This window comes from Parapedobacter luteus, from assembly GCF_900168055.1.
GTDB lineage: Bacteria > Bacteroidota > Bacteroidia > Sphingobacteriales > Sphingobacteriaceae > Parapedobacter > Parapedobacter luteus.
Genome location: NZ_FUYS01000002.1, coordinates 888 through 116,230 on the forward strand (window position 1 = coordinate 888; position 115,343 = coordinate 116,230).

Annotated in this window: 78 protein-coding genes and 2 pseudogenes (1 of these 80 only partly in view); 48 read left to right on the plus strand and 32 right to left on the minus strand. The window is 51.1% G+C overall.

Annotation, left to right across the window (positions count from 1 at the left end):
* The 4 genes from B5X72_RS03220 to B5X72_RS03235 form a co-directional block, all read left to right on the plus strand.
* On the plus strand, window positions 1-2,106 hold a 2,106-nt coding region (locus tag B5X72_RS03220), incomplete at its 5' end, for a T9SS type B sorting domain-containing protein (RefSeq protein ID WP_176146081.1).
* Window positions 2,107-2,196: 90 nt separating this feature from the next.
* A complete protein-coding gene (locus B5X72_RS03225; RefSeq protein ID WP_079715414.1) occupies window positions 2,197-3,159 on the plus strand; it encodes a PorP/SprF family type IX secretion system membrane protein in 963 nt (320 codons plus the stop codon).
* Between the two features lie 52 nt (window positions 3,160-3,211).
* Entirely contained in the window at window positions 3,212-5,143 is a 1,932-nt protein-coding gene (locus B5X72_RS03230; RefSeq protein ID WP_176146082.1) for an OmpA family protein, read from the plus strand.
* Window positions 5,144-5,382: 239 nt separating this feature from the next.
* Window positions 5,383-6,228 carry a fumarylacetoacetate hydrolase family protein gene (locus B5X72_RS03235; protein ID WP_079715416.1) on the plus strand — a complete coding sequence of 282 codons (846 nt, stop codon included), beginning with the start codon at window positions 5,383-5,385 and terminating at the stop codon, window positions 6,226-6,228.
* A 28-nt stretch (window positions 6,229-6,256) separates the two neighbouring features.
* Here the strand turns inward: B5X72_RS03235 and B5X72_RS03240 are convergent, their stop codons facing one another.
* From B5X72_RS03240 to B5X72_RS03255, 4 genes are read right to left on the minus strand one after another with little or no spacing between them, the layout of a single operon-like run.
* On the minus strand, window positions 6,257-6,676 hold the full coding sequence (locus tag B5X72_RS03240) for a retropepsin-like aspartic protease (RefSeq protein WP_245826802.1): 420 nt from the start codon (window positions 6,674-6,676) through the stop codon (window positions 6,257-6,259).
* Window positions 6,677-6,694: 18 nt separating this feature from the next.
* The gene (locus B5X72_RS03245; protein ID WP_079715418.1) at window positions 6,695-7,633 is read right to left on the minus strand and encodes a malate dehydrogenase; all 939 of its coding nucleotides are present in this window, start codon (window positions 7,631-7,633) and stop codon (window positions 6,695-6,697) included.
* A gap of 53 nt (window positions 7,634-7,686) precedes the next feature.
* The gene (tamL, locus tag B5X72_RS03250; RefSeq protein WP_245826809.1) at window positions 7,687-10,041 is read right to left on the minus strand and encodes a translocation and assembly module lipoprotein TamL; all 2,355 of its coding nucleotides are present in this window, start codon (window positions 10,039-10,041) and stop codon (window positions 7,687-7,689) included.
* Complete coding sequence (locus B5X72_RS03255; RefSeq protein ID WP_079715420.1) at window positions 9,989-15,301, minus strand: translocation/assembly module TamB domain-containing protein; 5,313 nt, start codon at window positions 15,299-15,301, stop codon at window positions 9,989-9,991. Before B5X72_RS03255 ends, tamL begins: the two co-directional genes overlap by 53 nt.
* A 344-nt stretch (window positions 15,302-15,645) precedes the next feature.
* On the opposite strand from B5X72_RS03255, the gene B5X72_RS03260 reads away from it, so the two are divergent.
* Window positions 15,646-18,066, plus strand: coding sequence for an alpha-ketoacid dehydrogenase subunit alpha/beta (locus B5X72_RS03260; protein ID WP_079715421.1), 2,421 nt, complete (start codon window positions 15,646-15,648; stop codon window positions 18,064-18,066).
* A 23-nt stretch (window positions 18,067-18,089) separates the two neighbouring features.
* On the opposite strand, the gene B5X72_RS03265 is transcribed toward B5X72_RS03260, so the two are convergent.
* The 5 genes from B5X72_RS03265 to B5X72_RS03285 form a co-directional block, all read right to left on the minus strand.
* Complete coding sequence (locus B5X72_RS03265; RefSeq protein ID WP_079715422.1) at window positions 18,090-18,950, minus strand: ROK family protein; 861 nt, start codon at window positions 18,948-18,950, stop codon at window positions 18,090-18,092.
* Entirely contained in the window at window positions 18,937-20,040 is a 1,104-nt protein-coding gene (gene aroC / locus B5X72_RS03270; RefSeq protein WP_079715423.1) for a chorismate synthase, read from the minus strand. The genes B5X72_RS03265 and aroC overlap by 14 nt, the downstream gene beginning before the upstream one ends.
* A gap of 76 nt (window positions 20,041-20,116) precedes the next feature.
* Window positions 20,117-21,373: a 3-phosphoshikimate 1-carboxyvinyltransferase gene (gene aroA, locus B5X72_RS03275; protein WP_079715424.1), complete on the minus strand. Its 1,257-nt coding sequence runs from the start codon at window positions 21,371-21,373 to the stop codon at window positions 20,117-20,119.
* Window positions 21,373-22,479 carry a chorismate mutase gene (locus tag B5X72_RS03280; protein WP_079715425.1) on the minus strand — a complete coding sequence of 369 codons (1,107 nt, stop codon included), beginning with the start codon at window positions 22,477-22,479 and terminating at the stop codon, window positions 21,373-21,375. The genes aroA and B5X72_RS03280 overlap by 1 nt, the downstream gene beginning before the upstream one ends.
* Before the next feature lie 79 nt (window positions 22,480-22,558).
* Window positions 22,559-23,383, minus strand: coding sequence for a prephenate dehydratase (locus tag B5X72_RS03285; RefSeq protein WP_079715426.1), 825 nt, complete (start codon window positions 23,381-23,383; stop codon window positions 22,559-22,561).
* A gap of 440 nt (window positions 23,384-23,823) precedes the next feature.
* Between B5X72_RS03285 and B5X72_RS03290 the strand changes: the two genes are divergently transcribed.
* The 3 genes from B5X72_RS03290 (at window position 23,824) to B5X72_RS03300 (ending at window position 28,851) form a co-directional block, all read left to right on the plus strand.
* Complete coding sequence (locus B5X72_RS03290) at window positions 23,824-24,597, plus strand: hypothetical protein (protein ID WP_079715427.1); 774 nt, start codon at window positions 23,824-23,826, stop codon at window positions 24,595-24,597.
* A gap of 1 nt (window position 24,598) precedes the next feature.
* The gene (locus tag B5X72_RS03295; RefSeq protein ID WP_079715428.1) at window positions 24,599-27,343 is read left to right on the plus strand and encodes a hypothetical protein; all 2,745 of its coding nucleotides are present in this window, start codon (window positions 24,599-24,601) and stop codon (window positions 27,341-27,343) included.
* Between the two features lie 155 nt (window positions 27,344-27,498).
* Window positions 27,499-28,851: an ATP-binding protein gene (locus B5X72_RS03300; protein WP_079715429.1), complete on the plus strand. Its 1,353-nt coding sequence runs from the start codon at window positions 27,499-27,501 to the stop codon at window positions 28,849-28,851.
* An 18-nt stretch (window positions 28,852-28,869) separates the two neighbouring features.
* Here B5X72_RS03300 and B5X72_RS03305 read toward each other — a convergent pair whose 3' ends face one another.
* The 4 genes from B5X72_RS03305 to B5X72_RS03320 are packed head-to-tail and all read right to left on the minus strand — an operon-like array spanning window position 28,870 to window position 31,546.
* Window positions 28,870-29,868, minus strand: a complete 999-nt coding sequence (locus tag B5X72_RS03305) for a phosphotransferase enzyme family protein (RefSeq protein WP_176146083.1) — start codon at window positions 29,866-29,868, stop codon at window positions 28,870-28,872.
* Between the two features lie 37 nt (window positions 29,869-29,905).
* The gene (locus B5X72_RS03310) at window positions 29,906-30,439 is read right to left on the minus strand and encodes a GNAT family N-acetyltransferase (RefSeq protein ID WP_079715431.1); all 534 of its coding nucleotides are present in this window, start codon (window positions 30,437-30,439) and stop codon (window positions 29,906-29,908) included.
* Between the two features lie 5 nt (window positions 30,440-30,444).
* Window positions 30,445-30,903, minus strand: a complete 459-nt coding sequence (locus B5X72_RS03315) for a GNAT family N-acetyltransferase (RefSeq protein WP_079715432.1) — start codon at window positions 30,901-30,903, stop codon at window positions 30,445-30,447.
* 31 nt (window positions 30,904-30,934) lie between these two features.
* The gene (locus B5X72_RS03320; protein ID WP_079715433.1) at window positions 30,935-31,546 is read right to left on the minus strand and encodes an FMN-binding negative transcriptional regulator; all 612 of its coding nucleotides are present in this window, start codon (window positions 31,544-31,546) and stop codon (window positions 30,935-30,937) included.
* A 66-nt stretch (window positions 31,547-31,612) separates the two neighbouring features.
* On the opposite strand from B5X72_RS03320, the gene B5X72_RS03325 reads away from it, so the two are divergent.
* Window positions 31,613-33,103 (plus strand): aminotransferase-like domain-containing protein, encoded by a 1,491-nt coding sequence (locus B5X72_RS03325; RefSeq protein ID WP_079715434.1) that lies wholly within the window; start codon window positions 31,613-31,615, stop codon window positions 33,101-33,103.
* A gap of 65 nt (window positions 33,104-33,168) precedes the next feature.
* Window positions 33,169-33,306 (plus strand): annotated as a pseudogene (locus B5X72_RS21165) (type II toxin-antitoxin system HicA family toxin); the annotation flags it as partial.
* A 33-nt stretch (window positions 33,307-33,339) separates the two neighbouring features.
* Here B5X72_RS21165 and B5X72_RS03335 read toward each other — a convergent pair.
* Complete coding sequence (locus tag B5X72_RS03335; protein WP_139378520.1) at window positions 33,340-33,723, minus strand: hypothetical protein; 384 nt, start codon at window positions 33,721-33,723, stop codon at window positions 33,340-33,342.
* A gap of 124 nt (window positions 33,724-33,847) precedes the next feature.
* Here B5X72_RS03335 and B5X72_RS03340 point away from each other — a divergent pair, with 124 nt between their 5' ends.
* From B5X72_RS03340 to B5X72_RS03355, 4 genes are all read left to right on the plus strand, one after another.
* A complete protein-coding gene (locus tag B5X72_RS03340) occupies window positions 33,848-34,684 on the plus strand; it encodes a hypothetical protein (RefSeq protein WP_079715436.1) in 837 nt (278 codons plus the stop codon).
* A gap of 179 nt (window positions 34,685-34,863) precedes the next feature.
* Entirely contained in the window at window positions 34,864-36,630 is a 1,767-nt protein-coding gene (locus B5X72_RS03345) for a HEPN domain-containing protein (RefSeq protein WP_079715437.1), read from the plus strand.
* Between the two features lie 23 nt (window positions 36,631-36,653).
* Complete coding sequence (locus B5X72_RS03350) at window positions 36,654-37,073, plus strand: retropepsin-like aspartic protease (RefSeq protein ID WP_079715438.1); 420 nt, start codon at window positions 36,654-36,656, stop codon at window positions 37,071-37,073.
* 82 nt (window positions 37,074-37,155) lie between these two features.
* The gene (locus B5X72_RS03355; RefSeq protein WP_079715439.1) at window positions 37,156-38,454 is read left to right on the plus strand and encodes an NAD(P)/FAD-dependent oxidoreductase; all 1,299 of its coding nucleotides are present in this window, start codon (window positions 37,156-37,158) and stop codon (window positions 38,452-38,454) included.
* Here B5X72_RS03355 and B5X72_RS03360 read toward each other — a convergent pair.
* Together B5X72_RS03360 and B5X72_RS03365 are read right to left on the minus strand one after the other, a co-directional pair.
* Window positions 38,431-38,802: a DUF423 domain-containing protein gene (locus B5X72_RS03360; protein WP_079715440.1), complete on the minus strand. Its 372-nt coding sequence runs from the start codon at window positions 38,800-38,802 to the stop codon at window positions 38,431-38,433. The genes B5X72_RS03355 and B5X72_RS03360 overlap by 24 nt on opposite strands.
* A gap of 62 nt (window positions 38,803-38,864) precedes the next feature.
* Window positions 38,865-39,647: a patatin-like phospholipase family protein gene (locus B5X72_RS03365; protein WP_079715441.1), complete on the minus strand. Its 783-nt coding sequence runs from the start codon at window positions 39,645-39,647 to the stop codon at window positions 38,865-38,867.
* Window positions 39,648-39,875: 228 nt separating this feature from the next.
* Between B5X72_RS03365 and B5X72_RS03375 the strand changes: the two genes are divergently transcribed.
* Window positions 39,876-40,850, plus strand: coding sequence for an ABC transporter substrate-binding protein (locus tag B5X72_RS03375; protein WP_079715443.1), 975 nt, complete (start codon window positions 39,876-39,878; stop codon window positions 40,848-40,850).
* 6 nt (window positions 40,851-40,856) lie between these two features.
* Here the strand turns inward: B5X72_RS03375 and B5X72_RS03380 are convergent, their stop codons facing one another.
* Window positions 40,857-41,891 carry an LLM class flavin-dependent oxidoreductase gene (locus tag B5X72_RS03380; protein ID WP_079715444.1) on the minus strand — a complete coding sequence of 345 codons (1,035 nt, stop codon included), beginning with the start codon at window positions 41,889-41,891 and terminating at the stop codon, window positions 40,857-40,859.
* A gap of 190 nt (window positions 41,892-42,081) precedes the next feature.
* On the opposite strand from B5X72_RS03380, the gene B5X72_RS03385 reads away from it, so the two are divergent.
* The 11 genes from B5X72_RS03385 to B5X72_RS03435 all read left to right on the plus strand — a co-directional run bounded on the left by B5X72_RS03385 (window position 42,082) and on the right by B5X72_RS03435 (window position 60,204).
* Complete coding sequence (locus B5X72_RS03385; protein WP_079715445.1) at window positions 42,082-43,221, plus strand: FecR family protein; 1,140 nt, start codon at window positions 42,082-42,084, stop codon at window positions 43,219-43,221.
* A gap of 203 nt (window positions 43,222-43,424) precedes the next feature.
* Window positions 43,425-46,700 (plus strand): TonB-dependent receptor, encoded by a 3,276-nt coding sequence (locus B5X72_RS03390; protein WP_176146084.1) that lies wholly within the window; start codon window positions 43,425-43,427, stop codon window positions 46,698-46,700.
* Between the two features lie 13 nt (window positions 46,701-46,713).
* Window positions 46,714-48,381: a RagB/SusD family nutrient uptake outer membrane protein gene (locus B5X72_RS03395; protein ID WP_079715447.1), complete on the plus strand. Its 1,668-nt coding sequence runs from the start codon at window positions 46,714-46,716 to the stop codon at window positions 48,379-48,381.
* A 29-nt stretch (window positions 48,382-48,410) separates the two neighbouring features.
* Window positions 48,411-50,414, plus strand: a complete 2,004-nt coding sequence (locus tag B5X72_RS03400; protein ID WP_079715448.1) for an FAD-dependent oxidoreductase — start codon at window positions 48,411-48,413, stop codon at window positions 50,412-50,414.
* 25 nt (window positions 50,415-50,439) lie between these two features.
* Window positions 50,440-52,101 carry an FAD-dependent oxidoreductase gene (locus B5X72_RS03405; RefSeq protein ID WP_079715449.1) on the plus strand — a complete coding sequence of 554 codons (1,662 nt, stop codon included), beginning with the start codon at window positions 50,440-50,442 and terminating at the stop codon, window positions 52,099-52,101.
* Entirely contained in the window at window positions 52,098-53,552 is a 1,455-nt protein-coding gene (locus tag B5X72_RS03410; RefSeq protein WP_079715450.1) for a carbon starvation CstA family protein, read from the plus strand. The genes B5X72_RS03405 and B5X72_RS03410 overlap by 4 nt, the downstream gene beginning before the upstream one ends.
* Before the next feature lie 19 nt (window positions 53,553-53,571).
* A complete protein-coding gene (locus tag B5X72_RS03415; protein WP_217698089.1) occupies window positions 53,572-55,845 on the plus strand; it encodes a DUF7133 domain-containing protein in 2,274 nt (757 codons plus the stop codon).
* 63 nt (window positions 55,846-55,908) lie between these two features.
* On the plus strand, window positions 55,909-56,532 hold the full coding sequence (locus B5X72_RS03420) for a bifunctional 4-hydroxy-2-oxoglutarate aldolase/2-dehydro-3-deoxy-phosphogluconate aldolase (RefSeq protein WP_079715452.1): 624 nt from the start codon (window positions 55,909-55,911) through the stop codon (window positions 56,530-56,532).
* A 55-nt stretch (window positions 56,533-56,587) separates the two neighbouring features.
* Window positions 56,588-57,736 carry a galactonate dehydratase gene (gene dgoD / locus B5X72_RS03425; protein WP_079715453.1) on the plus strand — a complete coding sequence of 383 codons (1,149 nt, stop codon included), beginning with the start codon at window positions 56,588-56,590 and terminating at the stop codon, window positions 57,734-57,736.
* 3 nt (window positions 57,737-57,739) lie between these two features.
* Window positions 57,740-58,708 carry a 2-dehydro-3-deoxygalactonokinase gene (locus tag B5X72_RS03430; RefSeq protein ID WP_079715454.1) on the plus strand — a complete coding sequence of 323 codons (969 nt, stop codon included), beginning with the start codon at window positions 57,740-57,742 and terminating at the stop codon, window positions 58,706-58,708.
* 92 nt (window positions 58,709-58,800) lie between these two features.
* The gene (locus B5X72_RS03435) at window positions 58,801-60,204 is read left to right on the plus strand and encodes a Gfo/Idh/MocA family protein (RefSeq protein ID WP_079715987.1); all 1,404 of its coding nucleotides are present in this window, start codon (window positions 58,801-58,803) and stop codon (window positions 60,202-60,204) included.
* A gap of 22 nt (window positions 60,205-60,226) precedes the next feature.
* On the opposite strand, the gene B5X72_RS03440 is transcribed toward B5X72_RS03435, so the two are convergent.
* The 4 genes from B5X72_RS03440 to B5X72_RS03455 form a co-directional block, all read right to left on the minus strand.
* On the minus strand, window positions 60,227-61,348 hold the full coding sequence (locus B5X72_RS03440; protein ID WP_079715455.1) for a D-TA family PLP-dependent enzyme: 1,122 nt from the start codon (window positions 61,346-61,348) through the stop codon (window positions 60,227-60,229).
* 12 nt (window positions 61,349-61,360) lie between these two features.
* A complete protein-coding gene (locus B5X72_RS03445; protein ID WP_079715456.1) occupies window positions 61,361-62,440 on the minus strand; it encodes a dipeptidase in 1,080 nt (359 codons plus the stop codon).
* A 13-nt stretch (window positions 62,441-62,453) separates the two neighbouring features.
* Complete coding sequence (locus B5X72_RS03450; protein WP_079715457.1) at window positions 62,454-62,837, minus strand: RidA family protein; 384 nt, start codon at window positions 62,835-62,837, stop codon at window positions 62,454-62,456.
* Between the two features lie 249 nt (window positions 62,838-63,086).
* Window positions 63,087-64,103, minus strand: coding sequence for a LacI family DNA-binding transcriptional regulator (locus tag B5X72_RS03455; protein ID WP_176146085.1), 1,017 nt, complete (start codon window positions 64,101-64,103; stop codon window positions 63,087-63,089).
* Window positions 64,104-64,225: 122 nt separating this feature from the next.
* On the opposite strand from B5X72_RS03455, the gene B5X72_RS03460 reads away from it, so the two are divergent.
* The 15 genes and pseudogenes from B5X72_RS03460 (at window position 64,226) to B5X72_RS03530 (ending at window position 87,093) form a co-directional block, all read left to right on the plus strand.
* Window positions 64,226-65,077 (plus strand): sugar phosphate isomerase/epimerase family protein, encoded by an 852-nt coding sequence (locus B5X72_RS03460; RefSeq protein WP_079715459.1) that lies wholly within the window; start codon window positions 64,226-64,228, stop codon window positions 65,075-65,077.
* Window positions 65,078-65,132: 55 nt separating this feature from the next.
* Complete coding sequence (locus tag B5X72_RS03465; protein WP_079715460.1) at window positions 65,133-66,548, plus strand: Gfo/Idh/MocA family oxidoreductase; 1,416 nt, start codon at window positions 65,133-65,135, stop codon at window positions 66,546-66,548.
* 93 nt (window positions 66,549-66,641) lie between these two features.
* Window positions 66,642-67,436, plus strand: a complete 795-nt coding sequence (locus B5X72_RS03470; protein WP_079715461.1) for a PorV/PorQ family protein — start codon at window positions 66,642-66,644, stop codon at window positions 67,434-67,436.
* 16 nt (window positions 67,437-67,452) lie between these two features.
* Complete coding sequence (locus B5X72_RS03475) at window positions 67,453-69,474, plus strand: ComEA family DNA-binding protein (protein ID WP_139378521.1); 2,022 nt, start codon at window positions 67,453-67,455, stop codon at window positions 69,472-69,474.
* A 97-nt stretch (window positions 69,475-69,571) separates the two neighbouring features.
* Window positions 69,572-70,165: an RNA polymerase sigma factor gene (locus B5X72_RS03480; RefSeq protein ID WP_079715463.1), complete on the plus strand. Its 594-nt coding sequence runs from the start codon at window positions 69,572-69,574 to the stop codon at window positions 70,163-70,165.
* 192 nt (window positions 70,166-70,357) lie between these two features.
* Window positions 70,358-71,932, plus strand: coding sequence for an MFS transporter (locus B5X72_RS03485; protein WP_079715464.1), 1,575 nt, complete (start codon window positions 70,358-70,360; stop codon window positions 71,930-71,932).
* A 14-nt stretch (window positions 71,933-71,946) separates the two neighbouring features.
* Window positions 71,947-73,080: a Gfo/Idh/MocA family protein gene (locus B5X72_RS03490; RefSeq protein WP_079715465.1), complete on the plus strand. Its 1,134-nt coding sequence runs from the start codon at window positions 71,947-71,949 to the stop codon at window positions 73,078-73,080.
* A 77-nt stretch (window positions 73,081-73,157) separates the two neighbouring features.
* Entirely contained in the window at window positions 73,158-74,357 is a 1,200-nt protein-coding gene (locus B5X72_RS03495) for a FecR family protein (RefSeq protein ID WP_079715466.1), read from the plus strand.
* Window positions 74,358-74,565: 208 nt separating this feature from the next.
* A complete protein-coding gene (locus B5X72_RS03500) occupies window positions 74,566-78,009 on the plus strand; it encodes a TonB-dependent receptor (RefSeq protein WP_176146086.1) in 3,444 nt (1,147 codons plus the stop codon).
* Window positions 78,010-78,020: 11 nt separating this feature from the next.
* A complete protein-coding gene (locus B5X72_RS03505) occupies window positions 78,021-79,724 on the plus strand; it encodes a RagB/SusD family nutrient uptake outer membrane protein (RefSeq protein ID WP_079715468.1) in 1,704 nt (567 codons plus the stop codon).
* Between the two features lie 78 nt (window positions 79,725-79,802).
* Window positions 79,803-82,034 carry an outer membrane protein assembly factor BamB family protein gene (locus tag B5X72_RS03510; RefSeq protein ID WP_079715469.1) on the plus strand — a complete coding sequence of 744 codons (2,232 nt, stop codon included), beginning with the start codon at window positions 79,803-79,805 and terminating at the stop codon, window positions 82,032-82,034.
* A 31-nt stretch (window positions 82,035-82,065) separates the two neighbouring features.
* Window positions 82,066-83,418: a 3-keto-disaccharide hydrolase gene (locus B5X72_RS03515; protein WP_176146087.1), complete on the plus strand. Its 1,353-nt coding sequence runs from the start codon at window positions 82,066-82,068 to the stop codon at window positions 83,416-83,418.
* A 160-nt stretch (window positions 83,419-83,578) separates the two neighbouring features.
* Window positions 83,579-83,776 (plus strand): annotated as a pseudogene (locus B5X72_RS03520) (NAD-binding protein); the annotation flags it as partial.
* A gap of 5 nt (window positions 83,777-83,781) precedes the next feature.
* Entirely contained in the window at window positions 83,782-84,921 is a 1,140-nt protein-coding gene (locus B5X72_RS03525; protein ID WP_079715472.1) for a glycerate kinase, read from the plus strand.
* A gap of 51 nt (window positions 84,922-84,972) precedes the next feature.
* A complete protein-coding gene (locus tag B5X72_RS03530) occupies window positions 84,973-87,093 on the plus strand; it encodes a ComEC/Rec2 family competence protein (RefSeq protein ID WP_079715473.1) in 2,121 nt (706 codons plus the stop codon).
* A gap of 13 nt (window positions 87,094-87,106) precedes the next feature.
* Here the strand turns inward: B5X72_RS03530 and B5X72_RS03535 are convergent, their stop codons facing one another.
* Window positions 87,107-88,222 (minus strand): acyloxyacyl hydrolase, encoded by a 1,116-nt coding sequence (locus tag B5X72_RS03535; RefSeq protein ID WP_245826811.1) that lies wholly within the window; start codon window positions 88,220-88,222, stop codon window positions 87,107-87,109.
* Window positions 88,223-88,534: 312 nt separating this feature from the next.
* Between B5X72_RS03535 and B5X72_RS03540 the strand changes: the two genes are divergently transcribed.
* Together B5X72_RS03540 and B5X72_RS03545 are read left to right on the plus strand one after the other, a co-directional pair.
* Window positions 88,535-90,421 carry a RecQ family ATP-dependent DNA helicase gene (locus tag B5X72_RS03540; protein WP_079715475.1) on the plus strand — a complete coding sequence of 629 codons (1,887 nt, stop codon included), beginning with the start codon at window positions 88,535-88,537 and terminating at the stop codon, window positions 90,419-90,421.
* Window positions 90,422-90,540: 119 nt separating this feature from the next.
* Window positions 90,541-92,769, plus strand: coding sequence for an NADP-dependent isocitrate dehydrogenase (locus B5X72_RS03545; protein WP_079715476.1), 2,229 nt, complete (start codon window positions 90,541-90,543; stop codon window positions 92,767-92,769).
* 239 nt (window positions 92,770-93,008) lie between these two features.
* Here the strand turns inward: B5X72_RS03545 and rpsA are convergent, their stop codons facing one another.
* A complete protein-coding gene (rpsA, locus tag B5X72_RS03550) occupies window positions 93,009-94,952 on the minus strand; it encodes a 30S ribosomal protein S1 (RefSeq protein WP_079715477.1) in 1,944 nt (647 codons plus the stop codon).
* Between the two features lie 484 nt (window positions 94,953-95,436).
* Between rpsA and B5X72_RS03555 the strand changes: the two genes are divergently transcribed.
* The 3 genes from B5X72_RS03555 to B5X72_RS03565 all read left to right on the plus strand — a co-directional run bounded on the left by B5X72_RS03555 (window position 95,437) and on the right by B5X72_RS03565 (window position 100,076).
* Window positions 95,437-96,360 (plus strand): OmpA family protein, encoded by a 924-nt coding sequence (locus tag B5X72_RS03555; RefSeq protein WP_079715988.1) that lies wholly within the window; start codon window positions 95,437-95,439, stop codon window positions 96,358-96,360.
* A 281-nt stretch (window positions 96,361-96,641) separates the two neighbouring features.
* Window positions 96,642-98,312, plus strand: coding sequence for a M14 family metallopeptidase (locus B5X72_RS03560; RefSeq protein WP_079715478.1), 1,671 nt, complete (start codon window positions 96,642-96,644; stop codon window positions 98,310-98,312).
* A 12-nt stretch (window positions 98,313-98,324) separates the two neighbouring features.
* Window positions 98,325-100,076, plus strand: coding sequence for a M14 family metallopeptidase (locus tag B5X72_RS03565; protein ID WP_079715479.1), 1,752 nt, complete (start codon window positions 98,325-98,327; stop codon window positions 100,074-100,076).
* A 48-nt stretch (window positions 100,077-100,124) separates the two neighbouring features.
* On the opposite strand, the gene B5X72_RS03570 is transcribed toward B5X72_RS03565, so the two are convergent.
* The 5 genes from B5X72_RS03570 to B5X72_RS03590 form a co-directional block, all read right to left on the minus strand.
* A complete protein-coding gene (locus B5X72_RS03570; protein ID WP_079715480.1) occupies window positions 100,125-102,254 on the minus strand; it encodes a response regulator in 2,130 nt (709 codons plus the stop codon).
* Window positions 102,255-102,355: 101 nt separating this feature from the next.
* Window positions 102,356-103,351, minus strand: a complete 996-nt coding sequence (locus B5X72_RS03575; protein WP_079715481.1) for a YihY/virulence factor BrkB family protein — start codon at window positions 103,349-103,351, stop codon at window positions 102,356-102,358.
* 2 nt (window positions 103,352-103,353) lie between these two features.
* Window positions 103,354-103,761 carry an acyl-CoA thioesterase gene (locus B5X72_RS03580; protein WP_079715482.1) on the minus strand — a complete coding sequence of 136 codons (408 nt, stop codon included), beginning with the start codon at window positions 103,759-103,761 and terminating at the stop codon, window positions 103,354-103,356.
* Complete coding sequence (gene mltG / locus B5X72_RS03585; protein WP_079715483.1) at window positions 103,761-104,807, minus strand: endolytic transglycosylase MltG; 1,047 nt, start codon at window positions 104,805-104,807, stop codon at window positions 103,761-103,763. The genes B5X72_RS03580 and mltG overlap by 1 nt, the downstream gene beginning before the upstream one ends.
* Before the next feature lie 37 nt (window positions 104,808-104,844).
* Window positions 104,845-105,603, minus strand: a complete 759-nt coding sequence (locus B5X72_RS03590) for a PASTA domain-containing protein (protein ID WP_079715989.1) — start codon at window positions 105,601-105,603, stop codon at window positions 104,845-104,847.
* Between the two features lie 254 nt (window positions 105,604-105,857).
* On the opposite strand from B5X72_RS03590, the gene B5X72_RS03595 reads away from it, so the two are divergent.
* A complete protein-coding gene (locus tag B5X72_RS03595; RefSeq protein ID WP_079715484.1) occupies window positions 105,858-106,865 on the plus strand; it encodes a D-alanine--D-alanine ligase in 1,008 nt (335 codons plus the stop codon).
* A 35-nt stretch (window positions 106,866-106,900) separates the two neighbouring features.
* On the opposite strand, the gene B5X72_RS03600 is transcribed toward B5X72_RS03595, so the two are convergent.
* Together B5X72_RS03600 and B5X72_RS03605 are read right to left on the minus strand one after the other, a co-directional pair.
* Window positions 106,901-112,486 carry an alpha-2-macroglobulin family protein gene (locus tag B5X72_RS03600; RefSeq protein WP_079715485.1) on the minus strand — a complete coding sequence of 1,862 codons (5,586 nt, stop codon included), beginning with the start codon at window positions 112,484-112,486 and terminating at the stop codon, window positions 106,901-106,903.
* A gap of 37 nt (window positions 112,487-112,523) precedes the next feature.
* Window positions 112,524-113,447, minus strand: coding sequence for a helix-turn-helix transcriptional regulator (locus B5X72_RS03605; RefSeq protein ID WP_079715486.1), 924 nt, complete (start codon window positions 113,445-113,447; stop codon window positions 112,524-112,526).
* 361 nt (window positions 113,448-113,808) lie between these two features.
* On the opposite strand from B5X72_RS03605, the gene B5X72_RS03610 reads away from it, so the two are divergent.
* Entirely contained in the window at window positions 113,809-114,057 is a 249-nt protein-coding gene (locus B5X72_RS03610; RefSeq protein WP_139378522.1) for a hypothetical protein, read from the plus strand.
* A gap of 15 nt (window positions 114,058-114,072) precedes the next feature.
* Here the strand turns inward: B5X72_RS03610 and B5X72_RS03615 are convergent, their stop codons facing one another.
* Window positions 114,073-115,194: an MBL fold metallo-hydrolase gene (locus B5X72_RS03615; RefSeq protein ID WP_079715488.1), complete on the minus strand. Its 1,122-nt coding sequence runs from the start codon at window positions 115,192-115,194 to the stop codon at window positions 114,073-114,075.
* A gap of 74 nt (window positions 115,195-115,268) precedes the next feature.
* On the minus strand, window positions 115,269-115,343 hold the final stretch of the coding sequence (locus tag B5X72_RS03620) for an alpha/beta fold hydrolase (RefSeq protein ID WP_079715489.1). Its footprint extends 762 nt past the window's final position; the window shows 75 of its 837 coding nt (coding positions 763-837); its start codon lies beyond the right edge, outside the window; its stop codon occupies window positions 115,269-115,271.

Sequence of the window (115,343 nt, forward strand, 5' to 3'; positions counted from 1 at the left end):
GGCTATACCGTGACGAGCGGCAACGGCACTGTAGCAGGCACGGGCAACAGCGCCACGGTGACCACCGGTGCGGTGATTCCGGTGGGGGGTACCATTACGGTGAGCGTAACGGCCGACGTGGATGCGGATGCACCGGCGACCATCGCCAACGGCATCAGTGTGTGGGGTCCGGATAACGATCCGGATACCGACACACCGGATGATGAGGATGATACGCCGGAAATTCCTGTGGATCGCGCTTCGAATATTAGCATCACCAAGGTCGCTGATCAGCCGCGCGTAAAAGCGGGTACCACTACTTCCTTTACACTTACGTTGGTTAATGACGGACCATCGGTCATTGAGGTGGGCAAGGCCATCCACTTGGCAGAGCGTCCAGGTGCCGGCGTGACGATTACCGGCTACGCGGTAACCGCTGGTGCAGCTACTATTGCGGGTACAGCCAACGAAGCCGTACTGACTACCACCGTTAAGATTGCCGTGGGCGGTACGATTACGGTAAGCGTTACCGCAGTTGTCGATGCCAATGCTCCGGCTACCATTACCAATGGTATCAGCGTATGGGGTCCCGACAAAGATCCGGAGACCGAAGATCCGGACGATGAAGACGATACACCTGAAATACCGGTAGACCCCAATGCCACCCTGAGTATTACAAAGGTAGCTGATCAGGCACGGGTGAAAGCCGGCGAAAACACATCGTTCACGCTTACAATCACGAATGAAGGCCCGTCCGACATCGGCGTTGGCGAAGATATCCGGCTCGTGGAGCGACCCGGTCAAGGCGTGGCGATTACGGGATATGCAGTCAGCTCGGGTCCGGCAACCGTAAATGGTACAGGGAATAACGCCGTGGTGACCACAAACGCAGTATTGCCAATGGGTGGCACCATCGTGGTCAGCGTAAGTGCGACCGTAATGGGCGATGCTGAGGGCACTATCACAAACGGCATCAGCGTATGGGGCCCGAACAAGGATCCTGAGACCGCCGATCCGGATGATGAGGATGATACCCCCGAAATACCGGTAGACCCGAGCTACGCGCTGCGCATCACGAAGATGGCCGATGACCAAACCGTGGTCTCCGGTGGAAGCACCACATTCACGGTTACCGTTACCAATAATGGCCCGTCAACCATTGCAGCGGGTGAGGTCATCAGCTTGGAGGAACGGCCAGGAACCGGAGTTGCCATTACCGGATACCAGGTGACGTCGGGCAACGCATCGGCGACTGGTTCAGGAAATCGGGCTGCGCTCACCACGTCGGCCGCTATTCCATCCGGCGGCACTGTCATCGTATCCGTCAGTGCGGATGTGACCGCACCTGCCGGGTCGACGATTACCAATGGAATAGCCGTATGGGGCCCGGATAAGAACCCCGATACGGACGACGAAGACGATGAAGACGAAACGCCCGAAATTCCGGTGGGACGACCCTACACGCTCAGCATTGAGAAAGTAGCGGACCAGTCCATAGTGACCGCAGGGCAGCCGACAACCTTCACCGTGACGGTGACTAACAATGGACCGCTGGAAATTGGGTCGGGAAGGGTCATTACCCTCGATGAGCGCCCCGGTGCCGGGGTGACGATAGCTGGATATGAAATTGTCTCCGGCGCGGCAACCATCAATGGTACAGGCAACACCGCTACCATCACGACCACCGGTACGGTAGGCGTGGGATCAACCATCGTGGTACGTATAAATGCCAATGTAGAGCCAACTGCCACCAATACGATTACCAACGGCATTGCAGTTTGGGGGCCAGATCGCAACCCGGATACGGAAGACCCCGATGATGAGGACAACACCAATCCGATTCCGGTTGATGCGACGATAGACATCCCGAATGTGTTTACACCAAACGGAGATGGCTTGAATGATCGCTTTGTGATCAAAAACGTGATGCAATACCAAGGCAGGGAACTGATCATAATCAATCGGTGGGGAAATCAAGTTTATAAAAGCATGGATTACAACAACGATTGGGATGGTGGAACTTTGGCAGAGGGCACCTATTATTATATCCTACGTGTCCGAAATAATAATGGCGAATGGCAGACCCATAAAGGTCCGATTGCCATCATCAGAGTCACCAACCGATAAAAATTGAACGGCCTGCCGGGACCGATCGGATCCCGGCAGGTATCATCGTAACAATGCGCTGAATGATTACCTCAATTATAAGAGAATAAGATGAAAAAGATATTTTTCCTATTGCTGACAACGTTCTTTGTGCTGCCCACCGTAGCCCAGCAGGTAGCCCAGTACAGTCAATACATGTTTAATGCACTATACATCAACCCCGCTTATGCTGGTTACCGCGGCCCTGCCAATCTGCATACCTATTACCGCTCGCAATGGACGGGTATGCCCGATGGTCCTCGGACGTTGGCATTGGCAGCCGATATGCGGGCGGCGAATGATAACATGGGGCTTGGCTTCAATTTGATGAGCGACCGAGTGGGGCTTGAGAAACGTATCTATGCCTACGCAAATTATGCGTATCGGCTGCGGGTGGGATGGGACCCCGAAGATCGGCTGGCTTTCGGACTCGGCTTAGGCGTTATCCATTCTGCCTATGATAACGCCGGGGTGAGAACCGGCGACCCCGAGCCACTGAATATCGAAAATTCATTTCTCCCGGACGCACGATTTGGTGTCCATTATTCCAATAACCGTTTCTTTGCGGGAGTGGGCGTTGACAACCTTATTTCGCGGTTGATTTTCAACGAAAACAATGGCTCCACCCGGATCCCTCCGGTTACCCAATACTATATCAACGCTGGGGGCATTGTGCCGTTCGCTTCGGATATCCTTTTTAAGCCGTCGGTATTGGTCAAAAGCGCGCACAATTCGGCGGGCCGTGGTTGGGTGTCTGACCTGAATGCGGCGGTGATCTTTGCTGAGCAGTTTACGTTTGGTGTGTCATACCGGACCGCCTTATCGAGCGGAGGAAATCTTTCCAACGATTTGGCGCGCCCTAACTCCGTTATCGCCTTAGCCGAATTTGTGGCCGCTGGACAGTTCCGGATAGGTTATTCCTTTGATTATGCATTAAATAAGTTGCATAACCAAGTGGGAAGCACGCATGAAATATCATTGGGCTATTCGCTGATTAAGGGTACCCAGCGCGTACGAACCCCCCGTTATTTTTAATCGTTGAGTACTGTAAACCATGCTGACACGCAAAGGATATAAACAATTACCTATGGATTTTTTAGACAACAAGGTTAACCTATTAATTGTTGGGCTCTGCGTCCTGATTGCAGCTCCCTTACAGGCACAATATTCCCTTTTGAAATCTGCAGACAGAGAATTTGACTCGTTCAACTTCATCAAAGCGATAGAATTGTATCAACGGGCATACGAAGAAAAAGCAGATATCAGAACGGCGGAACGGCTCGCTGAGTCTTATTACCATATCCGGAATTATCGAGAAGCAGAAGCGTGGTATGCCAAATTGGCCAACCAGGACGACGCGGAAGTAGATCATATCCTGCAATATGGGCATATACTCCGCAACAATTCAAAATTCAGGGAAGCCAAGGCGCAGTATCTTCGAGTTGCATCGAAAGCGACCGGCACCATCAACGAAGATGAGTTAAACGTGCTGTACGCATCGTGTGACTCTGCTGTCATCTGGCTGGAAAATCCCGCAAAAGCGGTAGAAATCCGCAATGAACGCGCGCTGAACAGTAAACAGGCAGAATTTGGCGCGGTGCAAGGACCTGATGGGCTTTATTTTGCGTCCGACCGGTTTACAGGGGCGGATCAGCCGGATGTTATTTATGGCTGGACGGGGAACCCTTATTTGTCGATGTACGTGGCCAACGGCAAAACCGTCAATAAAGTGGATGCTACCTGGGGAGATGGCGCTAATCATTTCGGTCCGGCCACCTTCTCCACCAAACGGAATGAAGTATATTTTGCCGTTACCCGCAGCCTAAAACGGGAGGAAAGGCGGAAAGCCGGAAAAGACGTGACGGTTAACATCGAAATTTTTTCCAATTCGCTGGATGCGCCCAATTGGGGCGAAAATGCGGTTGCTTTTCGGTATAATAACATCACAGCGTGGTCCGTCGGCGATCCCTTTCTGACCGCTTCAGGCGATACGCTGTACTTTACATCGGATATGCCCGGCGGGCAAGGAGGCACCGACATCTACTACGTGACCCGCCAGTCGGATGGGAGTTGGGGGGAAGCCGCCAACATGGGAGCTGCCGTCAACACACCGGGCAATGAACGTTTCCCAAGTGTCGATGGCAGGGGCGATTTTTATTTCTCTTCGGATGGCCATCTGGGTATGGGGGGATTGGATGTGTATCGGCTGGACAAGCGCAGGGGCATGCCAAAAGCGGTCAATCTCGGTTTTCCGTTTAATTCCCCATACGACGATTTTTCTATCCGGTTTGATAAGGAACTGGAAGGATACGTTGCGTCAAATCGAAGCGGCGGGATGGGTGCAGACGATATCTATTGGTTTAATTTAAACAAGGTCGTGCAGCTCGATCTGGAAGGTGGCGTATATAATGAGAAAACAAAATTGCCAGTCTCAGGTGCTAAGGTGACGCTAATCCCCGCAGGAAATGAAGCAAATGCTGTGGTGGTGAATGCCGATGCAGGAGGTCGGTTCAAATTCAATTTGGCGGAAAATACCGACTATACATTGGCTGCCGAACAAACCGGTTTCCGCGAATTCAAACCGATGGCGTTTTCAACGGCCGGTATCGATACCTCCACCACCTTGAAGAAGGATATCTTCCTTTCCCCCGTCGAAGTGCAGGAGGTAGTCGTACTCCGCAATATTTACTTTGACTTCGACAAAGCCGATATCCGGCCGGATGCAGCGTTGGAACTGGATAAAATAGCAGCATTTTTGAACAGCGACCCGGATGCCAGAATTGAGCTGAGCGCACATGCCGACTCAAGGGGTACACACGAATATAACCTGAAGCTTACACAACGCCGGGCCGATTCCGCCGTGGCTTATTTGGTAAGTAAAGGGATTGCCGCGGACCGCCTGGTGGCCAAGGGGTATGGCTTTACCAAGTTGGCCAACCATTGCGCCAAGGGGGTTGAGTGTACGGAAGAAGAACACCAATGGAATCGGCGGGTGGAGTTTTTTGTGATAGGCCAATAACCTGTCGCAACTCGTTTGTTGACTACAGGCCGAAGGGCGTGATGACCTGCTCATCACGCCCTTCGGCCGTTTATTCGTGTAACGCCATCATGCGATTTGGCTAATATACTATCAGAATAGGCCAACAATTTAGTGTAAACTTATCGAATTATTGATTTATTTTGTAAAGGTGTGTCTGCGTTCATGTGATAAGGAATGAACTGCGAAGCATTTCGAAACATTGATGAATAATTATTCTGATGAAGTTGTATAAAACCACGCGGGGCCATGTTCTCCAGGCAGATGGCCGTTATTGCTTAATTCAACAGGATTGGGACGAACTTATCAACCGCGACGGCCTCCATGCGTACCTCAGGGCACAGCTGGAGTCCGTCGATTCGATCGAAGGCACGGAGGCGTTGGCCTTGATTGATAAGGAACTGCTTCCCCCGATAGGCGGCCAGGAGGTATGGGCGGCGGGAGTAACGTATAGGCGGAGTATGGAAGCACGCATGGAGGAAGCTAAAGATTCGGGGGGAGCTGATTTGTATGATCGCGTTTACCATGCTGAACGGCCGGAATTGTTTTTCAAAGCGCTGCCGCATCGGGTGGCCGGGCATGGGCACCGGGTAAGTATCCGTAAGGATTCCGCGTGGGATGTGCCCGAGCCGGAACTCACCCTTTTCATCAATTCATCTGGAAGCATTCAAGGCTACACGGTCGGCAACGATATGAGTTCACGCAGTATAGAGGGCGAAAACGCATTATATCTGCCCCAAGCGAAGGTGTATGATCGCAGTGCTGCACTTGGGCCATGTCTCTATATTCCTGAATCGGGCATCGATCCCGATACGACCATCGAGATGGATATTGTCCGTAATGGACAGCTAATGTTCCGCGATTCAGTAATAATCAGCCGGATGAAACGGTCGTTGGACGAGCTGGCGGCGTATTTGTATCGCGAATGCTATTTCGATAAGGGCAGTTTCCTGATGACCGGCACATGCTTGGTGCCCGCCGATGACTTTACCTTACAGGTAGGGGATACCGTGCACATCACGATTGGTGACATCGGCACATTGACCAATACGGTCGCCTATAATTGATAATAGCGGGACGAGGTATGCAGGTAGATTAGCGCCTTCGTTGCCTGAGCTTCAGCGTATGCTTCCGATAGTCTATAATCCCGCCATAGGCGCTGAGGATATCGCCGCCAATAACCCCAATGACGGGTTCGATATCCAACTGTTGATAGGCGTAGTTGATGGTGGATAAGTCCAAGACGGCCACTTCGTAATGTTTCAGGTGGAGGCCGCCGATTTGCAGATCCGGCACATTCAGGATAAAGCTTTGCATCGATGTCGTGCCTAAGCCGGTAGAAACCATGTCGGTATGCTGGAGTACCATATCCCGGTGAAGGTAATTTTCTACGGTCGCTTTGTCAAACACGGTCTTAGAAGCACCTGTATCCAGCACGGCCTTAAAAGGCGTATTAAAAACGATGACTTCCAGCAAAAGGTGGAAGCCATCGTCCTGCAGATTAAGTAAAGTCAATGGGACAGCTATCATTGATTAAAGTGTCCCGATTTCTTTCAGCACGTTATTCATGCTGCGCACAGCATCGGCGCTTTTCGCGAAGGCGCTTTTTTCGTCTTCATCAAGTGGAATGTCAAGAATGCGCTCCCATCCGCTTTTGCCGAGGATGACAGGCACCCCCAAATTGATGTCGTGTTGTCCGTATTCGCCTTCGAGGTAAACCGAAGCGGTGAAGAGCTTCTTCTGGTCGCGTACGATACTTTCTACTACGGCCGCGCTCGAAGCGCCCGGTGCGTACCATGCCGAAGTGCCGATGAGCTTGGTCAACGTGGCCCCACCAACCATGGTATCAGCCACAACCTGTTGCTGTTCTTCGTCGGAGAGAAATTGGGTCACCGGCAAGCTATTCCATGTTGCATGTTTGATAAGCGGTATCATCGTGGTATCGCCGTGTCCACCGATCACGATGGCGTTGAGATCAGCAGGCGAAGCGCCGAGCCGCAGACTGAGCTGATACTTAAAGCGCGACGAATCCAATGTGCCTCCCATGCCGATAATACGGTTTTTGGGAAGGCCAGTAGCTTTAAGTGCGAGATAGGTCATCGTGTCCATCGGATTGGACACCACGACGAGGATAACCTCGGGAGAATATTTCAACAGGTTTTCTGCCACGGTACGCACGATGTTGGCATTGGTACCAATCAGTTCTTCTCGGGTCATCCCCGGTTTGCGCGGAATGCCCGATGTGATCACAGCCACGGTTGAACCAGCTGTTTGGCTGTAATCGTTTGTGACACCGGTGATTTTGGAATCGAATCCCAGCAAGGCCGCGGTCTGAGCGATATCCTGCGCTTTGCCCTCGGCGAATCCCTCTTTGATGTCAAGTAAGACGACTTCTTCCGCAAGTTGTTTGCGGACGATGTTGTCAGCGGTAGTGGCGCCTACTGCTCCGGCACCTACGACGGTTATCTTCATAAGGTTATTTTTTGGGTGTTCACTACTGTTCAACGGTAGCTAAGGTAGTGATTTTAGAATGGATATCCAATCGCCAAATTGAATACCAAATTATTCCGCCGCCAATCGGGGCTGCGGAAATTGATTTCGTCGAATAGCCAACGTTCACCCTTTGGCCGGTACGGGATACGCAGTGGCATGGCTAAATCACCCCGGAGAATCAAGAACGTAAAATCAAACCGCAAGCCCAATCCGGCCCCTACAGCCATCTCGTTGACGAAATTGCTGCTGAACGCTGCTCCCGGCTTTTCGGGGTCTGAGTTTTGCAGCCAGACATTGCCCGCATCGACGAACGCCGCCCAATGTACGATGCTATTTAGCCGCGCACGGTATTCAGTGTTTAATTCGATTTTGATGTCGCCGGTCTGATCAGCAAAAAAGTTGTTTTCGCCATAGAATTCGGGGGTATAAGAGCCCGGGCCCAGTGTCCGTGCACGGAATGCCCGTATGCCATTTGGACCACCCGAAAAAAATTGTTTCACATATGGAAGTTGCGTGGAATTGCCATAAGAATAACCAAGTCCCGCCATTGCCCGGGAGGCTAATGTAGCATTCGTTCCCAATTTCATGTAATGCCTAAAATCAACTTCAGATTTTATGTATTGCGAAAAGTTGGCGTTGAAGATTTGGTACTGGCGCCCTTCGCGGACATTTGCACCCCGAATGAGCCCGTAAAGGTTGGCCGAGAGATCCAGCCCTCCCTTGAAATAGAAGGTGTGCTTGAGGTCCGTCCGCGCCGTATTGGTACGGGTATAATTGTAAATGGGACCAAAGGTAAACTGCGGCTCAATGGCATGCCGGAGTGGTGGCACCGTATCCATAAGCGCCTGGTATGCATCGGTGATGTTCCAGGGTTGCACGTAAGCGATCTCGAGTACTTTTAGGTCATGTTCTTTTTCAGTGTTTTCCCGCCACATGTATCCAAATGAAAACCGCATGGAATTCAGGCTGTACGCCGTACGCCGGTTGAGAAATTCGTAACCGGCGGTAAACACGGTGCGGGGAACGAACCGCCGTGTGGGTTTCCAGTCAAATGGCGCAATCATGCGCGGAAAGGAAAGGCTTGCCTCAATACCGTAGCGATAGAAGCTAGAATTGAGATTGACGTTGCCCCCCGTTTGTGTCTCGAAGCCGCCATACACCGTAAAGGTGAGCAGCTCGGCACTCCTGAACGCATTGCGGTGCTGCCAGTTGACATTGATCTCCGACCCGTTGTATACCGCTGCGGTTTTGCCGAGCAGCTCGATGCGGAGCCCATGTTTGGGCATTGGCGTGAGGTAATAGTACGCATCCAGCTTGTTCGTTGTCTTACCGGCGGAATCCACATCCACAAATTCGTTGCGGACAAAGCGGAAACTTCCCATGCCGACCAGCTGCCGGATAGTTCGGTTGTGACGCTCCCGGGTATACAATTCGCCCTGCCTTAAAATCATGGCGTTGGTCAACGCAAACCTCCGGAAGGTGTGTTCGGGATCGATGAAGTGGTATCCTTGATAAACATTGCCATCGGTCGGATCAGCACGCTGGTATCCGCGCTGGGTAAGTGTATAATTCGGATAAATATAAATGTTGTTGATATAATATGGCCGCTTTGCCCTGGCGGGCGTCTCGTTTTTGACCATGACGTAAAGATCGACCTGGTGATCGCCCGCAACGCTATCCACCTCAACGATGAGGTGGTCCGGGTTGAAATAATAATAGCCTTTGTTTTTCAGTTCATTGTCTATTCGCTCTCGTTCGGCAATAATATTATCCAGGTTATAAGGCCTGCCCACCTGAAGGAGGGATCCGGACGCCGCAGACTTGATCGCCTTGCCCAGGTCGCTACTATCCACATCGAAGGTGACCGACTTAATTCGGTAAATGATATGCGGCGTAGCGGTGTAGGTGACGGTCGCTTTTCGGTTGTCGATGGTGGTATCCGAAGCCACCTGTGCATGGAAAAAGCCCAAATTTTCGAGTCGGTTGCGAAGCACGTTTTCATTGTATTCCCGGTTGACATCACTCAGGAGCACGGGCGGCTGGCCTACTTTGTTTTTGAGCCAATTCCTGAACCCACGGTCGCTTTTGGGCTCACCGGCAATGTTATACAGGTAGAGCTGCGGACGCATACCCAGGATGGTGGTATTGGGCTTAGGGCGCAGCAGCGCCTCAAGACCTTCACTCAAGGGGCCGATATACCGCTCAGGAATGGTGTCCGAATTGATTTCGACTTCCCCTTTGACATAGAGGTGTTCACCTTCTGGCAGGTATTTGAGGTTGCTGCAGCTTGCTAAGCAAAGCAAAGCGAAGGCGACATAGCACAGCGATACCAACCTATTGCTCATCACTCCCCCTTTCTTCTTGCTGTAGGTCCTCATCCCGTTCATTGCGCAGGGCAGTGTTTTTCCGGGCTGTATCCGGTACGGACGGCACCTGGTCCCCGCCCTGTTGGTTTTCCGTCGTTTGCTGATTTTGCTGTTCCTGCTGCCGTTCCATTCGCCGCTGTTGCATCCGTTCCCTAAATTCGGGGTCATTTCGTTCGAGGCTATCCAAGATGACCTTACGCACGCTGTCGCGGTATGCGGTATCGGTCTCCATCCGTTCGACGTCCCAACGGCGTCGAAACTGGCGGCTTTCCGTGTTGAATTCATCCGCCAGACGGCTTCTACGATTGAAGATTTCCCTAAATTCGTTGTAATCCATGTTTACGATGAAGCCGAGGCCCGTTTCTACGAACTGGCCCTGCAGCGTGATTTGGTATTGATTTTTGCGGTAGGCCCTTGCCATATAACGGCCGTCATCGGTGAGCTGGTAATCAACAGCGATGTCCCCGGCGATGTTGGTGGTTTGTTCCCCCGGCCGTGCATTGCCTTCTAATTCAAAGTTTGATCCTACGGTTACCTTCATACGGTCATTGAAAAGCATTTTGGATACGCCTATGTTAAGGTCGGTTCGGTTTTGTCCTGTTCCGGTGCTGTAGTCCTCTTCCGATTGTAAGCTGAAGTCAAATTCGACACCTTGAATGAGATCGCCAGCGAGGCGATTGAGCTGGCCGCTCAGGAAAGAGCTTACGGTATTGCGTGCTATCGCTTCCGCACCGCCGCCGCCAGAAAGGCTTTCGAACGGATTGGCCGCCATGAAGCGCCCGAGCACAATCAGTGAGAATACCTGCTTGTTCATTTCAGATTCGTTTTCCTGCAGCTGCGCCAATCCGGTATTGACTTTGCTGGCCACATCTTGCGAAACCATGGCATTGTCTTCATCCAGATCGATACCAAACTGCAGCTGGGGTTGGAAGAGCTGTTCGCTGATGTGAAGCGTAACGTTAAACGGTACCCGTTGCTTATACAAATTTGGGGATTCTGTGCCGATTTGGTTTTGTACCAATTCCAGTGTCGGTGCTCTTAAGTTATATACGGCGGTAATATCCATGCGGGCATCCATCGGATCACCTGTCCAGGTGAGTGTACTCCCTTTTCTGAATTGGAATAAACGTTTTACCGGGCCGAATGAAAACGAATAATTGCCCGACTCAACGGTATACGTACCGTTTAACGTGATATCCCCACTGGGATCGATACCGGCATTCAATTCGGCCTCTCCCTGGATTGTCAGCGCATCCTGGCTACCGGGATCGATGACAACGGTAAAGACGGCGTCCTTATCGGTCACAACGTTGACGGATACGTTAAGGCCGCCCAATTCGGTATGCGTAAGGGAGTCGACCTTGGCAAACACGTTGGCGCGGGCTGTGTCGCTCCGGTTGACAAACCGCACGATCCCTTGGCGATCCACCATGCCCGGATCATCGTTGGGCAAAACGAAGGTGACATTGGTTTTCTCGTTTACCAGCAAGGTCCCGCTGACATTGGGATTATTCATGTCTCCCTGGATGCGTAGATTGCTCGACATGAAAAGCCGACCGTAGTACATATCGTTGTCTTCCTGCGTGGAGTTCAATACCTGAAAATCGTCCGCAACGACGGTTAGTGCAAATGCAAAATCCGTGTAGGTGGTCGTATTGACCGTACCATTGATGACGGCGGCGTTGCCCACGCTATCTTCTAAGCGGAATTTATTGAAACGAAGACCTTTGTTATTGAAATTGATGCTTTGGTCGTCGATATTAAATGTCGCGTTAAGCATGGCGACATTGAGTGTAGCCTTATCAAATAAGAGCGCACCATTGATGCGCGGTTGGTCTACCGTACCGGTGATATTGAGCTTGCCGTTGATAGCCCCAGCGGTGTTCCGGAGGTATCCCAGGCTGAATGCTTCGAGGGTATGCATGGATAACGGGTTGACATCCAATACGAAATCCAATTGTGACGGCTCATTTGGCGGATTGATGAAATCACCCGTCAGCTTTACGTCGTTGCCATTGCCGGTGATGCTGATGTCCGCGGCAAATACGTTTTCACGCTCGTTATTGACCTTCAGATTGATGTCGCCTACCGTGTCATTTCCAAAGAAAAACCGGTCAATGGTAATGTCCGATACAAATACGGGCGAAGTTTCAAGCCGTGATATGGTCGCCGTTCCATTGATTCCGCCGCCCATATTGAACAGCTCGCTCTCAAGCATTTTACTGAATGTCTCTATTCTGAAATCATTGAAAGTCAGATTTATAGGTGCATTTAACGTGGAGTCCTGCGATTGCACTGCCATTTCCTGGCCGTTGTTGCGCAAGATAAACTGGTGTGCCCGGATCCCGTCATTGCCAAATAAAATAACGTTCTCTGGGTTTACCTTCCATTGTTCATAGTTGAGCATGAGTCCATCCTCTTGCAGGTTGAACAGGAAATTCCGCGCATCCACCTTGAGCGCCATCCCCAGGTGATAACGTTCTTTATCGGCATCATCCTTAATCCACAGACCGAAGTCCAGTTGATTTTTGACGACGGTGCCACTGAGCAACGTATTAATAAGCTCGATGTTACCCAGCCCAATCCGGTTGATGAGGGCATTGTAATATAAGGTGCTGTCGTAGGTGTTGATATCGACGCCGACATGGTCTATCGTGGTACCTGCATAGACAACGCGCGGCGCGGTGACCTTGGCGAGCAACAGTTTTTCGGCGCTATTGAATGACCCATCCAGCATCACGTCTTCCATCTCCGTGAGGTCCGGCAGCAGCCCTTGGATAAACCGCGAACGGGTAAATTGGGCACTGAAGTCAAACCGTTGGGGCGTATATTCAAAGGTTGGCGCTATCGAATCAGGCTGGTAGTACACCGCAAGGATATCTTGTACGGATGCTCCCAATTCGCTGAGCTTGAAGTTGCCTACCATGTGTGCATTTAGAAACTCTGACCGCAGTTGCAGCATGTTGGATGTATCTCGTGCGATGGCGCGTAGCCGCACGGTATCCAAGGTATAGCGCTCGTCATTGTAAGCAATAGAAGAATTGACGATATCCACCGTCCCGTTTAGGTGGTCAATATCTGCCGTCTCCAGATCAGCTACAAGGCGTCCATGGTAACGGAATTCATCCTGCATCAGGCCCAGGTTTTTCAAGTTGATGCTGTCGACCATGAGGTTGACGTTTACGCTCGGGTATTGGCCCCGCATATCGGCATGCGCATCCAGATCAAAATCAATATTGGCGTCGTCGCTGGTCATCGTTGCGGTAATGTCGCCATTTTTGGCTGTTGCATTGATGCCAATGTTGGTATATTGATAACCCATTGCTTCGAGGCTGAGGAGTTCGGCCTGGATGTCGGCGACGGCCGTTGCCGGATCAAGTCCTGTACCTTTGGCGTGGGCCGCAAACGATACCTTACCCAGCACCGAATCCATTTTCATCAACTGGCCGATATCAATGTCCGAAATCTGCAGTTGCGCATCGTATACGGTGTCGCGCGTCCTGCTATTGACGCGGTAGTCTGCATCCACGTTGGCATTGCCCATCGTGGTATTTAGTTGCATGGCGGTTTGAAAGCCATTTAGTCCACCGTTGAACGTGCCGGCAAGCCGGATATCGGCCGGCAGGTTGATGCTGTCCGGCAGCAGGCTCGGCGCAATCAGCCGGTCGAGGTCGGCCTTGCCGGTAACAAATTCCTGCAGGTCAAGATCCACATCCAATCGTTCCATATCGGGCAGCCCTTTGATGTGCGCGCGGGCAACGATGCGGGTCTTATCCAAGGTTTCCAGCCTGAGGGTGGGGATTTGTAGATCATCCAGCCGGCCGTCGATAGTCGTATTGATGTGGAACGTAACCGGCCAGAGTGGCTCCATCACTTCCATCGTATCCAAATCAGGCACGAAATACCGGACGTCTTCCATGCCCAGGTGGCTTTCGCTGATATCGGCCACTATGCGCACACTGCCCAGTTGCTCGGTAATGGTTTCCAGGGCGGGATAACTTATTTTGATGTAATTGCGGAATAGGGTATGGGGCGTTTCCGCATACAGATCGTCCAATTCAGCACCCTGGTTGGTGTAGAAGAAGCTGGTCTGCAAGCGGTTCAGCACAAAACCACTGTGATCACGGGCTTTTAGTCCGGCCACACGGCCGCTTATGGTATCCGCGGAATAGCGCAGGTCGGTCAGTTCCCCTTCAAAATCAGTGATACCGATGTTGCCATAGTCAAATCCCTGAGCTATGCGTGGTTGGTTGGCGTCTTCAAACGCAAAATTGGTGCTGGCTATGCGTATCGACGATGCGTGCACGCGCCAGTTGACGGGCTCAGCCGGTGCCGCCGTGTCCGCAGCGGAGGAAGGCTTCGTGGTCTGTCCGAAAAAAATGCGGGAATCCGATCCGTTTAAATCGATCTCGCGGATATCCACAAACTCGCCATTGAGATCCAGTTTATTGAGCCTTGCCAGCAGTTTGTTTATCCGAAAGCGGGTATCCATTGCACTTGCTTCATCTACATATGCAAAATCGATAGCCGAGAGGTTGAACGTTTCAAATTCCAATTCCGGCAGCAGTGATGTTGCCGCTGTATCCGCGATGCCGAAGTCAGCCGCATTGGGCGCTTCCTCAGGTTGGGCGACAGCCCATTGCCTCACCGAACCTTGTAGCCCATTGACGTTTATGCGGGGAATGCCGAAGCGCATATTTCCTTCCAAATCAAACGTTTCAATCCGCGTATCCAGGTGATTGAGGTTGACTTCTGCAGCCATGCCGATTACCTCGTCACGGTAGAGGAAGCGGATGCGGTTCAGATTTACCCGGTCGATATCGAATTTCATGGGGGCAGAGCTGTCGGGTTGAGCCGGCTCTTTTTGTTCGGTCACAAAAGCATTAATGATGTAATCAAAGTTAAACGCGCTGTCGGGAAGCGTTCGGTTTATCTTGGCCGTAATTCCCTGTAAATCGATACGGCCGATTTCCACCGTGTTGTCCAGCAACTTCAACATGCTGATATCCACCCGTAGTTTTTCTCCGGCAAGGAGCGTGTCGCGGGATTGATCCTCAAAATAAACGCCCTCAAGCACCAACATCTTGGGCAAATCAAGACTCACACGAGCAATCCGGACCGGCGTTTTAATTTTATTTTCAAGGTAGGCCGTTACCTTCTGCACGACATAATTCTGGACGGCAGGAATACGTATCAATACAAAAAGGAGTAAAACCAACCCAATGATGCTCCCGATGATCCAGAGGAGCGTCTTAATTGCTATCCGACCGAACTTATTCAATGTAAATTAGTAATTTTAGCTTTATATAACCAATATATAACCTTTAGCTTTTCCTAATACGATAAACAGCGCTGCCTTTCAAAAGGTTTAGCGAAGATGCTTAAATCTTTTCAGATTCAAAAAAAAGCAAAAATCAAACCATAATGTCCGTATGTTTACAATCTTTTGCCGCCGCCGACGTTATCTATAATAATCAGCACTTGGAGCAAACGGTAAAGCACAGGTTTTCAATAGACAATAGCGGCCAATTTTGTCAAAACCAATAAACGCACCTGAATTTAAAAGTCAATGTCGCTTTTAAAAAAATATATTTTTTCTACTTTTGGAGCAAACGCAATTTAATTATGTCGGATACCCATATTAAACAAAGCGAACACTCAACTCAGGGCAAACTCAGCTTTGACGATTTCCGGGCAATCGTCATGGCAGATTACCGGCTTGCGGTGATGAGCAGGTTTGTGAGTTTATTAGGCCGTAAGGAAGTGCTTACCGGTAAAGCCAAATTCGGTGTTTTCGGGGATGGCAAGGAATTAGCGCAAATAGCCATGGCCAAGGTGTTTCAGCTTGGCGACTGGCGATCAGGATATTACCGGGACCAAACCTTTATGTTTGCCTCGGGCATTGTATCGGTATACCAATTTTTCTCCCAGTTATACGCCCATCCGGATGTAGAGGCTGATCCGTCCTCCGCCGGTCGGCAAATGAACAGCCATTTTGCTACGCGGATGCTTACGCCCGAAGGGAAATGGGTGGATCAGACCTTGATGAAAAACTCAGCAGCAGACATATCCACCACGGGCGGGCAAATGCCGCGCCTGCTCGGGTTCGGGCTGGCGTCAAAGCTGTATCGCGACAATCCCGAATTAGCCGGTATGAGCACGTTTTCCAACAACGGTAACGAGGTGGCTTTCGGTACGGTGGGCAACGCTTCGACATCCGAAGGTGTGTTCCTTGAAGCCGTGAATGCAGCGGGCGTGAGGCAGATTCCAACGGTGATTTCCATATGGGATGACGGCTATGGCATCTCCGTAGCTAACGATATACAGACCACCAAAGCCGATATCTCCGAGGTATTGAAAGGCTTTCAGCGGGATGAAAACGGTGCGGGATATGAGATTTTCAAAGTAAAGGGCTGGGACTATCCGGGCCTTTGCGAGACCTACGAACAAGCTGCGGCAATCAGCAGGGAACACCACATCCCGGTGCTTATCCACGTAACCGAAATGACGCAACCCCAAGGGCATTCGTCATCGGGGTCGCACGAACGCTACAAATCCCAGGAACGTCTGGCCTGGGAACAGGAACATGACTGCATCGTCAAAATGCGAGCGTGGATGATAGAATCGGGCATCGCGAACGAAAATGAGCTGGCGGATATCGAACGTTCGGCAAAAGAAAGCGTGCGTGCCGAGCAGAAACGAGCGTGGGCAGATTATAACGCGACGCTGAAAAAAGAATCAGACGAAGCCATAGCGCTGCTGGCAGCCATTACGGATGATACCGTGCAAATCCTACTCAATGAGTTAAAATCACTTACAGAGGCGTCGCTCCGGGAAGTATATAGTACTGTCCGGCGGGTTATCCGTGTATTGCGGGGCAAACAAAGCGACGAAAAGACGGCGCTGTTGGCTTGGTACGCGCAGCGGCAGCAGATCAATGCCGACCGGTACAACACGTACCTGTTTTCAGATACCATAGAGTCACCTAAGCATGTGGCCGTCGTATCGCCGGAGTATGGCGCAGCAAGTCCGGTGGTAGACGGAAGGGAAGTGCTTAATGCCTGCTTCGATGCAAATTTTGCAAGAGATGCGCGCCTGGTGGCGTTTGGTGAGGATGTCGGCAAAATCGGTGACGTAAACCAGGGATTTGCCGGACTACAAGCCAAGTACGGCGAACGCCGTATTTTTGATACGGGCATCCGGGAGTCGGCTATTATCGGGCAAGGAATGGGATTGGCTATGCGGGGATTGCGTCCTATCGCCGAAATCCAGTATCTGGATTATTTGGTGTATGGCCTCACGGTTTTGACGGACGACGTGGCCTCCCTCAGCTATCGGACGAAAGGCGGGCAGAAGGCGCCCCTTATCATCCGGACACGTGGCCATCGGCTGGAGGGCATCTGGCATTCCGGATCGCCAATGAGCATGATCTTGGGATCCATGCGTGGTATACACGTGTGTGTGCCGCGCAACATGACCCAAGCTGCGGGGATGTACAACACCTTGCTCCGCGGCGATGAGCCGGCCTTGGTTATTGAGTGCCTCAATGGATATCGGCTAAAAGAACGCATGCCGGCCAATGTTGGCGAATTTACCGTACCCTTGGGGAAAGCGGAGGTGGTGAAGGAAGGCAACGATGTGACCGTGGTATCCTACGGCTCTACGTTGCGTGTGGTGCAGGAGGCGTCTGCCGAACTGGAAAAACTCGGTATTTCCATCGAAATTATCGACCCGCAGACCCTGCAGCCCTTTGATGAAGAGCACCGCTGTGCACAGTCACTGAGCAAAACCAACCGGCTGCTGGTCGTGGACGAAGATGTGCCCGGTGGTGCTTCTGCCTTTATTCTGCAGCAGGTGCTGGAGGTGCAAAACGGCTATTATCACCTCGATGGCCAGCCCCGGACGTTGACAGCAAAAGCGCATCGGCCGCCATATGGCTCAGATGGTGATTATTTTTCCAAACCTTCGGCAGACGACGTCATTGAAACGGTATATGCCATCATGCATGAAGCCAATCCGGCGAAGTATCCCGCGTTGTTCGATTAGCAGGCGGGATTGCCCGGGGCCCCTTAAGCGAATATCGCTGCCGCACCGATCAAGGCAGCATGCTCGCCCAATTGGCTGATGTGGATGTCAAATTGGTTAAACGCCTCCGGGTTAAACTGCTGGAAAATAGCCCAAGCCTTCGAGATATTGCCACCGATGATAAATCGATCCGTTACTTCTTTCTGGCTGAAGTACCGCATGAAGTTCAGCAAGTGATGGCTGTACTCGGCCAGTATATCGTCTACGAACGCATGCTGGTCACGCAGCTGAAGCAACTCACGGAGTCCGGTTACCGCTTTGCCGTGTTGTGCTGTGCGGCGAACAAACCACCGTGTGACCAAATGTTCCTCCATATTGCTGTCGAGGTATGGCGTCTTCCACAGGTCGGCATCCACGGCATTTTTTCCTCGCTCCCAGACGGCGCTTCCCAAGCCGGTGCCTAAGGTGATACCCAGCATTTTAGCATGGCCATTATGCTTGCCGGCAAAAACTTCACCCTGCAGAAAAGCCGCTGCATCGTTGATAAAGCGGATGTTTTGGCCCTCAACGCCCGTTCGTTCCGCCAGTTCAGTACGGATATCCATGCCATACAGGTTGTCATATTTGTCTTGATCCCGCATGCGCGAAATGCCACCTTCATAATCGAACGGCCCCGGCATCGCGATACCGATGAGGTGTGCGGGCAAATCAGGATGCTTACTGATAACTTCCTGAAAAGGTGCTGCCCATGCTGATAAAATCGATTTAGCATCGGCATGAGAATCAACGTGATACCGGCAGATAGAATCATCAATGACCCGCCATTGACGCGTGTCTACCAGTGCCGCGGTGATATGGGTGCCCCCGATGTCGGAAGCGATTACGTAAGGATTATTTTGTTGCATGATAGATTTGGTGTCTAAGTAAATGATCAGCAATGACAAGCGCGGCCATGGCTTCCACAATAATCACGGCGCGGGGCACCACGCAGGGGTCATGCCTGCCCTTTCCGGTGATTTCGGTTGATTCCCCGGTTTGGTTGATGGTCTGTTGGGGGCGCATGACTGTGGCCACGGGTTTGAACGCTACACGGAATGTGATGTCCATGCCGTTTGAGATGCCTCCCTGGATGCCGCCAGAAAAGTTGGTTGACGTTTCCAGTTTACCGGCATCATTGTTCGGGTTGACGAAGATGTCGTTATGTTCAGTGCCCTGCATTTCAGACCCGGCAAATCCGGAGCCGTATTCAAACCCATGCACTGCATTGATGCTCATCATTGCTTTGGCCAGGTCGGCGTGCAATTTGTCGAATACCGGTTCGCCCAGGCCTACGGGCACTCCCTGGATGATTGCGCTGATGCGGCCGCCTACCGTGTCTCCCGCTTTGCGTATGCCGTCAATGAAGGCGATCATCTCATTGGCCGTGGCGGGATCGGCACAGCGAACCATGTTGCTTTCCCGTATGGCAAGCAGCTCATTGACGTCATCCGAATGTAAATTCGGTGCCTCGATTTTGCCTACACCTGACACATGCGCAAAAATGCGGATTCCCTGTTGAGCTAACACACTTTTCGCTATAGCGCCGGCAGCGACACGGGCGGCCGTTTCGCGGGCAGACGAGCGCCCTCCGCCGCGGTAATCGCGGATGCCATACTTCATCTGGTAGGTGTAGTCGGCGTGGGAAGGACGGTATTTGTCTTGGATGTGCGAATAATCCTTAGATCGCTGGTCTTCGTTTGGAATGACCATGGCTAAAGGTGTGCCCGTGGTTTTGCCTTCAAACACCCCGGACAGTATTTTGGCGGTATCGCTCTCCTTACGCTGCGTGGTAATCTTGGACTGCCCCGGCCGCCGTTTATCCAGCTCGGACTGGACAAACGACTCGTCAACGGTGATATTCGGTGGGCAACCATCGATAATTACGCCAATTGCTTCCCCATGTGACTCGCCGAAGGTGGTAATACGGAATAGTTCTCCAAAAGAGTTTCCGGCCATGTTATGTTAGATTTCAGTTTATCAGTTATCAGCTTTTTGCTATCAGACTTCGGATTTTACGACTTCCAATAGGCGGCTAAGATATAACAAATCCCTGTTGTTTCAAATGTTTCCAGAAATCGGGATAGGATTTTTCTACCACCCGCGGCTCATTGATTTGCATATTGCTGAACACCAAAGCCAAAGGCGCGAAAGCCATAGCCATGCGGTGATCTTCATACGTATCGATGATGAGCTGTTCAGGACTGTGCAGGCCTTCGGTGTGCAGATGGTATACTGCGCCGTCTTCCACCAGCCTTACGCCGAATTTCGCCAGCTCGTTCTGCAGGGCGGCGATGCGGTCTGTTTCCTTGATTTTCAGCGTGTGCAATCCGGTGAAAGAAAGGTCGCGTTTCAACGCCGCTGCACAGACAATCACAGTTTGCGCCAAATCGGGGCATTCTTTGAAATCAAACAGTTTCTTTGCCGAGTGTACGGTGGTTTTTTGGATGCGTAAGCCGCCGTCTTCAAAAGAAGAGGCCACGCCGAAGTGGGTCATGATTTCCACAATGGCGGCATCCCCTTGTAAGCTGCTGCTTTTCAGGTTGGGCAAAAATAGATTTGCTTCGTTGGCTAGCGCCACCATGGCATACCAGTAGGAGGCGGCGCTCCAGTCCGGTTCGATGGTCAGTTGGCAGGGCGACGCCGTTTGCGGCATAATCGAAATGGTTTCTGCCTCCCAGCGGTGTTGGATGCCGGCTTCGGCCAGCATGTTTAATGTCATGGTGAGGTAAGGCCGCGATGTCAGTTCGCCCTCAATTTGCAGGTTTAGTCCCTGCGGGAGGGATGAGGCAACCAACAGTAATGCCGACAGATACTGGCTGCTGACATGACCTTGTACCCTGACATGGGCGGTTTGCTGCGTAAAACCCCCTTGGATGGCAAGTGGAGGATAACCCGCTGTTTCAGCGTACCGGACATCTGCGCCCAAGGTGGTCAGCGCGTCCACCAGTATACCGATGGGCCGCTGCTTCATCCGGTCACTCCCTGTCAGCAGGTAGCGGCCGTCGGTGATGGCCAGGTAAGCGGTCAGAAACCGCATGGCCGTGCCAGCGGGACCGACATCGATCACCGTCTGCTGCGTACTGTCGCCCCGTTGTCCGGAGGCAGCACGCAGCGCCTGTTGTAAGGTCACAGTATCGGCGGCAGAAGACAGGTTTTCAATGCGGACCTTACCGCCGCCAAGGGCCTGTATGATCAGCGCCCGGTTACTCTCGCTTTTCGAACCCGTAAGTCGTACGGTCCCGTTGAGCGATTTCGCTGGATGCGAAAGTTTCAACGCACTGATTTCCATTATGCCTCTGCTACCGGTTTGGTGTTCATGATTTCGTTCTGTTTGCGGATGGATTCGTTATGAATCAGTTCCAGCAACTTCACCGTGAAATCGCGGTCAAGTTTAAGTGCCTGGGCCACGTTGCTCCGTTTTTGGATGATTTCATCCCAGCGGCTGACCTGGAGGATGGTCACATTGTTGTCGCGTTTATATTCACCGATTTTTTCGACGATCTTCATTCGGTCGCTCAGGATTTTGATGATTTGGTCATCCAGCTTGTCAATATCTTTGCGCAATTGTGCCAGTTTATCTTCAAAAACCGGGTCATCTGACTTGGCGTGCCGGAAGGTAAGGTTGGCGAGAATGTCAGAAAGTGCTTGGGGGGTGACTTGCTGTTTGGCGTCCGTCCAAGCCACGGATGGGTCGATATGCGATTCAACAATAAGCCCCTGCATGTCCATGTCGAATGCTTTTTGTGCAATGTACGGAATCAACTCCCTGTTTCCGCAGATGTGGCTGGGATCGTTGATCACCGGAAGATCAGGCACAAGTGTTTTCAATTGGATGGCGATATCCCACATGGGCTCATTACGGAAGGCGGTTTTTTCGTAGGAGGAGAAGCCCCGGTGGATAGCTGCCAGTTTTTTGATGCCTGCACGGTTTACGCGTTCCAGCGCGCCCAACCAAAGAGACAGGTCCGGATTGACGGGGTTTTTGACCAGTACGGGCACGTCTACACCTTTCAGCGCATCAGCGATCTCCTGCACGGTAAACGGGTTGGCGGTAGATCGGGCGCCTATCCAAAGGATATCCACGCCTGCTGCCAGCGCTTCTTCCACGTGCTTTGCTGTGGCCACTTCCGTCGCGATGGGCAGTCCGGTTTCATCTTTAGCCCGGCGGTACCATTGCAGTCCAATGCTGCCGATGCCTTCAAATTCACCCGGACGTGTGCGGGGCTTCCAGATGCCTGCCCGTAATACGTTTACTTTGCCGGTGTTGGCCAGCAGGTGTGCTGTGGCGACGAGCTGTTCCTCCGTCTCCGCACTGCACGGGCCGGCGATGATCAGTGGCGCGTCGCCGGTGTCAAGCCATGATTTTAAGGGTACGATGTCTAATGTCTGTTTCATTGTTTTATTTTTATTGAGTATTGCGATTTTGTTTTTTTCGTTTTTCTGTTTTTCGTTTCACCGGCCAAGGATCATCCGATCACACCTTGTCATTCTTCACGTATTCCCCCATGATGTTGAAATTGCTGGTGTACTTGAGCACGCGGCGGATGGCTGCATCATAATCTGCTTGATCCTTCCATTCCACATCGACATAGAAATCGTATTCGTTGCGCTTGCCCAATACAGGCATGGACTGTATCTTGCTGAGGTTGATGTTCTGCTCGGCAAAGCACTGCAACACCGTTGATAGCGAACCTACGCCATTGCCGGTCTGGAAAGATATGGAAGCCTTGTTGACTTTGCCTCGTTCTTCAGGCTTGCTGCTCAGGATAAGGAAGCGGGTGTAATTTTTCTTGTTGGTTTCTATGCGGCGTTCCAGAATTTCCAGGCCATATAATTTTGCCGCCAGTTGGGGAGCGATAGCCGCGGTATCCCGGAGTTGCAATTCGCTCACTTTCTTTGCACTTGCCGCGGTATCTTCCGCTTCGGTCACCTTAAACTGAGGGTTTTCTTCCAGGTAGTCATTGCACTGTTGCAGCGCGATGGGGTGGGACTCCACATATTTGATGTCCTGGATTGATACGTCGGGCAGGGCCATCAGGTGCAGTTTGATGTGCAGGTACGCTTCGCCCACGATCGGAAAACGGTAGTCGCGAAGCAGGTTGTAGTTGGGAAGCAAGCTGCCGGCGATGGAATTTTCAATGGCCATCACGATGTAATCCACCTTGCCCTGCTTTAGCAGTTCACACATTTTTTTAAACGATTCGCACTCCACGGTTTCGATTTTATCGCCGAAATATTTATAGGCTGCCTCTTCATGGAATGACCCTTTGATGCCTTGTATCGCTACTTTTATGTTCATAAATTATGTAAATGGACAAAAAAAAGTCCCGGCTTTTCTGCCGGGACTTTCTACATTTCTATCTTTTAACGTTATCAATGCATATCAATCCCGGCTCTCACTGCTAAAGTAAAAGAAACCAAAAAACCAATATGCGTTGTTCCGTGTTAACATCATTGTTGTTTGACGAGCCAAATGTACATCAATTTTTTTTATTGTCAAGATAAAAATAAAAAAAGTAGTGTGTCCGGATGCCGGCTTCGTGTCGTGTCTCTGTTTCCTGCCTGTGTGAGCCACCGGTAATCCACGTATTTGCCACGTATATCCCACGTATAATCCACCTTTTATTCACCTTTACCTATGGCGCTATCAGATGCTTTATGGCCGGATTACTCCCGGGAAACCCTTGGATTGTCCCTGAGTTTTTCTTATCTTTGTACTGTACCACAACCACATAGGCCGTGGCCATTCAGAAAAGCTCAATTACCCTTGAAGGACAAATCGGGGATTTGTCTTTCTACAACAGCAACGGTAAGGCACTTGTCCGGCAACGCACTGGGGCCAGTAAGGAACGTATCAAGACCGACCCTTCCTTCGCGAGGACACGCGAAAACAACACCGAATTCGGACGTGCCAGTACTGCGGGGAGGCTCATCCGCGTAGCGACGAGGCTGGCGCTGGGTGAGCGTTATACGTTGTTTGAAGATCCAACGGCAGTCAATCGGCTGACGACACGTATGACGGGCGTCGTCCGGTCAGACACCATGCACAGCCGGGGCGAACGCACTGTATTGCCCGAAAGTCTACCTTTGCTTCATGGATTCAGTTTCAATGCGGTTGCCGCATTGAAGGATGTATTGTTTATCCCGCCCCGTTGTGCCTATCAGCGGGAGACCGGCCTGCTGGAGGTCACGCTTCCGGCGCTGTCTCCCGGTAACGCGATGGCGGCGCCTAAGGGCGCGGAGCGCTGCAGTTTTCATGTAGGAGCCATCTTGTTCAATGCCGGCGTGGAGCCGTTGCCCGTTGTCGCGCAGCATCAAGAACTGCTGCCAATGGATTGGCAGACCATTCCTGCGCAGACCTTCCGGCTGGAGTTGCCCGAGGCGTCGACTGACCCGGTAATCATCTGCTTTGGAATTTCTTTTTACAGGAATTTAGGCGGTTATCCCGTGCCGATATCGGATCAAGGGCGAAATGTCTTCGAAGTGATTGGTGTAGATGTAGCGGCCGGATGACATGGATTTTGGCGCAGGCGATACCGTGTGGTACAGCAAAAAAAGCTTAGCTTCCCTTGCCGGTATCGCTTTTTTGCTGTGTACAGTCTCCGTTTATGCGCAATCCGATCGCTTCGTTGCACATGCGGCCTTTGCCGAAAAGATTTACCTCCAATTGGACGCCGATGTGTATACGACTGATCAGCCGATCTGGTTTAAGGCCGTGGTTGTGGAGTCCGCAAGCCACCGCCCCAGTACCATGAGCGGCGTGCTCCACGTAGAGCTGATCGGACCGGATGAACGCGTTGCCGATCGCAAGCGCATCAAGTTGACCGATGGCGTTGGATCAGGAGGCTTTGAGCTGAAAGAAGGCTATGTACAAGGTCCATATTTGCTACGGGCTTATACGGAATGGAATAAGAATTTCGGTGCAGACTTTATTTTCCGGACCTATATCGATGTGTTTCCCGCTTCAACAGCAATAGCCCGTAATCCCATGACGGCACTGCACTTGAACGAGCGCGAACCCGGAATGTATTGGCTGCAAGCCCAGCTGAATCCCGAACTGATTGATCCGGAACACCGGAAGCAGCTTACGGTCTATTTAACGGTAGACGGAGAAAAAGACACACTTTCCCTAAAGGCGGCGCGCAGCGGGTATTATCCGCTTGATCACCCGCTACCCAACGGTGCGCGGATGGCTACCGTAAATATGGAGACGCAACATGGCATCCGCTATACCAGGACCATCGCTTTGCAGGAGGGGCCTCCGGACGTTCAGTTTTTTGCCGAAAGTGGGCAACTGGTACACGGGTTGACCAGCAAGGTAGGTGTCAAAGTGCTCAATGGCTCAGGCAAAGGCATCGCCGTTTCGGGTGTCATTCGAGATAGCCGCGGAAATACCGTTGCGCCATTCAGGTGCAACCATTTGGGAATGGGAAGCTTCACGATGACCGCCGACAGTGGCTTGTCCTACTACGCGGTATTGGACTCCTTATCCACAGGGGACTCGGGTCGCTATCCGCTCCCCCAGGTTGTCAGCGAGGGGCGTGTCCTCGGTGTCTCAAAAAGAGCGGACAATATTGAACTGGCTCTCTCCTCCAATTGCTGGGAGACCGACAGCCTATTTGTCCAGGTGAGTTGCCGGGGCGTGCTGTATTACCACATAATAGCATCGTTGAAAAACGGCCATATCACCACGTCGCTGCCAGCAGCCGCACTTCCGGAGGGTATCATTTCCTTCACATTGATGGACAGGCGGATGCAGCCAATGGCCGAAAGGCTTTTCTTTAACCAACGGCCGGGTGCGCGACTTCGTATCGATGTCTCGATGGACAACCCCGAACCCCGGAAACGGGATAGCGTGGATCTCTCCATACAGGTGTTCGGCAGCGATGGTGAACCCGCCGACGCCAAGGTCTCGGTATCGGTGGTGAATGCCGATCATATCGGCAAAGCGCAGACAGCACGGGATAACCTGCTTACACGGTTGTTGCTGTCTTCGGAGCTTCGTGGCGATATCGAAGACCCCGGCTACTATTTTCAGGATGAGCACAACGCACCGTTTGACGATTTGGATGCGTTGATGCTTACGCAAGGGTGGCGGCGGTACGTTTATGATAAGCCGCAGGACACCTTCCTTTTACCAAACGAGCCTTCGCCCTACGTCAGTGGCAAAGTCGCCGGTGTCTTATCCAAGAAAGCGCAGGCAGGTATAGGCCTTACGCTGATGACCTTCGGCAAGACCTCGTCCGTGGCGGCACAACATACGGATAGCCTTGGGCGCTTTTATTTTGAATTAGGGGATGAATTTGTCGATTCCTTGGATGTACTGATCCAAAGCGCCAATAAATCCGGAAAAAACCGGGATTATGCCCTGTCATTGGATGAGCGAAAACCTCCGGAGATTGCCTATGATCAGCGCCGCTCCATCGAACGGGTGGACAGTGTCGTGTCGTATCTCGTGCAGAAACGGCGGGAGCGTGCACAGCGTGAGTATTCATACCGGCTTTCAGCCGGCGAAATCTTGCTGGACGAAGTGTTGGTAGAACGCCGGGCACTCAGTCCGCAGCAGCAAAACGTGCTTGATCGGTATGGGGAATCCGACGTCATCATTTCCGGGAAAGCCATTCAGGATAAGGAGGAGAAGTGGTCCTACGGGTTGTACAGCGTGTTGCTGTTTAATTTTCCGGACGATTTGCGCATCGAACGGGTTGGAGGTAACGGCGGTTATCTCCGGGCGAAGATTATTGGAGGAGAGACCACGCTTGTCGTCGTAGACGGTATCCCCGTACCGGGCCACAGCTACGAATTTATTCCCAACATCCCGCCCAGTGAAGTCAAAACCGTGGAACTCATCCGTTTTGCCAAGAATTTCAGTTCGTTGTACCGGGAAACCTATCCGGAGGCGTCGCCGCTCGAAATACCGGCAGTGGGCAGTGTCATCGCCATTTATACGCATGCAGGGAACGGCTTGTTTGCTGTCCGTAAACCTACGGGGCTTTTGCAGGCTAAGGTGCCCGTGTATTCACCTATTATGGAGTTTTACGCGCCGCGTTACGAGGCGCCCACTGAAAACGACGCGGAGCGGCCGGACCTGCGCACGCTGATTCATTGGGTGCCCGAGTTGGCTACCGATGAAGGTGGGGCGGCCGGGACATCATACTATCATTCGGATGCAGCCGGCGAAACGGTTGTCATCATAGAGGCCATATCGTCGGAAGGCGAAATCGGTTACCAGGAGCTGGTGTACAAAGTAGCCAATTGAGTCATTGTGGCTAGTCCTCGGTGTTCTCGTCCGTTGCTCCGTTATGAGAATATAGGCTTAATCCTTTATTTTATTACAAGAAATGAGGATATTTACCTTTATTTTATTACAAATAATTCTGATATTTGCCTTTATTTTGTTACAAACAGTTAAAAATGGCTTTTAGAAGAAGCATATCGAACCAATTGTTACGATGGAAATCCAGCGATAACAGGAAACCGCTCATCGTACGTGGTGCGAGGCAGGTGGGTAAAACAACACTGATTAGAGATTTCGCCAAGACCTATTCGCATGTGATTCATCTCAATTTGGAGAAGCCGGGGGATCGTCGTTTTTTTGAGGATATTGAAGATGTGTATACCATCGTGGAGTCGCTGTTATTGACACACGGTATCCCATCGTCTGGGATGGATAACACATTGCTATTTATTGATGAAATACAGGAGAGCCCTAAAGCAATTCAATTACTGCGGTATTTTTATGAAGAATTGCCCCAGCTCCATGTCATCAGTGCGGGTTCACTGTTGGAATTTGCCTTGCACAGCGTGCAAAGTTTTCCCGTAGGAAGGGTTGAGTTTTTGTATTTGCATCCATTAAATTTTCAGGAGTATCTGGAGGCAATAGGTAAACCCGGCCTCCTTGAAGTGCTCCGGGAGGTGCCCGTACGGCCAGCTGCTCATGGACCACTGCTGGAAGCTTTCCACCGATATGCTATCATAGGCGGAATGCCCGAAGTGGTCAAGGTAGATAACGCCAATCACCAACTTTCGGACTTGGTAGCAGTATATGAGAGTATCTGGGGAACGTATAAGAATGATGTCGAGAAGTATACCTCCAACGATTCCAAACGTAAAATCATTAAGCATTTGATGGATACGGCACCATTATACCTCGATGAACGAGTAAAGTTCCAGGGGTTCGGTAATTCCAATTACCGATCAAGGGAAGTCGGGGAAGCTTTTCGTACCTTAGATGCGGCCCGAATTATCCGCCTACTCTATCCTACAACCGATCTTGCACCGCCGCTAAAAGCCGACTTAAAGAAATCTCCACGGCTACAATTGCTTGATACGGGAATCATCAATTATACGCTCGGTATACAGGCTGAAATGCTGGCGATGACAGAGCTTAGTACGGCGTATCGTGGTGCCATAATTCCGCATTTGATTACCCAAGAGCTGACTTCGTTGCAGCAGCAAACAGACGGTAAACCATTTTTTTGGGTTCGGGAAAAGGCACAGTCAAGTGCCGAAGTAGATTTGGTTTATGTTTACCAAAAATGGGCGATACCCATCGAAATTAAATCGGGGGCTACAGGTCGTTTGAGGTCATTGCATCAATTTGTTGATGTGGCTGACCACCCCTTTGCTATCCGTATTTATGGAGGAGTGTTCCAGTTAGAGCACACGGTTACTCCCAATAAGAAACCGTATATATTGCTAAACCTGCCATATTATACGGTTACCATGCTGCCACAATATGTCTCATGGCTGGTGAATCAAGTATGAGGATCCGTTCAGCGAGGATCATTTCAGGTACCATTCTTCCCACGTTTTCATCCAGCCTACCCGGGCTTGGATGAATCTCGGGTGGAAGAAAAAGTTGGACCAGTCTTCGAAGTTCTCGTAATGGAAGCGGAAATAGAACAGCCAGAAAAGGTATCCCCAATGGGGGATGGAAGCCAATTCAGCTTCACTTAATGGCCGGATCGCGCGATAACCCTGTATAAATACGGCAAACTGGCGGTCTGCTTCCGGCTGCGTCATTTTGTGGTGAAGCACATCCAGGAAGAAATGGACATAGAATGAAGCAAGGTCATTAATCAGGTATCCGGATCCGGCAAAATCGAAGTCAAAGAACGTGACGCTGCCGGCCGAGTCAAAGTGGAAGTTCTTGGGCAGGAAATCGTAGTGGCAATACCCGTGGCTGAACGAAGGCAGGTCAAACGCTAACAATTGCTGCTTCACGCGGGTTGCCGTATCGTGCAAGTATTCGTATTCGGCTTCCAGCCCGTTAGCGAATGCGGGTTTTATGACGCGCAATGGCGCATCCACCAGTGCTTCCATGTCCAGCGGTTGGCGGTGGTGCGTCAATTGCAATCCGGCGGTGATGTGATGGATGCGGGCCATACCCCGCCCGACTTCCAGCAACTGTTGGTCGCTCATCGCGGTGTATACTTCGCCCTCGGCATAGGTAAACAATACGCCATATCGGATACCTTCCGCTGCGTCAAAGGGTTGTAAATAACGGCCTTCCTTATCCGCCAACGGGCGGCTTACGGAAGCCCCGCCCGCATGCAGGATGTTGAGCAATTCGACTTCGCCGTTTATCTCCTCCATTTTGCGGTGCGCATCGCGGTAAATCTTGAAGATATACCGCGTGCCGGAGCTTTCGAGCAGGTAGGTATCGCTGACGTTGTGGATCAGCAGGCGGCACGATGTGTCGCTTAGCGCGTAGCATTGCCGTAAATAGTTGTTGAGCGCCGTTGCGGAAAGCAGCGAATAGCGGGTGGGGAAGATGGCCATGGCACAAATATAGTGTAATATAAATGCATCTGGCCGCTTAATCCCCCCAATCCTCTCTCCGGATTTCGTAGGTGAAATTCGGTTTCGGGCCATCTCCATGGTAATCTGCCGATACTTCCGCTATTTTTCGCGCTCCCAGCTTCTTGACGGCCTTTTGGGAGCGGATATTGGCTGCTCCGACATGCAGCAATACCGTATCTACATATCGGAAGGCGTAGTCAAGCATGAGCTTTTTCACCACAGCATTCAGTCCCGTGCCCCAGTAGCGCGCGGCATAGAAGGTGTAGCCGATGAAGATGCTCCGGTTTTGCGCATCGTAATCGTAAAAACGGGTACTTCCGGCAACTGCGCCAGTTTTCCTGTCGATGACTTTGAAGGCCCCTTTGCTGTTGATGGCTCCATTAAAAAATATGCGGAAGACACTTGCTTTCCATCGGTCAGGCTGCGGGTGCTGCGCCCATACGACGGGGTCGGATGCGAGTGCATACAGCACCTCAAAATCCGTCTCCAGCAACGGCAGCAGGATGGCCCGGTCATTTTGCAGTAGGGGAGGTATCGGGAAAGTGTTCATCGGTATTAAACAGCGGGAATCCTGTAGGTGAGAAAATCAACGTCCGGAGTCTGCCTTTCGAATCCGATATGCTCGTAGAGCCGTTGGGCGGTGACGTTGTCAGTCGCTGTTGAAAGCTCAACAAACGCAGCGCCGTGCGTCTTCGCGAAAGCGATGGCTGCTGTGATCAACCCGGTCCCGATGCCCTGGTTACGGTAAGGTGTATCCACATACAGGTCATTAAGGATCCAGTTCCGCACGGCCCTGGCGGAGGAATATTTGGGGTAGAGCTGCGTAAAACCGGCGCACGTTTCTCCGCCATCGAGCAGAGCGGCAAAGATGACGGACTCGTTGTTGTCCAATCGGGCTTGTATGAACCGCCTGGCCAAGTCGATATCGGATGGCTGTTTGTAGAAAACCCGGTATTGGTCAAACAGGGCGAAGACAAGGTCGCCCTGCGTGTTGTTGATGCGGATAATCTCCATGATCTGGTGGGATTAAATGATTGTTAGGGTCTTATGTTATCGTTTTTCTGATATAATCCGCGAGTGCTTGTTCAACGCTGCCAGCCGTCGTTTCCAATTGTTTGACAATGCGCATGCGCTCGGCGGGCGTCTTGTTTTGGCTGAGCTTCTGCTGCCCCTGGAGTTCGGCCACATCCATGGTAAACGCCACGATACCGCTCATCATGCCGGTCTTAAACCGGAGCGGGAGTGAGGTCCATTGGTTGAGGTATTCCGGCTCGTAGAAGCCTATCATTTTTTCGAGCAGCGCCAGCTTCGCGTTGTGGTCTTCCACCACCCGGCAGGTGCCGTAGGCGTGGACGGCAATGTAGTCCCAGGTCGGCACACTTTCCAGCTTATCATAGTGGCGCGGCGAAATATAGGCGTGGGGTTCGCTGAAAATGACCAACGAAGTACATCCCGTAATCAACCGTGACTGATTGTTGGCAGCCGCAAAATGTGAGCTCAGGGTAATCCCTGCCTGGTGTTCCTCCACGGCGAAAGGCAGGTGTGTGGCCAGCGGCACCCCATCATGAGCAGTAACCACCGTGGCAAACGGATAGCGCCGCATGAACGCCGCGATTTCCGTTTTGTCGCTGAATTGAAAGCTTTTGGGTATATACATGACTTTTGTATTGCAGCACAAAAATATGGGTAGATTGGATTACCTTTGTCATCCAATATCAATAAAATGGATAGTCCAATTTTGTATTCGTTGTTTTCCGGGATTGCGCTGCGGCCGCAGCTGGGCAAAGCCGTGTACCTGCAGCTGGCCGAGGCCATCATGGTGCTCATCAGACAGGGCAGGATACCGCCTGGCGGGCGGCTGCCGAGTTCGAGGGAATTGGCGGATATCTTTCGGCTGAACCGTCTGACCATCACCAGGGCGTTTCAGGAATTGGAGATGCAGGGTTGGCTGGAAAGCCACGTCGGCAGGGGTACGTTCGTCGCATCCCGTCTGCCTGAATCACAGCCCATGCGATTGGACAAGGGCGGGCAGGAACGAGACCGGAAGCGTGAGGCGGGCTTTGAAATCAGGGGTGCGGATTATCTGCGGCATGGCGTCGATCCCGTGACTGCACGGCTGCATCTGGACGACGGTTTCCCCGATCCGTCGTTGGCCCCGCTGAAGGAGCTTTACCGGGCTTATCGGGCGCAATTGGAGCGGGGCGATTTATATGGGCGGTTCGGTAGCTATGGCCAGGCCAAGGGATCCGGACGGTTCCTGGATGCGCTGGCACGCTACCTCAACCTCACGCGCGGGCTCGACATCACCGAGCGGAATATACTGTCCGTGCGGGGTACCGTCATGGGCATCAACCTGGTCTGCAACGGGCTTATCCAGCATGGCGATGTCGTCGTAGCAGGCGTGCCCGGCTGGCGGCGGGCGGAGGCGAACTTCCAGCACGCGGGAGCGCGGTTATTGGGTATTCCGGTAGACCAAGCGGGGATACAGGTGGATGCGCTGGAGCAGCTGTGCCGGACCACGAGGGTGCGCATGGTGTACGTGACTCCGCACCACCATTATCCGACGACGGTTTCCCTGCCGATGGATCGCCGGCTGGAACTGCTCCGTTTGGCGGACAAATACGGATTCATCATTTTCGAGGACGATTACGATTATGACTTCCATTACAAGCACAAGCCGTTGCTTCCTTTGGCCAGTGCAGATGACAGCGGGCTGGTCATTTATTGCGGGTCGTTCAGCAAGACGTTTTCGCCCGCTTTCCGTTTGGGATACCTGGTTGCGCCGGAAAACGTTGTTGCTCACCTCGCGTCGGTGAGGACTTTGCTCGACAGGCAGGGCGATCATATCCTGGAGCGGGCGATGGCCGAGTTGTTGGACGACGGGACTATCCAGCGCAGCCTGCGAAAAGCCATGGCCGTATACCGGGAGCGCAGGGATCATTTCTGCGACTTGCTGGCAGCTGAACTGTCCGGTATGATGGCGTTCGATACCCCGGAGGGTGGCCTGTCGGTATGGACGCGGATCGACCGGCGTATCGACCTTGCGCGGCTTGCCGCAGACGCCCGTAAAAAGGGATTATACGTTTCGGACGGGGTGGCGCACCGCTATCCGGCCTACGATGCGCACGCCATCCGGCTGGGGTTTGCGTCATCCACGGAGGATGCGTTGGAAGAATGTGTAGGGGTATTGAAGGACGTCGTGGATCGCTTTTGACCCAAAGATAAGCTACATTTATCAGGCTGTGTTTCACCAACCGGCACTAGGGAAATGGTTTTGTTTTTAAGCGCTCCAAAGGATCCCACCATGTTTATTATAATCCGATCAACAATAAGACCGCTATTGTGCCATACCACGGCGGTAAGGATTTGAAGAAAGGTACTTTTTTGGCAATTTTAAGGCAAGCTGGTATCAGATAAATGCTGGAATGTGAATTTGTCCAACGTTGATTCTTATTTCCCGTTTTCCAACTCATTGATCCGCTTCTGCAACGCGGTGATCGTTACGGCTTGCGACTGAATGGTCGTTTCCTGCGACGAAATCACTTTTTTCAGCGTTTGAATCAGTTCATTGGTCAAGTCCGTTGGATGCTCCGCGGCATATTTTTCTTCCAATTCCCTGAGCACATCCGCCTTCCGCATTTCGCCTTCGCCGGTGAGCAGCCATTCGGGTGAGTAGAGGGGATAATTTTCAGCTAACTTCACCAGCCACTTGCTTTGGATATCGGTTCCATTGGCCAAAGCCCGTGAAAAAACACCTTTGCTGGCGCCTATGGACGCTTCCAGCGCGGTTACGCTGATGCCTTCCTGATTGGCTATTTCTTTAATTCTCTTCAAAACAGAACCCATTGGTAAAAATATTCTTCATAAAATTTTGTATTGAAGAAAAATAGTTCTTAAATTTGATGTGTCAGGAATAATTATTTTCAAACCATTTTTCTTCAATCCTAATGAAACAATTATGGCGAAAATTAAACAAAAGAAGCTGAAAGCCGAAAATTTCCGGTATGTAACCAAGCGGGTTATTAAAAACCCGATGATTTACTTGAACAATTTTTTTGGTTATGAATACCAAATTGACGACTGGATGCGAACTGTTAGCCTCACCGTCCATGCTGGGGCTTACCCGGAAATGGCATGCCCGGACGCGGTGGAAAACGGATACCATTGCAAGCAGTTGGTTGAGCAGGTGGAGGTTGCCTATGTGATCTTCAGGCAATGCGGGCTGAAAAAGCAAAAAGAACCGTTGAATTTTTTCAAGTCGTCGGATGATTACTATGCGTATGTGTATCGTGGAGAATATTCCTTTGACGGTCAGATTAATCCCGCGGATACGCTGAGCAAATTTTTTTCATTTCAGTCGATGAAAAAGTGGTACAATACGCTGGATGATTTAATGCTGTCGTTTACCCAAAGACAGGTTCCCAATTACGAACAGTTCGGTGATAAAATCACCGCCATCCACGAACTCCTGCTCCGGCTCGCCCAGGCGCTGTATGTAATATACCGGGAGGGTGGCTTACCGTTACAGATGCCATCGTATGTCATTGCCAAACCGACTAATAGGTTCGAGGGAAAGATGCCGCTATCCAGATTAGGTGAATTGATGCACAGCATTATTGATAAACGCCAAGCGGAGGCTGCTGTCGAATTGGAGCCGATTTTTGAGAAGGCTGAGTTATGGGATAAGCATAGGAACGGAGTGGATGGGGCAGCGGTGGTGGATGGTGATCGTGACCAAGGAAACAGCCATGGAGACCAAGAAGCGAACCCCACCACTGATGCAGCGAAGGGGTAGATTATAGTTAGTTTCAAACCACTGAACATATGAGCGATGCTATGCAGGAACCCATAACTCAACGTGTATCTGTTTGGGTATGGAAAGAAGTTACCCCAGCTCATTGAGCGAGGAAGAGCTGCGAAATCAGGAAAAGGGACTCCAGCACAGCTGAAAGCTTAACTCAATCCAAGAAGGCGATGAATTCAAAAAATATAACCCAAACCCCAGATCTGACACTGCAACTCATTATCCAGCGCATCACCGAAAATCTGGCAGTGGAGGAGATATACTTATATCCGTTTCGGATGCAGGGCAAATTGTTCAATCAGCTATACGTGCTGTTGCGGCACGAAAGCGGGCAAGAAATTATTTCTGCGCGAGCACTGTGTAACGTGGCCGTTTCTGAAAAAGCAGGTTACCATGCCGAGGTGTTATTCCCGGAAGATGTGAACCGCCAAATAAACCAGGGAAACATACGTGTCACACTGATTTATCACCCAAATAACAGGGTTTACGAAAATCCCAATCCGGGTAGCCGGGTGGTCTTTCAGGAGGTCAATTACCAGAAAAGGTACAAAAAGGCGGCGCGTTATTTTGAAAAAGAAATTGCAAAATTGTACGCGTTTGAGAAGGGCTATCGGTTTTATATGGATAGCGAAAACTATTCCCAGGCAAGTTTCATGTTGCATCAAGTTATTGAGCTCGGCTTCCGTCTCGCTGAACATTTAATCATGGGTAAAGCCAAATTGACGCATTCCATCCGTAAGCATCAAGAATACATCCGAGCCGTTTCGCCGGAAATGGGTTCGCTATTTGCAGAAGAAGAGTGGGATATTCTCCGGAAACTCGACGAATCCTATAGCTCGGCACGGTACGACCATGATTTCTCCGTGTCCAAAGAAGATTTGGACGTAGCGGCTGATAAGTCCAAAGCGCTGCTCGCCTACCTAACAGCGTTTAACCGCGACCTGCTTGACGAACTCCAACGCCGACAGGCCGAAGAAAGCCGGGTTATGGAACAATCGGAAAATTCGGAGCAAACCACCACTAATCACGAAGAAACCGTGGATGCAATGGATGTAGTCGATGCTGTTAATGAGTCAACGGAGGGCGACGGACCGGCGGGCAGCGGAATATTCAGCGCCGAAGACCACCGCCACCATATCCTCGCGGCCATCAGCCGCTATTTTGCACCCACCCATGTGTTTTGCTTTGCGCATCAATCGCGGGAAGAACGGTCGGTGAACCTCGTCACACTGGAAAAAAGGGAAACAAAGCGCCATCGGTATTACCTGGCTATCCTGACCGAGGAAACACTTGAACATCCATTGCGGCAACAGCATCAGATAAACGAGGTGCTGGGGGACGAGTTGGAGATCGTCGCATTGTATTTTAAGTTGGGCACGTTCAATAAAAAGTTGGAAGAGGGGGATACGTTTTTTCATTTTTTAGTGGATACAGCAGAAAGGTGGTGCAGTAAAAACGGGCTATTGACACAAAGCGGCACGCCTGAGGCAGTTGATTTAGCGGAACGGGATTGGCAGTGGAAGCGTTACCTTTGGAGCGCGGAGGGGATGATCGAAATGGCGGAGGAACATATCGGAACCAGACATGATGAAAGCTGCGCGGTTGTCATGGCGCAAGCGATGGAACAGCTCTGCCTGGGGATGCTGCATGCGATTTGGGGGTATAGGCCGGATAACATTCTTAACCTGATGTACTTGATACAGCTGACGGAATCCATTACCCCGCTTGCCAGCGAACACTTTTGTCTGGATATTCCCGAAGAACGGAAAATGGTGGTGCAGCTTTCACAGGCGCTGAATCAGCTCCGCTATAATCCGGGCTATCGAGCGGACGGTTATGCCTTGCATATTGTTCACGATCGCCTAAAAACGTTTTCAAAATCGGTGGAGGAATTAGTCAACTACCATTTTGAGGAGCAGGAAGCGGTTGTTCAATAAAAATTAGTATTTTTGAAATACTTATGGGATTGATTTACGCAGATATCGAGTTAATTAATGGGGAGGACTTGGTTCTTTCCCGCAGAAATATTATTGGCGAGGAAGAAATTAAACGTATGCCGATCAGGATGCTTGTTGATACGGGTTCAGCGTATATGTGTATCAACGAGAATATACAGGAGCAACTTCAATTGCCTGTTATCGAAAAGCGGAAAGGCCAGCTGGCAAATGGTAGCATTGTGGAGTACGAAGTGGTAGGCCCTATAGAGGTACGTTTCGAAAATCGCCGCTGTAATGTGGACGCGATGGTTTTACCGGGAGAAGCTGAACCGCTTTTGGGAGCTATTCCGATGGAAGACATGGATGTCATTATTCACCCTTTGCGGCAGGAAATGATCGTCAATCCTGATCACCCATACTTTGCGCAAATGAAGCTGAAGTAAGCGAATTGCGCACGTGAAAGACTTGGACTTTGTTGAAATCCATGGAAAATTTCTTCAACAGTGAGATTTATCCTCGGCACACATGAAAGATAACACCAAACACGTCATTGTCATCGGAGGAGGATTTGCGGGAATCAATTTAATTAAGCACCTGGGAAAGGATAAGCGGTTTATCATCACCCTGGTTGACCGGAATAACTACCATTTTTTCCCGCCGCTGATTTACCAGGTTGCTGCGGCATTTATCGAGCCGTCAAACATTTCTTATCCGTTTCGCCGGTTATTTCAGGAAAAGCCACATATCCGTTTCCACATGGGCGAGCTGAAACGCATCGATCCTCGGGCAAGGGAGGTCGAAACGACGACTGGTACGCTGTCATATGACTACTTGGTGCTTGCCATGGGTACGGGAACAAATTACTTCGGTTTTGAAAACATCGCCAAATTTGCCGTGCCCATGAAGACGCTTGACGATGCAATGAATCTTCGGAATCACATTTTACTCCGGATGGAATGTGCCGTGCGGGCCACTGACCCTGCCGAGCGGGATAAGGCGTTGAATATTGTTATTGCCGGCGGTGGCCCCACTGGCGTTGAATTGGCGGGTATCCTCGCCGAGATGGGGCGGGAGATCGTGGCGAAGGAATATCCCGAATTGACCGATTTCCATGCGCATCTGTACCTTGTTAATTCTGCGCCGGTACTGCTGCCGCCGATGAGTACTAAGGCGCAGCGGGAGGCGTATACGGTTTTAAAAAAGCTCGGAGCTAAGATTGTTCTGAATACGAAGGTGGTTGATTACGCTTCCGGCAATGTCATGCTGAGCTCGGGAGAAGCCATACCGACGGATACCCTGATCTGGACGTCCGGCGTTGTTGCCGTCCGCGTAGAGGGGCTTCCCGGCGATGCCGTTGCCCGCGGCGGGCGTATAAGCGTGGACGCATTCAATCGGGTAGCACATACGGAGTCAGTTTTCGCCTTGGGCGATCAATGCGTAATGACGGACGATGAAAATTATCCTGAAGGCCACCCCCAAGTGGCGCAGGTGGCCATCCAGCAGGGGAAACTGCTCGCGAAGAACTTATCACGCATGGCCGATGGCAAGCCGATGCAGCCTTTTATGTACCGCGACAAAGGGACGATGGCGATCATCTCCAAGTACCGGGCGGTGGCTGACCTACCCAAAGGTTTTCTCAGGGGGTGGATCGCCTGGGTGAGCTGGCTGTTCGTACATATCATTCCCCTCATCAGCTTCCGCAATAAAGTGGTGCTGGCTACCAACTGGGCATGGTCATTCGTCACCAATGACCCGACATTGCGGCTTATCCTCCGCCCAAGTAAGGAGCAGAAACAGCCCTCAACGGAGGATAGCAAACAATAACGACAGCCAGCCCGCCACGAGCAACAGCCCGCCAACGGGCGTAACGGGGCCCAGAAACCGCCATTTTGTACCGAAAGCAGCACTTAAACACAGGCCGTATATGCTAAATGAAAACAGCACCGTGCCACTGATAAACAGCCATGTGTAAGCACCCGGCTCGATTACCCCGGCGGTCTGCGCGAAACCGGCAGCCAGCAATGCCAGTGCATGGTAAAATTGATACCGAACGCCGGTTTCGAAACTGTCGTGTTGGTCTTCCGTAAACTTCTTCTTGAGTGCATGGGCGCCGAAGGCACCGAGTATGACGGCGGTTAGCCCGAACATAGCACCGGATAATTGAGCAAGCATGATTTAAACGATGGGTATATGGACAAAGGTATGGTTTTTTTGTGGACAGATAAAAGCTGACATTATCGTTTTGCCAACTGATCAGCAGTATAGGCATACACATATTCGTAAATGCGCATCAATTCTTTTTTTCCAAACATGCCGAATTGCAGCATGTCGGGCGGTTCGATGAACAGGTCGCATTTCTTGGCATTGTGCAACACCGATTGGCTGATGGCCAGGTGGGTGATGCGGTCCAACGTCTTGATGGGCGTCAGTTGCTCGGGTGAAACGGTATCGGGCGCGTTGACATGCACGCCAACGAGGAGGTCACATTGGCCGAGCAGCGGCTGTACGGGCAGGTTGTCAAGTATGCCGCCATCGTAGTACACCCCCTTGTTGCGCCGCACTGCCGGAAACATCAGCGGAATACTGGATGACGCGAGCAACGCTTCGCCCAGCGGCCCGGTATAAAAATACTCGGTTTTGCCCGATAGGAGGTTTGTGGCGGCTACATACAAGGGAAGCTTTAACGACTCGAACGTGTTAGCGGGAACGTACTGCTGGAATAACCGGGCGAGGAAGCGGGTATCGATAAAGCCCGAAGCCCGGAGCCGGAAGCTCGTTGCGGGAAACAGATCGTTTTCCTGCACGATATGCAACATCTTGTCTACCGAATGGCCGGCAGCATAGAACGCGCCGATAATTGCGCCCGCACTGCAACCGGAAACGATAGAAGGCTTCAATCCGTGTTCTTCCAGGGCCTTGATGGCGCCGAGGTGCCCAATGCCACGTAATCCGCCACCGGAAAGGACCAGACCCACTTTGTGAGTGCGCCGCTTTAATTTTTTCCAAATGAATGCCATGGGGTAAGGTTACGGTTTTTTCGTCGGATTCTTGCTATTTCATGTATATCTGGGTGTACGCCAAATTTCCGTTTGTTTACAGCCATGAGATTTTAGCTGGAACGCTCACTACGCTCACGCTCCTAGGCCAAAAATCTCATGGCTGTAAACATCGCGAATTGTGCAAAAATCTGAATTTTGTCGGGCGCTCACGCGCATTTACCACACGAAAACCTTAAATTTGACGGTATGAAGAATCTTCGCATCACCTTGCTGGTATTAACGGTTAGTATATTGGGGTATTCCTGCCAGCGTCCGGAGCAATCGGGAGGAGTGCCCGTGGTTGGTTTCGTGGAGGCCTTTGAAGATGCGACAATTGCGCAGGCGCGTGACGGCTTTGAAGCGGCACTACGTGACAGTGGCTACAGTGAATCCGATGGTACCATACGATTTATCCGTCGTAACGCACAAGGCGATGCGGCCACCCTGAATCAAATTATAAGCTATTTCAACAGCCAGCAGGTTGATCTCATTGGCACCAGCACCACCTTGGCTACAATTGCTGCCGTGCAGCGAAGCAAGGACATCCCGATTTTCCAGACGGTGACTGCAATGCCCGAGATTCTGGGGCTGCTGGAATCCGATGGGCAGCCACCCGCCCTGCTGTTTGGTACGGGTGAAAACCTGAATTATATCGATACGTCTTTCGCCATCATTACCCAGATGGTAAAGCCGAAGGGTGAACAACTGCGCGTCGGCATGATTTATAATCAATCCGAGCCGCAATCTGTGGAGGCTTATAAACGTATTGAATCGCTTGCAGAAAGTATGGATGTGCATGTGGAAGCGCTGCCGCTTAACAGCTCCGCCGAAGCACAGTTGGTTGTCCGTACGTTGCTGACAAACCAGATTGACGCGTTCTTCGCTAATCCGGACAATACGGTGTTTGCAGCGTTTGAAACCATCTTAAAAAACTGCCATGACAAAGGTGTACCTGTGTTCACGAGTGAATCCGGACTGGTATCAAGGGGGGCGGTAGCTGCTTTTGGTGCTGATATTTACCGCTGGGGGTACCAAAGTGGCGCACAAGCAGCTGTTTACTTAAAGAACCGGTTGACAGACAGCCTCCAGGTAGAAATGCTTCAGGTGAGGAAACGGGTATATAACCCCGATGCCGCCGAACGGTTTGGCTTTTCCTTTCCCGAGACGTTCGAAGCGTTATAGCTTATACTACTTTGCGAGGGCCTTTTTGATCTGCGGCGCTATTTTGGTACCGAAGATCTCAATGGACTTCATGATATCCCGATGCGCGGGGGCACCCACGTCCATATGCGCCGCAAAACGCGTAAGCCCAAATAATTCTTGGTAGTGCAGAATTTTGTCGGCCATGGCATCGGCCTCGCCCACGAACAAGGCCCCGTGCTTGGACATGCCGAAGTCAAACTGCGTGCGCTGGTACGGCGGCCAGCCGCGAGATCTTCCCACCCTGTCCATTTGCGCAGCATACTTGGGGAAATAAGTATTGCTCAACTCAGAAGCATGGTCACCGAAAAGGGCGTGCGAATGGATGCCCACCTGAAACCTCGCCGGATCATGCCCATGTTCAAGGTATGTAGTTTTATACAACTCAAAAAGAGGCTGGAACTGTGCGGGCGTACCGCCGATAATGGCAATCATTAAGGGCAGGCCGAGCTTTCCTGCCCGGACGACCGACTGGGGGGTGCCGCCAACGGCTATCCATATGGGGAGTTCGTCATTCACCGCCCGGGGCAGGACTGCCTGATCGTCAAGCGGCGCCCTGAATTTACCTCGCCAGGTGACCCGCTCGTTTTTATTGATGGTGAGCAGTAGATCCAGCTTTTCGGCAAACAGTGCGTCATAATCCTGAAGGTTGTAGCCGAATAGGGGAAAGGACTCGATGAAGCTACCCCTGCCGGCCATCAATTCGGCCCGGCCTCCAGACAGCAGGTCGATCATCGCGAAGTTTTGATAGAGCTTTACGGGGTCGGATGAGCTGATCACGGACACTGCGCTCCCCAGCTTGATACGCTTAGTCACCGTTGCCGCGGCAGCCAGCACGATTTCGGGGCTTGGTACCGCGTAGTCCGGACGGTGGTGTTCGCCGATGCCAAAGTAATCCAATCCTACTTCGTCCATTAATCTAATCTCTTCGATAATTTCCGCAAGCCGTTGCTGCGTAGGCTGGAACTTGCCCGTTGCAAGGTCCGCACCCAAATCGCCAAACATGCTGATGCCTAATTCCATGGTTTTTGTTTGTTTAAACACAAAGGTAATGATGTTGTTTCAGTATAGCCTTAATGTAGGTTAATAAAGGTGGAAGCATGATTTTTTTCGGTTGATTTTCAGTGAATTGTTGATTTTTTTTGTTGTGGGATACCACTTTACGTACGCTGGTGTACTCCTACTAACAAAGCACCAAGTATAAACCGTCGACATGCAACAGGACGAACTGCGAGATTTATTACGTCGCTATGCCAATGGAAACTGCACCCCACAGGAGAAGCGGTTTTTGGAAGACCTTATACTCCGTCATCCGATTGCGGGCGATTGGGATTGGAACAGTGAAGAAGAGCGGGTGTTGATGGGAATACGGATTAAGCAGGCAGTTGATGGACGGCGTTCTACACAAAAGCATGCACGCATGAAAATCCGCTGGTATAGCTGGATAGCGGCGGCATCGTTGGTGATATTGGGAGCAGGGGTTATATGGCGCCTTGTTTATCCTGATACTGACGATAGCCGCCAACCATTGGTCATTAATGAATCGGTGCTGGGATCGACAAGTGATATCGTGCTAACACTGGCCGATGGCAGGACGGTGAAGCTTGATGAACAGTCACCGGAGACAATTGCGTCAATTGAAGGAACAACGATACGTCGGAATGCTGATGGACTAGTATACGAGGTTGACGACAGGTATATGCAGCCCGGGTCCGTTGGTGAAAACAATATCCGTACACCGAATGGAAAACGGATTAACCTAAAATTGCCGGATGGAACGGCCGTATGGATGAATACCGCGTCGTCGTTGACCTATCCGGTTGCATTTGTCGGGAAGGAGCGCCATGTTGAGCTAACCGGGGAGGCCTATTTTGAAGTGGCGAAAGATAATTCCAAGCCGTTTAAAGTCATGGCAAATGGGACTGAGATTTTGGTGACGGGAACACATTTCAACATTTCGGCATACCCGACGGATGGCACGGTAACGACCACACTTTTTGAAGGTGGACTAAATGTACGGAAAGGCCGGCGCGAGGTGGTGCTTACGCCGGGGTATCAGGCGATAACGTCCGTGCAAAGCGAAAAAATAGAACAATTGCAGGGCAAGCTGGAACAAGTAATGGCTTGGAAAAATGGCTATTTCGTATTTGACGATATGGACGTCGTTTCGGTGATGCGCAGCGTTGCCAGGTGGTATGACATCCGTATTACCGTCGAAGGGAAGATGCCGGCTAAGCGTTTTGGTGGTACATTTCCCATATCTGCAGATTTAGACGAGTTGCTGACCGATTTGGAGTTGGTTGGAAAAATGAAACTTGAACGCAATGGAAAGGAGGTTCATATTATGTGGTGACAAGGACTACCTGATTGAACAGCCTGAAAAGAAACCAGAAGTGCCGCTAACACTCCTGGCTCACTGGCACGAGTGCCCATCAGGCTTTTTTAATTTAATGCTTAGATAACCAACATTAACAATACCTGATTATGCAAATGTATAAAATTTGTTTTGCATCTACATGCACATTGAACAATAGCGCGCTGTTTAAGCTTTTGGTTATGTTTAAGATCACGTTGGCTATTTTGTTAGCTGCCATCACGCAAGCTGGAGCCGCGGTTTACGCCCAAAAGGCTAGCATAACAGCGAAAAACGTCCCCCTGCGGGAAGTATTTACCGAGTTGCGCAAACAGACCGGTTATCATTTCCTTTACCTAACCGATGATCTGAAGGATGCGAAGCCGGTAAGTCTGAGTTTCTATGAAGCTTCGTTGGAGGAGATCCTTCAACACTGTTTTGCCAATCAGCCGCTTACTTACAATATCCGGAGAAATCGAGTATTGGTATCGCGCAAAGAAGCGCCACCTGGTACGCTTCATGATTTGCTTATGCAGCATACCGTTACGGGTAAGGTGACCGACGAGCGTGGACAGGCGCTTGAAGGCGTAACGGTTGTCATTAAAAATACCCAGCAGGCCACGACGACGGATGCCGAAGGAAATTATAGGATAAACGTGCCGGCAGAAGGCGTGACGCTGGTATTTTCCATCATCGGCTTTTCTACCGAGGAGCGGGCCGTATCTGCCGGAGCGACGCTAAATGTCCAACTCAGGGAGCTGGTATCGGACTTGGAGGAAGTCGTGGTTGTGGGATACGGAACGCAGAAAAAAGTGAATCTCACAGGGTCCGTTGCCACGGTATCCGGATCCGAGCTGGCCAAGCGCCCTGTCGGGCAGACGACGGCAGCGCTGCAAGGCGCTGTGCCGGGTTTGACGATCGTGCAGAGCTCAGGCCAACCGGGAAGGGATGGAGGCATCGTGCGCCTCAGGGGGATTGGCACCTTGAGCGATTCCAACCCTTTGGTGATGCTGGATGGTGTGGAATCCAGCTTGGCCAACGTAGACCCCAACGAAATCGAAAGCATCACGGTACTCAAAGATGCCGCCTCTGCATCGATATACGGTTCGCGTGCTGCTAACGGCGTGATCCTGATCACGACGAAGCGAGGAAGCCGAGAAGGGCTGACCGTCAATTACAACTCGTACGTTGGATGGCAGCGGCCTACGGATATGCCTAAAATAGTGAATGCAATTGACCATATGGAGCTGATCAATGAAGCGTATACCAATACAGGGCGAAGCCCCTTGTTTACAGAGCAATTCATTGAAGAATACAAGACGCAAGGCGCCTCCAACCGCGATCGTTATCCAGACACCGATTGGCAGGATGTGACGATGACGGAAAACGGCTTCATGCAAAGTCATTATTTAGCTATGAGCGGCGGGACTGACCGCATGCGTATCCTTGGCTCTTTCGGTTATCTTGATCAGGGTGGAGTTGTTCCGAATGTCGGATTCGACCGGTATAACCTTCGGTTGAACACCGATGTAAAGCTGAACGAAAAGCTGAATGCATCGGCTGATATTTTCCTGCGCCGTACGGATTTGAAGGAGCCATCCACTGGAACGGGATATATTTTTCATTGGATGCGCCGTATTCCTGCCAATCAGGCCGCTATTCTATCCAATGGACTATGGGGGGAGGGATGGAACGGTGACAATCCCATTGCAAAAGCGGTAGACGGCGGGCTTCGCAATGAAGAAACATTAAGTGGGTTCGTCAACCTCAATCTCCGCTATAAGCCGGCGGAGTGGCTGACGACAGAAGTAATGTATGCTCCCAAATACAACGAACCGCATAGTAGGGTATTCGCCAATACCGTACAGACTTACCGTTGGGACCTTACTCCCAGCTTTGCCACCCCGGCGCGGAATAACCTCAATCAACAGTTTACCCGCGAGTGGTACAACAACCTCCGGCTGACGGCTACGTTTGATAAGTTATTCGCCGAAGCACACCAGGTAACGTTCCTCGCAGGTTTCCAGCAAGAAGACCAGCGTAACGATTGGCTGTCGGCTTACCGCGAAGTGTTCCTGTTTCCGGAATACCAACAAATAGATGCCGGAAATCGGGAAAATGAACGGACCGGGGGCTCAGCAAACCATTGGGCGCTTCGCTCGTTTTTCGGACGCCTGAACTATAATTACAAAGAACGGTACCTCTTTGAGGCCAACGCGCGCTATGACGGGTCCTCGCGGTTCGCCTCGAACAATAAATATGCCTTGTTTCCTTCGGTATCCGCCGGCTGGCGAATCGGGCAGGAGCCGTTCATGGCTTCGCTCATGCACATCGTGACCGATGCGAAGATTAGGGCGTCCTGGGGTACGCTGGGCAACCAGAATATCGGGGGACTTTATCCTTTTGCGGCGTTCATCAATGTAGGTGGGCCTAACTATGCGTTCGGCGATCAGATCAGTATGGGCGCAGCACTCAACGATATGGCCAATCCGGATATCAAGTGGGAAACGACCGAAATGACCAATATCGGGCTGGATTTGAACCTGTGGTCCAAATTTAACCTGACCTATGACTGGTACTACCGGAAGACCACCGGTATACTGCTCCAATTGGATATCCCCAATATGCTGGGGCTAACAGCCCCCTATCAAAACGCCGGGGTTGTGGAGAATAAGGGATGGGATTTGGCCTTGAGTTACCGGGATCAATGGGGCCAATTGAATTACGGTATCACGGTGAATCTATCGGATGTCAAGAACAAAGTGATTGACATGCGGGGCATCCAGCGTACGGCGCGGCAAGTAAGCCGTGAGGGATATCCCATTAATTCGTTCTTTGGCTATATAGCCGATGGCTTTTTTATGGATGAAGCGGACATAGCGAACCATCCAGCACAGTTTGGGAACGTGGCTCCCGGCGATATCAAATACGTAGATGTCAATGGCGATGGCGTCATCAACACGCTTGACCAACAGGTCATCGGAAGTCCGATACCCCGCTATACCTACAGCGCGAATATTGATCTCGGCTACAAGGGGTTTGACCTGTCGCTCTTCCTCCAGGGTGTGGGCAAGGTTGATGGGTTTATGTTCGGTCAGGGTATTATGCCGTTTTTTGAAGGCGGAACCGTGCAGGAACAGCATAAGGATCGGTGGACGCCGGACAATGTCAATGCTGCTTTCCCCCGGTTGGCATTCAACGAGAGCAACAACGAACAGAATTCCACATTCTGGCTGCGAAGTGCTGCATATCTTCGACTGAAAAACATACAGCTCGGCTACACTTTGCCCACGGCATTGCTGAAGGGCAAATTGCAGCGCTTACGGATCTATGCAAACGCCCAGAATCTGTTCACCCTGACGGACTTTTGGCAAGGATACGACCCCGAAGCCCCAGGATTCGGAAACGATTCGGCCAGCAATGGCGGATGGTATCCTCAAATGAAGGTGTTTAATGTTGGTCTTGATGTAAGGTTCTAAAAAAAAGAAAGCGATGAAAACCAAATTCAATGTCATTATACTGGCCTTCGGCCTCACTCTTGTGTCTTGCAGCGATTATTTAGATCGTTATCCACTGGATAGTCCTTCAGACGAGACGTTTTTGCGCACGGAAGCGGAGTTTGAAGCGGCGGTCACTGGTTGCTACAACACGCTATGGTTTAAACCCATCGATAACGGCTCGTTTCTGCTTACCCTTGAATGCGCTTCGGATATCGGCTGGGATCGTAATGTGAGCGATCTGCAGATACTGGGACAGGGCGCTGCCACACCGGATAACACGTACACCGGAAACTTTTGGAATACGTTGTACCGCGGGATCGGCCGGGTAAATTACATTTTGTCCAAAGCTGAACCGCTGGCGGAAATCGTTCCCACGGAAAAATATAACCGCCTGCTCGCCGAAATACGGTTTTTGAGGGCTTACTATTATTTTTACCTAAATGAATTGTATGGTGGAGTGCCGTTGCTGACCACGCCTGTCCCGTTGTCGGAGGCTGTGCTGCCCCGCTCCAGTAAAGCGGAACTGACCGATTTTATCTTGGCTGAATTGGATGCCGCGGTGCCCAACTTGCCCATCCAAACCGATGCGGCAAATCGTGGTCGGGTGACGCGGGGTGCGGCCTTGGCGCTGAAATCGCGCGTAGCCTTGTATGCCGGCCGTTGGCCGGAAGCTATCAGCGCGGCGCAAGCGGTCATGGACTTAGGCCAATACCACCTGCATGAGAATTTCGGTGAGCTGTTTTCGTATGCAGGGCAGACGTCATCCGAAATTATCATGTCTATCCAGTTCCTGAAAGGCGTGATGGTACATAGTACTCCCCGGCATTTTTTCTCGCGGATTGCTTTAGGGCATTCCAATAAGATACCGGTGCAAACACTGGTTGATTCGTACGAGTGCACCGACGGATTGTCAATCGACCGATCGCCACTGTTTGATCCCGCGCATCCTTTTGCTAACCGGGATCCCCGGCTGGGATACACTGTGGTGTTGCCGCAGTCTGTGTTTGTTGGCTACGTTTTTGAAACGCATCCTGACAGCTTGCAGACTTGGAACTATAACTTTGACCCACCGCGGAGGGTGCAGAATGAGGAAGCTACGCACGCTTATGCAACGTTTTCAGGGTACTTATGGCGGAAATATGCCGACCCGGCAGATTACGGTGATATCGACAATAGTGACCTGAATCTGATCATGTTCCGCTATGCTGAGGTGCTACTGAACTATGCCGAAGCAAAAATTGAACAAGGTTCCATCGACCAGTCGGTATACGATGCTATCAACGCCGTGCGGCAACGCCCGTCCGTGAACATGCCCCCGATCACCCCCGGAAAGACGCAAGCTGAATTGCGATCCATCATCCGGAAGGAACGGAAGTACGAACTGGCTGGCGAAGGTATCCGACTGTTTGATATCCGCCGATGGAATATAGCCCATGAGGTGATGCCAGGTGATTTATTGGGTCGCATCCGGAATAGTTTCTTATCCGATGCTCCTCGTATAGACGAAAACGGCACGCCGCATTATGACAACGTAGCGAATGCCGCACAGATGCGGGTGATTGAGCGGCGTCAATTCCGGCAGGACAGGGACTATGTATGGCCCATCCGTAGGCTTGAATTGGAGACAAACCCGGCAATAGAGCAAAACCCGAATTATTAACATAAAAAAAGGATTAGACTATGCGATTCATGAACAGGTTTTTTGTTGTATTGTATGCCTTCGTAAGTGTTGTCGTTTTGCCGTCCGCAGCCACGCCGCGCGCAGACAGCTACGACCTATGCATCTATGGCGGCACTTCGGCGGGCGTAATAGCGGCTTATACGGCAGCGAAAGCCGGAAAGTCCGTCGTCCTTATCGAGCCCAGCCAGATGCTCGGCGGCATGAGCGCGGGCGGGCTCGGGCAAACGGACATTGGCAACAAATACGTGGTCACCGGCTTGGCACTGGATTTTTACCGCAAGCTGGGGAAACACTACGGCACTTTCGAGCAGTGGATATTCGAGCCTCACGTAGCCGAACGGTTATTCAATCAATATATGGAGCAGTGCGATGCCGAAGTGCTTTTGGGCCAGGCACTGTTGGATGTCAGGAAGTCCGCCACTACCATCGAAGAGATTGTCTTACAAGCAGTCGATCGGCTGGGCACGCCTTCGCTATCGGTGAAAGCCAAGATGTATATGGATTGTACCTATGAAGGGGATCTGATGGCCAAAGCCGGGGTCTCTTATCACGTAGGGCGGGAAGACAACCGGGTATATGGCGAGACCTTGAATGGTGTACAACTGATGACCGGGCATCAGTTTCCGGATGGTGTCGATCCTTACGTGGTGCGGGGCGATCCAAGCAGCGGGCTGCTCTGGGGGATACGCGACGGCGAACTGTTGCCGAACGGTACCGGAGACAATAAGGTGCAGGCGTATAACTACCGCATTGCGCTGTCCAATGTGCCTGAAAACCGGATTCCCATCACCAAGCCGGACAACTATGACCCTGCTCGCTATGAGCTGCTGAAACGGCAAAAGGAAATCCAGCCCTGGAAAGGCTTGAATGATGTTTTTATCTGGAGCTTGATGCCGAACGGCAAAACGGATATCAACAACCGGAATGGTTTTTCCACGGATATGATTGGCATGAACTGGGACTACCCCGAAGCGGATTACCAACGTCGGCAGGAGATCATCAAGGCGCATGAAGATTATACGAAGGGATTGCTGTATTTTGTGGGTAATGATCCATCGGTACCTGAGTTTATACGCAAGGAGATGCAGCAATGGGGATATCCAAAGGATGAATACGTAAATAACGGCCATTGGAGCCCACAGTTGTACATCCGTGAGGCGCGGCGGATGATAGGAGAGCTCGTGATGACCCAGCATCATTGCCAGGGCCGCGAAGTGATCACGGATGATGTAGGGTATGCCGCCTATACGATGGATTCGCATAATTGCGACCGGTTGGTGGTCAACGGGATGGCCAAAAACGAAGGGAACGTGGAAGTCGGCGGCTTCCCGCCCTTCCCGATTTCTTACCGCGCCATCGTGCCCAAACGCGAGCAGGTAACGAACCTGTTGGTTCCGGTATGCCTATCGGCAAGCCACATCGCCTTTGGATCGATACGGATGGAGCCTGTCTTTATGGTGCTGGGCCAATCTGCGGCCGTAGCGGCATGCATCGCCATCGACCAGCGCATCGATGTGCAGCAGGTAGGGGTCGAACAACTCAAGTCGATATTGGCGGACAATCCCAAAGCTGATTTCAGAAAGGCGGATTATCTGGTAAATTGTACCGATTCTAATGCGGTGGCCTTTACCGGTAAGTGGGACACGGGTAAATCCAAAGGATACGGACGTACTTATTACCAGGCAGAAAGTGCCGACGGGCTAAGCACGGCTACCTTCACGGCGCCGGCCATCACCAGCGGCAGCTACGACGTATATACTTATTTCCCCAAGACAGCTGAAAGCTCGGGAAAATTGACTTATGTCGTATTTGATGGGGAAAATCAGGATGAGCGGGTGTTGGATTTGTCGGGGGTTGAAATCAAAGGACAAACCTCCAGCACGTGGGTATCCTTGGGTAGCTACACGGTGACCAATGAAACCAAGCCGCCATTTGTAACCATCAGCACTAAAGGAGCCGATGGAATAGTCGCCGCGAATGCGGTACTTTTTGTACCTTCGGACGATCAATAGTTTTTGTTAACCAGTTTAGCTTATTATGATACGAACCATTTTGTCGTTACTTCTGCTATGCTGCCACTTGGCGTGCAGTACAACGGATCCAAATACTTATGAGGCCGATCTTATTGTCTACGGGGGTACTTCAGCGGCGGTGATTGCCGCCGTACAGGCCAAGAAATCCGGCAAGTCGGTCATTGTTGTTTCGCCGGACACCCACCTGGGCGGCCTTTCCTCCGGTGGGCTGGGATTTACCGATACGGGAGATAAGTCCGTCATCGGTGGTCTTGCCCGCGATTTTTACCACCGTGTATATCTCCACTATGCCGATAGCGGCGCGTGGCGGTGGGAACGGCGCGAGGACTATGGCAACAAAGGGCAGGGGACTCCCGCCATCGACGGCGATGCGCGTACGATGTGGATATTTGAGCCGCATGTGGCCGAGGGAATTTTTGAGGGCTATGTGAAGGAATACGGCCTTGACGTGCACCGCGACGAATGGCTGGACAGGGAATCCGGTGTGGAAAAGGTAGATGGGCAGCTCGTGTCGCTGACCACGTTGAGTGGGAAAACTTACCGGGGAAAAATGTTTATCGACGCCACGTATGAGGGCGATTTGATGGCGGCCGCGGGTGTAAGCTACCATGTGGGCCGTGAGGCGAACAGCGTGTATAACGAACAATGGAATGGCGTGCAGGTGGGAGTATTGCACCACCGGCACTGGTTTATGACAGACATCAGCCCGTATAACATTCCGGGCGATTCTTCCAGTGGACTGCTTTACGGTGTTTCGGCTGATCATCCTGGTGAATATGGGGAGGGCGACAACCGATTACAGGCTTACTGTTTCCGTATGTGCTTGAGCAACCACCCGGACAACCGGGTGGCATTCCCTAAGCCGGACAACTACAACCCTGAAAACTACGAGCTGCTGGCCCGGGTCTTTGCGGCTGGCTGGCGGGAAACATTTGACAAATTTGATATTATCCCCAACCGCAAGACCGATACGAACAACCACGGCCCGTTCAGCACGGATTTCATTGGCATGAACTATGACTACCCCGAGGCAAGCTACGAACGACGCCGTGAAATCATCAAAGCACACGAGGACTACCAGAAAGGCCTGATGTATTTCCTGGCCAATGACCCGAAGGTCCCGGAAGAAGTGCGGACGGAAATGGCGCAATGGGGGCTGGCCAAGGACGAATTTACCGACAACGGTAATTGGCCGCATCAGCTGTACATCAGGGAGGCACGCCGTATGGTAGGGCAGTATGTGATGACCGAGCATGACACATTCAGCGATCGCGAAATCAATGATCCGGTAGGAATGGGATCGTATACGCTGGATTCGCACAACGTGCAGCGCTATGTAAAGCCGGACGGTTTTGTGCAGAATGAAGGGGATATCGGTGTTTCACCGAAAAAAGGCCCTTACCAGATATCCTATGGTTCGTTGGTGCCTAAAAAGGACGAATGTACAAACCTGTTGGTGCCGGTATGCATGTCGAGTTCGCATATCGCTTTCGGTAGCATCCGAATGGAACCGGTGTTCATGATCCTGGGGCAAAGTGCGGCGCTGGCGGCTGCTTTGGCCATCGATGGCAACACGGCAGTACAGGATGTACCTTATGCCGACCTGCAAGCTCGGTTGTTGGAAGAAAAGCAGGTGCTGGCAAGAGGTGAATTTAAAACAAGATGATCACTTTTTTTATATGCGTGGGTGTGCTAATCGTGGGGTATTACAGCTACGGGCTTATCTGCGAACGGATTTTCGGCATCGATCGCAACCGGCCTACACCGGCAATGGAAATGGCTGATGGCGTGGATTATGTGCCCTTGCCGCGATGGAAGTCGTTTTTGATCCAATTTCTCAACATCGCAGGACTGGGCCCCATCTTCGGAGCGGTGGCCGGGGCTATGTGGGGGCCGGTGGCCTTCCTGTGGATCGTGCTCGGCACGCTGATTGCCGGAGGGGTACATGATTATTTTTCGGGCATGCTTTCCCTGCGCAATCAGGGAAAGAGCTTCACCGAAATCACGGGTAAATACCTCGGAAGGCCGCTGATGCAGGTTATGCGTGTACTCACGCTGGTATTGCTGATCATGGTAGGAACCGTATTTTTCGTCGGGCCCGCCCAGATTCTGGCTGGACTGTCCGGTACAGGCTGGATGTCTGTAACCGTTTGGTCGATTATTATCTTATGCTATTATCTGCTGTCTACGATATTACCAATCGATAAGGTAATCGGAAGATTTTATCCCATATTCGGCGCCGTGTTTTTAACGATGACAGTGGCGCTGTGGGTGGCTATGGTTTACGGTGGGTTACCGGTGCCGGAGTTGTCCATAAGTACGCTAGGTATCAACCAACACATCCACCCCGAAAAGTTTCCGGCTTTTCCGATGCTGTTCATCACCATTGCTTGTGGTGCCGTTTCCGGTTTCCATGCCACGCAATCGCCACTGATTGCCCGCTGCCTGCAGCATGAAGGGCAAGGTAGGAGTGTGTTCTATGGCACGATGGTGACCGAAGGTGTGGTGGCCATGATATGGGCTGCCGTCAGCATGAGCTTTTTCGGCGGCATCAGGGAACTAAATGTATTCATGGATGAACGATCGGGCAATGCGGCCATGGCGGTCAATGAAATCTGTACGGGTCTGTTGGGGCGGCTGGGTGGTATATTGGCTGTCATCGGTGTTGTGGTGGCCCCCGTTACTTCGGGCGACACCGCATTTCGCAGCGCACGCTTGCTGCTGGCGGATATTTTTAACCTTGGCCAACGGGCATTGAAAAACAGGCTGCTACTGGCAGTACCGATGTTTTGTTTAGCCTATGGGATTAGTTTGATGGATTTTGGTGTCATCTGGCGATATTTTGCCTGGACCAATCAAACATTGGCCACAGTGGTGTTGTGGACGGTCACTGCATACTTAATCAACGCCGGCAAAAACTACTGGATTGCATTGATACCGGCGCTGTTTATGACCAACGTGGTCGTCTCCTACATCTTGATCGCACCGGAGGGGCTGTCGTTGCCGCATGGATTTTCGTATTCATGCGGCATTGCGGTGGGCGTGGGATTGCTCTTATACACGTTCTGGTATATTTACCGAAAGGGTAAATATGTGGTTTCTGTGGATAACAGATAATTTTTCCCAAATTTGGTGCGTGAAAATAAAAAACGTGACCTTTTTTTGCCCTTTAACGGCATTGGTGCTGCTTGTTTATGGGGTGTGTGTGCAATGCCGCAGTACATCACACGACGGCGTGCTGTCTCCCGAAGCGTCGTTGAGGGCTATGGAACTGGAGGAAGGCTTTGAAGTGGCCCTGGTTGCTGCTGAGCCTTTGGTTGTGGCCCCGGTGGCCATGACATTCGATGACCGGGGCCGTATATGGGTGGCCGAGATGGATGGATACATGCCTGATACGGCGGGCACGGGTGAAGATGCTCCTGTAGGCCGCATCGTCATACTGGAAGATACTGATGACGATGGCCGGATGGACAAGCGGACGGTTTTCCTTGACTCGCTGGTGATGCCCCGCGCGCTTTGTCTGGTAAACGGCGGACTGCTGATGGCCGAACCACCTAACTTGTGGTTTTATGAAATCCACGACGGACATCCGGTCGGCAGGTCGCTGGTAGACAGTGCTTACGCGGAAGGCGGCAATGTGGAGCACCAGCCAAATGGGCTCTTGAGGGGCTTGGATAATTGGATCTATAGCGCCAAATACGACTGGCGGTATCGAAGGCTGCCCGACGGGACCTGGGAAAAAGCAAAAACACATTTCAGGGGCCAATGGGGCATCAGCCAGGACAACTGGGGCAGGCTGTATTACAACGACAATTCGAGTAACCTGTACGGTGATTACTTCCCGCCCGGGTTCGGTGCCGGCAATCTTGGCCAACGCCGGGTGGCCGGATATGGCCAAACCATTGTGGCTGACACGCGCGTGTATCCCATCCGTCCGACAACGGGGGTAAACCGGGGATATATGGAAGGGGTTTTGGATACCACCGGACGGTTGGTGAATTTCACGGCGGCTTGTGGGCCGCTGATCTACCGTGGCGGCTTAATACCCGGGGAGAACGCTTTCGTAGCGGAGCCGTCTGCTAACCTGATCAAACGGAATGTGCTTACGGAGGAGGGCTTTCGCATGACGGGGAAGCAGGCTTATGAAGGGAAAGAATTCTTGGCTAGCCATGACGAACGGTTCCGGCCGGTAAACCTGTTTGATGGGCCGGACGGGGCGCTTTATATCCTGGATATGTACCGGGGTATTATCCAGCATAGCACGTACCTTACACCTTACCTGAAAGATGAGATTACCAAACGGGGATTGGCCCGTCCGCTCGGCATGGGAAGGATTTACCGTGTGTTTCCCAAGGACAGCAAGCGGCACAGGGTTGCCATGCCCCGACGCACCGATTCGCTGGTTGCGCTGCTGGGGCATGGCAACGGGTGGGTCCGTGATCAGGCACAGCGTATATTGGTAGATAGACAGGCGGTAGATGCGACAGCTGGCTTGCGTGCCCTGCTGCATGGTACTGCTCGGCCGCTGCAATGTACCCACGCGCTATGGACGCTGGAAGGACTGGGGCAGTTGACGGCAAGCGATATCCAGACCGTATTGGCTCATCCACAATGGCAGGTACGTGCGCAGGCGTTGGCTGCACTTCCGTCGCTGGCTGGTATGGCTGCCAAGGATGATTTAGTCGCTATAGCCGAAAAGGCCGTTGCGAACGGCGATACACTGCTCGTGCCCTATGCGGCTCTGGCTGTAGCGTCGTTGGGCACCGTGAGGGAGCCGGCCATCATGCGTATCATGGAGCGGTGGGCCACGCAGTACGCGGATAATCGTTATGTCGCTGATGCCATCATCAGTGCAGCGACGGGGCATGAAGCACAATTCATGCGGGCGGTGGCCAAGCGCGTGCCGGATACGTCAATGGTAGTACATAAGCGCCTCCTATCCGTGGTCGATGCGGCCAACGAGCGGGCAGACCGCGACAATCAGGAACAGTTGGCCAAGCACTATGCCAATGGCATTACGCTGTTCAGGAATGCTTGCCAACCTTGTCACGGAGAAGACGGCCGTGGTGTGTCGTCTATTGCCCCGCCCTTGGCGGGGTCAGAATGGGTGCAAGGAGATAAAGAACGACTGATAGCCTTGGTGCTCTATGGCCTTACCGGGCCGGTCGATGTGGGTGGCCATACTTATAGGGCTCCGGAAGTCAGTGGCGAGATGCCGGGCATCGCCCATAATCCGGCTATTGATGACGCAGACCTGGCCCAATTACTGAGTTATATCCGGAATGCCTGGGGGAATAACACCGGCGATGAGGTAGTGCCGGAAGACTTGGGAACCGTTCGGTCAAAGTTTGGCGGCCGGACTCAACCCTTCACACAGGATGAACTGTACGAATTATTTGGAAAGCATTAACGTATTTGGCTGGAAGTTCACTACCTTTGTGTGGTAGTCTCTGCCCTATAAACCCTAAGTTGTATGTCTACATTATCAGAAATCAAGGAAAATGGCATCATCGCAATTATCCGTGGCCTTCGGCCCGAGTATGTGCTGGACGTTGCCGAAGCGTTATATGCCGGTGGCATCCGCATAATAGAAGTAACCATGAATTCCGAAGAGCCGCTGGCGGCCATACGGCAGCTGGCCAACACCATCGGTGACCGGATGGTTATCGGAGCCGGCACGGTACTTGACACACCGACGGTGGAAGCTACAGTAGCGGCGGGAGCACGGTTTATCCTTTCGCCCGTGGTGGATGCCGATGTTATTCAGGCAACTAAACGTCTTGGTGCAGTGAGTATACCGGGCGCATTCACGCCTACGGAAATTTATGCCGCATATAAGCGCGGCGCCGACATCGTGAAGGTATTCCCCGCGATGTCTCCTGCCTACATACGAAGTATCGGCGGGCCGCTTCCGCATATACCGCTGCTGCCTTCGGGAGGTATCACACCGCAAAATATCAGGGATTTCAAAGACGCCGGAGCTGTGGCTTTTGGTGTAGGCAACACGCTGATTAACACCGGGCAGCCGGTAACAACCGCATATTTTGAACAACTGACCGACAAGGCTCGTCAATTTGTGTCGGCTCTCGCTGGTTGACAGCCAACTAAAGCGGATACCACGGCTTCGTTGCTGATAAGAAAAAAACAGATACATGAAGATCAAATCCTACGAATTATTCCAGGTGCCGCCGAGGTGGCTGTTCTTGAAAATCGAAACGGATGAAGGCATCACGGGCTGGGGTGAGCCGGTAATTGAAGGGAAGGCAGCCACCGTAAAGGTAGCGGTTGACGAACTGATGACCTACTTGATTGGTAAAAGTCCCCTGCCGATAGAAGATCACTGGAATGTGATGTACCGCGCCGGTTTTTACCGGGGAGGTCCGGTTTTGATGAGCGCAATAGCCGGCATTGACCAGGCGCTGTGGGACATCAAAGGCAAATATTACAATGCGCCCATACATGAGTTGCTTGGCGGCAGGGCGAGGGACAAAATGAAAGTGTATTCATGGATTGGCGGCGACCGGCCGGCTGACGTGGGCCTGGCTGCGAAAAAAATGGCAGACAACGGATTTTTAGCCGTCAAGATGAATGCCACCGAAGAACTGCAATACATTGATAGCTACGATAAGATCGATGAGGCTGTGGCACGCATAGCAGCCGTAAGGGAGGCCACGGGGCCCGCCTTCGGCATTGGCATCGATTTCCACGGCCGTGTACATAAGCCCATGGCAAAAATACTGGCCAAGGCATTGGAGCCGTACCGGCCTATGTTCATCGAGGAGCCGGTGCTTCCGGAAAACAACGAAGACCTGCGGGAGATAGCCAACCACGTAGCCATACCCATCGCTACCGGGGAGCGTATGTTTTCTAAGTGGCAGTTTAAGACGTTACTGCACGCCGGTTATGCCGACATCATCCAGCCGGACGTGTCTCATGCCGGCGGAATCACGGAATGCAAGAAGATCATTTCGATGGCGGAGGCCTATGATGTTGCGGCGGCTCCGCACTGCCCCTTAGGGCCTATTGCACTGGCCGCATGCCTGCAAGTAGACGCCACCTGCCACAACGCTATTATCCAGGAGCAAAGCCTAGGCATACACTACAACCAGGGCAGCGACTTGCTGGATTATCTGGTGGACAGCGCCGTGTTTCAATACGAAGATGGTTATGTGAATATCCCGGATGGCCCCGGATTGGGTATCGTCATAAACGAAGCGCATGTGCGGAAGATGGCCGCCATTGGGCATCAGTGGCAAAATCCCGTCTGGCGGCATACCGATGGCAGTGTAGCGGAATGGTAACTCATGGAAAAGTTTTTAAGCTGCGATTGGGGAACAAGCAGATTCAGGCTTCGGCTGGTTCAGGTCGCTGACCTGCGCGTGCTGGCTACAATAACGCATGGACGCGGGATCGTAGATACCTTTAACTCGTGGAAGGCACAAAAGGGACAACGCTCGTCGCGCAAGGCATTTTATGTGAATGTATTGAAGGAAGCGGTCACTGAACTGAGCCAAAAGTCGGGCATTACGCTGGATGGCATTCCCATTGTGCTTTCGGGGATGGCTTCCGCGACGGTGGGGCTGGCCGAGCTTCCTTACAAAATGCTTCCGTTTCGGCTGGATGGTACTGATCTGCTCGTCGAAACCATGGATGCCCAAGGGTTGGAGCACCGCCTTATTCTTATATCCGGGGTGAAAACGGACCGAGATGTCATGCGGGGCGAAGAGACCAAAGTGCTGGGATGTGCATCGGTCTTGGATGGCCGGGAAGAAAAACAGCTTTTGATTCTCCCGGGTACGCATCCGAAACATATTTGGGTAATGGGTGGCCAAGCGATGGCTTTTGAAACCTATATGACCGGGGAGTTTTTCGAGTTGCTTACCCGGCATAGTATATTGTCGGCTTCGGTAACCGCAGGGGCAGACGTCAGTGATTCGATGAGCCGCGACTATTTCCGCGAAGGCGTGCGCACAAGTCAATCTTTTGATTTGCTTCATGCCGCCTTCATGACCCGGACCAACGAGGTGCTTCGCCATGTCCCCAAGGCAGCGAATTTTTATTACCTAAGTGGTGTGCTGATTGGTGCCGAGCTGAGGGGGATATCCGCAGATGTGCCGATTTGCTTAGTTGGCGGACCGAAGCACAACCCACTGTATGAATGGGCATTAAGTGAGCTCGGTGTGCCGGTCGCGAAAACAATGGATGCAGACGAAGCGCTCATTAAAGGCCAGCAGTTGATTTTTTCTGCGCAGAATTTTATCAATCAATTATAAATATGGGCTCGACATGGCAGGAATACGGCAATGCTCCGTTATTTCGACCATCAAAGGTACCATCAGACAATACAAAACAAAAAAACAAACAGATGAAAACGGATAACCAGCATTCCAGACGTAATTTCCTGAAAAAAATGGCCAGCACTGCGGTTGCGGCTAGCGTAGCGCCTACCATTTTGTTGCCTCGGAACGGCAATGTGCTGAGCAGGGAGATTGCGTACCGCAAAACGTTCGGCGCTAATGATCACATTCAAATTGGACTCATTGGTGGAGGTATACAAGGCACCTCAAATATGGAGTCGGCATTAAAGGTGCCCGGAGTAAAACTCATGGCTGTAGCGGATCTATATGACGGGCGGTTAGTGCGGGCAAAGGAATTGTATGGCCATGATATGGTAACGACAAAAGACTATCGGGAAATACTGAACAGGCCAGACATTGATGCGGTCGTTGTAGCGGTTCCCGACCATCTCCACGCACAAATCGGCATCGAAGCCTTGAAGGCCGGTAAGGCATTATATTGCGAAAAGCCCATGACCAAACTGATTGAAGAAGGGCATGACCTGATCAAAGCGGCCCATGAAACCAAGCAATTGGTTCAGGTGGGTAGCCAGCGCGTGAGCTCCATCATCTATGCCAAGGCGCGTGAGCTGTTTCGGGCAGGCGCAATCGGCGAACTGAACCTGGTGGAAGCATATTATGACCGCCACTCTGCCCAGGGGGCATGGCAGTATTCCCTGCCGTTGGATGCGTCGCCGGAGACGGTTGACTGGGATCGGTTTTTGAGTGACAAGGCACCGAAAATACCATTTGATCCGCTTCATTTTTTCCGTTGGCGCAATTACCAACGCTATGGTACCGGCGTGGCCGGGGATTTGTTTGTCCATTTGTTTTCGGGAATACATTTTGTGCTGGATTCCAAGGGACCAAACCGGATCATGACCAGCGGCGGGCTCCGTTACTGGAAAGATGGCCGTGACGTGCCTGATCTGATGGTTGGGATTTACGATTACCCGAAAACCGAATCGCACCCTGAATTTACGTTGACCCTACGGGTTAATTTCGCCGATGGTTCAGGGGGAGGGCAACAGTTTAGGTTCATTGGCAGCGAAGGACAGATGATCATCTCCGGCAGGGGGGTGAGTATCAAGAAGAAACGGCTGGCGGAGGCCCCCGGATATACGATTAATACGTTCCCTGAGGCAATGCAAGAGGCATTTCTCAAAACATACCATGAGAAATATCCTGCCAAATTCGAAGTGATTGGACCTCAGGAGGAAGAATATACTGCACCGAGGGAATATAGCGATAGCTATGACCACTTCGCTAATTTCTTCAACGCTATCCGCAATAAAACCGGCGTCGTGGAAGATGCCGTCTTCGGTTTGCGCGCAGCCGGCCCGGCCCTATTGTCCAATACCAGTCACTTCGAACGGAAAATCGTGCACTGGAACCCCGAAACGATGGTTGTCGAACGCAGCGCTACAACGTAGCATACGGCCTGCCGTGTGTCCATTATACGATAACTTGGCGGTCGCGGGCCTTTATCGGCCACACACCGCTTTGTTGCCCCTCGGCAATGGCAATGGCCCGTTCGTACAGGGCCACCGTGGGGCAGATGTGGTAGGGCAATCCGTAAAACACGTCGCCAATTTTCCAACCGTGGCCTTCGTGAGCTTCCACAACGAGGTGCTCTTCGCTTTGCGAGATGGGCTTCAGCCCCGGGGCGTTGAGCAAGTGTATCCGGCGATCGATTGGATTTTCCGCGGCAATAGCTTTATGGCCCAAATCGAGGCACAGTGTCGTAGGCGTAGGCAACGAGATGACTCGGGTCAATACCAATGCCGCATGCACGAAATGTTGTTCAGGCAGGCCATCGCCGTAGCCTTTATCCCAGAAAATAAACGTGCCCGGGCTACACACTACCCGCGTATCGGCAGCGTGGATGGGAAACGTGGGTGAGCCGCCGGCGACAACCACCGGCGTGGGATAACCTTGGCGCTCCAACTCGGAAACCATGGCCCAGACAGGGGCAATGCCGAGCAGACAGCGTTGCCTACGTTGGCTGACATCCGGATCGCGGAGGTGGCCGTCATAGGCATGTAAGCCCAGTACCTCGATGTTGTCTAACAATTGGATGCCTTGGTAAAGCTGTACGGCCTTATCGCCGGCCGGGATACCCGTTCGGCCCATGCCTACGTTGATATCGATGTACACTTGGATTTTCAGGTCGTTGTCGGAGGCGATGGTTGACAAGCGTTCTGCATTGGCCGTATGGTCAACCAAGCAAGAAAATGCGGTGTTGGGATACTTCTTTATGAGTTCCAGATACCGGTGTGCTTTAGGGCCAACCGGCTGGTAAGCCAGCAGGACATCAGGTGCGTTGGACATGGCCAATAGCTCGGCCTCGGCGATGGTGGCACACTTAAATTGGCGGATACCCGCATCCATCAGCATGGCAGCGGCTTCTTGGGTTTTGTGGGTTTTTACGTGCGGCCGTAATCGGCTGGTATCCCCATTGACCATTTTTTTTAGTGTATGGATATTTTCACTTACACGCTTGGGATAAACCACAAGCGCCGGGGAGTCGATATGATCGATATCCTCGATGGTATACCAGGATTGAGTGTCGTTCATTATTGATGTTTTTTAGTTGTTTTTCCATGCCCGCCGGATAAACCGAAGCCAGTTGCCATGGAAGATGTTGGTCCTATCGGACGCGGTGTATCCTCTTTTCTCCAATATGCCTTCCAGTTTCCGGAGATCGGCAATGGTACTTAAATCATAAGGGCATTGTTCGGAGCCAAACATACCGTCCAGATCGCTGCCGATGGCCGCATGGTTGCTGTTGCCGGCCAGCTGGCAGATATGGTCAATGTGGTCGGCCAGGCGGTCAAGATTTACGCCACATAACGATGGCGTTGACTTGCCCCGGGTCCAGTTCGGTGCTAACATCCAGGCATCCAGGGCGCTCCCGATGATTGCGCCGCGTTCAATCAATGCGTCCAGTTGGTCGTCATCCAATTGCCGTTGGTGGTTGACAAGCGCTCGGCAGTTGTGATGGCTGGCCCACACGGGACCTTTGTATATCGCCATCGCCTGCCAGAAGCCTGCGTCGGTCAGGTGGGTGATATCCAAAACCATGTGCAGGTGATCCATCTCCTTGAGGAGCTCAACACCCAGCGGGGTCAACGGCCCTTCCATGCCCGTGCCGGGAGCATAGCGTCCGGGGCCGTAATGCGCGGGTCCGATGGCCCGAAGCCCGTAGGCATATGCGCGTTCAAGGTAAGAAAGGTCAATCAGGGAGTCGGCGCCCTCCAGGCTGAGCATGAAGCCGACCGGCTTGGTATCGTTGGCTACCCCCTCATCCTCCCATAGGACAATGTGGCGCTCCAACGTAGTTAAATCTGTGATTTGCTGCATTTCGCCGGTATCGATCATGGCCCGGTACCAGGCCAGCTGACCCTGTGTCTGCGCCCAGGCTTGTTCCGGTGAATACCAGCCTGGCAATATGCGGTGATTTTCTGTAACCCGGGCGATTTGCGTGGCCACAACCAAGCCGATTCGCCCCTTCCTCAGTTCAGGTAGCGATACCACGTTGTTCCCGCGATCAGGTTTGTCTTGCATGCCCGACTCGCGGGCGCGAATGCTATCAATATCGGCCGTTAGGTCACGGTTCCACTCCATGGCGTTCATCGCCAGATCGAGGTGTGCGTCGATGATAAGCATGGCGATTGCGCGGCTATTTCTTGGCGATGCAGTCGATTTCTACTTTGATTCCGTTGTCCAATACGGATTGAACAGTGGTTCGCGCAGGCCTGATGCCGGTGAAGTATTCGGCATATACCTTGTTGAACCGTTGGAAATCGGCAATGTCGCTCAAATGGACCGTGCATTTCACGACATCTTCCATGGTCATTCCCGCCTGTTCCAGGATAGCCTTGATGTTTTGCAGGGTGAGGTGCGTCTCTTCTTCAATGGTGCCTAAAACAAACGTTGACTTCTTGAAATCAATAGCGGCTTGGCCGCTTACAAATAACAGGCCATCGATAAGCACGCCATCGGAATAGGCGCCAGTAGTAAAGCCTTGTGCTCGGTGGGGGTGGACGATTTTTGTTTTTTCCATGTCAGTCTGTCGTTGTCGTTTTATTTAATGCGTGCTTTGTTAACTATTTACCCTGCGAAAGGTAGCAAAAACGAATCGATTTTTGAAAGCGGCGTAGGCAAAAGGTGATGTTTCCTGGTTTCAAGTGCCGGTAAAATCTAGTACACCGATTGAAAAGCGCAAAAAATCGATTTTTTTTGGCATAACACATATGATGCATGGGAGTTTTACGTTAAAGAATAGTTTGACAGCACGCTTTCTTTACCTTTGCTATTGCATAGTGAACACCTGCAATTCGCAGGGCACTTTAATGAGTTGGGGGGCGTATCCTGTTTTTGGGTGGCGGATTAAGTCCAACAACAATAAACCTGATTTTTGCCCGATTTCATAGGGTTGTTCTTTGAGGGAAGCAAGTGGAGGCCGCTCCAGGTACTGGATCATTGGATTTGCGCCATAGCCTATGAGCTCGATGGCATCCGCTTTTTGTGGAAATTCCCTGCGCAGGCAGTTCAGCGCATCGAGCATCACCTGGTCTTTAAATGCCAGGATGGCGGTCGGTGGATTATCGAGCTGCATCAGACGCCGGATGGCCTGGAAATTGTGCTCGTGGGTAAAGTCACTTTCCTGGACCAATGACTTGTCAAACGGAATATGGTGCTGTATGAGGCCGTCGCGGTATCCCAGGAAACGGTCGCGACTGGTGGTCCAGAATGACGAGGCGTTGATGAACCCGATTCGCTGATGGCCCCGGGAAACCAAATAGGCGATGGCATCGATGGCTCCTTTGTATACATCACTGCATACGCAATGGTATTCTTCATTGATGGGCTTGCGGATGAAATAAACAATAGGTATGCCTGAATAGACAAACTCATTGATGTGTGTGGTGTCTGCCGTTTCGCGGGATATGGCAATGACTAATCCGTCTACGCGGTTTGCTTGCATGGTGTTCAAGAGTTCTTTCTCGCGCTGGAGGCTTTCATGGCTTTGGCTGATGAGCACGTTGTAGCCGTTGTCATAGGCAAACTTTTCGAAACCTTCCACGGCGGCAACATAAAAATGGTCCAGCATGTTGGGGATGACAATGCCAAGCGTAAATGACTTTTGTTGCTTGAACCGGATCGCAGTTTGATTGGGAACAAAATGAAGTTGTTCGGCAAGTTTTTTGACGCGTTCTTTCGTGACCACGCCGATGTTGGGGTGATCGCGTAATGCTTTGGAAACCGTGGAAGGCGAGATATTTAATGTTGCAGCAATATCCTTGATGGTAGCCCGTTTGTGATCCATTGGGCTAATATAGGGAAAAAGCCGCATGTAGTATACCGCTCAAGCAAACGTAAATTATGGTACACCCAGTGAGGGGCATTTATAAACGATAACCAATTACATTTAACAGATAATTCATATTGATGGAAACAAGAAAAACGTTCATTCAGAAAGGGCTGCTTGGAGTTTCAGCAGCAATGATGGGGTTCTCCGAAGCTTGGGCGCGTCCGGGTAATTCGCTTGATAGCATGCGCGGCGACGATCGGTTTGCGCTTGGCATTGCAGGTTACAGCTTTGTGCATTTCGGTTTAGACGAGTCGTTGGCCATGATGAAACGCATGGATGTACGTTACTTATGCATTAAGGATTTTCATTTGCCGCTGACCAGTACCGACGCCGAAATAAAAGCGTTTCATGAAAAGCTGGCGGCATCGGGGGTGACCGGCTATGCGGTAGGCCCAATCTACATGACGAAGTCTAAGACCGAAATTGATAATGCGTTTGAATACGCAAAGCGGGTAGGCGTCAAACTCATCGTGGGCATACCCAACAAAGAAGATCTGGCATACATCGCTGACAAGGCCAAAGCATACGATATTCGTTATGCGATCCATAACCATGGGCCGGAAGACAAACTATATCCCAATGCAACCAGTATTTTCGATTTGGTGAAAAATCTGGATGAACGAATGGGCCTTTGCTTCGATATGGGCCACAATATGCGGGACGGGCAAGACCCTATCGGGGATCTCAAACGGTATCACCGTCGGATCTTTGATATCCATCTCAAAAATGTTACCGCTGCGACCAAAGACGGGAAGACCTGCGAACTGGGAAGAGGAGTCATTAATATCCCCGAATTTGTCAAGATGCTACGCAAAGTGGGATATGATGGAAAATGCAGCTTAGAGTTTGAAAAAGACATGAAAGACCCCTTGGCCGGATTGGCGGAAAGTGCGGGATACTTCAGAGGTGTATTGGATGCCTCTGCATAAAAAATGTTGTTTATTTTTGTTTCAATAACGTTATATCCATTAAAATCAATTATAAATGAATAATTCAAGAAGGCGATTTCTCAAGCAGGCCATGTTGGCGTCCGCTGCCGCTGCCGTGGCCCCTAATTTATTGATGGCGAGGCCCAGATTTGCTGCCGCCAATGAACGGGTTAACCTGGCTTGTATCGGTATTGGCAATCGGGGTGGCGAAATCATCCGCGATCTCTACGCAACCGGACTCGCTAACATTGTAGCACTGTGTGATGTCGATATGGGTGCGCCGCATACGCAAAATGTGCTGAAGCAGTTTCCTAATGTGCCGCGGTTCCAGGACTTCAGGCAACTATTTGACAAAATGGGGAATGAAATTGATGCGGTTTCCATCGGTGTGCCGGATCATTCTCATTTCCCCATCACCATGCATGCCATGGCCCTTGGTAAACACGTATATGTGGAAAAACCGATGGCGCGCACATTTAACGAGGTAGAACTGATGATGAAGGCCGCCGAAAAGTACAATAAGGTTGTCACGCAAATGGGCAACCAAGGGCATTCGGAAGCGAATTATTTTCAGTTCAAAGCTTGGGTAGATGCGGGTATTATCAAAGATGTCACGGCCATTACGGCACACATGAACTCTCCGCGGCGTTGGCATGGATGGGATCCCAATATCAAGTCATTCCCACCGGCAGAGCCCATTCCTGATACATTGGATTGGGATTTGTGGCATTCCGCCATAGCCGACCAGCACGATTACAACAAAGATTTCATAAATGGCCAATGGCGTTGTTGGTACGACTTCGGCATGGGGGCATTGGGCGATTGGGGTGCACACATTATCGATACGGCTCATCAGTTTCTGGATTTGGGATTGCCTTACGAAGTCGAGTGCACGAAGGCTACGGGCCATAACGACTTTTTCTTCCCGATGTCGTCGACGATTGTATTCAAGTTTCCGAAGCGCAAACGGATGCCTGCACTTGACATCACATGGTACGATGGCCTTGACAACCTGCCACCTATCCCGGAAGGCTACGGCGTCTCGGGGCTGGACCCCAATATCCCCCCGCCAAGCACCGGCGAACTCGAACCGGTAAAACTAAATCCGGGCAAAATCATTTATGGTAAGGAATTGACCTTTAAAGGTGGGTCACATGGCAGTACACTTTCCATTATCCCGGAAGAGAAAGCGAAAGAAATGGCGTCACAACTGCCTGAGGTGCCGCAAAGCCCTTCCAATCACTTCGCTAATTTCTTAAAAGCCTGCAAAGGCGAGGAAGAGACGCGCTCGCCGTTTTCGGTGGCGGGACCCCTGAGCCAGGTCTTCTCGCTTGGTGTATTGGCGCAGAAACTGAATACCAAATTGGAGTTTGACCGGAAGAAAAAGGTCATTACCAATAACGAACTGGCCAATCAACTCTTGGTAGGGCCTCCGCCACGTAAGGGCTGGGAGCAGTATTACCAAGTGTAACCAGCCGTATCAGCACGGATAATGCCTGCATTTGCGTGAAAGGTATTATCCGTGTTTTTTGTTTGATGGCATTTTTTTGCTATCTTCACCTCCATGATTGGAAGGTGTCTCATACTCCTCCTAATCTCCTATGAAAGCCTCGCCCAAACCTACGTCGGCCCAAACTACCAAGCCATGGGTTTTACGGGCACCGCCCTCCAGGGGATTTACAGTTTGACGGCTAATCCGGCCGGTCTGGTGGGAGTGGAACGCCTCACAGCCAGCGTGAGCTACCAGCATCATTTTTTTACGGCGGACATCACCACGCAAGCGGCGTTATTGGCTATACCTACCCGTTTGGGCGCGTTCGGCCTCGCTGCGAATCGTTATGGACTAAAGGAGGCATATGACGCTACGAAGGTGAGCTTTTCTTTTGCCAAACAGTTTGGGACGCAATTTTCCATTGGGTTATCCACCAATTACCACCAGCTCTTTATACCCAATTACCTCAGTACATTTTCCCTGTCGGTAGACGTAGGCGGACAATACCATTGCGGCCAGGGGACAATCATTGGGCTGCATTTCAGTAACCCCAATAACGCCCGGTATGGGCAGGATGTCTATGGCACTATCCCCGCTTTCATACGGCTGGGTGCCAGCCACCCATTGGCCGGGGTACTGGTTTCTGTGGATGCTGTATACCCCCTGGAAGGTACGCTGGGAGGGAGTTTCGGTGTCGAATACCACATCGGTGACATTGTATGCTTACGTGGCGGATTATCAACCAATCCGTTGCAACAGCATGCAGGCTTTGGCGTGGATTGGCAGCAGTTTACGCTTGATGCGGCAGCCACGTTCCACCCTCGTTTAGGTACATCACCCCAGATAGGCTTGAGTTATGTGTTTTAGCCGGTATATCCTGTTTGTGTTTGCATTATTGGCCGCTCGCGGCCTCAATGCCCAGTCCGGAACGGATTTGCTTATCGAACGGCTGACAGAACTTATCGCTGAGGAATTGGCCGAAGATTTTGATTTTTCGGAACTGGCTGAGCGGCTTGAATTTTACGAACGGCATCCCATTGACCTCAACCATACCGATGGCAGGGAATTACGGGAGCTTCAATTCGTCCCGCAATTATTTATCGATAATGTGTTGGAACACCGTGAACGTTCAGGAAAATTTATCGCCACATTGGAGCTACAGGCCATTGAGGGACTGGATATTGACGTGCTTCGGATGCTGTTGCCCTATGTCACGGTAGATGTTTCCCGCTCCCTATCCGGGGTAAACGCGCGTCGGCTATTGAATGAAGGAACCCATGATTTGATGGTCAGGTATGGGCGTACGGTGCAGCAACGGCAGGGATATCGGATTACGGATACCACCCGGTCGCGCTACCTCGGCAGCCCCAATCAACTATTCGCGCGCTACCGGTATCATTTTGGACCTGATTTGCAGCTTGCGCTCAATATGAAGAAAGACGCGGGTGAAGGGTTTTTCAGCGGGGCGCAACGGTACGGTTTTGATTTTTACTCCGGTAGCATTTATGTGCGCAATCAAGGCCGGCTGAAAGATGCCGTCATAGGGGATTATGCATTGCAATTTGGGCAGGGGTTAGCGATGTGGAATGGCTTAGGGTTTGGCAAGGGCGCTATGGTACAAGGTATGATCAAACAGGCCACCGGTTTGCGCCCCTATACTTCGTCCAATGAGGTGCTTTTTTTGCGGGGCGGTGCCGCCACAGTTGCGTTTGGGCGCTTATTGATTACGCCTTTTTTCTCCCAGCGCAGTCTGGACGGCTCCAGGACTTACACCGCGGACGGTGAACCCGCGGTAAGTGCTATCGGTCAAACCGGGCTTCATCGCACCCCTACGGAAGTGGCCAACCGCGGCGCGGTATCGCAACGGGTGTATGGTATGAATATGCAGTATGAATACCGGCGCTTTCGGCTGGGGGCGATGGCCTATCGCACCCATGTTGACAAGCCGATTCAACCGCAGGACGTGCTGCGCAACCAATATGCGTTTCGTGGGCGAAGCCTTTCGAACACCAGCGTCTATTATAATTACTCGTGGCGGGGGGTATATCTGTTTGGCGAGGCAGCCCATAGCTTGGGGAGCGGCTTCGCATTCGTTAATGGGCTCATCGCCTCGCTGCATCCCCATTTGTCATTGGCGTTGCATTATCGCAATTACCAACGCGATTACCATTCGTTCTTTAATCAAGGTGTTGCTGAAGGAAGCAGCGCAACCAATGAACAGGGGTTTTATTCAGGGTTGGTGTATCATCCGAGCCGGGCGGTTGAATGGGTGTTGTACGCCGACTTTTTTCGTTTTCCCTGGTTGCGGTATCGGGTAGACGCGCCGTCCCAGGGGGTCGATGTACTCTCCCAGCTCACCTACACATGGTATAAAAAAGCGAACATAGCAGTTCGCTACCGTTATCGGCAACGAGCGGAAAACGCTTCGTTGGAGCTGCCCCACAATGCTATTGTAGACGTGCTGCGGCAGCAAGTGCGCATAGGTGGTCAATATAAACTAAACGATTCCTGGACGACGCGTGCCCGCGTGGAGCTGGCGCATTACGCGAAGGAAGGAGAAGCTTCGGAGTTGGGCTGGATGGTTTACCACGATCTCATTTTTAAGCCGATGAGTGGCAGGTTGAGCGGCAACGCACGCATTGCCCTGTTTGGCACTCCCGGTTATAATTCGCGCATTTATGCGTTTGAAAATGACGTCTTGTATGCCTATTCGTTTCCACTTTACCACAACAACGGCTTGCGGACCTATGTCAACCTCCGATATCGCTTCGGACGGAAAACCGACGTATGGCTGCGGTATGCCACATTCATCTATCGCGGCATTGAAGAAATAGGCAGCGGACTGGACCTGATCGAAGGCAACCAGCGTTCGGACGTGCGTATACAGGTGCGGTGGCAATTTTAATTCATTTGGAAATATGGTTATTTTAGTTAAGTTTGCAATAAGCATTCAATAAGCTTTGTTGTATTGGATATACTGATACACTAACCAATTTCCCAAAATGGCAATAAGGTATCTTCCGGAACCCCATCTTTGTAATCGTCTGTCAGCCGGAGATGAACAGGCCTTTCGCGAAGTGTTTGATCGCTTTCACCGCAAAGTTTTTCAATTTGCTTTTAATTTCTTGAAAGACAATGCGCAAAGCGAGGAGATTGTACAAGACACCTTTCTCAGTTTGTGGCTTCATCGGACAACCTTAAATCCTGACCAGCCAATAGCTCCTTTTTTGTTTACCATTGCACGGCGCACATTGGTAGACGCCTGGCGGAAAGCTGCCGCCTCTGAACGGTTCAGGGACCAGGTGCGGTTGTTTATGGATTTTTCGAATAATGATACCGAGGAAGCAGTGTTTAAAAATGAATTGGAACAGATTGCTCAAGATGCATTAAGTAAATTAAGTGATCAACAACAAGAAGTGTTTACCCTCAGCCGCTACGAAGGATTATCTTACGAAGAAATTGCTGAGCGGATGCATATTTCAAAAAATACAGTTAAATACCACCTTGTCAATGCATTGAAGATATTGCGGGCGCATTTTGGTGAGCATGATGTGCTCTATTGTTATTTTATTCTCTTCCTTTGGAACGGCAATTAGTTGCCCAACCTGATTTTTTCTAAAAAAACACTTTACCGACTACCCACTTTCTTTTTTCATACGTATTACTAAACAAAGCCGCCATGGGAAACGTTCCTTAACGGTTATAAACCTTGAAAAGTAATATGGAAAGAAGTAGGCTGCGGCAGTTACTGGTTCGTTGTGAGCTCATAATAAACCACTTACTAAATTATGATTAAAAAAACTAAAAGTTCAATTGGTGTTTTCGAACGCAAGCCGGATATGCGATTGTTTTACGCGTGTGTCATTTCCTTAGTCGCCACATCGTTTGGCTTTGTGTTGCGAGCCTTCGTACTCAACGATTGGGGGAAGGAGTTCCAATTAACTCAAACTCAACTTGGAGAGATTTCTGGAGTCGGTCTATGGCCTTTCGCAATCAGTATTGTGCTGTTCAGCCTGATTGTCGATAGGTTGGGTTATAAAACGTCCATGGTCTTCGCTTTTTTATTCCATGTGGCTTCCGCAGTGGTCACCATCTTCGCGACAGGCTATTGGATGTTATATATTGGTACGTTTATGATGGCGATCGGAAATGGTATCGTAGAGGCTGTTGTAAATCCGGTGGTGGCCACGATGTTTCCACAGCAAAAGACGAAATGGCTTGCGATATTGCATGCCGGGTGGCCGGGCGGATTAGTATTGGGCGGATTGATGGCATTAGCTTGGGGCCCCGAAACTGCTTGGGGATTTAAAATTTCACTTATATTAATTCCCACGCTGTTGTATGGTGGTATGATGGTTAGCCGCAAATTTGCAGCCAATGAACGGGTTCAAGCCGGTGTATCTTATTTAGAAATGTTGAGGGAACTAGGAGGAATCGGCGCGTTGTTAATCACGGCGTTGATAGTCTTTCAATTGGGACAGGTATTTGGCTGGAGTCCTTGGGTGAGTCCGGCGGTAACGGTGCTGATTTCCGTAGGTTTTGGGGTGTATGTAAAAAGCTGGGGGCGGTCGCTGTTCATCGTGCTCCTGTTGGTGATGGTGCCGTTAGCGATTACGGAGTTGGGTACGGACAGCTGGATAAGCAGTTTGATGGAGCCGGAAATGGAAAGGCTGGGGCTTCAGGGAGGCTGGGTGCTGGTCTATACTTCTGCCATTATGTTGGTCATGAGACTTTTTGCTGGGTCCCTTATCCACCGAATGTCACCTTTGGGCATGCTAGCGTTGAGCTCATGTGTTGCAGCGATTGGCATGTATTATTTGTCTCATTCTATCGGGGTATCCATCTTGATAGCAGCGACGATCTATGCATTTGGAAAATCCTATCTGTGGCCGCTGATGTTGGGGGTTGTTTCTGAACAATTCCCAAAAGGAGGGGCTCTTACGTTGAACGTTATCGCGGGATTGGGGATGATTAGTGCAGGCGTGCTAGGAGCTGGTGTATTGGGCTTTTTGCAGGATAAGCGTGCCGATGGAAACATCGTCCTGCACGACGCCGAGCATCATACATCGCTGCATAGTACTTATCTGACAGAAAAGAAGACCAGTTTGTTCGGCGAGTACCAGGCATTGGATTTTGAAAAACTTGAAAAGGCCCCACAAGAGGACAAGGATGCCATCGTGGCCATGCAGGAGAGCGCAAAGAAACTGGCGCTAAGGGATATCGTAGTCTTTCCCGTTGTCATGCTGGCTGCCTACTTGTTACTGATATTGTATTTCAAGCAAAGGGGCGGGTACAAAATAAAAATGTTGGATGCTTCCATTCAGACGAAAAATGGAAGCCGTAAAATCGAACAAGACCAATAATTACCGTATACAATATGAACAATAAACAAATCAATGTGGCCATTGTCGGTTTGGGTTTTGGGGCGGAGTTCATTCCGATCTACCAGCAGCATCCAGCGGCAAACATTTATGCCATCTGTCAGCGGAACGAAATAAAATTGAACGAAATAGGCGATGCATTCGGAATCGAAAAGCAGTATCGGGACTATGGTGAACTCTTAAAAGACGATCAGGTAGATGCGGTGCACATCAACACGCCGATACCCAACCACGCCGAGCAATCGTTGAAGGCGTTGCGGGCAGGTAAGCACGTAGCCTGTACCGTACCGATGGCCACGACAGTGGAGGAATGCCGGCAATTAGTTGAGGCAGTGGAAGAAACGGGTCTGACCTATATGATGATGGAGACCGTGGTGTATGCGCGTGAGTTCCTTTTTATGAAAGAATTGTATGAGCGCGGGGAGCTGGGAAAGCTTCAGTTCTTGAAAGCCAGCCACCAACAGGATATGGACGGCTGGCCGGACTACTGGCCGGGATTGCCGCCCATGCATTATGCGACACATTGTGTGGGGCCAGTACTGGGACTGGCACGGAGCGAAGCGGAGTATGTGTCTTGCTTCGGCTCGGGGAGCATCCGGGAAGAACTCCAGCGCCACTATAACTCGCCGTTCGCGGTGGAAACCGCTCATATCAAGTTCCGGGATTCGGATTTAAGTGCCCACGTGTATCGGTCCCTGTTTGACACCGCGCGTCAATATAGAGAAAGCGTTGAAGTGTATGGTTCTAAGAAATCGGTCGAATGGCCGTTGATGGAGGGTGGGCTCTTGGTGGTACATACCGCCAAGAAACCCGAGCCCGAAATCCCGGGGGAAGTGCGCTGCCCCGACTATGCACACCTGTTGCCAGAACCGATCCGGCATTTTACGTTGGGTGGGGTGTATGATGAATCGGACAACCAGCATCTTTCCTTTACCCAAGGTTCCGGACACGGTGGGTCTCATCCGCATTTGGTACATGAATTTGTCAGTGCGGTCGCAGCGGGCCGCCAACCGTTTCCGAATGTGCGGCAGTCAGCCAATATCACCTGTGTGGGCATTCTGGCACACGAATCTGCACTGAACGGTGGGGAAGTCATTCGTTTGCCCGACTTTACCTTAGAAAAGCGATGACAAGCACACGGTCTGATGACTCCCGGGTTGTCCGTGCTAGCGAATGGGTTGGATACAGCTGTTGATTAACTTGCAAAATGGAACGATATAGACTGCGACAACTGTTGGTTGATTACGCCAACGGAACGATTACTGCGACCGACATGGAGACACTGTTGGATCATGTGGCTAGGTATCGAAAAGGCGATGATTTGGATGACCTGTTGCAGGAGTTATTAGAAAGTACCCCCGCCGACATGGATGTCCCGACAGATTCGGAAATTTTATATCAACGGATTGTGCAGCATCCGCGGTTTGGCCACCGCCGTCGCCGGTGGCGTAATTACTGGTGGTATAGTGCTGCGGCCGTTTTGGTGATCGCCGGCGGTTGGTTTTTTGCGGATATCGGCGGGAGTGGCGATAAGAACTCAACCCCACTTATTGCGGAAATCACGCGAACGGTCACTTCGGCACCGACGGAAAGACCGATATTGCAATTGTCAGATGGAAAGATCATCGATTTGGGCCAAGCGGTCAACGGCGTACTTGCCGTGGAGGATGGTACTCTGGTCAAATTTGACGGTCTTACGCTCAGTTACGAGGGAAAACCGGCGAATGAGGATGGGCAACTGCGTAAACACCGCATCATCACTCCGAAGGGGCACCAATACCATGTCTTGTTGCAGGATGGTTCGGAGATATGGGTAAATGCAGCGACTGAATTGGTATATCCGGTACGTTTTGACAGACATAAACGGGAAGTAAGCGTCATCGGGGAGGCCTATTTCGAAGTGGAAAAAGCAATGGATTGGCCGTTCGTTGTAAAGACAGGTATGCAGGAAATCGAGGTTTTGGGTACTCATTTTAACGTCAGTGCCTATGAAGATGACGAACGATCAAGCACGACGTTGTTGGAAGGGCAGGTGCGTGTATCGGCTGTCGAAAATCAAGACGCATCGGCACCTACGAATCGCCGATCCACGGTACTTAAGCCGGGTCAGCAGGCTGTTACAAAAAAAGGAGGAAGCGGTATCTCGGTTAGCCCGGTCGATACCGAAGAAGTTGTCGCTTGGAGAGACAACCTGTTTGTCTTCAACAACGAGGAGATAAGCGAAGTGATGAAGGCAGTGAGCAGATGGTATGACGTTGAAGTGGAATACCTCGATGGCATGGCGGGTAAACGTATCGGGGGTAGCATTCCTCGTTTTGACCAAGTTGAGCAAATGATGGACGCGCTTCAGGCGACAGGCCTGTTGCATTACAAAATGAAAGGAGGTGTGATCGTGGTCATGAAATAGCCCGGTGTCGCGCCCGAAAAGAAAAAGCCGGAAGCGAGGCAACGCTTCCGGCTAAAGATTTCCTCACCCTTGGGGCTGAGTCGGGCCTATCAAAAAGTAAACGTGATTAACCAACAGTCTTAATAAACCCTTTATGATGCAAATGTATGAAAAGCTTGCCACAATTTGTGGCGATAGGCTAACCAATTTACTTAATTCGTCGATCGTTATGCGTTTGTCTTTGATGTGGCTGGTTGTCAGTATGCACATGAGTGTCTTCGCAATTGGGCAGCATGTGACACTGAACCAACGAAATGCCTCTTTGGCGACGGTGTTGAAAGAAATCAAACGACAAACGGGATACCATTTCCTGTATGACGCCGAAGCGGTGCTGGAAGCACCTCCCATTTCCTTAACACTGAAAAATGTGCCGGTAGAAGAAGCCCTTAAACAGTGTTTGGAAGGATTGTCATTGAAGTTCGTGATTAATCAAAAGAACATCATCATATCCAAGCAATCCTCGCCCGTCGCCAAGCCGGAGATAACCACACAGCGCACGGTTACCGGGCGTGTCACGGATACAAACGGGACTCCCCTCGAAGGGGTGACCGTGTCCGTAATGGGAACGGCAATCGCCACGACAACAGACAACGAGGGCACCTATCGATTGGTACTGCCGTCGGAAGTTGGGACCATAGTGTTCACAATTGTCGGCTATGCCCGATATGAGGCCGATTCGTCTTCGGGTGATGTAATAAATGTGTCGTTGAGGGAGGAGATCAGTGACTTGGAAGAGGTTGTTGTGGTGGGGTATGGAACCCAGAATAAAAGTACACTAACCGGTGCGGTTTCGGCCGTCAGTGAAGAACAGCTTGGGCTTGCTCCCGCCGGCGACGCCGCATCCAGGTTGCAAGGAAGGGTGTCCGGCGTTACCGTTACCAATAACAATTCGCCGGGTGGCAGTGCAACAGTTCGGGTGCGCGGAATCGGATCCATCAATAACAACAACCCGTTATATGTTGTAGACGGCGTGCCGATAAGTGGCGGACTGAATGCCATAAATCCAAACGATATCGAAACGATGACCGTATTGAAAGATGCTTCGTCATCGGCTATATACGGGTCGAGGGCTGCAAATGGCGTCATTGTGATCACGACGAAAAGTGGCAAGGGAGGCAAGCTAAAGTTGGACTTCAGCGGAAGATATGGGCTGCAGAATCCGATGAATAAGCTCGATTTGCTGAATTCGCAGGAATTGGGTGAGAAGAAGTGGCAGGAAAAGATCAACGACGGACTGACACCGGAGAGTGCGGGTTGGGGAGACTTGCAGTACGGTTACGGGCCCGACCCCGTGATACCTGACTACACGTTTCCCCAAGCCGGAAAGATCGGAGAGGTGGATGAGAATTTGTATAGCTATCCGTCTCCCTACTACGGAATAACAAAAGCCAATAAAGCGGGGACGGACTGGCTTGATGAGATATTTAATACGGCAAGCATTCAAGAGTATAACTTCTCTGTGCGGGGAGGCGGTGAAAATAGTAGTTATTTTATTTCCAGTGGTTTGTTAGACCAACGGGGTATCGTTCGGGAAACCGGATTCAGGCGTTATAGTGTTCGATCCAATTCAAGTTTTAAGATTACTAATTGGTTGGAAATCGGTCAGAATCTGGGTGTATCTTATTCTGATCAAAATGGACTGAGAGACGGCGATGTAACGGCGGCAATTACTAGCGCAATGAATGCCCACCCTATTTTGCCGGTTTATGACATCAAGGGCAATTTTGCGGGAACCAAATCCCCGGGAACCGGGAACGGGCATAATCCGGTTGCCCAGTTGATAAGGGGGAAAAACAACTATTCGCGAGAAACTCGTATTTTGGGAAATGTCTATGCACAAGCGAATTTTACGAAGGACTTATCTTTTAGGTCAACTTTCGGGACCGATCTCAACAACAACAAAGCCAAGGTCTATACGTTGAGAAACCCGGAATTTACGCAGACCAACCTGAATAACGGCATCCTGGAAACGCATCTCAGCGGGTTTCAGTTTAATTGGTCTAACACATTGACTTTTAGTAAAATTTTGGGTGATAATCATCATTTTGATTTATTGATCGGTACGGAAGCCATCAAGCACACCACTGAATTGTTCAACGCTGGAAGATCTTCATACGCATTTGAAGATGAGGATTTCATGATCCTGGATGCAGGTGAAGAGAATTTTATCAACGCCGGAAATTTCGATAGTTGGTCCCTTTTTTCCTACTTCAGCAGGCTAAATTACAACTATAATGGTAAATACCTACTGGAGGCCGTGGTACGCCGGGACGGGTCATCCAGATTTACCAAGGCAAACCGATGGGGTACCTTCCCGGCGCTGTCGGCGGGCTGGCGCGCGCTTGAGGACCTTGGGGAAGTGAGTTTTATAGACGATCTGAAACTGCGCGTGGGTTGGGGGCAGAATGGCAACGACAACGTCGGCAACTACAATGCCTATAGTACGTTCCGCTCGCACGGATTTGAATCGTACTACAACATTTCGGGTTCCAGCAGGAACCGGTCGGAAGCCGGAATCGCTCCCTTTAGGCTTGGAAATCTTCAAGGGAGATGGGAAACAAATACGACCACAAATGCCGGAGTTGACTTGATGATGTTCAACCGGAAGTTGGAAGTCAATTTCGATGTGTTTACCCGAAGGACCACCGATATGCTCTATCCCGATACCCGCCCTGCTACATGGGGTGCACTGGAGTTGGCCTCCATCAATGTCGGCGAAATGAAGAATTCAGGTTTTGACCTGATGGTTGCTTACCGGCATGATATCGGAGAAACCTGGCACTTCAATGCGAGCGCAAACCTATCGCATTATAAAAACAAAGCGATCAACCTGAACGGCAACCCGAATGAAATCCGGTATGGAAGTCAGTTGCAAAACGACTATTACACCATCACGCAGGCAGGCATACCGATCTCATCTCATTATGGTTACGTGGTCGAAGGTTTTTTCAACACGCAGGAAGAGATAGACGCACACCCGAAATTCAATCCGAACCTTGACGGGATCGACACGTACAGCAAACTTGGTGTGTTTAAGTATAAAGATGTGAACAACGACGGTGTGGTCAACCAAGACGACCGAACCATCATCGGAAGCCCCCACCCGGATTTTACGTATGGCATAAACCTGTACGCGCAATACAAAGGGTTGGTGGATCTGACGATCTTCTTTCAGGGAAGCCAAGGAAACGACATCGCAAATTTTGCCAAGCGCACAATCCTGTTTAATCGGAATGACGGCAACTACCTGAAGTCTCGCTTGTATGAGTCCTGGACGCCAGAGCGGTATGCAAATGGAGAAAGAATTACCCTTCCGATCACTACCAATAACGATGCAATCTTGCAGCGGCCCTCAACGTTCTTCGTCGAGGACGGTTCCTATTTTAGGCTTAAGGATGTGCAGCTTGGTTTTAATGTTCCAGATGGGGCACTATCAAAACTGAGAGCTTCCTCACTGCGTATTTTCTTGCAAGCGACAAACTTGTTTACCGTCACGGAATATTCTGGTTTGGATCCCGAACTAAGTTCCGGTAATGATTCAAACCTTGGTGTCGATTCAACCGTTTATCCGACACCCCGTATGTTCACTTTTGGAATTAACATGAACTTTTAACGAAAGAAAAAATGAAAAAGTGGTTTAGATATAGCTATGCGCTGTGTATATCGATATTTTTTTCTTGTTCCGATAGTTTTTTTGAGATCAAACCCAAGGGGCAAGCCAGTATCGATGACTTATCATCAAAGACAGGTGTGGAAGCCCTGTTGCTGGGGGCCTATGCGGCCGTCGATGGAGTGAACGGCAAACTTGGCGATGGCTGGGCTTCTGCAGAATCCAATTGGGTCTGGGGGGAGGTAGCGTCTGACAATGCTTATAAAGGAAGTGTGTCGGGCGATCAGAACCCCATCAATGCGATCGAAGGCTTTTTTGTTGAGGCCACAAACGTTTATGTAACCGATCATTGGACGACTCTTTTCGACGGCGTGCAGCGTGCGAATGTCATCCTTCAGGTGCTTCCCCGGGTGCAAGACATCGCGGAGACGGAAAGGCGCCAAATTGAAGCGCAAGCCCGGTTCCTGCGGGCGCATTTCTACGTTGAACTGGTGCGCGTACACGGGAACGTGCCATACATCGATGAAAATACGGAAAATCCGGGGGAAGTCCCCAATGATCGTCCGATATGGAATGAAATAGAAGCCGATTTGCAGTTTGCCAGCGACCACCTGCCCCACCGTTGGACGGACAAGGGACGGGCAACCAAGTGGGCGGCCATTACCTATAAGGCGTACATCCATATGTTGCAAAACGAACACGCGGAAGCAAGGCCGCTGCTGTTGGATGTGTATGAGAACGGTGGCTTCAGTTTAATGCCCAGTTACGAGCAAAATTACCGAACGGCATACGTAAATAATGAAGAGTCCATTTTTGAGGTGCAGTATGCCGTGAATGACGGATTCCAGCTTGGACAGTACACCGGCAGCCCGAATGCAGGGCCGGGAAATAGCATTATCGGCATGACGTTTATGGGGGGAAGCGGCTTTCTCCAACCTTCTCATAACCTCGTCAGCGCGTTTCGAGTGGGAGACAATGGCCTGCCGCTATTGGATGACACCTATACTCCAGACGATATACTGCCGTACTCGACTACCGGGGCAAGCGTGCTTTACACGGAGCCGGTAGACCCAAGGCTGGATCATACGGTGGGCAGACCCGGGGTGCCTTTTCTGGACTGGGGAGTACAGTTGGGACATGCCTGGATCCGCGACCCGACAAATGGCGGGCCATACATCACCAAGAAACAGATGTTTCTGTTGGCTGAGCGGGGGTCAAATTCCGGTGCAACCGGTCGAACGTTTTCGAATGCAAACAACTACCGGAAATTCAAGTTGAGCCACGTCATCCTTTGGCTGGCTGAGTGCGAGGCCGAGATCGGGTCGTTGGCCCGCGCAACAGAATTGACCAACCTGCTGAGGAACCGGGCAAAGCAATCCAACGTCGTCTCGTTTGACGATGGGACCCCTGCGGCCAATTACAAAGTCGAGCCTTATCCGGTTGCTTTTCCGACGAAAGAATATGCAAGGAAAGCAATCAGGCACGAACACCGCATGGAGTTGGCAATGGAGGGCTACCGTTTCTATGACTTGGTTCGTTGGGGAGTCGCAGGCCCGGTGTTGAACAATTTTATGCAGGTAGAATCGACCCGCATGAGTTATTATCAGGGAAGGCACTTCACGGTCGGACAAAATGAAATCTGGCCGGTCCCGCAACGAGAGATTGATCTGTCGGTGAAAGATGGCGTGCCGGTGCTTGTCCAGAATCCAGGTTATTGATGATGTAACAAGGCATTTCTGCACCGGAGTCTACAGGTGTGGAAATGCTGTTCTTTGAATACACAAACACGTATATAAATGTTGTTTTTTCGTAATAGATGGCTGCCGGCAGCGGTGGCGGTTGTCATGCTTTGGGCATGTGACACAGGACAGGACGGATACCGGACATGGCAGGTGTACGGAGGAAATGAAGAAAATATAAAATATGTTGCCTTGCGCCAAATCGACACCAGTAATGTCGCACGCTTGGAAGTTGCTTGGGAGTATGCCTCCGGTGAGGCTTCCGAAACCAATACGACCGACATGAAAACCAATCCGATTATCGTGGATGGCGTGTTGTACGGACTAAATCCCCAACTTAAGCTGTTCGCCTTGGATGCAGCAACGGGGGAGGAATTATGGACATTCGATCCCGGTGAAATACCGGTTCAGGGCGCCAATATCGGAAGGGGGCCATTTGCGGCTTCCACCAAAATATCGCGCGGATTGGCATTCTATGACGGAGGAAAAGATGATAGAAGAATACTCTATTCACCGGGTGGCGGACACACCTTGCATTGCGTGGATGCCAATACCGGAAAGCTCATCCCCTCTTTCGGAACAAATGGCATGATCGACCTTCATGATGATCTTGATGTTGAGAATGCGCATGACTTGCACATATCCAATACCAGTCCGGGAATCATTTTCGAAGACCTGATCATCGTGGGCTCCAGGTTGTCCGAAGCGGCGCAATCCCTGCCGGGGCATATCCGGGCGTATGACGTACATACAGGGGAGCGGAGGTGGATATTTCACACGATCCCGCATCCCGGGGAGAAAGGGTACGAAACCTGGGATAACCCGAAGGCGTATAAGTATGCGGGCGGCGCGAACGTCTGGGGCGGGTTCAGCCTGGATAAGGAACGGGGGATTGTCTTTGCGGGGACGGGTTCTGCGACGCCCGATTTTTACGGCGCTTACCGTGGGGGAGACAATCTTTTTGCGAACTGTGTACTGGCATTGGATGCCCGCACCGGGAAGCTGGTTTGGCATTATCAGACCGTACATCACGATCTGTGGGATTGGGATCATGCTTCGCATCCGATTTTAGCGCATGTAAAGAAAGATGGAAATGAGATCGACGTCGTCGTACAGGTCACGAAACAGGGCTTTATTTTCGTGTTAGACAGGGATACAGGCGAACCGATTTACCCTGTTGACGAAGTGCCGGTTCCTCAATCGGACCTTGTGAATGAGAAATCGTCTCCGACCCAGCCTGTACCTACCTTTTACAAACCGTTTGTACGGCAGGTGCTGACCGAAGCCGATCTGTTCAAAGCAGGGTTGCCCGATACGTCCTATCAACAGATCTTGCAACGGTTCCGTTCGCTCAAGACCGATAACATGTTCAATCCGCCATCCCTGCAGGGCACACTCCAGAACCCGGGGTGGAATGGCGGGGCAGAGTGGGGCGGGCCGGCGTACGATCCTGAGACGGGGGTGATGTACCTGAATGCAAACGAGTCGCCTTGGATCATGCAGATGGTCAAGGTGGAAGATGAACCCAACCCGCAAGGCTTTGACTTTGGTTCCGTCTATCAAACAAACAAGGAAGTGGGGATGCTGTTGTATCGGCAACAGTGCAGCAGCTGCCATGGGGCGGATTTGGGTGGGGGGGAAACCAATCCCTCCCTGGCGACCTACCCCTCGCTGAAAAATCTTCCTTTCGATGAAGAATCGTTTAAAAGTTTGATTGCGACAGGCCGGAACACGATGCCTGCATTTAGCCACCTGAGCAACGAGCAGCGCACGGCCATTGCCTCCTATGTCCTGAACTTGGAGGACAGGCAGAAAGAGCGTTATGTGCGGTCACAAGCGGAAAAGGTGCCGGAATACCTGACCAGTCCCTATCGCGTCACGGGAATGAAATTCCTTACACCTGAGGGATATCCGGCAGTAGCTCCTCCTTGGGGACACCTGTCTGCGATCAACCTGAGCACGGGCGAGACCGAGTGGAAAGTTCCTTTAGGCGATTACCCCGAACTAAAGGCTAAGGGTATAGCAGCCGGCAGCGAAAACTTCGGCGGGCCTGTCGTTACCGCCGGCGGGCTGGTGTTCATCGCCGCAACTAGGGATGAGAAAATCCGTGCGTTCAACAAGCAGACCGGAGCATTGCTTTGGGAAGCGGATTTGCCGGCGGCGGGCATTGCGACGCCAGCCGTGTATGCCATCAACAACAAACAGTACGTGGTGATCGCTTGCGGAGGAGGAGGTAAACAGCGGACAAAGTCAGGAGATAAGTACGTTGCATTTGCCCTTCCGGATTAATCAGATGTATAACACAAATTATTGCAAGATCATGAAAGCTAAAATTATCGGTAAATTATGGCATGTCAGCACAATTGTTGGCGTGCTGCTTTTGGCCTCGTTATCAAACGGTGTCGCGCAGTCCCCGGATGATGACTCTTGGGAGATACTCTTCAACGGTAAGGACTTGTCTGGCTGGAGACAACTGAATGGCAAGCACCGTTGGGAGGTACGCGACGGCATGATCGTCGGCACGACGGTAGCAGACCAGCCCAACGGCTTTTTATGCACCGAAGATGAGTATAGCGACTTCGTGCTGGAATTGGAAGTCTCTATCGATACGCTCATGAACAATTCAGGAGTCCAGTTCCGGAACCGGAGTTATCCGGCTTATCAAAACGGCCGCGTGCATGGCTATCAGATGGAAGTCGATCCCAAACCGCAGCAGTGGAGCGGCGCGATTTACGAGGAGGGAGGTGACAGACATTGGTTATACAGCGGGTTCTTGTTGACGCAGGCGGCGAAAGATGCATTCAAGCTGGACAATGTCGATGGTTACCAGTGGAATAAATATCGGATTGAATGTGTCGGGGCGAGGATCAGGACTTGGATCAACGGCGTGCCTGCGGCACACTTGATCGATGACCGTTTCCCGAGGGGATTTATCGGCCTTCAACTGCACGCCAACCAAGCGAACGATCCGGAAGGAGACTACCAGGTCAGGTTTCGGAATATCCGGATAAAGCGAGCTGACTTTACCCCGGCTCCATTGGATGATATTTACGTGGTAAACTACCTCCCCAACCAGCTTTCTGCGCAAGAGGAAAAAAACGGCGTCGTCTTGTTGTGGGATGGGCATTCCGCGGGTAAATGGCGGAAAGCGTCGGGCGAGACGTTGGACCAACGACAGGAAGGGAAACATGCGGCCGGGTGTTTGGCAGGCCAACAAGATACCTGTGTGTTTCGTTTCGATACGCCAATCACGATGGACCTCCCTTACACGGCGTTTGAGTTGACCTTTGACTTTAAATACGATGAACACGGCGAGGGAGGGCTGATCTACTTGGCTGATTCCCAGTCGGTGGTTGAGGATGGGAGCAATGCGCTGCAATATCATATCAGGCACGATGGCGATGGAGCTTCGCTGGATACGACCCGTTCACTAGGCGCGTTGTACGGCCTGCTGCCGTCTACGAAGCACTGGTGGTTTACCAAAAAGCCCAACCACTGGAATCAAGCCGTCGTTCGAGTCTTTCCCGACAGAAGGGTGGAACACTGGCTGAATGGATATTTAGTTTTGGAATATGATCTGGACAGCTTGAGCGATCAATTAACCGACGGTACAACCATTGCCTTGCGAAGCGGCGTAGCCTATCGCAGCCTTAAGGTGAGAAAATTAAATTAATACATACCGTCAAAGCATCAGCAATAGTTATGGCAATAAGGAAGTTTCGGGCATAGGGTTAGACGCGTTAGCAGCAGCATCTTTCCAGGCCCGGACTTCTTATCGCAAATCGTGGCGTGTTTTAGCTTTACACGTAGTTGCAACATAAAATCGTACTTTTGAAGCTGGATTCAGGCTTCGGTTACACCGGAAGGACATGGATATTGTTTTACAAACGGGAAAGGAGCTGGCTACGCCGTTATATGGAGCTTCCCAAGTAGCAGCTTATATGGATGCAGCAATTGCTGCGGGCGGAGGTGATTTAGACCACAGTGCGCTTGCGCTGTTGACGGAGCGGCTCGCTGGAATAACAGATTGATAGAAATGCATATTCTGATCGCACCAAATGCGTTTAAACATGCCCTCGACGCTCCTAAAGCCGCGGCATGCATTCGGAGCGGCCTGTTGGCGAGCAGGCTCTCCTGTACATGTGAGTGTTTTCCGATTGGTGATGGGGGGAATGGGACTTGCCGGTTGATTATCGATAAACTACATGGTGAGGTGGTCAAAACCCGGGTTGCTGATCCATTGGGCCGACCAGTCGAAGCAAGCTATGGCCTGATACATGACAGGCAAACGGCAGTAATAGAAATGGCGGATTCTTCGGGATTACATCTGCTCAAGCCGGAAGAGTTGGCGCCGCTCCGGGCAAGTTCCTATGGCACGGGCCAACTCATGACTGCCGCGTTGGCGAAAGGGGTAAAAAAAATCATCCTTGGCATGGGCGGGTCTGCGACGGTTGATGGAGGCAGCGGCATCCTGTCTGCCCTTGGCGTCCGGTTTTTGGACCGGCAGGGAAAAGAAATCACGGCGCTCCCGTCGGGCTTGGCGCATCTACATGCCATAGACGCCTCGGGATTGGACAAACGGCTGGCTTCGTGTACGATTGATATTCTTTGCGATGTCGCAAATCCATTGCTTGGGCGAGATGGCGCTGCGCATGTTTTCGGGCCGCAGAAAGGTGCTTCACCCGCCGACGTAGCACAATTGGAGGAGATTTTAGCGCATTATGCGCAGGTGGTACTGGACCAATCCGGGCGCGATATCACCTCCATTACCTCCGGGGGGGTAGCGGGTGGTGCAAGTGCGGGGTTGTTTGGTTTATTGGATGCTCGTCTGGTGAATGGTATCGATTATTTTCTTCAACTCACAGATTTCTTAAAGTCTTTGGAGGAGAGTGATTTAGTGATTACGGGCGAAGGGAGCCTTGATGGGCAAACATTATACGGAAAAGGTCCGTACGGGGTTGCATTGCAGGCAAAGGAAATGAAAAAGCCGGTTATCGGCCTTGCCGGAAAGGTTCCTATGGATCGGCTGACGGGGCTAGAGGATTATTTTGACTTGATATTGGCCATCGGAAACGGACCGATGCCATTGGAAAATGCATTGCAGGCGACCGCCGAAAACCTTGAACGGGTAGCCTTGCAAATCGGGAATCTCCTGTCAGCGCTCAACGCTAAATGACAGTATACCGGGATAATTTTTAAATTAGCGCCGACGGAAACAGCCGACGCCATGAAACAACTAAGCCGGATATATCGGGGCCATATCCCTTTTGTGCGTTTTTTGCTGGCATTGCTGGCAGGCATCGCAGTCGGATACGCGATTACACCACAACAACCGCTGTATATCGCCGCATGGATGATGTTAGTGATCCTGGCGGCAAGTTTCGTCTGCTTCATGTGCTTTACCAAGCTGCGGCAATACGGTCATTATGCCACAATGGGCTGTTTGGCGTTGTCGGCCTTGGCGGTGATTGGTTTTATTCAATCTTGGCATTCCGACCCTGAAATCGATCGGTCGCATTTTAGTCGTTATGAATCGAAGGCGCTGGTCGGCTATATAGCGGATGAGCCGCTCATGCGGGGTGAGCATTTGCGCTTTCCGCTTGCAGTTACCCGAGTATATGGCGAGGATGGGCTGGTGGATGTTTCCGGAAAACTGATGCTGACGATACGTATACAGGATACCTTATCCGTACCGATGCTTCGATATGGTGATGAACTGGTCATCCCCGCGGTGTACCGCGAAGTGCCACCGCCTTACAATCCCGGCGAATTGAATTATCAGCGATATTTGGCAAATAAGGACATATGGCATCAGGCTTACTTGCAAGCGGATGAGACAAAAAAAATCGGGACAGACAAGGGGAATCCCCTCGTGGCTCAAGCGCTCGCTGTACGGCAGCGCATGGTCGGCAAGTTTTCCCGGCATATCGCCCATGAAGATGCGTTGTCTGTAGCGTCTACGTTGATTTTGGGATACCGCGCGGATTTGAGCGAAACGTTGCTCCAGGCATTTTCCAACACGGGCACTATCCATGTCCTGAGCGTATCGGGCATGCATGTGGTCATTGTGTTCTGGCTGTTTTCTAAGCTGTTTTGGTGGATGAATCGCAACAAAGGCCTTCGAATCGCTAAGTTTATGCTGTTGTTGACGGCAATATGGGGATATGCATTGCTTACCGGGTTTTCGCCGTCTGTATTACGGGCCGCCATGATGACAAGTTTTGTCATGGCTGCCATGGCCTTGGGGCAGCGAAACCGTGTGTATAACAGCATCGCCGCTTCGGCGTTTTTTCTATTGCTATACCATCCTAAGTTTATTGCGGACGTTGGCTTCCAACTTTCGTATCTGGCGGTGCTGGGTATTGTTTTCCTGTACCCCGTTCTGCAAGCGGCGTTCCCCGTGGCCAATCGTTTTGCAAGGCCGGTGCTGAGTTATACGTGGCTATCGATCGCTGCCCAAACAGGTGCCGGGCCCCTGGCTACCTATTACTTTCATCAGTTTCCGCTTTATTTTCTGCCTGCAAATCTGCTCGTTGTATTGCCGGCAAGCGGGATTATGTATTTAGGGTTCGCTCTCCTGTTGTTGCCGGCGGGGCCGTTGGCCGCATGGACCGGCGCAGTGTTGGAAACGCTAATCTTAATGGTCAATCGTTTGCTCAGCGATATCGAGTCGTTGCCGATGGCCAGTATACGTGGGATCTGGATGACGTGGTGGCAAAGCCTCTTGATTTATTTCTCCCTGCTTACCGCAGTCCTTGCCTTCGTGATGCGGAGTAAGCGCCTGGTCTATGGGATGTTGGCTTGCTGTCTGCTTCTGGCGTTTTCCGCATTTTCGGCGATCATCCAAGGGTCGCATGGGAGGGAAGTGACCATTTTCAACGTCGGGCGGGATATGGTCATCGGCTTGGTCAGCAAGGGAGAAGCGTGGATATACAGCGATCGACCGGCGATGGATGATCGGACGATCCGTTATTCGGCGCTGCCAAAACTGGAAGCACATGTGCCTATGCCGGCCATCGGCTTTGTACCGCAGGACAGTAGCTATCGTGGTCAACAACTATACATAAAGGAATCGATTATTCAATTTGGCAATTTAAGGCTCATGGTATACGATGGTAGCGAACGGTATACGGGCCATGTACACGTTGATATACTGCTTCTGCGAAACAATCCGCGAATCGCATGGGAAAAACTAACGGAAATTGTCAGCTGTAAGCGATTGCTGTTGGACGGATCCAATAGCGACTCGACCATTAGGCGCCTGAAGGGAGCCGCCGAAAAAGTAGGTATCCCCGTGTACGTATTGAAAAATAATTTTGCGTATAGCCAACGCGATGGCGAGGGATGACAACCAGGCTTCGTTATTTTTTGCGTGGCAATGTGTAGCCAATGGTCCATTCCACGAAGTCGGCCACACCTTTGTGTGCCTTGATGGAGACACCCATGTAGGAATTGCCAAGTACCTTATAACGTACGCCGATCCGTAAAAAAAACGGGTCCGTTTCGCCGTTAAATCGATTGCGGTGCACGTACCAACCAACATTGCCGTTGAGATAGAGCCTGCTGGTAAGCAGATGGTCAATACTAACGGCCGGACCACCCGAAAACAATGCACCGAACGTGGAAGCATCGGCTCCTGCTTTTTCAAGGTCTCGTCCGGAATCCGAGTAAAAGATATTGGCACCCAGGCCCAACCGCCATTTATAATGCAATGGGTGGGTCCAGAATAATCCCAACGTCGATTTGAAGTATCGCCGGCTGCCCTGGTCGAGTTGTTTGATGCCGACGGCGTAATAAAAGTCAAATCCGTCTGATGTTTCAAGCGCGAGCACGGAATCTTTGCTGAAATCAAACTGTGTCTGCGCTGGCAGGTAAGTCAGCGCTACCGTAAGCGGGACTAAGTTTATTCCGGAGTTTGGTTTTTTTATGGAACCGTTTGAAAAATGATGGAAGGCAAATCCCGCCCCGATTTGAAAACGGCTGCTTAATTTGTAGTTAGCCTGGACGCCGAGATCGATAAATACATTCCTATGTGTGCCCAGGAGTTCGTTGAATGGATTGTTATCTTCATCATAAGGTTCGAAATTACTGGCCAAGCCCAAGGATATCCGGTAGTTGAAATCCCACCGGCTGAACCGGCCGGGTTTTATGGGGATCGCAACAAAGCCATACAGTGCATTCGGCGTGCCGATTTCGGACTTCCGGAACGTGCTGGAATATAATCCGATACCGTACACCGGATAGTTATACAATTGATGATATGCGTCCGAGCCCCGCTCGGTTTGCCAGCCGATTTTAAGATTGACCCCGTTGTAATAGATGTCGCCGAGTTCTTCTCGGATGCGATCATTTTTATACAACATCCCGCCGTTTTCCACTTCCAATTGGATTAGGATATTCGATAGTCGGGTCTCGGTGGCCCCTACGGAAGACGATCCGTCGGTTTGGCCGTACCTGGGGACAGTCTGTGATAGCACAAACTTCGGCGCTAGCCAAAGGACACAAGCGAAGGCTATTGCCAGCATGCTTGGCAACCGGGAGAAAGGACAATGACGATGGATTCGATATAGGGCCGATGAGTGTGATGGCATATACAAGGGATGTAGAATACGCTTTTATCTCGGCGAAGGTATCACTTTTGCTTAAAAATTCGCTTTAAAAATACACTTTCTTAACGCTGAGTGCTGGATTTGACTGCCGGAGTACGCGTGATCGCCAGGTGTTGTGTCCGCCATGTATGTGTAGCTGGGGATATTTTTGTATGTTTGGGAGGTTGAAGCCCATTGGCCATGAACAGTGTAGAAATCCTGCGCAGATACTGGAAACATGAATCTTTTCGGCCGTTACAGGAAGAGATTATCCGTTCTGTACTGGATGGCCGTGACACCTTGGCGTTAATGCCTACCGGTGGCGGCAAATCGATTTGTTTCCAGGTGCCTGCAATGGTCAAACCGGGCATATGTATTGTCGTTACGCCACTTATCGCATTGATGAAAGATCAGGTGGAAAACCTGAAAGCCAAGGGGATTGAAGCCATAGCGATCTTTTCCGGCATGACGAAACGGGAGGTGGACATCGCGCTTGATAATTGTATCTATGGCCGTATCAAATTTCTTTACCTGTCTCCCGAGCGGCTTGCGAGCGAACTGGTGCAGGAGCGAATCCGGTACATGAACGTCGTTCTTTTTGCGGTAGATGAGGCGCATTGCATCTCGCAGTGGGGCTACGACTTCAGACCGGCTTACCTCAACATCGCCATGCTGCGGTCATTGCATCCGGGTGTACCCTTTCTTGCGCTGACGGCCACCGCTACCGCCAGGGTCGTGGATGACATCCAGGAGAAACTGGGGTTTACTGCCCGCAATGTGCTGAAGAAAAGTTTTTTGCGGGACAACCTTGCCTACATGGTCGTGGAGGCGGAAGACAAAATCGGACGGATGTTGCGGGTGATCCGTAAGCTCGGGGGGAGTGGTATCGTGTACGTACGCAACCGGCGGGAGACGCAAGAAGTGACGCGTATTTTGCTGCATGAGGGCGTGTCTGCCGACTTTTACCATGCCGGCCTGGAAACGCAAGAACGTGCGCGCAAGCAGGAAGCATGGAAAAATAACACCACGCGGGTCATCGTCGCTACCAACGCCTTCGGTATGGGCATTGACAAGCCCGACGTGCGTTTTGTCATCCACCTGGATATACCGGATTCACTGGAGGCTTATTTTCAGGAGGCTGGCCGTGCTGGCCGCGATGGGAAGAAGGCGTATGCGGTGTTGCTGCATCATGAAAGTGATCGCGACCGCCTCCGTAAGCATTTCGAACTGAGCTTCCCGGCTATTGATTTTATCAAGCAAGTCTACCAGCAGCTGGGCAATTATTACCAATTAGCCTATGGAGCGGGAGAAGGAATTATGCTGGACTTCGATGTGGCTGATTTTTGCCGCCGGTATAAATTGGATGTCATCATGACGCTCAATGCCTTGAAATTTCTTGAGCGCGATGGCTGGATTAGCGTAAGCGAAAACGTATACCTGCCCTCCCGGGTTAAATTAGAGACCAGTCAGCAGGACTTGTACAGATTCCAGGTGGAAAACGCGGCATACGACGGATTCATCAAAACTATCTTGCGGAGTTACGGAGGCGCATTTGATTATTTTGTCCCCATCCGTGAACATGAGCTGGCACGCAGGATGGGTAAAAGTGTCAAGGCTATCACCGAAATGCTGGAATACCTTCAAAAGGTTGGGATCCTCACTTACCTCCAGCAAACCGACGGGCCCCAGTTGCAATTTTTGCGGCCCCGGATGGATAATAATCGTTTGTATGTTGATAGCCAGTATCTGCGTGATCGCAAGGCAACGAAACAGGAACAACTGGACGCCGTTTTTCGCTACCTGGATGTGAAAAACTGCCGCAGTATGCAGTTATTGGCTTATTTTGGTGAGCAAAATTCGGCACCTTGCGGCAGCTGCGACCGCTGCGTGAACGACAGACGGGAAGTCGACGCGGAACAGCGGCTGATGGCCGAACTCGTTGATGTACTGGCTGATGGCGCCATGACCATCGATCAACTTGTGACGAGCATGCAGACGGGCAGCGAGGCTACCCGGTTGGCATTTATTCGTAAACGGTTGGATGAGGGGACGCTGAAAGTCAACGGTGATAAGTATTATTTGGGTTGAGTGGGGCGTCGGTTGTTTTTTTGAACAAGGTGTTCGCGAATGCAAAGCATTTTAGTTAAGTTTGTTGCCATTCATGAACAAATAACCTTTCGCATCAATAACTTTTGATCGTACATAATATGTCTGAAAACGCCAAAATTCATTACACCAAAACAGATGAGGCCCCATTGTTGGCCACGTATTCATTGTTGCCCATTGTTAAAGCTTTTACCGCCACGGCTGGCATATCGGTCGTCGAGAAAGATATTTCGTTGGCTGGACGGATCATAGCGAATTTTCCGGACTACCTTCAGGACGAACAAAAAACGGGTGACGCCTTGGCTGAACTCGGCCAGTTGGCGACCACGCCGGAAGCGAATATTATCAAACTGCCGAATATTTCCGCCTCAATTCCCCAATTGAAGGCAGCGATCGCTGAATTGCAGTCTAAAGGATATGCGGTGCCCAATTATCCGGAAGATCCCAAGACCGAAGAGGAGAAGGCGATCAAGGCCCAATACGCCAAAGTGCTTGGATCGGCCGTCAACCCGGTCTTGCGTGAAGGGAACTCGGACCGCCGGGCACCACGGGCCGTAAAGAATTATGCCAAGCAACATCCGCATTCCATGGGTGCTTGGACAGCTGATTCCAAAACCCGCGTAGCTTCCATGGCTGATGGCGACTTTTATGGTAGCGAACAGTCAGTCACCATACCGAATGATACGACTTTTGTCATTGAATTCATTGCTGAGGACGGAACAAAAACGCAACTGAAAGCACCAACAAAACTGTTGGCTGGCGAGGTCATCGACTGTTCACGGCTCAGTGTCCGGGCGTTGAAGGATTTTGTCGCCAGGGAAATCAAGACTGCCCACGAGGCGGGGGTACTGCTGTCGGCACATTTAAAAGCCACCATGATGAAGGTGTCCGATCCGATTATCTTTGGTGCAATTGTCGAAGTGTATTTTGCTGATGTATTCACCAAATACGCTGCGTTGTTTGCCGAACTGGGAGTGGATACGCGCAACGGCTTGGGTGATGTTTATGCAAAAATCGCTGGGCACCCCCAGGAGGCCGAAATAAAGACTGCCCTGGCGCAGGCCATGGAAAATGGGCCGGATCTGGCGATGGTCAACTCCGATAAGGGCATCACCAACTTACATGTGCCTTCTGATGTGATTGTAGACGCTTCCATGCCGGCTATGATCCGCAGCTCCGGTAAAATGTGGAATAAAAACGGTGAATTGCAGGATACGATAGCCCTTATCCCGGACCGCTCTTATGCAGGTGTATATGTCGCTACGATCGACAACTGTAAGCAGCACGGTGCGTTTGATCCATCGACAATGGGTTCGGTGTCAAATGTGGGACTAATGGCTCAGAAAGCCGAAGAATATGGATCGCATGACAAAACGTTCCAAGCTGCTGCTAAAGGTGTTATTCAGGTATCCGATGGTGAGGGCAATGTCTTGATGAAGCAAGACGTGGAAGCCGGTGATATCTTCCGGATGTGCCAGACTAAGGACGCGCCAATCCGCGATTGGGTTAAACTGGCCGTAAACCGCGCTCGCCTATCCAATACGCCGGCTGTATTCTGGCTTGACGAAAACCGTGCTCATGACAGGCAGATTATTGAAAAGGTAAATGCGTATTTGCAGGACCATGACTTGACCGGGTTGGATATCCGTATATTAAGTCCGGTGGAAGCAACGAAATTCTCTTTGGAACGTATCCGTAGGGGCGAGGACACCATCTCCGTCACGGGCAATGTACTGCGGGATTACCTGACCGATCTGTTTCCTATTCTTGAGCTGGGCACGTCTGCCAAGATGCTGTCTATCGTCCCGTTGATGAACGGCGGGGGGCTGTTTGAAACGGGTGCTGGCGGTTCGGCGCCAAAGCATGTGGAGCAGTTTCTCCAGGAGGGCTACTTGCGCTGGGATTCCTTGGGCGAATTCCTCGCATTGGCGGTTTCCCTGGAGCATGTCGGGCAGACCCAAGGAAATGCCAAGGCACTGGTATTGGCAGAGGCGCTGGATACAGCTACCGAAAAGTTCCTGGAAAATGATAAGTCACCGGCCCGTAAGGTCGGTCAAATAGATAATCGCGGTTCGCACTTTTATTTAGCGTTGTATTGGGCGCAGGCATTGGCTGCCCAGGATAAGGATGCAGACCTCCGATCGGTGTTTGCGCCGGTAGCAGAAAGACTGGCCGCGGACGAACGTGTCATCAATGAAGAATTGATCGCTGCCCAGGGAAAGCCACAGGATGTCGGTGGGTATTATTTCCCGGATGATGCATTGGCCGGCAAAGCGATGCGGCCGAGCGCTACGCTCAATGCTATCATCGAGTCTGTAACACGGAGTTAGGGCTTGTCTTCGTTGCTTGCCTCAAAGTAAGCAGGCAAGCGCCGGAAACGGCACCAATCAAAAGAAGCCGTCTCAAAAGCAATGAGACGGCTTTTCTTTTATGGGGCGCTGCCTACCAGCTGTAAGGCTGACAGCGGGCCAGCCCATCGGCGCATGCGGTGAGCGATTAAGCAAAAAAATCCCGCTGCACGTTTATGCAGCGGGAGTAGTTGTTAGTTAAACTTGCTTACGCAGTCAACTTACTTTTTGGCTCTTTTAGCGCTTTCTTCGTCTTCCAGTTGCTCTTTCAGTTGTGCCAGAACATCGAGATCGCCCAGTGTGGATTTCTCTACCGATTCTTTCACTTTCTTCACAGCAGAAGACGCTGCTTTTGCCTCTTTCTTACGGTTGTTGAACTCTTCCATCCGTGCCTCCGCACGTTGGTCTTCCCAGATGCGGGAGTGTGAGATCACGACGCGTTTGTTTTCCTTGTTGAACTCGATGATCTTGAAATCAGCGGTTTCGTCCAGTTTCAATACGCTTCCGTCTTCCTTCACGCTGTGCTTAGCGGGACAGAAGCCTTCAACGCCGTAAGGCAATGCCACGATATTACCTTTTTCGCCCACCTTGATGACGGTTCCTTGGTGGATAGAATCAAGGGTAAAAATGGTTTCGAAGGTATCCCATGGATTTTCCTCCAATTGTTTGTGGCCAAGGCTCAACTTGCGGTTTTCCTCGTCAAGCTCCAATACAACCACTTCCAGTTCTTCACCGACTTTGGTGAATTCATTTGGATGGTTGATCTTCTTCGACCAAGAAAGGTCAGAGATGTGAATCAAGCCGTCGATACCTTCTTCAAGCTCCACAAACACGCCAAAGTTAGTCATGTTTTTCACGACAGCCTTTTGCTTAGAGCCTATCGGATAGCGGTCAGCGATGTTTTTCCAAGGATCAGGCGTCAATTGCTTGATGCCTAAGCTCATCTTGCGCTCGTCGCGATCCAAGGTAAGGATTTGGGCTTCCACTTCGTCACCTACTTTCAGGAATTCCTGCGGGCTGCGAAGGTTTTGCGACCAAGACATTTCCGATACGTGAATCAGTCCTTCCACACCGGGGGTGATTTCGAGGAATGCGCCGTAATCGGCCACGGTCACGATCTTGCCTTTTACCTTAGAACCTATTTCCAAGGCAGGATCTAACGATTCCCAAGGATGTTCGGTCAGTTGCTTCAAGCCAAGCGCAATGCGTTTCTTTTCGTCATCAAAATCCAATACCACCACATTGATGGTCTGGTCAAGCTGCAAAACTTCTTTGGGGTGCTCGATGCGGCCCCAAGAAATGTCGGTAATGTGCAGGAGGCCGTCTACGCCACCAAGATCGATGAATACACCAAAGTCGGTGATGTTTTTGACGGTACCTTCCAATACCTGCCCTTTTTCGAGTTTGGAAACGATTTCGGTTTTTTGATTTTCCAAATCGTCCTCGATAAGTACTTTATGGGATACAACGACGTTCTTAAATTCATGGTTGATTTTCACTACCTTGAATTCCATGGTTTTACCCACGTAGATATCATAGTCGCGTATAGGTTTAATGTCAATCTGTGAGCCAGGCAAGAACGCTTCCACACCTTTGATGTCTACAATCAGACCACCTTTGGTGCGGCTTTTCACGAAGCCATCAATGATGGTGTCATTTTCAAGCGCTTCATTAATTTCTTCCCATGATTTCTGGGTTTTGGCGCGTTTGCGCGAAAGTACCAACTGTCCATTGGCGTCTTCCTGTGATTCGACAAATACGTCTACCACATCACCCACTTTCAAATCAGGGGTGTCACGGAATTCAGAAAGGGATACCAAGCCGTCCGACTTGAAACCGATATTGAGCACCACATCTTTGTTATTGATGGATACAACGGTGCCTTGTACGATTTCCCCCTTGTTGACGGAATTGAAGGTGCCGGCGTAGAGGTTTTCCAACTTCGTGCGTTCTTCGTCGCTGTAGTTGCCAAATCCTTTTTCGTCCTTATCCCAATCAAAATCATCGTCAGGAGTGTTCCAAGTGGTCGATTTGATTTCGTCAATGAACTTCGAATCGGCTTCCGACTCGATGTCTTCTTTTTCTTTCACCAAGGTGTCCTCAGCGTCTTGAAGTTCAGCTTTTTTTGCTGCTAGTTCCTTTTCTGCTTCTTGTTTTTTTGCCATTAATTCATTTTTCTCCTTTTTCCCGATTTTTATCGGGACTGCAAAGGTACGAAAACTTTTATTTATAGGGAGTTATTATTTTAATTTTCTGTTTTTTTGGCGGATTTGGACGGCATTTGATTGCGCCGTGCCTACCGATTGTTTACTGCTGGCTTACTCGTTGCCTATGATTTGCTTACCCTTCGTTTACTTCTTCCTTACCCGTTGTTTATTGCTGGCTTACCGTTTCCATACCGTTTCCATACCGTTTCTATACCGTTTCTATACCGTTTCTATACCGTTTCCATACCGTTTCTATACCGATTCCATACCGATTCTATACCGATTCCATACCGTTTCTTTACCCTTTTCTTACCCCTGTAGTAACCGAACGGTAGGGAAGGGGTAGGCGATGTGCGGTACTGAACTAAGGCGATGACGGCAACACCGTATTTTTGGCATTAAGTTGGCATAATATCCGTTGAATAACAAAAAAGGAGATGTTATGAGACAGTTGTCAATATACACAGGAATGGCCTTTGCGGCCATGGTATTACTCTTACCTGGGTGTGTGAGTAATAAAAAATACCGATCGTTGCAAGCGAACTATGAAGAGATGCGCGCAAAAGAACAGGAACTGAACCGGCGGTACCAAGAGGCGCAGCAGCAGCTTTCTTCCGCGAATACCAGGGTAACAAGTCTGGAAGACCAGATTGCTTCGGAACGGGCCAATGTGAAGTCGCTACAGGAAGCGCTTAACCAGTGTCTTACTTCATCCAATCAGGGCAATGTAAATATTGCTAAGCTGGTGGACGAGATCAATGCTTCCAACCGGTACATCCAGCATTTGGTCAATACGAAAAATAAGAGTGATTCGCTGAATATGGTGCTTACCAATCGGCTGACACGTTCGTTGAGCCGTGAAGAAATGCGGGATGTGGACGTACAGGTCCTGAAAGGGGTGGTCTACATTTCGCTTTCTGACAACATGCTGTATAAGTCAGGAAGCTATGAGATTTCCGAAAGGGCCGGCGAAACACTTAGCAAGATAGCCAAGATCATTATGGACTACAGCGATTATGAGGTGTTGGTAGAGGGTAATACAGATAACGTGCCGATTTCGCAGCGCAATATCCGCAATAACTGGGATCTGAGTGTGTTGCGTGGTTCGTCTGTCGTGCAGGCTTTGCAAAACGACTATGGTGTGGATCCTAAGCGCCTTACCGCAGCGGGACGGGGTGAGTACAATCCGATTGCAAGCAATGACACGGAAAGCGGAAGGACCCGCAACCGCCGCACACAGATCATTATCACGCCAAAGCTCGATCAATTCATGGAGCTCATCGACAAAGCACCCGAGAACGGCGCAGCTACCGGCAGCGAATCCACACCGTCGGATACGACAGCCGTATCACCTATACGCCAATAGGCTACATTCGTCATTCGATCGTTGGAAAACCAACGAATGCAAACACAGCTCACTGATCGGGGCTGTGTTTTTTTTGCTGCAGCTGTTGCCTGTAACATTTATATCACATGAATTGCTGAATCGTGACGGTTTGCGCTTTTTGCCTAAATTGCGCGAAAAAATCAAACCCAATGACTGAATGAATCTAATTAGCTCGTGTTCCTGAATAAAGTCATGCCGTGGCTTCTATGTGGGCGGTAGCTAAGTGGGCTTCATCACCATTAAAAAAACGATTTATGTAGATGAAAAAAATCTTACTATCATTATGTGTGGCATTGGTGTGTGGAGGAAGCCTTCATGCACAGTCCGATTACAGCAACAGGCAGCAGCTTGCGCAACGGGTGGCTGCTCTTGCAAAAAGTCACCCCAAGTATGTCAAAACCCAGTCACTGGCCAAAACTGCAGGTGGCTCGGATATCTGGCTGATTACCATCGGCACCGGGCAGACGGACCAGAAGCCGGCTGTTGCCGTAGTGGGTGGGGTGGAAGGCAAACACCTCCTCGGCGTTGAGCTTGCCATCGGGTTTGCTGAAAAACTATTGGCCGACGTCCAGTCAGACCGCATCCAAGGGCTTCTTGGCGACCAGACGTTCTATGTATTCCCCAATATGAGCCCCGATGCGACAGAGCAATATTTTGCTGCACTGCAATACGAGCGCAGCGGAAACGCGAGCAAGGCTGATTATGATAGGGATGGCCAGGTGGGAGAGGATGGCTACGACGATCTGGATGGAGATGGCAAAATCACGTTTATCCGTGTGGAAGATGCTACAGGTACGCATATCATCAACCCGGACGAGCCGCGGTCGCTGATCCCGGCAGATTTGTCGAAAGGACAAACCGGACAATACCTGCTTTTTACGGAAGGGATCGACAACGATAAAGATGGTGCGTTCAATGAGGATGGCGAAGAGGGAATCCATTTCAACAAAAACGCTACCTATAGGTACAAGAATTTTGTGCCTGGCGCTGGCGAACATGCCGTATCAGAAGTGGAAAACCGGGCCTTATTTGACTTTCTGTACGATGCATTCAATGTTTATGCCGTGGTCTCATTCGGCCCCTACAACAACCTTTCCGTGCCTGAGCAAGCTGGGCGGGGAGGTGAGGAGCAGCCGCAATTGGGACGGCGTCCGGGCGGTCGGAAAATTACCAGCTGGTCGGCACAGGACGTTAAAGCAAATGCATTCGTGTCTGAACAATATAACAAAATAACGGGAACGGCCGGTGCTCCCAAGACAGCCGCCGGAGAGGGCAATTTTGCCGAATGGGCATATTATCACTATGGGCGGTTTAGCTTCAGTACCCCGGGATGGTGGGTGTCTGCCCCCAAGCCGGACTCAACGGGCCGCAATCGGAGTGCAAATAACAGTGCCGCGGATCCGGTAGCCACGTACCTGAAATGGGCCGCTGCGGAAGGGATAACCAATACGTTTTCGGAATGGAAGGCTATCGAACATCCCGATTTCCCCGGTAAGCGCGTAGAAGTTGGCGGAATCCATCCGTTTGTGTTGACCAACCCACCCTATGCGTTGGTCAGCGATATCGTCGACCGCCACACGGACTTTGTCGTGGCTCTTGCCAATATGGCTCCGAAACTGGAAGTGGTGGATTTAAAAACCGAAAAGCTGGACAACGGACTCACGCGCGTGTCGCTGAAAGTGTTCAATGCTGGATTGTTGCCCAACCTAACCCAGGTGGGCGAGCGGAGCTATTTTCTTAAGCGTATCGCCGTAAATGTACAGACCACCGGCAGCCAGCAGGTGGTGAGCGGCCGTAAAACGCAAACCCTTGACGCGATTGGCGGCCGCGAAGCGGTCGAGTTGAGCTGGTTGGTACGAGGCAGCGGTAAACTGAACATCACAGCAGGGAGCGTTTCTACCGGGACGCAGACAGTGGAGGTAACCCTTTAAATTTTTACAACGATGACAAGAAACAAAAGATATATACTTGCTCTTTCCATCGCGATGATCATGGCTTTTACAGCGATGGCCCAGCAATCGGAGCATTTCCTGGCGGCGGCCGGATCGCCGGCGAATCCCAAAGTGCCTATTAGTTGGAACCGGTATCACGACAATACGTTGCTGGAAGAAATCTACCGCAAAATGGCGGCCGAGCATCCCAACCTCGTGTCGTTGTCATCTATCGGAAAATCAGTGCAGGGGCGTGACCTTTGGATGCTGACCATTACCGATAAAGGACAAGGCGAAGCTGATCGCAAGCCTGCTACATATATCGATGGCGGTATCCATGCTAATGAAATACAAGGCGTCGAATTTGCCTTGTACATCGCTTGGTATATTACGGAGATGCACGCGGCCGGCAACCCGTTTTTTAAGCAATTGCTGGCAGAAAAAACGTTTTATATTGCACCCAGTATCAGTCCTGATTCGCGTGATCATTTCATCCATAACCCCAACACGCAAAACTCCTCGCGCTCTGGGCAAAAGCCGGTAGACAACGACCGCGATGGCTTGGTCGATGAGGATGATTTCGATGATCTCAACGGCGACGGACATATCACGCAGATGCGCAGGAAAAGTCCGTATGGCGAGTACATCCCGGACCCGAAGGATCCGCGCAGGCTTATCCGCGCCGAGGAAGGACAACGGGGCGAATACGAGCTGCTGGGCTACGAAGGTATAGACAATGACGGTGATGGCCTGGTCAACGAGGATGGTGCCGGCGGATACGACCCCAACCGGGATTGGGGATGGAACTGGCAGCCCAACTACATCCAGGGTGGGGCTTACAAATACCCGTTTTCGCTTCCCGAAAACCGTGCGGTAGCCGATTTTTTCCTGAGTCACCCCAATATTGCGGCAGCGCAGAGCTTTCACAACACGGGAGGGCTTCTGTTGCGTGGGCCGGGGGCACAGGAAGATGAACCTAACTTCACCCGTGATGATATCGCGGTGTATGATGCGCTTGGCAAAAAAGGGGAGGAGCTTATCCCCGGATACCGCTATATCGTCACGTATAAAGATTTGTATTCGGTATATGGCGGCGAATTTGATTGGATGCACGGCGCACGGGGTGTCTTCGCGATGAGTAATGAGTTATGGAATGCGAATTTTTACTTCAACAGGCAGCAGCAGGGCGGCGGATTCGGGGCCGCTCAAGCCGATCAATATGCGTTTGATCAATACCTCATGTTCGGCGATGGATTTGTCGAATGGACACCGTATAACCACCCACAGTACGGTGAGATTGAAATCGGCGGTTTCAAGAAAAATTACGGACGCCTGCACCCCGGGTTTCTGCTCGAAAGCGATGCCCACCGGAATGCGTCGTTCGTCATTTACCATGCGTACCATACACCCAAATTGGAGGTGGCTGACGTTGAAGTGGTCGACATAGGTGGCGGGCTCAAGCAGGTGACGGCGATCATCAGGAACGATCGCCTCATCCCGACGCATTCAGCGCACGACATCGCAAATAAAATAGAAGTGCCGGATGTGGTGTCATTGCGTGGGGGGCAAGTGGTGGCCGGGATGGTGGTGGAAAACCGCGACCTCGGCATAACCAAAGAACAACGTAACGATCCGGCAAACATCCGGGTAACCAATATCCCAAGTAATGGCATAGCGACGGTACGGTGGCTGGTGAAAGGCGGAAGTAAATTTACGGTGACCGTGGATAGCAAAAAGGGCGGTACGGCCTCCAAATCACTTTAATACCTACATCAAGCTGGCGGGAATGCCATCCTGTCAGCTTGATGTACATTAAGCAAGCGTTTTTAAGATCGTTTTCACGATTTCACCTTCTGTAAATGGTTTTTCTATGAAACCGTCGAACGATGCTTCAGCAGGACTTTCTTCGGCATATTTCAAGGTGGACCTGTCGGCCGAGATGGCCAGTACGCGGATAGACCTGTAGCGGTCGTCGTTTCGGATTTTTTCCAGTAATTCGACCCCACTTATACCGGGCATATTAATGTCGGTAATGATCACATCGATAGGCTGTTCTTGCAGTAATGCTAATGCATCTTCTCCGTTATTGACGGTGTGAATGCTCCCGATCCCCTTGAAAAACTGTTTCATCAGCAGAATATTGATGGGATTGTCATCCACAACCAACAAACGCAGGTCGGCAGGCAAATCAGACAGCTTGGTTTTTGGCTGTTCAAGTTTTTCGGTTTTGCTTTGAAAAAATGGAATGTCCGCGAAAAAGATAGACCCTTGCTCATGCTTGCTTTTCAACCCGATTGTACCGCCCAGTTCTTCGACCATGATTTTGGTGATGTAGAGTCCCAGACCAATGCCGCCTGAGTTCGGGCTGGCTGTGAAGTATTTGCGAAAAACATGGCGCCGATCCTGCTCCTTGATGCCAATGCCGGTGTCTTCCACTTCGATGTGCAGCCAAGAATTACTGCCGGCTGGATTGGATACCGATGCACGGAAAATAATCTCACCTTTCTGCGTATACTTGATAGCGTTGCTTAAAAAATTCGAAGCGATTTGCCGGATTCTGAATTCGTTGCTTAGTATATTCAGTTGTTCGTTAATATTGATTTCGGTGCCTAAGCGCAGGTTTTTGAGTTCGGCTTGGTGTCGGTGAAGGGAGACGACTTCCTGAAACGACCTGTTCGGATCGAAGTATTCCAATGCGATGTCGCCTTTGTTGGACGCCTCCAGTTTGCTTAAACTCAGAATATCGGTGATGTTATTGCTGACGATGTTGATGCTGTAATATGCGGAGTCGATGAGTTTTGCGTCGATATTGCCGGACGCTGTTCTGTTTTTAAACAGGTCAATGATGCCCAGGAGCGAGTTGAGCGGCGTACGGATCTCATGGCTGATATTAGCCAATACACTGGTTTTCTCCTCGGCGAGCTTAGCAGCGTAGTCTTTTTCTTCCCGGAGCCTGCGTTCGTATGACGTTGCATAAACTTGATAATAACCCAATGCGATGATCATCACAAACATCAGGATCAACGCAAAAATCAATTGCTTACCAAAACGTTCGACATTTTCTTTGTAAAGCGCGAAATCATGCTCTTCTGCCTGGCGCAGCACATAAATATTGAGCTCTTTAATCGCCTCCACGTTTTCTTTAAGTCCGTTTAATAGATTAAGATTGGTGGTGACCAGCTGCCGTTCTTTCTTTTGAAGCTGCACGAACGTATTTCGCAGCTCGTTGAAATTATGGTTATACAACTGGGTGATGTCTTGCTGCGCGGCTGATAGGTTTTGCTTGAGTAGGGTCACGCGCTCGATGTCGAGTTGGTGCTGCTCGTTGGCTATTACAATCGTATCGTCCTTCGTGTTGAAAATCCGCTGGAGCAACCCGGGCCGTTTCCGTACGATGGTGTCGACTTTTTGTTTGTTTGTGGAGTCGATCAGCACCTGATTGACAATGGACTCCATTTTTCGTGGACTAACCCGCTTTTGGCGAACCGAGGTGTTCAGCAAATAGAGGGAATCACTGGTATGCAACACCAAATGGTCCAGCCGCTTTTTGAGCGTAGCGAATTCCATTGCGATTTGTTGTTGTGCCGTTATTTTCAAAGCAGGATTGTTCGCCGAGGTGTCGCCGACGGGAAGGGACGCCAGCGAATCGATGAAGCTCTTGAGCAGGTTGATTTTTTCAAGGTATGCATGGTAGCTGCTGTCAGCAAAGTCCAGCGTATAAAGGCGAAAGGTGTTTTCGACTTCACTATACGTCGAAAACAGGTAGTTGAGGTTTTCCAAGCCCATTTGGCGAATCTCATATGCGTTGGTCAACCGCTTTTCAAGTGTCCGGTATTGCCGATACTGATAAATAAAGACGGCTCCGATAAACAGAAAAAGGGTAATAAAACAACACAACAATACGATTCTTACCGCAGGCGTTTTTTTTGTGTTTTCTTTCATGGTCAATTGGCAGAGGTGCAACAGGCACGGCCATATGGCAGCTTATCCGATAAAAGTGTGCCAGAGTTCATTCAGCGGAAAAAAAATTAATCGGTTCGTTCTTATTTTGTCGTGCGTACAGCGTCCGTAACGGCGTCGTTGGATTTGAATGTGTTGAATCTACGGGGACGTACAATCTTGATGCTTTGCTTCGAAAGGGCTATGCTGGCGTTTAATTCAAAGCCTACCAGTAAAATCAGCGAGTTGAGATAAAGCCAGATCATGATGACAATCAAGGTGCCGATGGAGCCGTAAAGTTTGTTGTATGCGTTAAAGTTGTTGATGTAAAATGCAAATCCCGAAAATGTCAATATGGCAAGAATGGTCGCCAGCATGGCACCGGGGCTAAAAAGTTTCCACTTCCTTGACGATGCCGGGCCGAACTTATACAGCACACTTACCGTAAAAAAATAGATGCCAAAGAGAATCAGCCACCGGGATGCCGTAATGACGAAGCCCCAGAACGCCGCGTTGAATTCGAGGTTTTTCCGCAAATAACCGATGACATAACCGGCGGCGGTAAAGACGGTCATCCCTACTGTGAGCGCGATGATGATCATCAAGGTCAGGCCTATAGCGACTAACCGGTGATGGCCCCAGCTCCGGCTTTCGATAAGTAACGATGATTTGTTGAATGCCAGCATCAGTGAACTGACGCCATTCGTTGCAAAGAAGGTTGCTAAGATAAAACCAACGGAGAGCAAGCCGCTGTTTTGGTTCTTCACGATGTCTTCCAACGTAGATTCCACCGTAAGAAAGGCGTTTTCGGGCATGACCACCTCCATGAAGTCAAGCAATTGCTGCTGAAAATTGTTTATGGGAATATAAGGAATCAACGTAAATAAAAAAATAATGCCCGGGAAAATAGCCAGCATGAAGTTGTAAGCCAAGGAGGAAGCTTTATTGAGAATGGATTCACGCGCTATTTCCTGAAAAAAAAACGTAGCGACCGTATATAGGGGCAGCGATCCAAATCCGGGAAGCACAACCACTTTGGTCCATTCTACAAAATGGCTGTAGGGTTTGAATTTCAGTAGTATACGGTGTGCCCAGCTCATCGTTATGGGAAGTAGCGTTGCAAGTGGTCCAGAAATTCAGGGGGTGCCATGCATGGCTTGTTGCGCTTGATGTTGACGAATACCAAGGTGGTTGTCCCTGTATTAAGTAACTCGCCTTCTGAATTAAACAGCTCATAGTCAAACCGGATTTTGATTGCCGGCTTTTCTTTTAAAGAAACCCGTACCGTAAGTTCTTCATCATATCTGGCCGGTTTTATAAAACGGGAGTGCAGCTCCAATACCGGAAGCATGATGCCGCTGTCTTCCAGTGCTTTGTATGAGAATCCCAGGCTGCGGAAAAGTTCCACGCGCCCTACCTCGTAGAATGTGGCGTAATTGCCGTAATAGACGTATCCCATCTGGTCGGTTTCCGCATAGCGAACTCTTACTTTCGTTTCAAACGTGTACATCAGCGCATGATATTTCGTTCGTTCAATGCTTGTTGGAATTTGCGCGCGTTCCTGCTATGTTCAGCCTGTGACACGGCAAAATTGTGGTACCCCGAGAAATCCTCTTTGGCAACCATATACAGGTAGTCGTGCTGTTGGTAGTTCAGCACAGCATCAATCGCCGCGATACTGGGCATCATAATGGGTCCGGGAGGCAGGCCACGGTACAAGTACGTGTTGTACGGCGAGTCTGTGCGGAGATGCCTGTATAACACTCTGCGGATGGTAAAATCTTGATTGGCAAAGATAACCGTGGGGTCGGCCTGTAGCAACATACCTTTTCGCAGGCGGTTGAGGTAAAGTCCAGCAATGGTAGGCATTTCATCGGTATGCAAAGCTTCACCTTTGACGATGGACGCCAGTACGCTGACTTCTTGGGGCGTGAGGTTGAGTTTTTCCGCTTTTGCCCTACGCGCAGGGTTCCAGAATTTCTGGTATTCTTCATGCATGCGTTCCACAAAACGCGTTGCGGAGGTATTCCAGTACAGCTCGTATGTATTAGGGATGAACATGCTAAAGAAGTTTTCGCGGTTGAACCCGTATCGCGTAGCGAGGCTATCGTTGTTTAACAGGTCAATAAAGGCGATGGAATCCGGTTCAAGATGGTTGGCCAGTACGGCGGCGAAGTTTTCCTTGAGCCGGATGTTTTCAAATCGGAGCTTGACGGGTTCTTGGAAGCCTCCGCCTAATTTATTGATTAGCGTGCGGTTGTTCATGCCCGGCTCCAGTTTGTACTTCCCCGGTTTGATACGGTCAGGGTATTCCATCTTGTTGGCGGCCCAGCGGAATGAAGCGGTATCGTCGACGATATGCAGTTCTCCGATGCTGGTCATGACATCCTCAAAATCCCAATGCGTATAAACATACAAGTATTCGGTTTCGGCAGTGACATTCGGGGCAAAAAAACCTTTGTAAAATCGATAAGCGAAGATGATTCCGATGATTGCCGCCACGCTGGCAATCACGAGCAGTAGCCTAAAAAGCCCTTTCTTTTTTGTTTTTTCCATATGTATTGTTCCTCAACGTACCATCACCGACCACCTATCACTGATTCGCCAATGCGATGTTTACTGGTGTCCCAATGCTTACCATCGGATCATCCGGTGCTGGCGTTTGGGTGATGACCACAGCAGTGAGGCTATCGGTCACCATGCCCATATAGTTGACCGTGCCTAACGTCAGCGATGCGCCTTGCAGTGCAAACTGTACTTCGGCCAACGTGAGGCCGGTGAGGTCCGGTACTTGCACCTCATTGGCACCCCGTCCGTCGCCCAAGACCAAATCGATGGTCGATCCCTTCGGCACGGGGCGCCCGGCATTGAGCCGTTCGCCACCGAACTTGACATCGAGCACGACGTCACGCGCGATATCGGGAATATACGTCGTATCTCCCAGTTTCAGTCCATAGCTATTCAATACGGCCCGCGCTTCCACAAACGTTTTTTCTACGAGGTCCGGAAAAGCCACTTCCGGCGCCGTACGCGTAATGATGGTTAGGTAAAGGGTCCGGTTTTTCTTTACCTTCGTATTGGGATCTGGATCCTGTTCAATCACCAAGCCGGGTTTTGCATCTACTTGATACACCGAGTCCAGATCGTATTCAAACCCTTGCGACTGCAATTTTTTTACGGCATCATCTATCAGTAACCCTTTGAGTTCGGGGACCGCCACGGACTCGCTGTGGCGCGTGTATTGGCGAAGGCTGAAAACGATGATTAGAAAAAAGACGGTCAGCCCGATAAGTGCACCTATAAGGTTTTTTCTAAATGTGTCTGTTCTTAGGTACTGAAAAAATTTTACCATGTTGTCATCTGTCGTATCGGTGTTGAATGCCCTGTTTATTAGGTGGCTCCGCAATATTAGCGCCACACTTTGCATCCTGTCAATCAAAATCGGATATGCCGGACAAACTTAGCCAAACTTGCTTTCATATGCAAGAGAGGTGGCGCGGCGATGCGGGCCTACGGTGAAATCGTGAACGGCCTCATCCGAAACTTATCATGCACCGCGAAGCATCCGGTAAAAAAAGTGCCCGATTTTAACTAAGTTTGCTGCATATGAAACTGAAAATTGCATTGGTTACTGGGGGATATACAGCGGAGGCTGAGATTTCGCTGAAGAGCTCGGAATTTGTTTACCAGCAACTTGATAAGTCCAAATACGATGTATATTTGATCACCATCACGGCCACCAGCTGGTTTTTCGTGGCTGATAATGGCGTGAAACACGCGATTAACCGGGAAGATTTTACATTACCGATGGACGGAAATGTCGTCCGTTTTGACCTGGCCTTTATCATGGTGCACGGCTCCCCGGGGGAGGATGGCCGGCTGCAAGGCTATTTTGATATGATAGGTCTGCCTTACACCTCGTGCGATGCGCTTACTTCGGCGCTGACGATGAACAAGGCGTATACCAAAGCGGTATTGGCGGGCATACCAGACTTGTATCTGGCTAAGTCGGTACAGCTATTCGAGTCACAGCGGGGAGAGGCAGCAGATATCGTCTTTCGGGAGTTGGCATTGCCCTGTTTCGTAAAGCCGAATGGCGGCGGAAGCAGCATTGGGATGACCAAAGTGAAAGCCGAAACCGAACTGGCCGAAGCGATTGAAAAGGCATTCAATGCAGCCAATACTGGCAGGCAAGTGATTGTGGAAGCGTTTGTGGAAGGGAGGGAATTTTCGGTAGGCATTTACCGGCGTGCGGACGGGTTGTTTGTGTTACCGGCGACGGAGGTCATCACGGAGCGCGAGTTTTTTGATTTCGAGGCCAAATATGTGGCAGGTTTGACGCAGGAAATTACCCCGGCAGCCCTTTCTGCCGAACAGCGGGACCGTATCGAGCGGCTGGTGAAGGCTATTTATATCCGGCTGAACTGCCGGGGCATGGTCCGCGTCGATTTTTTCCTCGAAAAAGACACTGAGCGTTTCTTTTTCATTGAGATCAATACCGTGCCGGGGCAGACGGCTCAAAGCTTCATCCCCCAGCAGGTTCGTGCGGCAGGAATGACCGAAACCGAATTTTATGGCGAATTGATTGAGCAGGCATTGACTGCAGTTCGGTGATCGGCGGACAGCGATCAGCGGCCACCGGCCACCGTTCACTGACCGCCGTCCACAACTTCTACCCAGTTTCCGGGGACGATGGCCTGAATCCGGTCGTCATACATCGCCTCGGCGCTTACTGCTGGCAGGAAATAACGGCCTGCATAGGAGGCGTTAAGTAATACGCGGTACGTCAGCGTTTCGCCCTGCCTGATGTTGAAATGTGTAAGCACACGATCGTCACGGATGTCCTTGAACGCAGCGGGGGAGGAGCGCAACGCCGACTCCGTGTCGTTTAGCCGGGTGTTGATGATTTCCCAGCCCGACGGAAAAATCTGCGCGAGTGCCATATGTTCATATGTGCCCATGTTTCCGATATTTTTAAGGGTCACTTCGGCGATAAAATCCGTGCCCTGCATGAGTCTTGCCGGATGGATGACTTCCCCCTTGTTGTCGGTATAACGCACGTCCATCGCCAGCAAACCTTCATGATTGGCCACGGGCGGGTTTTCGCCTGCAGGCACTTGGCCTTCGCGTACAACGCGGATATACAATTTGCGGTTGCTGTCATTTTGGATGCGCAATTGATTAATAGGCGTCTTCATGTCCAACGTGATGCGGTGCAGGTAGGTGGCCATCTTGACGGTATTGGACTTGCCATTAAGTGTATAGGAAAAAGGGGTGCCTTGTTGGGGGGCGCCGCTAAATTTGCCGATGGCAAGCAAGGCATAAGCCGTGGTTTGCGTGCTATACCAGTTGTCGTCTCCCAGCTTAGCGGCTACTGCGGTCAGTACGCGTTCAGCTTCCTCACGCCGCCCCACCAATGCCAGCGTTTCGAGTATCATCGCACGATCGCGCAGCGCCGATCCGAAGGTACGTCCGGCTTGGCCATAAGGTTTGCCATCGGTCGGCTTGTTCTTGACCAATTGATTGGCGATGATGCCCTGGCCCGCCAGTTGGTAAGCGGCCGCAAGGCGCCATGCTGCCTCGTCAGACAGGTATTGAAATTCTTTCAGCCGGTTCATCGCACCAATTTCTGGCGCTTTGGCTAAGGCCAGCAAATACAGCCTGTAAGCCTGTACAAGATCGCCCCCGCGCCAATTGTATTGATTGGGCGTCCAGTTTTGTGCCATGTTTCGCTGGTAGCGCAACCACCCGTCTAAAAAGCCGGCGGGCAGGGCAAACCCTTTGGCCTGCGCTTCAAGCAGGAAATGGCCTGCGTAATTGGTGCTCCATTCATCGGCGTCATTGGCGCCCGGCCAGTATCCCAGTCCGCCATTGGGCAACTGATAATTGCGGAGCCGATTGATTCCCGCCTTGACGTTTCGGTCAATAGCAGTCTTGTCCGTTCCGCTGAGTTCGACAAGCCGATCGAGCACCAACTGGGGGAAAACGCTTGAGGTGACCTGCTCCACACATCCATAGGGATAGCGGATGAGGTAGTTGAGCCGTTTGCTGAGGTTGATGGGAGGCAGGGAAGATACCTCCACCATCGCGCTATTGCGGTTGCCCGGCCCGAGCGGCGTAATATCCCGTTGCCACGAAGCACCGCCGTTGACTTCGGCTTTATCCACCGAGGTAACAAAGGGGTTGGGATTGCGGATATCGATTTCCACTTCGTATACGGCCGTTTCATTACCGCTGCTCGCCACGGCCCGGAGCTTGCCCACTCCGGTATGATTTCCCGCGGTGACCGTTGCATATGCCATTTGTTCGCCCTGCTCGGCAAATGCGAGCGTTTGCCTTCCTTGCTGTACGGACAATCCGCCGGATGCGGTCACTTCAAGGTTTACCTGTTTGACGTGGTTTTCCATGGCAAAGACCGTAAGGGGGAGCCTGAAGGATTCCCCGGGGCCAATAACTCTCGGCAGGGTAGCCAACAGCATCAGGGGCTTTTTGACGGCTACTGCCTTTTCGGCAAATCCGTATGCCCCGTCCTGTCCGGCGACCACCATGGCGCGTACCGACCCGACATATGGGGGCAATGTAAAGGTGTGGGTGTTTTTGCCGCCCTTACGCAGCGTGAACGGCCCCAGGAACTTGACCACAGGCTGAAAGCGGTTCGCTTTAGCGGGATTTACGTTGCGGTCGATTTCACCGTCGCCACCGATACTGAGGATACGCTCCAGGTCGCCGCCCCACGCCCCGAGCACTTGATCAAAAAGATCCCATGATTTGACGCCCAATGCTTCGCGCGCGTAGAAGCTGGCGTGTGGGTCGGGCGTCTTAAAGCGGGTCAGGTCAAGCAGTCCCTCATCGACCAGGGCTACCGTATAGGTCATGGCCTTGCCCGAAGCTTCGGAAACCGTGATGCTGGATTTTGTCTCAGGACGTAGCGTTTTGGCCAACGTTATGGCGGGCTTGAGGACGGTTTGCGGATTTTCAACGTTCAGCGGGATAACGCCGTACATGCGGATGGGAAGGTCGTTGGCCGTTTGCGCGTGCGGTTGCAGCAGGGTGACATTTGCAAATACGTTAGGGGCCATCGCCGCCGTTGCTTTAAACTTATAAACGGTCTGCCCCTGCTCGGTGGTTATCCACTCACGTTGGAGTACGCGGCTGCCGCTCTCAACAGAGATGAGGCCTCGTCCGCCCGCCGAGGACGGGATGGTCAGCGTAATCTCATCGCCCGCACGATAGGTTTGCTTGTCGGCAGTAAACGACAGCATGGCTGCTTCAGTAGGATTATTTTGCTGTTCGCGCTGTGCCCAGCCGGGCCAGTCGATATACAAGGTCTTTCCGGCAGCATGGCCACTGGAAAGATCAACCACCCGAATGAGGTAACGGCCCCAATCGGGATAATTTATGCGGATATTCCACTTGCCGCTGCCATTGTTGAGTGTGATGGTCTCTTTTTTGAGTAGTTGGTTATACCGGTCTTGCGTGAAGTTGCCGAAATATTCTCCCTCCTGGTTCCACCACCATCGCCAGCGGATTTTGTAAAGTTCGAGCTGAACGCGGCGGCTGCCGGCGATTTTTTTGCCATTGGCATCTACATCCACGATTTCCACTTCATGGTCCTGGTCGGTCAGCAACATGCCCGACAGGCGGTCGCCTTGCGGCGTGCGCAAACCCACGTAACTGTCATATGGGCTATATGGCATGTTGACGTTATCAATACTAAAATGGCCACCCGGCTCAAAAACCCGGGTGGTGAAGCTGGCGCGCAGCATACCGGGGGCTTCATTGGTAGCGGTTATATCCGCAGGGAAGGAGGCTTTCCCCTGCCCATCCAACGTGCCGTCAAAAAGCACCTCACTTTCCGTGGTGAAGCTACGTGTGGGGTCGTCAAACGTGTATTGCGGGTAGCCCGCAAAAGACGTAGCCACGGGTGATACAACGGCCTCGACACGCGCATTCAGGTGTTGCACATCGGCTCCGAAGAGCCACTGGGCAGCAAGTCGTACGGGAATGTTGCTGCCTTTACGCAGTACCTTGTGATCGCCGAAGTCAAGCGCGATGCGGAGGCGGTTAGGGATGACGGTTTCTATTTTCAGTGTTTTCTGGAATACGGCGCCGCCGACACTGACCTTGGCCAGCCAATTGCCGGTAGGTGCGGTGGATGCGGTCTGCGTCTTGAAGGTATAAAAGCCATTTGTGTGCCTCGATTCCACCAAACGGCTGGCCAGCTGGCCCTTGGGGTTGTACAATTCCAACGTGACAGGATGGCCGGCCGGTAGGTTGGCTGATTGGTTTTCCATGATGAAACTGATGAAAAGCGAATCACCAGGCCGCCAGACACCGCGTTCGCCATAGATAAATCCCTTGATTCCTTTTTGCACCACGTCGCCGCCCACGTCAAATCGCCCGAGCGGAAGCGCCGAACCATCGTCGAGTTTGAGATAACCCCGTTCGTCATTCTTCGCGGCGATGAGCATGAAGGGCTTCCGGATAGCCGCTATTTCAACGAAACCATCACGGTTTGTCGTGCCGGTTTGGATGACCTGCTGTTGATAATCCAGTAATTTGATTTCCACGCCTTCCAGCGGTTGGGCGGAGAGAATGCTGGTTGCAATGACGGTCATGCTGTTGTCGTTGCCGCGCTTGGCAAGGAGCCCAATGTTTGAAGCGAGCATATCCCGGCTTGCCCACCGTTCGGTGGTATAGTATGAAGGATGACAGGGGTTGTCGCGTTCGTTCCAATCGTAATCGTAAGGGTAGTAATTGTTGTACCGTGACCAGAATTCGTCGTCTTCATCGATATGGTCTGCGTAATAATATTGGCGCCCCTCTTCTTCGCCGGCCTCGCCGACGCTGGCCTCGCCGCATGGGTATACGGAGTAGCTGTGGCGAAAACCAATCAGGATACGGTAAATAGCGCCGGGCTCGGCTTTCAGCAATTGGTCGATGTCTAATGAAAATCGATTTTTGCGCCGCAGATTGAGTCCGTTGTCCGTGTCCAGCGGGATGGTTTTCTGCACGACCGGTTTAGCCACGCGGCGGAGTTCGAATTTGCTGTCGTAGGTGTTCTGAAAATACTGGGGCACATTGTTTTCGTAGATTTTCACGATGGTTACGTCTACGGCGCGGAGGTTAACCGCCTCGAAGGGCATCGTAAGCTTGCCTGAACCGGGCAGAATAGTGCCTTTTCCCGGGATACTTACGGACGGTAACCTGTTTTCAAAGTTGAGGTTGGCCGCATAGGCCGTTGTGATTTTTTGCCCGTTGATGTTCGCTACACCTTCGTTTATTGTCGCCGAATAATTGCCTTCAAGCCTGTTGGGTGCATAGACCTTCACTTCGCTACCATCAATGGTGTAGCGCGTGTCGCTGACACCGCTGACGCCAATCAGGCCATGGAGTTGCTGGGCTACCAACAGCGGATCTGAAAACTGTATCAACACATGCTGATCGGGTTCATGTATTGCGCGGATGTCAAGCACCTTAAATGCGCCGACTTCCGGTACCTCAACATCCTGCTTATCCTTTTTTCTGGCATGGATGGGCGTACCATCCCACTGCAATGTCAGCTTGGTCGCTTGCTCGCCACGTAAGACGGAGTCAATGGTAAATGCCGAAACACGGGCGGCGCCGTCATGTGCCCATTTGATGCGCAGGGGGTCCCCTTCATGGGTGGCGGTCAATATCTTTTCGATGGCTTCCGGCTGTTCATTGTCCGAAAAACGGATGCGTCCCGTAAATTTCATCCGGTCCATTGCACTGGAGGTCTGTGTCTTCAGCCCATCCATTTCGATGCTATAGGCGGGGGCGATGACCTTAAAGTCGAATACGAAGGCCTGCAGTTCTTCGGCGACTTCCGCTACTTGGCCAAGCTCAAATTTTGCGCGGTATGCCGCTCCGGGGGTTAAGGGTTCGTCGGGTCTAAATTCTACGGTACGGGCATCAACCCAGTAGGTTTTGCCTTTTAGGGCAGGGGTGAAGGTAAACAGCCGGCGATTTTCTTCCTGATTGGTCTGCTGGAAGGTACTGACCTGTGCGGCGAGGCGTACCCGTATCGTGCTTTTCCGGGAGATCACACCGGTTGAGTACCCTTCAATGTATTTAGCAAAGGCGATGTTGCTGGCGTTCACGGCCACCGGTTGGTAATTTTTCCAAATAAAAAAGGTGGCTACTGCAATGATGATCCCTGTCGTTGCGATGATAACTGTTCTACGCGCCGGGATCCGATAGGCGTTGTCCATGGGTGATAGGGTTTATGGAAGCGAAGGTACGGATTTTTTATACTTTGAGCTTGCTGGGCAAGTAGCCGAAGTGCTTCTTGAATGCCTTCGTAAAGTTGTAGGGGTCGCCGTATCCCAGGGTGTAGGCCACCTCATTCACATGGTGCGACGTGTCAAGTAGTAATTTGCGCGCATATTCCATCCGGAGTCTGGTGAAATATTCGAACACGGTGGTGCCAAAAAGTTCCTTGAAGCCCTTTTTTAGCTTGAAATCATTGAGCCCTGTTTCCTGGCATATCCGCCGCATGTTTAACGGTTCCAGCATGTTTTTCTCGATAAATGCTTTGGCCGCATGCAATCGAGCCCGATCAGGCGACGATAAGTCCTGAGTAGTCATGCCGTAAGCGGTTTCCGCCTGTAAGGCCTGGGCTAAAAAGAGTTCAGCGATTTTCGACTCGTAGAACAATTTTTTCATTTCGCCCGTATACGCACAATGCTGAAGTTCGTGGATTAGTATCTTCTGCAAGGGCGTAATGGGTAAAGGAAAAGGGGCAATATCGGCCTCTTCGCTGCGGCTTACTTTCTCCCAAAACCGTTGGAGGCAATCCAGCTCACTAACCATCAGCCGTTTGAAGTGGCGCTCCGTCATGCTCACGCCAAAGGTATCGATACGCTCGCCTTTCACGGAATACATGCCTTCGAAGTATGGCGAAAAGCTAAGGATATGGTGATTGTGTCGCAGTTCGTAGATTTTTGGGCAGTGTTTTTCCTTGGCCTGGCAGATTCCGACCATCGAAAAGTACATCGTCAATATCGGCTCTGTCTGGCAGTCCGTCACCCACGCGTGCTGGTAACGCTGGCTGCTGGCAGAGAACACGCCCAATCCGTCATGCGAGAGATGAATGGTGGCGGACATATCATCCGGATTTTCGAGACCGATACCCTGGATATTCGTCAGTGGAAAGTGTTGGTAAAAATCCATGTTTCACGGAAATTGATGCCAAGAATGTTTGATTCCAAAAATAAATTTTTAGCGCGAAATAGCCTAAAGTTGTGCGACAAATTTCCGTTTATCCCCAGCTGTTTGATTCTGGCTGGAACGCTCACTTCGCTGCGATCCTATGTCCGAAATCAAACAGCCGGAGACGTCGTGGCTGCCGCAAAACCTGAAATTTGTCTTAGGTTCACGGCTTATATTGCCTGAAACAGGAGGTTAAATATTAGATAATCAATTTGTTGTAATTTTTGGCGGGTTTTTAATCCGTTTTGCACGGGATGTTTTTGATCGTTGTCGTTCATTTTTGCACGGTCGAATTCAATACGTTAATGGTCTACCGAAAGGGATGAAAAGTGTTTATATGCAGCCTTCATTGGATGGCAAATTACTGATTACCGTGTACCGGACTAATGTGGTTGAAGAATGGCAGGCAAAACCCATACTGGAAATGCTGGCTTTACGATTTCCGGGCAGCTGTTTTAGTTTTGATCTATGGGACAGCGATCGGGTGCTGAGGATGGAATCCACAACAAATATCGATGCTGAGGTCGTATCGCTGTTTCGCGATCATGGGTTTGAATGTGAGCTTTTATAACGGCGGGCTTGCGTCCTATTCTACCCCATCCCACCAGCGGTTGAATACCTGCGTGCTATCGCTCAAGTAGACCGGCTGGCCGATCTGGGGTGTCAACAGTGGCATATCCGTGTTTTTACTGCTTTCGGATACAAGAATTAAGGGTTCGTCCCACGCATGCATGGCCAGTGGAAACTTGGAATTATGTACGGGCAGCAGGCGTTTTGCTCCCAGATCTTTGGCCGCGAGTACCACTTGATGGGGCAGCATGTGGATGTATATCCAGTAAGCATTGTACTGCCCATTTTCAAGGATGGCCAAATCAAACGGCCCGTATTGGTTGCCGATTGCTTGAAAATGACTGCCATAGCCGCTGTCTCCGCCAATAAAAATGCGCCGGGACGGGGTGTTGAGCACGAACGATGCCCAGAGTGTGCCATTGCGCTTGAGGCCGCGGCCGGAGAAATGGCGTGCGGGGGTTGCTCGTAGCGTGAAGCCTTCGGCCAGCGGTGCCAACTCATGCCAATCTAGTTCGGTGATCTTGGTTGGCGGATATCCCCAATGTTCAAGATGCGCGCCGACGCCCAAGGGGCAAATCACCTGTTTTACCGTAGGCTCAAGTTTTTTGACCGTGTTGTAGTCGAGGTGATCCCAATGATCATGCGTAATGATAAGATAGTCGATGGCTGGCATGTCCGATGCATGATATCCGGTAGTGCCGGGGAAGCTCTTCGTTGTAAACGAGACGGGCGAAGCGTTGCCATTGAACACCGGATCAACGAGGAACCGTTTGCCATCGGCTTGCAGAAAATACGATGAGTGGCCGAACCACACCAATACGTCCGTCTGGATATCGAGCGTACGGAGGTCGGTCTGCACGCTAGGAATGTGATCGGTAGGAACTTGCCTCGGTGTTTTATTAAAAAGGAAACTCCACAGGACAGTAAGCATATTCACACCTTCTGCCAGATCCGGCGTATCTTCAATATTTTGGAAACTTCCGTTTTTATAGTTGGGTGAGTTTTTCACGCGTTCGAGGCGTTCGCCGGCAGGTGCTTTCCCAAACGGCGGTTGTTGAATGAATACGGCAATAGCAATGGCAAATACGGCCAAAATGATGATGAGAGCTAGCAACATGCGCTTAATGATTTTCTTCATGCGGGGTGTCGGTAAGGGACAACGCAGCAAAGTAACCATGTAGCATGCAATAATGCAATCCCCGGCATGGATTTTTACAATGGCTTGATACGGTTCAAAAACGTATTCATTGCCGAATTGAAGCGTTCGGCATCCTCGAGGTTAGGTAA

Bases quoted from the DNA above. Each gene is read 5' to 3' on its own strand.
- B5X72_RS03440 (WP_079715455.1), bottom strand. From the start codon at position 61,348: ATGAACGACACTCAATCCTGGTATACCATCGAGGATATCGATCATATC.
- tamL (WP_245826809.1), bottom strand. From the start codon at position 10,041: ATGAACGGGATGAGGACCTACAGCAAGAAGAAAGGGGGAGTGATGAGC.
- rpsA (WP_079715477.1), bottom strand. From the start codon at position 94,952: ATGGCAAAAAAACAAGAAGCAGAAAAGGAACTAGCAGCAAAAAAAGCT.
- B5X72_RS03320 (WP_079715433.1), bottom strand. From the start codon at position 31,546: ATGTATATACCCAAAAGCTTTCAATTCAGCGACAAAACGGAAATCGCG.
- B5X72_RS03460 (WP_079715459.1), top strand. From the start codon at position 64,226: ATGGAAACAAGAAAAACGTTCATTCAGAAAGGGCTGCTTGGAGTTTCA.
- mltG (WP_079715483.1), bottom strand. From the start codon at position 104,807: ATGGAAAAAACAAAAAAGAAAGGGCTTTTTAGGCTACTGCTCGTGATT.
- B5X72_RS03575 (WP_079715481.1), bottom strand. From the start codon at position 103,351: ATGAGCTGGGCACACCGTATACTACTGAAATTCAAACCCTACAGCCAT.
- B5X72_RS03355 (WP_079715439.1), top strand. From the start codon at position 37,156: ATGAAAGATAACACCAAACACGTCATTGTCATCGGAGGAGGATTTGCG.
- B5X72_RS03605 (WP_079715486.1), bottom strand. From the start codon at position 113,447: ATGGATTTTTACCAACACTTTCCACTGACGAATATCCAGGGTATCGGT.
- B5X72_RS03350 (WP_079715438.1), top strand. From the start codon at position 36,654: ATGGGATTGATTTACGCAGATATCGAGTTAATTAATGGGGAGGACTTG.
- B5X72_RS03310 (WP_079715431.1), bottom strand. From the start codon at position 30,439: ATGAACACTTTCCCGATACCTCCCCTACTGCAAAATGACCGGGCCATC.
- B5X72_RS03300 (WP_079715429.1), top strand. From the start codon at position 27,499: ATGGCTTTTAGAAGAAGCATATCGAACCAATTGTTACGATGGAAATCC.
- B5X72_RS03360 (WP_079715440.1), bottom strand. From the start codon at position 38,802: ATGCTTGCTCAATTATCCGGTGCTATGTTCGGGCTAACCGCCGTCATA.
- B5X72_RS03555 (WP_079715988.1), top strand. From the start codon at position 95,437: ATGAGACAGTTGTCAATATACACAGGAATGGCCTTTGCGGCCATGGTA.
- B5X72_RS03485 (WP_079715464.1), top strand. From the start codon at position 70,358: ATGATTAAAAAAACTAAAAGTTCAATTGGTGTTTTCGAACGCAAGCCG.
- B5X72_RS03225 (WP_079715414.1), top strand. From the start codon at position 2,197: ATGAAAAAGATATTTTTCCTATTGCTGACAACGTTCTTTGTGCTGCCC.
- B5X72_RS03455 (WP_176146085.1), bottom strand. From the start codon at position 64,103: ATGGATCACAAACGGGCTACCATCAAGGATATTGCTGCAACATTAAAT.
- B5X72_RS03490 (WP_079715465.1), top strand. From the start codon at position 71,947: ATGAACAATAAACAAATCAATGTGGCCATTGTCGGTTTGGGTTTTGGG.
- B5X72_RS03505 (WP_079715468.1), top strand. From the start codon at position 78,021: ATGAAAAAGTGGTTTAGATATAGCTATGCGCTGTGTATATCGATATTT.
- dgoD (WP_079715453.1), top strand. From the start codon at position 56,588: ATGAAGATCAAATCCTACGAATTATTCCAGGTGCCGCCGAGGTGGCTG.
- B5X72_RS03600 (WP_079715485.1), bottom strand. From the start codon at position 112,486: ATGGACAACGCCTATCGGATCCCGGCGCGTAGAACAGTTATCATCGCA.
- B5X72_RS03390 (WP_176146084.1), top strand. From the start codon at position 43,425: ATGTTTAAGATCACGTTGGCTATTTTGTTAGCTGCCATCACGCAAGCT.
- B5X72_RS03295 (WP_079715428.1), top strand. From the start codon at position 24,599: ATGGATTTTGGCGCAGGCGATACCGTGTGGTACAGCAAAAAAAGCTTA.
- B5X72_RS03315 (WP_079715432.1), bottom strand. From the start codon at position 30,903: ATGGAGATTATCCGCATCAACAACACGCAGGGCGACCTTGTCTTCGCC.
- B5X72_RS03615 (WP_079715488.1), bottom strand. From the start codon at position 115,194: ATGAAGAAAATCATTAAGCGCATGTTGCTAGCTCTCATCATCATTTTG.
- B5X72_RS03510 (WP_079715469.1), top strand. From the start codon at position 79,803: ATGTTGTTTTTTCGTAATAGATGGCTGCCGGCAGCGGTGGCGGTTGTC.
- B5X72_RS03280 (WP_079715425.1), bottom strand. From the start codon at position 22,479: ATGAAACAGACATTAGACATCGTACCCTTAAAATCATGGCTTGACACC.
- B5X72_RS03260 (WP_079715421.1), top strand. From the start codon at position 15,646: ATGTCGGATACCCATATTAAACAAAGCGAACACTCAACTCAGGGCAAA.
- B5X72_RS03325 (WP_079715434.1), top strand. From the start codon at position 31,613: ATGGATAGTCCAATTTTGTATTCGTTGTTTTCCGGGATTGCGCTGCGG.
- B5X72_RS03375 (WP_079715443.1), top strand. From the start codon at position 39,876: ATGAAGAATCTTCGCATCACCTTGCTGGTATTAACGGTTAGTATATTG.
- B5X72_RS03570 (WP_079715480.1), bottom strand. From the start codon at position 102,254: ATGAAAGAAAACACAAAAAAAACGCCTGCGGTAAGAATCGTATTGTTG.
- B5X72_RS03345 (WP_079715437.1), top strand. From the start codon at position 34,864: ATGAATTCAAAAAATATAACCCAAACCCCAGATCTGACACTGCAACTC.
- B5X72_RS03340 (WP_079715436.1), top strand. From the start codon at position 33,848: ATGGCGAAAATTAAACAAAAGAAGCTGAAAGCCGAAAATTTCCGGTAT.
- B5X72_RS03450 (WP_079715457.1), bottom strand. From the start codon at position 62,837: ATGGAAAAAACAAAAATCGTCCACCCCCACCGAGCACAAGGCTTTACT.
- B5X72_RS03480 (WP_079715463.1), top strand. From the start codon at position 69,572: ATGGCAATAAGGTATCTTCCGGAACCCCATCTTTGTAATCGTCTGTCA.
- B5X72_RS03525 (WP_079715472.1), top strand. From the start codon at position 83,782: ATGCATATTCTGATCGCACCAAATGCGTTTAAACATGCCCTCGACGCT.
- B5X72_RS03410 (WP_079715450.1), top strand. From the start codon at position 52,098: ATGATCACTTTTTTTATATGCGTGGGTGTGCTAATCGTGGGGTATTAC.
- B5X72_RS03285 (WP_079715426.1), bottom strand. From the start codon at position 23,383: ATGAACATAAAAGTAGCGATACAAGGCATCAAAGGGTCATTCCATGAA.
- B5X72_RS03610 (WP_139378522.1), top strand. From the start codon at position 113,809: ATGAAAAGTGTTTATATGCAGCCTTCATTGGATGGCAAATTACTGATT.
- B5X72_RS03365 (WP_079715441.1), bottom strand. From the start codon at position 39,647: ATGGCATTCATTTGGAAAAAATTAAAGCGGCGCACTCACAAAGTGGGT.
- B5X72_RS03430 (WP_079715454.1), top strand. From the start codon at position 57,740: ATGGAAAAGTTTTTAAGCTGCGATTGGGGAACAAGCAGATTCAGGCTT.
- B5X72_RS03305 (WP_176146083.1), bottom strand. From the start codon at position 29,868: ATGGCCATCTTCCCCACCCGCTATTCGCTGCTTTCCGCAACGGCGCTC.
- B5X72_RS03595 (WP_079715484.1), top strand. From the start codon at position 105,858: ATGAAACTGAAAATTGCATTGGTTACTGGGGGATATACAGCGGAGGCT.
- B5X72_RS03235 (WP_079715416.1), top strand. From the start codon at position 5,383: ATGAAGTTGTATAAAACCACGCGGGGCCATGTTCTCCAGGCAGATGGC.
- B5X72_RS03465 (WP_079715460.1), top strand. From the start codon at position 65,133: ATGAATAATTCAAGAAGGCGATTTCTCAAGCAGGCCATGTTGGCGTCC.
- B5X72_RS03230 (WP_176146082.1), top strand. From the start codon at position 3,212: ATGGATTTTTTAGACAACAAGGTTAACCTATTAATTGTTGGGCTCTGC.
- B5X72_RS03500 (WP_176146086.1), top strand. From the start codon at position 74,566: ATGCGTTTGTCTTTGATGTGGCTGGTTGTCAGTATGCACATGAGTGTC.
- B5X72_RS03495 (WP_079715466.1), top strand. From the start codon at position 73,158: ATGGAACGATATAGACTGCGACAACTGTTGGTTGATTACGCCAACGGA.
- B5X72_RS03470 (WP_079715461.1), top strand. From the start codon at position 66,642: ATGATTGGAAGGTGTCTCATACTCCTCCTAATCTCCTATGAAAGCCTC.
- B5X72_RS03530 (WP_079715473.1), top strand. From the start codon at position 84,973: ATGAAACAACTAAGCCGGATATATCGGGGCCATATCCCTTTTGTGCGT.
- B5X72_RS03400 (WP_079715448.1), top strand. From the start codon at position 48,411: ATGAACAGGTTTTTTGTTGTATTGTATGCCTTCGTAAGTGTTGTCGTT.
- aroC (WP_079715423.1), bottom strand. From the start codon at position 20,040: ATGGCCGGAAACTCTTTTGGAGAACTATTCCGTATTACCACCTTCGGC.
- B5X72_RS03515 (WP_176146087.1), top strand. From the start codon at position 82,066: ATGAAAGCTAAAATTATCGGTAAATTATGGCATGTCAGCACAATTGTT.
- B5X72_RS03540 (WP_079715475.1), top strand. From the start codon at position 88,535: ATGAACAGTGTAGAAATCCTGCGCAGATACTGGAAACATGAATCTTTT.
- B5X72_RS03405 (WP_079715449.1), top strand. From the start codon at position 50,440: ATGATACGAACCATTTTGTCGTTACTTCTGCTATGCTGCCACTTGGCG.
- B5X72_RS03560 (WP_079715478.1), top strand. From the start codon at position 96,642: ATGAAAAAAATCTTACTATCATTATGTGTGGCATTGGTGTGTGGAGGA.
- B5X72_RS03590 (WP_079715989.1), bottom strand. From the start codon at position 105,603: ATGGTAAAATTTTTTCAGTACCTAAGAACAGACACATTTAGAAAAAAC.
- B5X72_RS03245 (WP_079715418.1), bottom strand. From the start codon at position 7,633: ATGAAGATAACCGTCGTAGGTGCCGGAGCAGTAGGCGCCACTACCGCT.
- B5X72_RS03380 (WP_079715444.1), bottom strand. From the start codon at position 41,891: ATGGAATTAGGCATCAGCATGTTTGGCGATTTGGGTGCGGACCTTGCA.
- B5X72_RS03445 (WP_079715456.1), bottom strand. From the start codon at position 62,440: ATGCTTATCATCGACGCACACCTCGATCTGGCGATGAACGCCATGGAG.
- B5X72_RS03395 (WP_079715447.1), top strand. From the start codon at position 46,714: ATGAAAACCAAATTCAATGTCATTATACTGGCCTTCGGCCTCACTCTT.
- B5X72_RS03435 (WP_079715987.1), top strand. From the start codon at position 58,801: ATGAAAACGGATAACCAGCATTCCAGACGTAATTTCCTGAAAAAAATG.
- B5X72_RS03580 (WP_079715482.1), bottom strand. From the start codon at position 103,761: ATGTACACGTTTGAAACGAAAGTAAGAGTTCGCTATGCGGAAACCGAC.
- B5X72_RS03565 (WP_079715479.1), top strand. From the start codon at position 98,325: ATGACAAGAAACAAAAGATATATACTTGCTCTTTCCATCGCGATGATC.
- B5X72_RS03420 (WP_079715452.1), top strand. From the start codon at position 55,909: ATGTCTACATTATCAGAAATCAAGGAAAATGGCATCATCGCAATTATC.
- aroA (WP_079715424.1), bottom strand. From the start codon at position 21,373: ATGGAAATCAGTGCGTTGAAACTTTCGCATCCAGCGAAATCGCTCAAC.
- B5X72_RS03385 (WP_079715445.1), top strand. From the start codon at position 42,082: ATGCAACAGGACGAACTGCGAGATTTATTACGTCGCTATGCCAATGGA.
- B5X72_RS03265 (WP_079715422.1), bottom strand. From the start codon at position 18,950: ATGCAACAAAATAATCCTTACGTAATCGCTTCCGACATCGGGGGCACC.
- B5X72_RS03545 (WP_079715476.1), top strand. From the start codon at position 90,541: ATGTCTGAAAACGCCAAAATTCATTACACCAAAACAGATGAGGCCCCA.